This is a genomic window from Streptomyces sp. NPDC002754 (assembly GCF_053592315.1).
Window position 1 is genome coordinate 1 of the sequence record NZ_JBSFVM010000005.1, and the last position, 114721, is coordinate 114721.

General features: G+C 70.6%; 102 protein-coding genes and 1 pseudogene (1 of these 103 cut by a window edge). 49 read left to right on the plus strand and 54 right to left on the minus strand.

Annotated elements, in window-relative coordinates; all coding sequences use genetic code 11:
• Window positions 1–102: 102 nt before the first annotated feature.
• From argG to ACWD2L_RS14045, 8 genes are all read right to left on the minus strand, one after another.
• Window positions 103–1548, minus strand: coding sequence for an argininosuccinate synthase (gene argG / locus ACWD2L_RS14010; protein WP_351341474.1), 1446 nt, complete (start codon window positions 1546–1548; stop codon window positions 103–105).
• A gap of 103 nt (window positions 1549–1651) precedes the next feature.
• Window positions 1652–4405 (minus strand): SpoIIE family protein phosphatase, encoded by a 2754-nt coding sequence (locus tag ACWD2L_RS14015; RefSeq protein ID WP_351341477.1) that lies wholly within the window; start codon window positions 4403–4405, stop codon window positions 1652–1654.
• 229 nt (window positions 4406–4634) lie between these two features.
• The gene (locus ACWD2L_RS14020; RefSeq protein WP_351341480.1) at window positions 4635–5060 is read right to left on the minus strand and encodes an ATP-binding protein; all 426 of its coding nucleotides are present in this window, start codon (window positions 5058–5060) and stop codon (window positions 4635–4637) included.
• Window positions 5061–5204: 144 nt separating this feature from the next.
• The gene (locus ACWD2L_RS14025) at window positions 5205–5612 is read right to left on the minus strand and encodes a (deoxy)nucleoside triphosphate pyrophosphohydrolase (protein WP_351341483.1); all 408 of its coding nucleotides are present in this window, start codon (window positions 5610–5612) and stop codon (window positions 5205–5207) included.
• Window positions 5613–5633: 21 nt separating this feature from the next.
• The gene (locus ACWD2L_RS14030) at window positions 5634–5828 is read right to left on the minus strand and encodes an SPOR domain-containing protein (protein ID WP_351341486.1); all 195 of its coding nucleotides are present in this window, start codon (window positions 5826–5828) and stop codon (window positions 5634–5636) included.
• Window positions 5829–6062: 234 nt separating this feature from the next.
• Window positions 6063–7778, minus strand: coding sequence for a purine-cytosine permease family protein (locus tag ACWD2L_RS14035; protein ID WP_351341489.1), 1716 nt, complete (start codon window positions 7776–7778; stop codon window positions 6063–6065).
• A 191-nt stretch (window positions 7779–7969) separates the two neighbouring features.
• Window positions 7970–8722: a GntR family transcriptional regulator gene (locus ACWD2L_RS14040; protein ID WP_351341492.1), complete on the minus strand. Its 753-nt coding sequence runs from the start codon at window positions 8720–8722 to the stop codon at window positions 7970–7972.
• Window positions 8723–8964: 242 nt separating this feature from the next.
• On the minus strand, window positions 8965–10071 hold the full coding sequence (locus ACWD2L_RS14045; RefSeq protein ID WP_351341495.1) for a threonine synthase: 1107 nt from the start codon (window positions 10069–10071) through the stop codon (window positions 8965–8967).
• 182 nt (window positions 10072–10253) lie between these two features.
• Between ACWD2L_RS14045 and ACWD2L_RS14050 the strand changes: the two genes are divergently transcribed.
• Window positions 10254–12878: a discoidin domain-containing protein gene (locus tag ACWD2L_RS14050; RefSeq protein ID WP_351341497.1), complete on the plus strand. Its 2625-nt coding sequence runs from the start codon at window positions 10254–10256 to the stop codon at window positions 12876–12878.
• Here ACWD2L_RS14050 and ACWD2L_RS14055 read toward each other — a convergent pair.
• The 4 genes from ACWD2L_RS14055 to ACWD2L_RS14070 all read right to left on the minus strand — a co-directional run bounded on the left by ACWD2L_RS14055 (window position 12815) and on the right by ACWD2L_RS14070 (window position 17072).
• A complete protein-coding gene (locus tag ACWD2L_RS14055) occupies window positions 12815–14275 on the minus strand; it encodes a sodium:solute symporter family protein (protein WP_351341500.1) in 1461 nt (486 codons plus the stop codon). The two genes, ACWD2L_RS14050 and ACWD2L_RS14055, sit on opposite strands and share 64 nt — an antisense overlap.
• Window positions 14272–14514: a hypothetical protein gene (locus ACWD2L_RS14060; protein WP_351341503.1), complete on the minus strand. Its 243-nt coding sequence runs from the start codon at window positions 14512–14514 to the stop codon at window positions 14272–14274. The genes ACWD2L_RS14055 and ACWD2L_RS14060 overlap by 4 nt, the downstream gene beginning before the upstream one ends.
• A 46-nt stretch (window positions 14515–14560) precedes the next feature.
• Window positions 14561–15997, minus strand: a complete 1437-nt coding sequence (locus ACWD2L_RS14065) for an amidase (RefSeq protein ID WP_351341505.1) — start codon at window positions 15995–15997, stop codon at window positions 14561–14563.
• Between the two features lie 106 nt (window positions 15998–16103).
• The gene (locus tag ACWD2L_RS14070; protein WP_351341507.1) at window positions 16104–17072 is read right to left on the minus strand and encodes an Lrp/AsnC family transcriptional regulator; all 969 of its coding nucleotides are present in this window, start codon (window positions 17070–17072) and stop codon (window positions 16104–16106) included.
• A gap of 185 nt (window positions 17073–17257) precedes the next feature.
• On the opposite strand from ACWD2L_RS14070, the gene ACWD2L_RS14075 reads away from it, so the two are divergent.
• The 6 genes from ACWD2L_RS14075 to ACWD2L_RS14100 are packed head-to-tail and all read left to right on the plus strand — an operon-like array spanning window position 17258 to window position 23085.
• A complete protein-coding gene (locus ACWD2L_RS14075; protein WP_351341510.1) occupies window positions 17258–18508 on the plus strand; it encodes a flavin-containing monooxygenase in 1251 nt (416 codons plus the stop codon).
• 10 nt (window positions 18509–18518) lie between these two features.
• Complete coding sequence (locus ACWD2L_RS14080; protein ID WP_351341512.1) at window positions 18519–18980, plus strand: RidA family protein; 462 nt, start codon at window positions 18519–18521, stop codon at window positions 18978–18980.
• Entirely contained in the window at window positions 18977–19654 is a 678-nt protein-coding gene (locus ACWD2L_RS14085) for a DUF1028 domain-containing protein (protein WP_351341515.1), read from the plus strand. Before ACWD2L_RS14080 ends, ACWD2L_RS14085 begins: the two co-directional genes overlap by 4 nt.
• Window positions 19651–20796, plus strand: coding sequence for a M20 family metallopeptidase (locus tag ACWD2L_RS14090; protein ID WP_351341517.1), 1146 nt, complete (start codon window positions 19651–19653; stop codon window positions 20794–20796). The genes ACWD2L_RS14085 and ACWD2L_RS14090 overlap by 4 nt, the downstream gene beginning before the upstream one ends.
• Entirely contained in the window at window positions 20793–22136 is a 1344-nt protein-coding gene (locus tag ACWD2L_RS14095; protein ID WP_351341520.1) for an MFS transporter, read from the plus strand. Before ACWD2L_RS14090 ends, ACWD2L_RS14095 begins: the two co-directional genes overlap by 4 nt.
• Before the next feature lie 10 nt (window positions 22137–22146).
• Entirely contained in the window at window positions 22147–23085 is a 939-nt protein-coding gene (locus tag ACWD2L_RS14100; RefSeq protein WP_351341522.1) for a LysR substrate-binding domain-containing protein, read from the plus strand.
• On the opposite strand, the gene ACWD2L_RS14105 is transcribed toward ACWD2L_RS14100, so the two are convergent.
• Window positions 23063–23674 (minus strand): TetR/AcrR family transcriptional regulator, encoded by a 612-nt coding sequence (locus tag ACWD2L_RS14105; RefSeq protein WP_351341524.1) that lies wholly within the window; start codon window positions 23672–23674, stop codon window positions 23063–23065. The two genes, ACWD2L_RS14100 and ACWD2L_RS14105, sit on opposite strands and share 23 nt — an antisense overlap.
• Before the next feature lie 113 nt (window positions 23675–23787).
• Here ACWD2L_RS14105 and ACWD2L_RS14110 point away from each other — a divergent pair, with 113 nt between their 5' ends.
• The 5 genes from ACWD2L_RS14110 to ACWD2L_RS14130 all read left to right on the plus strand — a co-directional run bounded on the left by ACWD2L_RS14110 (window position 23788) and on the right by ACWD2L_RS14130 (window position 31042).
• Complete coding sequence (locus tag ACWD2L_RS14110) at window positions 23788–25242, plus strand: purine-cytosine permease family protein (protein WP_351341526.1); 1455 nt, start codon at window positions 23788–23790, stop codon at window positions 25240–25242.
• Window positions 25239–26714, plus strand: a complete 1476-nt coding sequence (locus ACWD2L_RS14115) for an aldehyde dehydrogenase family protein (protein ID WP_351341528.1) — start codon at window positions 25239–25241, stop codon at window positions 26712–26714. Before ACWD2L_RS14110 ends, ACWD2L_RS14115 begins: the two co-directional genes overlap by 4 nt.
• Window positions 26711–28039, plus strand: coding sequence for a M20 family metallopeptidase (locus tag ACWD2L_RS14120; RefSeq protein WP_351341531.1), 1329 nt, complete (start codon window positions 26711–26713; stop codon window positions 28037–28039). Before ACWD2L_RS14115 ends, ACWD2L_RS14120 begins: the two co-directional genes overlap by 4 nt.
• A 28-nt stretch (window positions 28040–28067) precedes the next feature.
• Entirely contained in the window at window positions 28068–29432 is a 1365-nt protein-coding gene (locus tag ACWD2L_RS14125; RefSeq protein ID WP_351341534.1) for an aminotransferase family protein, read from the plus strand.
• Window positions 29433–29533: 101 nt separating this feature from the next.
• Entirely contained in the window at window positions 29534–31042 is a 1509-nt protein-coding gene (locus ACWD2L_RS14130; protein ID WP_351341537.1) for an APC family permease, read from the plus strand.
• Window positions 31043–31067: 25 nt separating this feature from the next.
• Here the strand turns inward: ACWD2L_RS14130 and ACWD2L_RS14135 are convergent, their stop codons facing one another.
• The 4 genes from ACWD2L_RS14135 to ychF form a co-directional block, all read right to left on the minus strand.
• The gene (locus ACWD2L_RS14135; RefSeq protein WP_351341540.1) at window positions 31068–31592 is read right to left on the minus strand and encodes a hypothetical protein; all 525 of its coding nucleotides are present in this window, start codon (window positions 31590–31592) and stop codon (window positions 31068–31070) included.
• A gap of 142 nt (window positions 31593–31734) precedes the next feature.
• Window positions 31735–32991, minus strand: coding sequence for a NucA/NucB deoxyribonuclease domain-containing protein (locus tag ACWD2L_RS14140; protein ID WP_351344674.1), 1257 nt, complete (start codon window positions 32989–32991; stop codon window positions 31735–31737).
• 380 nt (window positions 32992–33371) lie between these two features.
• Window positions 33372–34841, minus strand: a complete 1470-nt coding sequence (locus tag ACWD2L_RS14145) for an AAA family ATPase (RefSeq protein ID WP_351344671.1) — start codon at window positions 34839–34841, stop codon at window positions 33372–33374.
• Window positions 34842–35045: 204 nt separating this feature from the next.
• Window positions 35046–36134 carry a redox-regulated ATPase YchF gene (ychF, locus tag ACWD2L_RS14150; protein ID WP_351344668.1) on the minus strand — a complete coding sequence of 363 codons (1089 nt, stop codon included), beginning with the start codon at window positions 36132–36134 and terminating at the stop codon, window positions 35046–35048.
• Between the two features lie 159 nt (window positions 36135–36293).
• On the opposite strand from ychF, the gene ACWD2L_RS14155 reads away from it, so the two are divergent.
• Entirely contained in the window at window positions 36294–36923 is a 630-nt protein-coding gene (locus tag ACWD2L_RS14155; protein WP_351344665.1) for a DUF6542 domain-containing protein, read from the plus strand.
• A gap of 20 nt (window positions 36924–36943) precedes the next feature.
• On the opposite strand, the gene ppgK is transcribed toward ACWD2L_RS14155, so the two are convergent.
• The gene (gene ppgK, locus ACWD2L_RS14160; RefSeq protein ID WP_351344663.1) at window positions 36944–37693 is read right to left on the minus strand and encodes a polyphosphate--glucose phosphotransferase; all 750 of its coding nucleotides are present in this window, start codon (window positions 37691–37693) and stop codon (window positions 36944–36946) included.
• 29 nt (window positions 37694–37722) lie between these two features.
• Window positions 37723–38787, minus strand: coding sequence for a 4-hydroxy-3-methylbut-2-enyl diphosphate reductase (locus tag ACWD2L_RS14165; protein ID WP_451189637.1), 1065 nt, complete (start codon window positions 38785–38787; stop codon window positions 37723–37725).
• 77 nt (window positions 38788–38864) lie between these two features.
• Here ACWD2L_RS14165 and ACWD2L_RS14170 point away from each other — a divergent pair, with 77 nt between their 5' ends.
• The 4 genes from ACWD2L_RS14170 (at window position 38865) to ACWD2L_RS14185 (ending at window position 42513) form a co-directional block, all read left to right on the plus strand.
• Window positions 38865–40241 carry an APC family permease gene (locus ACWD2L_RS14170; protein WP_351344657.1) on the plus strand — a complete coding sequence of 459 codons (1377 nt, stop codon included), beginning with the start codon at window positions 38865–38867 and terminating at the stop codon, window positions 40239–40241.
• A 55-nt stretch (window positions 40242–40296) separates the two neighbouring features.
• On the plus strand, window positions 40297–41514 hold the full coding sequence (gene xseA / locus ACWD2L_RS14175; protein ID WP_351344654.1) for an exodeoxyribonuclease VII large subunit: 1218 nt from the start codon (window positions 40297–40299) through the stop codon (window positions 41512–41514).
• 14 nt (window positions 41515–41528) lie between these two features.
• Window positions 41529–41783 (plus strand): exodeoxyribonuclease VII small subunit, encoded by a 255-nt coding sequence (locus ACWD2L_RS14180; protein ID WP_351344651.1) that lies wholly within the window; start codon window positions 41529–41531, stop codon window positions 41781–41783.
• A gap of 139 nt (window positions 41784–41922) precedes the next feature.
• Window positions 41923–42513 carry a malonic semialdehyde reductase gene (locus tag ACWD2L_RS14185; protein WP_351344648.1) on the plus strand — a complete coding sequence of 197 codons (591 nt, stop codon included), beginning with the start codon at window positions 41923–41925 and terminating at the stop codon, window positions 42511–42513.
• 91 nt (window positions 42514–42604) lie between these two features.
• On the opposite strand, the gene ACWD2L_RS14190 is transcribed toward ACWD2L_RS14185, so the two are convergent.
• Entirely contained in the window at window positions 42605–43138 is a 534-nt protein-coding gene (locus ACWD2L_RS14190) for a DUF4245 domain-containing protein (protein WP_451189641.1), read from the minus strand.
• A 265-nt stretch (window positions 43139–43403) separates the two neighbouring features.
• Here ACWD2L_RS14190 and glpX point away from each other — a divergent pair, with 265 nt between their 5' ends.
• On the plus strand, window positions 43404–44438 hold the full coding sequence (gene glpX, locus ACWD2L_RS14195) for a class II fructose-bisphosphatase (protein WP_351344645.1): 1035 nt from the start codon (window positions 43404–43406) through the stop codon (window positions 44436–44438).
• A 118-nt stretch (window positions 44439–44556) separates the two neighbouring features.
• Here glpX and ACWD2L_RS14200 read toward each other — a convergent pair whose 3' ends face one another.
• Complete coding sequence (locus ACWD2L_RS14200; protein WP_351344053.1) at window positions 44557–44919, minus strand: WhiB family transcriptional regulator; 363 nt, start codon at window positions 44917–44919, stop codon at window positions 44557–44559.
• A 159-nt stretch (window positions 44920–45078) separates the two neighbouring features.
• Window positions 45079–45771 carry a DUF1707 SHOCT-like domain-containing protein gene (locus ACWD2L_RS14205; protein ID WP_351344056.1) on the minus strand — a complete coding sequence of 231 codons (693 nt, stop codon included), beginning with the start codon at window positions 45769–45771 and terminating at the stop codon, window positions 45079–45081.
• A gap of 184 nt (window positions 45772–45955) precedes the next feature.
• Between ACWD2L_RS14205 and ACWD2L_RS14210 the strand changes: the two genes are divergently transcribed.
• The 5 genes from ACWD2L_RS14210 to ACWD2L_RS14230 all read left to right on the plus strand — a co-directional run bounded on the left by ACWD2L_RS14210 (window position 45956) and on the right by ACWD2L_RS14230 (window position 52781).
• Complete coding sequence (locus ACWD2L_RS14210) at window positions 45956–47656, plus strand: fumarate hydratase (protein ID WP_351344059.1); 1701 nt, start codon at window positions 45956–45958, stop codon at window positions 47654–47656.
• Window positions 47657–47725: 69 nt separating this feature from the next.
• Entirely contained in the window at window positions 47726–49123 is a 1398-nt protein-coding gene (locus tag ACWD2L_RS14215; protein WP_351344062.1) for a class II fumarate hydratase, read from the plus strand.
• Window positions 49124–49208: 85 nt separating this feature from the next.
• A complete protein-coding gene (gene fomD, locus ACWD2L_RS14220; RefSeq protein WP_351344065.1) occupies window positions 49209–49886 on the plus strand; it encodes a cytidylyl-2-hydroxypropylphosphonate hydrolase in 678 nt (225 codons plus the stop codon).
• A gap of 401 nt (window positions 49887–50287) precedes the next feature.
• Window positions 50288–52312: an ATP-binding SpoIIE family protein phosphatase gene (locus ACWD2L_RS14225; RefSeq protein WP_351344068.1), complete on the plus strand. Its 2025-nt coding sequence runs from the start codon at window positions 50288–50290 to the stop codon at window positions 52310–52312.
• Between the two features lie 10 nt (window positions 52313–52322).
• Window positions 52323–52781: a hemerythrin domain-containing protein gene (locus ACWD2L_RS14230; RefSeq protein ID WP_351344071.1), complete on the plus strand. Its 459-nt coding sequence runs from the start codon at window positions 52323–52325 to the stop codon at window positions 52779–52781.
• 16 nt (window positions 52782–52797) lie between these two features.
• Here the strand turns inward: ACWD2L_RS14230 and ACWD2L_RS14235 are convergent, their stop codons facing one another.
• Window positions 52798–53865, minus strand: a complete 1068-nt coding sequence (locus tag ACWD2L_RS14235; RefSeq protein WP_351344074.1) for an Lrp/AsnC family transcriptional regulator — start codon at window positions 53863–53865, stop codon at window positions 52798–52800.
• An 89-nt stretch (window positions 53866–53954) separates the two neighbouring features.
• Here ACWD2L_RS14235 and ACWD2L_RS14240 point away from each other — a divergent pair, with 89 nt between their 5' ends.
• Window positions 53955–55238 carry an MFS transporter gene (locus ACWD2L_RS14240; protein WP_351344077.1) on the plus strand — a complete coding sequence of 428 codons (1284 nt, stop codon included), beginning with the start codon at window positions 53955–53957 and terminating at the stop codon, window positions 55236–55238.
• A complete protein-coding gene (locus ACWD2L_RS14245; RefSeq protein WP_351344080.1) occupies window positions 55235–56497 on the plus strand; it encodes an amidohydrolase in 1263 nt (420 codons plus the stop codon). Before ACWD2L_RS14240 ends, ACWD2L_RS14245 begins: the two co-directional genes overlap by 4 nt.
• A gap of 31 nt (window positions 56498–56528) precedes the next feature.
• Here ACWD2L_RS14245 and ACWD2L_RS14250 read toward each other — a convergent pair whose 3' ends face one another.
• Window positions 56529–58769, minus strand: coding sequence for a transglycosylase domain-containing protein (locus ACWD2L_RS14250; RefSeq protein WP_351344083.1), 2241 nt, complete (start codon window positions 58767–58769; stop codon window positions 56529–56531).
• Between the two features lie 281 nt (window positions 58770–59050).
• On the opposite strand from ACWD2L_RS14250, the gene ACWD2L_RS14255 reads away from it, so the two are divergent.
• The 5 genes from ACWD2L_RS14255 (at window position 59051) to ACWD2L_RS14275 (ending at window position 64096) form a co-directional block, all read left to right on the plus strand.
• Window positions 59051–60004, plus strand: a complete 954-nt coding sequence (locus ACWD2L_RS14255; protein WP_351344086.1) for an SPFH domain-containing protein — start codon at window positions 59051–59053, stop codon at window positions 60002–60004.
• Window positions 60001–60231, plus strand: coding sequence for a hypothetical protein (locus tag ACWD2L_RS14260; RefSeq protein ID WP_351344089.1), 231 nt, complete (start codon window positions 60001–60003; stop codon window positions 60229–60231). Before ACWD2L_RS14255 ends, ACWD2L_RS14260 begins: the two co-directional genes overlap by 4 nt.
• A 246-nt stretch (window positions 60232–60477) precedes the next feature.
• Window positions 60478–61005 carry a PadR family transcriptional regulator gene (locus ACWD2L_RS14265; protein ID WP_351345702.1) on the plus strand — a complete coding sequence of 176 codons (528 nt, stop codon included), beginning with the start codon at window positions 60478–60480 and terminating at the stop codon, window positions 61003–61005.
• Window positions 61002–61700 (plus strand): ABC transporter ATP-binding protein, encoded by a 699-nt coding sequence (locus tag ACWD2L_RS14270; protein ID WP_351345699.1) that lies wholly within the window; start codon window positions 61002–61004, stop codon window positions 61698–61700. The genes ACWD2L_RS14265 and ACWD2L_RS14270 overlap by 4 nt, the downstream gene beginning before the upstream one ends.
• Complete coding sequence (locus ACWD2L_RS14275) at window positions 61697–64096, plus strand: FtsX-like permease family protein (RefSeq protein WP_351345696.1); 2400 nt, start codon at window positions 61697–61699, stop codon at window positions 64094–64096. Before ACWD2L_RS14270 ends, ACWD2L_RS14275 begins: the two co-directional genes overlap by 4 nt.
• A gap of 15 nt (window positions 64097–64111) precedes the next feature.
• On the opposite strand, the gene ACWD2L_RS14280 is transcribed toward ACWD2L_RS14275, so the two are convergent.
• On the minus strand, window positions 64112–65077 hold the full coding sequence (locus tag ACWD2L_RS14280) for a LysR substrate-binding domain-containing protein (RefSeq protein WP_351345693.1): 966 nt from the start codon (window positions 65075–65077) through the stop codon (window positions 64112–64114).
• 132 nt (window positions 65078–65209) lie between these two features.
• On the opposite strand from ACWD2L_RS14280, the gene ACWD2L_RS14285 reads away from it, so the two are divergent.
• Both ACWD2L_RS14285 and ACWD2L_RS14290 read left to right on the plus strand, forming a co-directional pair.
• The gene (locus ACWD2L_RS14285) at window positions 65210–65764 is read left to right on the plus strand and encodes a peroxiredoxin (protein ID WP_351345690.1); all 555 of its coding nucleotides are present in this window, start codon (window positions 65210–65212) and stop codon (window positions 65762–65764) included.
• Between the two features lie 16 nt (window positions 65765–65780).
• Window positions 65781–66311, plus strand: a complete 531-nt coding sequence (locus ACWD2L_RS14290) for an alkyl hydroperoxide reductase (protein WP_351345687.1) — start codon at window positions 65781–65783, stop codon at window positions 66309–66311.
• 186 nt (window positions 66312–66497) lie between these two features.
• On the opposite strand, the gene ACWD2L_RS14295 is transcribed toward ACWD2L_RS14290, so the two are convergent.
• The 4 genes from ACWD2L_RS14295 to ACWD2L_RS14310 all read right to left on the minus strand — a co-directional run bounded on the left by ACWD2L_RS14295 (window position 66498) and on the right by ACWD2L_RS14310 (window position 71515).
• A complete protein-coding gene (locus ACWD2L_RS14295) occupies window positions 66498–67865 on the minus strand; it encodes an AI-2E family transporter (protein WP_351340833.1) in 1368 nt (455 codons plus the stop codon).
• Between the two features lie 108 nt (window positions 67866–67973).
• The gene (locus tag ACWD2L_RS14300; protein ID WP_451189653.1) at window positions 67974–68696 is read right to left on the minus strand and encodes an aggregation-promoting factor C-terminal-like domain-containing protein; all 723 of its coding nucleotides are present in this window, start codon (window positions 68694–68696) and stop codon (window positions 67974–67976) included.
• 417 nt (window positions 68697–69113) lie between these two features.
• Window positions 69114–70439, minus strand: a complete 1326-nt coding sequence (locus tag ACWD2L_RS14305; RefSeq protein WP_351340828.1) for a PhoH family protein — start codon at window positions 70437–70439, stop codon at window positions 69114–69116.
• A 302-nt stretch (window positions 70440–70741) separates the two neighbouring features.
• Window positions 70742–71515: an isoprenyl transferase gene (locus ACWD2L_RS14310; RefSeq protein ID WP_351340825.1), complete on the minus strand. Its 774-nt coding sequence runs from the start codon at window positions 71513–71515 to the stop codon at window positions 70742–70744.
• Window positions 71516–71623: 108 nt separating this feature from the next.
• On the opposite strand from ACWD2L_RS14310, the gene mgrA reads away from it, so the two are divergent.
• Window positions 71624–72661, plus strand: a complete 1038-nt coding sequence (gene mgrA, locus ACWD2L_RS14315; protein ID WP_351340823.1) for an L-glyceraldehyde 3-phosphate reductase — start codon at window positions 71624–71626, stop codon at window positions 72659–72661.
• A gap of 444 nt (window positions 72662–73105) precedes the next feature.
• On the opposite strand, the gene ACWD2L_RS14320 is transcribed toward mgrA, so the two are convergent.
• Window positions 73106–75145, minus strand: coding sequence for a heavy metal translocating P-type ATPase (locus ACWD2L_RS14320; protein WP_451189658.1), 2040 nt, complete (start codon window positions 75143–75145; stop codon window positions 73106–73108).
• 56 nt (window positions 75146–75201) lie between these two features.
• Here ACWD2L_RS14320 and ACWD2L_RS14325 point away from each other — a divergent pair, with 56 nt between their 5' ends.
• The gene (locus ACWD2L_RS14325) at window positions 75202–75552 is read left to right on the plus strand and encodes an ArsR/SmtB family transcription factor (protein WP_351340817.1); all 351 of its coding nucleotides are present in this window, start codon (window positions 75202–75204) and stop codon (window positions 75550–75552) included.
• 28 nt (window positions 75553–75580) lie between these two features.
• Here ACWD2L_RS14325 and ACWD2L_RS14330 read toward each other — a convergent pair whose 3' ends face one another.
• Together ACWD2L_RS14330 and ACWD2L_RS14335 are read right to left on the minus strand one after the other, a co-directional pair.
• A complete protein-coding gene (locus tag ACWD2L_RS14330; protein WP_351340815.1) occupies window positions 75581–76273 on the minus strand; it encodes a DUF6882 domain-containing protein in 693 nt (230 codons plus the stop codon).
• A 63-nt stretch (window positions 76274–76336) separates the two neighbouring features.
• Window positions 76337–77125 carry a class I SAM-dependent methyltransferase gene (locus ACWD2L_RS14335; protein ID WP_351340813.1) on the minus strand — a complete coding sequence of 263 codons (789 nt, stop codon included), beginning with the start codon at window positions 77123–77125 and terminating at the stop codon, window positions 76337–76339.
• 207 nt (window positions 77126–77332) lie between these two features.
• On the opposite strand from ACWD2L_RS14335, the gene ACWD2L_RS14340 reads away from it, so the two are divergent.
• The gene (locus ACWD2L_RS14340; protein ID WP_351340811.1) at window positions 77333–78643 is read left to right on the plus strand and encodes a cytochrome P450; all 1311 of its coding nucleotides are present in this window, start codon (window positions 77333–77335) and stop codon (window positions 78641–78643) included.
• Here ACWD2L_RS14340 and ACWD2L_RS14345 read toward each other — a convergent pair.
• The gene (locus tag ACWD2L_RS14345; protein WP_351340810.1) at window positions 78607–78861 is read right to left on the minus strand and encodes a hypothetical protein; all 255 of its coding nucleotides are present in this window, start codon (window positions 78859–78861) and stop codon (window positions 78607–78609) included. The genes ACWD2L_RS14340 and ACWD2L_RS14345 overlap by 37 nt on opposite strands.
• A gap of 274 nt (window positions 78862–79135) precedes the next feature.
• On the opposite strand from ACWD2L_RS14345, the gene ACWD2L_RS14350 reads away from it, so the two are divergent.
• From ACWD2L_RS14350 to ACWD2L_RS14370, 5 genes and pseudogenes are all read left to right on the plus strand, one after another.
• Window positions 79136–79420: a winged helix-turn-helix domain-containing protein gene (locus ACWD2L_RS14350; protein WP_351340807.1), complete on the plus strand. Its 285-nt coding sequence runs from the start codon at window positions 79136–79138 to the stop codon at window positions 79418–79420.
• 89 nt (window positions 79421–79509) lie between these two features.
• Window positions 79510–79704, plus strand: coding sequence for a hypothetical protein (locus ACWD2L_RS14355; protein WP_351340805.1), 195 nt, complete (start codon window positions 79510–79512; stop codon window positions 79702–79704).
• Window positions 79705–79787: 83 nt separating this feature from the next.
• Window positions 79788–80399 carry an antibiotic biosynthesis monooxygenase gene (locus tag ACWD2L_RS14360; RefSeq protein ID WP_351340803.1) on the plus strand — a complete coding sequence of 204 codons (612 nt, stop codon included), beginning with the start codon at window positions 79788–79790 and terminating at the stop codon, window positions 80397–80399.
• 69 nt (window positions 80400–80468) lie between these two features.
• On the plus strand, window positions 80469–80675 hold the full coding sequence (locus tag ACWD2L_RS14365) for a hypothetical protein (RefSeq protein ID WP_351340800.1): 207 nt from the start codon (window positions 80469–80471) through the stop codon (window positions 80673–80675).
• 33 nt (window positions 80676–80708) lie between these two features.
• Window positions 80709–81077: pseudogene (locus ACWD2L_RS14370) on the plus strand (Uma2 family endonuclease); the annotation flags it as partial.
• Between the two features lie 79 nt (window positions 81078–81156).
• Here ACWD2L_RS14370 and ACWD2L_RS14375 read toward each other — a convergent pair.
• From ACWD2L_RS14375 to ACWD2L_RS14425, 11 genes are all read right to left on the minus strand, one after another.
• Window positions 81157–81783, minus strand: coding sequence for an OmpA family protein (locus ACWD2L_RS14375; RefSeq protein WP_351340797.1), 627 nt, complete (start codon window positions 81781–81783; stop codon window positions 81157–81159).
• Between the two features lie 2 nt (window positions 81784–81785).
• Window positions 81786–82376, minus strand: coding sequence for a hypothetical protein (locus ACWD2L_RS14380; RefSeq protein WP_351340795.1), 591 nt, complete (start codon window positions 82374–82376; stop codon window positions 81786–81788).
• A 21-nt stretch (window positions 82377–82397) separates the two neighbouring features.
• On the minus strand, window positions 82398–82991 hold the full coding sequence (locus ACWD2L_RS14385; RefSeq protein ID WP_351340792.1) for a pilus assembly protein TadG-related protein: 594 nt from the start codon (window positions 82989–82991) through the stop codon (window positions 82398–82400).
• A gap of 11 nt (window positions 82992–83002) precedes the next feature.
• On the minus strand, window positions 83003–83191 hold the full coding sequence (locus ACWD2L_RS14390; RefSeq protein ID WP_351340838.1) for a hypothetical protein: 189 nt from the start codon (window positions 83189–83191) through the stop codon (window positions 83003–83005).
• 205 nt (window positions 83192–83396) lie between these two features.
• Window positions 83397–84299, minus strand: coding sequence for a DUF5936 domain-containing protein (locus tag ACWD2L_RS14395; RefSeq protein ID WP_351340790.1), 903 nt, complete (start codon window positions 84297–84299; stop codon window positions 83397–83399).
• A gap of 7 nt (window positions 84300–84306) precedes the next feature.
• Entirely contained in the window at window positions 84307–85272 is a 966-nt protein-coding gene (locus ACWD2L_RS14400; RefSeq protein WP_351340787.1) for a type II secretion system F family protein, read from the minus strand.
• Window positions 85269–86648 carry a CpaF family protein gene (locus ACWD2L_RS14405; RefSeq protein ID WP_351340785.1) on the minus strand — a complete coding sequence of 460 codons (1380 nt, stop codon included), beginning with the start codon at window positions 86646–86648 and terminating at the stop codon, window positions 85269–85271. The genes ACWD2L_RS14400 and ACWD2L_RS14405 overlap by 4 nt, the downstream gene beginning before the upstream one ends.
• Window positions 86649–86660: 12 nt before the next feature.
• Complete coding sequence (locus ACWD2L_RS14410) at window positions 86661–86993, minus strand: TadE/TadG family type IV pilus assembly protein (protein WP_351340782.1); 333 nt, start codon at window positions 86991–86993, stop codon at window positions 86661–86663.
• 215 nt (window positions 86994–87208) lie between these two features.
• Entirely contained in the window at window positions 87209–88795 is a 1587-nt protein-coding gene (locus tag ACWD2L_RS14415; protein WP_351340780.1) for an AAA family ATPase, read from the minus strand.
• A gap of 256 nt (window positions 88796–89051) precedes the next feature.
• Window positions 89052–89771 (minus strand): Flp pilus assembly protein CpaB, encoded by a 720-nt coding sequence (gene cpaB, locus ACWD2L_RS14420; RefSeq protein ID WP_351340778.1) that lies wholly within the window; start codon window positions 89769–89771, stop codon window positions 89052–89054.
• Between the two features lie 50 nt (window positions 89772–89821).
• On the minus strand, window positions 89822–90763 hold the full coding sequence (locus ACWD2L_RS14425) for a hypothetical protein (RefSeq protein WP_351340776.1): 942 nt from the start codon (window positions 90761–90763) through the stop codon (window positions 89822–89824).
• Window positions 90764–91063: 300 nt separating this feature from the next.
• On the opposite strand from ACWD2L_RS14425, the gene ACWD2L_RS14430 reads away from it, so the two are divergent.
• Window positions 91064–92083 (plus strand): chitinase, encoded by a 1020-nt coding sequence (locus ACWD2L_RS14430; protein ID WP_351340774.1) that lies wholly within the window; start codon window positions 91064–91066, stop codon window positions 92081–92083.
• A gap of 64 nt (window positions 92084–92147) precedes the next feature.
• Here the strand turns inward: ACWD2L_RS14430 and ACWD2L_RS14435 are convergent, their stop codons facing one another.
• The 6 genes from ACWD2L_RS14435 to ACWD2L_RS14460 all read right to left on the minus strand — a co-directional run bounded on the left by ACWD2L_RS14435 (window position 92148) and on the right by ACWD2L_RS14460 (window position 97990).
• Window positions 92148–93479 carry an Nramp family divalent metal transporter gene (locus ACWD2L_RS14435; protein WP_351340771.1) on the minus strand — a complete coding sequence of 444 codons (1332 nt, stop codon included), beginning with the start codon at window positions 93477–93479 and terminating at the stop codon, window positions 92148–92150.
• Between the two features lie 50 nt (window positions 93480–93529).
• Window positions 93530–94015: a hypothetical protein gene (locus ACWD2L_RS14440; RefSeq protein WP_351340768.1), complete on the minus strand. Its 486-nt coding sequence runs from the start codon at window positions 94013–94015 to the stop codon at window positions 93530–93532.
• Window positions 94016–94089: 74 nt separating this feature from the next.
• A complete protein-coding gene (locus ACWD2L_RS14445; RefSeq protein WP_351340766.1) occupies window positions 94090–95571 on the minus strand; it encodes a GntP family permease in 1482 nt (493 codons plus the stop codon).
• Window positions 95572–95717: 146 nt separating this feature from the next.
• Entirely contained in the window at window positions 95718–96128 is a 411-nt protein-coding gene (locus tag ACWD2L_RS14450; RefSeq protein WP_351340763.1) for a RidA family protein, read from the minus strand.
• 42 nt (window positions 96129–96170) lie between these two features.
• Window positions 96171–96920 carry an IclR family transcriptional regulator gene (locus tag ACWD2L_RS14455; protein ID WP_351340761.1) on the minus strand — a complete coding sequence of 250 codons (750 nt, stop codon included), beginning with the start codon at window positions 96918–96920 and terminating at the stop codon, window positions 96171–96173.
• Window positions 96917–97990, minus strand: a complete 1074-nt coding sequence (locus tag ACWD2L_RS14460; protein ID WP_351340759.1) for a sugar kinase — start codon at window positions 97988–97990, stop codon at window positions 96917–96919. Before ACWD2L_RS14460 ends, ACWD2L_RS14455 begins: the two co-directional genes overlap by 4 nt.
• 133 nt (window positions 97991–98123) lie before the next feature.
• Here ACWD2L_RS14460 and ACWD2L_RS14465 point away from each other — a divergent pair, with 133 nt between their 5' ends.
• Window positions 98124–99440, plus strand: a complete 1317-nt coding sequence (locus tag ACWD2L_RS14465) for an alanine racemase (RefSeq protein WP_451189671.1) — start codon at window positions 98124–98126, stop codon at window positions 99438–99440.
• A gap of 210 nt (window positions 99441–99650) precedes the next feature.
• A complete protein-coding gene (locus ACWD2L_RS14470; protein ID WP_351340757.1) occupies window positions 99651–101249 on the plus strand; it encodes an N-acyl-D-amino-acid deacylase family protein in 1599 nt (532 codons plus the stop codon).
• A 9-nt stretch (window positions 101250–101258) separates the two neighbouring features.
• On the opposite strand, the gene ACWD2L_RS14475 is transcribed toward ACWD2L_RS14470, so the two are convergent.
• On the minus strand, window positions 101259–101876 hold the full coding sequence (locus ACWD2L_RS14475; RefSeq protein ID WP_351340755.1) for an alpha-ketoglutarate-dependent dioxygenase AlkB: 618 nt from the start codon (window positions 101874–101876) through the stop codon (window positions 101259–101261).
• A 251-nt stretch (window positions 101877–102127) separates the two neighbouring features.
• Between ACWD2L_RS14475 and ACWD2L_RS14480 the strand changes: the two genes are divergently transcribed.
• Window positions 102128–103339, plus strand: a complete 1212-nt coding sequence (locus ACWD2L_RS14480) for a pyridoxal phosphate-dependent aminotransferase (RefSeq protein ID WP_351340752.1) — start codon at window positions 102128–102130, stop codon at window positions 103337–103339.
• A 106-nt stretch (window positions 103340–103445) separates the two neighbouring features.
• Entirely contained in the window at window positions 103446–103844 is a 399-nt protein-coding gene (locus ACWD2L_RS14485; RefSeq protein WP_351340749.1) for an SCO4983 family protein, read from the plus strand.
• A gap of 74 nt (window positions 103845–103918) precedes the next feature.
• Here ACWD2L_RS14485 and ACWD2L_RS14490 read toward each other — a convergent pair whose 3' ends face one another.
• Window positions 103919–105757: a phosphoenolpyruvate carboxykinase (GTP) gene (locus ACWD2L_RS14490; protein WP_351337056.1), complete on the minus strand. Its 1839-nt coding sequence runs from the start codon at window positions 105755–105757 to the stop codon at window positions 103919–103921.
• Window positions 105758–105997: 240 nt separating this feature from the next.
• Between ACWD2L_RS14490 and trhA the strand changes: the two genes are divergently transcribed.
• The 3 genes from trhA (at window position 105998) to ACWD2L_RS14505 (ending at window position 108964) form a co-directional block, all read left to right on the plus strand.
• Entirely contained in the window at window positions 105998–106681 is a 684-nt protein-coding gene (trhA, locus tag ACWD2L_RS14495; RefSeq protein WP_351337053.1) for a PAQR family membrane homeostasis protein TrhA, read from the plus strand.
• Window positions 106682–106787: 106 nt separating this feature from the next.
• Window positions 106788–108341: a DHA2 family efflux MFS transporter permease subunit gene (locus ACWD2L_RS14500; protein ID WP_351337050.1), complete on the plus strand. Its 1554-nt coding sequence runs from the start codon at window positions 106788–106790 to the stop codon at window positions 108339–108341.
• An 11-nt stretch (window positions 108342–108352) separates the two neighbouring features.
• Window positions 108353–108964, plus strand: a complete 612-nt coding sequence (locus tag ACWD2L_RS14505; RefSeq protein ID WP_351337047.1) for a TetR/AcrR family transcriptional regulator — start codon at window positions 108353–108355, stop codon at window positions 108962–108964.
• 96 nt (window positions 108965–109060) lie between these two features.
• Here the strand turns inward: ACWD2L_RS14505 and ACWD2L_RS14510 are convergent, their stop codons facing one another.
• Window positions 109061–111091, minus strand: a complete 2031-nt coding sequence (locus ACWD2L_RS14510; protein WP_351337045.1) for a thioredoxin domain-containing protein — start codon at window positions 111089–111091, stop codon at window positions 109061–109063.
• 142 nt (window positions 111092–111233) lie between these two features.
• On the opposite strand from ACWD2L_RS14510, the gene ACWD2L_RS14515 reads away from it, so the two are divergent.
• Window positions 111234–114443, plus strand: coding sequence for a tetratricopeptide repeat protein (locus ACWD2L_RS14515; RefSeq protein ID WP_351337042.1), 3210 nt, complete (start codon window positions 111234–111236; stop codon window positions 114441–114443).
• Between the two features lie 95 nt (window positions 114444–114538).
• On the opposite strand, the gene ACWD2L_RS14520 is transcribed toward ACWD2L_RS14515, so the two are convergent.
• Window positions 114539–114721, minus strand: the 3' portion of a protein-coding gene (locus ACWD2L_RS14520) for a hypothetical protein (protein ID WP_351337040.1). It continues 60 nt past the right edge of the window; only the last 183 of its 243 coding nucleotides appear in the window; its start codon lies off the right edge, out of view; it ends in the stop codon at window positions 114539–114541.

Sequence of the window (114721 nt, forward strand, 5' to 3'; positions counted from 1 at the left end):
GGGGGCGGCCCCCCCCTGGCGTTTGAGGGGGGCGCGGACCCCACCGGTCGCGGGGCTCTGCCCCGGACCCCGCGCCTCAATCGCCGGCGGGGCTTGAATGGGTCAGTCCGTGCCGGATTCCATGGCTGCGCGGTCCAGGGCCTCGTCCTCCGCGGAGGTTTCTCCGCGGGAGGCGATGGCTTGGGCGCCGCCTTCCGGCATCGTGCCGATCAGGCCCGTGACCGCTGCCTGCGCGGCGCCGGCGACCGGGCTGCCCTCGCCGAGGAGGCCGAGGTTCGCGTACTGCTCGAGCTTGCCGCGCGAGTCGGCGATGTCGAGGTTGCGCATGGTCAGCTGGCCGATCCGGTCGACCGGGCCGAACGCCGAGTCCGCGGTCCGCTCCATGGAGAGCTTGTCCGGGTGGTACGAGAAGGCGGGGCCCTGCGTGTCGAGGATCGAGTAGTCCTCGCCGCGCCGCAGGCGCAGCGTGACCTCGCCGGTGATCGCGGCGCCGACCCAGCGCTGCAGCGACTCCCGGATCATCAGGGCCTGCGGGTCGAGCCAGCGGCCCTCGTACATCAGGCGGCCGAGACGCCGGCCCTCCGCGTGGTACTGGGCGACCGTGTCCTCGTTGTGGATCGCGTTGACCAAGCGCTCGTACGCGGCGAACAGGAGGGCCATGCCCGGCGCCTCGTAGATGCCGCGGCTCTTGGCCTCGATGATCCGGTTCTCGATCTGGTCGGACATGCCCAGGCCGTGGCGGCCGCCGATCGCGTTGGCCTCCATCACCAGGTCGACGGCGGAGGCGAACTCCTTGCCGTTGATCGTGACCGGGCGGCCCATCTCGAAGCCGATCGTGACGTCCTCGGTGGGGATCTCCACCGACGGGTCCCAGAACTTGACGCCCATGATCGGCTCGACCGTCTCGAGCGAGACGTTCAGGTGCTCGAGCGTCTTGGCCTCGTGCGTGGCACCCCAGATGTTGGCGTCCGTGGAGTACGCCTTCTCCGCCGAGTCCCGGTAGGGCAGGCCGTGCTCGACCAGCCACTCCGACATCTCCTGCCGGCCGCCGAGCTCGGTCACGAAGTCCGCGTCGAGCCACGGCTTGTAGATCCGCAGGTTCGGGTTGGCGAGCAGACCGTAGCGGTAGAACCGCTCGATGTCGTTGCCCTTGTACGTCGAGCCGTCGCCCCAGATCTGGACGTTGTCCTCCAGCATCGCCCGCACCAGGAGCGTGCCGGTGACCGCGCGGCCGAGCGGCGTCGTGTTGAAGTACGCGCGACCGCCGGAGCGGATGTGGAACGCGCCGCAGGTCAGCGCCGCAAGGCCCTCCTCCACAAGGGCGGCCTTGCAGTCGACGGCACGCGCGATCTCGGCGCCGTACGCCTGCGCTCGACTGGGCACGCCGTCGATGTCGGGCTCGTCGTACTGGCCGATGTCGGCGGTGTACGTGCACGGGACGGCGCCCTTGTCACGCATCCACGCGACGGCGACGGACGTGTCGAGGCCGCCCGAGAAGGCGATGCCGACGCGCTCGCCGGCCGGGAGGGATGTGAGGACCTTGGACATAGGAAGAGTATGCATGACGATGCATGACCATGCAAAGGGGGGTGCGGTGATTGACCGGTGATGTGTTCGGCGTCACCTTGGCGGAAGCCGGACGGGCTCCCGCTCAGAACAGGCTGAGCAGCGCCTCCGTCGGGTCCGCCAGACCCGTCTCCCCGTCCGGCAGCGGCAGCTCGAACCAGACCGTCTTCCCGCGCGGCGTCCGGCGCGAGCCCCACGCCGCGCTCAGCAGCCCGACGAGCTGAAGCCCGCGGCCGCCCTCGTCCGTGTCCCGCGCCCGGCGGCGGCGCGGCTGCACGAGACCCGCGTCCCACACCTCGCACACCAGCGTCCGGTCGAGGAGGAGGCGGAGCCTGATGTCGCCCTCGCCGTACCGCAGCGCGTTGGTGACCAGCTCGCTGACCAGCAGTTCCGACGTGTCGACGAGGCCCTCCAGGCCCCAGCTCGACAACTGCGCCCGCGCGTACTCGCGGGCCCTGCCCACCGACTTCGGCTCGCGGGGCAGCGTCCAGTCGCCGACGTTGCCGCTCGGCAGCCCCTGCACACGGGCCATGAGGAGCGCGATGTCGTCCTCGCCGTGATGCGTGTCGAGGGTGTTGAGGACGTGGTCGCAGACGTCCTCGAGAGCCGGGGCGGGATCGTCGAGCGCGTTGCGGAAGGCCGAGAGGCCCTCGTCGAGCGGATGGTCGCGGGATTCCACCAGGCCGTCCGTGTAGAGGGCGAGCAGGGAGTCCTCCGGCAGCTCCACCTCCACCTCCTCGAACGGCTCGCCGCCGACACCGAGCGGCATCCCCGGCGGTACGTCGAGCATGAGCGCGCTGTCGCCGGGTTCGACGAGGACCGGCGGCAGGTGCCCCGCGTTGGCGAACGTGCAGCGCCGGGTGACCGCGTCGTACACCGCGTAGACACAGGTGGCGAGGTAGACCTCGGAGAGGTCCTCGCCGCCGAAGGAGCGCGCGGAGCGGGCGGGGCGTGTGCCCTGCTGGACGCCACCGGGGGTGCCGAGACCGCGGGCGATCTCGTCCAACGCGCTGAGTACTTCGGCCGGTTCGAGGTCGAGCAGGGCCAACGTACGTACGGCGGTGCGCAGTTCGCCCATGGCGACGGCGGCGCGCAGGCCGCGGCCCATGACGTCGCCGACGACCAACGCGGTGCGGTGCCCGGGGAGTTCGATGACGTCGAACCAGTCGCCGCCGACCTCGGTCGCGGCGTTGCCGGGCCGGTAGCGGCAGGCGATGTCGAGTCCGGCCGCCTCCGGGTCGTCCGGCGGCAGCAGGGAGCGCTGCAGGATCAGCGCCCGCTCGTGCTCGCGGCGGTACAGGCGCGCGTTGTCGATACAGACCGCGGCGCGCGCGGCCAGCTCCATGGCGAGCGCCCTGTCCCGCTCGGTGAACGGCTCGCTGCCCTTCGTCCGGGAGAACTGGACGAGCCCGACGACCGTGTCGTGCGCGACCATCGGCACGGCGAGCGTGGACCGCACGAGCCCGCGCTGCTCGGTGGGCAGCGTCTGCGGGCGCGCGGTGCGCAGGGCCTGTGCGCAGGGTGAGTTGAACGGGAAGCGGTGCACCGCCCCCACGTTGACGGGGGCCTCGCCGCCGAGGTCGAGGAACGGCACGTCGGCGACGGCGCTCGCGGCGGCCACCCTGCGCAGTTCGGCGCTGCCGTCGGCGAGGCTGTGCCGGAACTGCGCCGCCTCGTCACCCGCGAGCAGCCCCTGGTACAGGTCGACGGACGCGAGGTCGCAGAAGCCGGGGACCACGACGTCGAGGAGTTCGCGGGCGGTGGTCTCCAGGTCCAGCGAGTTGCCGATCCGGGAGCCCGCCTCGTTCAGGAGCGCCAGGTTGCGGCGGGCGTGCGCGGCCTCGCGGGCGGCGGCGTGCCGGCGGGTGACGTCCGTGGCGAGCCCCGCGACGCCGATCGGGCGGCCCGTTCCGCTGTGCACGCGGTAGAGGTTGATGGACCAGTGGCGCCGCTCGGTGGACTCCGGGGCGGTGCCGACCAGTTGCATGTCGGTGACCGCGTCACCCGTCTCCAGGACCCGGCGCAGCGCGCCCTGCACGCGGTCCGCCTCGTGCCGCGGCAGGTAGTCGTGGACGGTACGGCCGCGGTGATCGTCGACGTGTCCGCCGAAGACCGAGGTCAGGGTGCGGTTGGTGCGCTGGACCTTGAGGTCGGTGCCGAACAGCAGGAAACCGAAGGGAGATTGGCCGAAAATCGCCTGCGAGGACGCGAGGTCGGTCTCGATGTGCCGCAGGGTCCGCACGTCGACGACGATGCACACCGCGGCGCGCTCGCCGGACTCGGTGGTCGTCGGCATCACATAGATCTCGGCGACCCCGGTCGCCCCCGCGCCCGCCGCGAGGGGCGCCTCCGCTCGCGGTTCCGCTTCCGGCTCCCCCGAGGTCTCCGGCGCCGGTACCCGGAAGGGGACGGTGCCCGTCCACTCCTGCCCGTCCAGGATCTCCGCCATCTTGCGGTGGCCGCGCTCGCGCAGGTCCGCGGGGACGAAGGCCTCGATGGGGTCCTTGCCCACGGCCTCCTCGGGCGGGACCCCGAAGAGCTGGGCGGCCCGCCGGCTCCACTGGTCGATCGCGCCGTCGGAGCCGATCGAGAAGGAGGCGACCTTGATGTAGTCGTAGATCGAACCCGGCGGGCTCGCCTGCCAGAGGTCGGTCCGGCCGAAGGACTCCTCGGGAGGGGTCGGGGACGCGCCCGGTCCTGATTCCGGGATCGGTTCCGCACGCTCCGTGCCCGCGGCATCAGGAGCGTCGTCGCCCAGCGGCACGCGCTCCGCACGCGACGTCGAGGCCGCGCCCGAGGGATCCTCGGACACCCTGCCCTTCGCTGGTATCTCGCTCACGCGAACCGTCCCCTCCAGCTCACCGCGTCCGGCACCGGTCACCGAGGCGGCTGCACGCAGTATCCAGCACTACGGAGCCGCGCAACACGGTGTTCACGATCACACCATGGTCCCGACGCTTTTTGGCCCGTCGGGACCGACTGTTTCCGTACCCAGGGTGCGGGTGCGCCCACACACGGCATCTCACACCCACTCCCTCACACCAGCGTCTGTCCCACTCGGGCTTCTCCTAACCCGGCAGCGACAGCTCGAACCACACCGTCTTCCCCGTCTTCCCGCCCGACCGCTCCCCACCCGGCCGTGTCCCCCAGCGCCGGGACACCTCGGTCACCAGTTGCAGCCCGCGCCCGCCCTCCTCGTCGGGGGCCGCGGTGCGGGCGCAGGGCGGGTCGGGCAGCGGGTCGGATACCTCCACGAGGAGGGCGTCCGAGGGTTCGGACGGGCGGGCGAGCCGGACGCCGATGGGCCCGGACGCGTACCGCAGGGAATTGGTCACCAGCTCGCTGACCAGCAGCGCGGTGATATCGGCGAGCTCTTCGAGCCCCCATTCGACGAGCTGCGTACGCACCTTGGCGCGCACCCTTCGGACGGCCGACGGGTCGGCGGGAAAGGCCCACTCGACGCAGTCGCCTTCAGTGTGGAGCACGCGGATCACATCCCTGGCCCGCGAAGGACCCTGTCCGGTTTCAGAGGGTTAATCGGGATATACCCGGACGGAGCGCTGCGCTATCGCGGAGTGGGGTGCGCGGTGGCACGGACGGCGTAGGCGAGGCTCGTGGGACGCGGGCGCGAGCCCCCGTCAGACGCGGTCCCGCAGGACCTCTTTCACCGCGGGTACGTCCTGGTCGAGCCAGTCCACGGACCACGCCTCGGCCGCCGTCAGCCAGCGCAGTTCGTCGTGGTCCTGGAGGGGGCGCGGGGTGCCGGAGCGCAGGTGGCAGCGCCAGACCCGCAGTACGTATCCGGCCTTCAGGGGCCATTCGCCAGGCACCCGGGCGAATGGCTCGGCCTCGATGCCGAGTTCCTCGCGCAGCTCGCGCACCAGCGCCCACTCCGGCGCCTCGCCCGGTTCGACCTTGCCGCCGGGCAGCTCCCAGCGGCCCGCGAGTTCGGGGGGCGCGCTGCGCCGCGCGGCGAGCAGCCGCTCCTCGGTGTCGTACAGGGCCGCGGCGACGACCACGGTCGGCGAGGGGGACTCAGGGGGCATACGCCGGAGCCTATGGCCCCGTCAGAGCGCCGTGCCGTTCCGCCCCTGTCCCAGGCGCTCGACCCAGTACGTCGGCTGGTGGTCCCTGCGGTCGTCGAGGCTGTCGGCCATGCGCTGGGCCTCGACCTTCGTGGCGTAACGGCCCACCCGGTAGCGGTTCCCGTTGTCGTCCTCGCGGATGACCAGCCACGGAAGTGTGGTCGTGCCGTCGCTCATCGCGCTCCGCCCCTCCCTGGCCGCCCCGGCCTCGACTCGCATCGCGCCCTGCCTCCCAACCCCGAGGAAACCGCAAACCGCATATGCCCGAGCCTACGCCTGACCTTTACGCACCGGATACGGATTGGCACAAAGAGATACGCAACAAGCCACTGCCCGAACGCGCGGACGGCGAACGGAGGGGGGCGCACCCCTCGGGTGCGCCCCCCCTCCCTCCACCACTGCCGGTACGGCTCAGCGCATACGCACCTCCGGCATCGGCATCAGGACCGGTTCGCCCGTCGGTTTCTTGGTGCAGACGTCGCCGCAGTGGGCGTCGAGGGAACAGCAGAGCGAGCAGATCGGGCCGGAGTGGGCCGGGCAGTCGGCGATGTCCGGGAGTTCGTACGCCGTCTCGCAGACGGTGCAGGTGTGGGTCGCGGTGATGTCGGTGCCCTCGGCGAACTCGACGTCCGGGCCGTTCACCGGGTTCGGCCGCGCCAGGTAGTACCTGCCCTTCGTGGCCCAGGCGATGAGCGGGCACAGAGTCAGCGAGAGACCTGCGGCGATGAACGTGGAGAAGGCCTCGGCGTACTCACCGAAGAGCCCGAAGAACGCCAGGATCGAGACGACCGAGGCGATCACCATGGCGCCGAATCCGGCCGGGTTCACCGCGTACAGGTACGCCCGCTTGAACTCGATGTACTTGGGGCTCCAGCCCACCCGTTTGTTGATGACGAGGTCGGCGGCGACAGCCGCGATCCAGGCGATGCCCACGTTCGAGTAGAAGCCGAGGAGCTTGTTCAGGGCCTCGAACATGTTCAGTTCCATCAGCGTCAGCGCGATGGCGAGGTTGAGGAAGATGTACCAGACACGGCCCGGGTGCCGGTGCGTCACGCGGGAGAAGAAGTTCGACCAGGACAGCGAACCGCTGTACGCGTTGGTGACGTTGATCTTGATCTGTGAGACCACCACGAAGAGCGCGGCGACGGGCAGCGCGACCGAGCCGAGCCACGGCTTGAGCGCCTCGACCTGCGGCGCGATGGGTTCGAGCGCGTGCGTCTTGCCGACCGCTTCGAGGGCCACGAAGGCGAGGAGCGCGCCGCCGAGCTGCTTGGCGGCGCCGATGACCACCCAGCCGGGCCCCGCCGCCAGAACGGCCAGATTCCACCGCTTCCTGTTCGCTTCCGTCTTGGCCGGCATGAACCGGAGGTAGTCGGCCTGCTCGCCGATCTGCGCGATGAGCGAGAGCGCGACACCGGTGCCGAGCCCGAAGCCGATCCAGGAGAAGCCGCTGCCCGCGCCTTCGGTGCCGCCGAAACCGGTGAAGTCACCGAAGGAGCCCGGTGAGTTGAAGAGCAGGATCACGAAGGGCAGGACCAGGCCGATCAGCCAGACCGGCTGCGTCCACGCCTGCACCTTGGCAAGCGCGCCCATTCCGCGGAACACGATCGGGATGACGATCAGCGTGGTCACCAAGTACCCGATGGGCAAAGGCAGTCCGAAGACCTCGTGCATCGCCTGCGCCATGATCGAGCCTTCGAGCGCGAAGAAGATGAAGGTGAACGAGGCGTAGATGAGGGACGTGAGCGTCGACCCGAAGTAGCCGAAGCCGGCGCCGCGGGTGATCAGATCCATGTCCAGGCCGTACTTGGCGCAGGCGCGGGCGATCGGGACGCCGGTGGTGAAGATGATCGTCGCCGCGCACAGGATCGAGGCGAGTCCGCTGGTGAACCCGTACGTGAAGACGATGGACGCGCCGATCGCGAAGTCCGCGAGGTAGGCGATGCCGCCGAGCGCGGTGGAGGCGACCGTGGTCTCGGACCAGCGCCGGTAGGAGTGCGGGGCGTAGCGCAGCGAGTAGTCCTCGCGGGACTCGTCGGCGGCCAGCTTGGCGTAACTGCGCTGGGGCGGCTTCCTGTCGGGCGGCCCGGCTGCGGGGTCTGCGTGGGATACGGCGGTCTCGGTCATGGCGGCTACCCGTTCCTCCGTCGGCGGTATACCAAATGCCTACGGAGAAGGAAGTTAGGAGCCGTACATGACAATCCGCGGCAGTGCTCGATTGCCTGCCTGTTACGGGAGTTGAGGCGCGGTTAACTCGGGATCACGGGGCCCGGACGGGGCGCACCGGAGACCGGGCACTGAAACGGTCTGGACAGGGCCTATCGCACCGGCAGGTGGTACGCGATGCGGTAGCGGTCCGCGGGGACGACGACGTCGGCCGTCTCGACCGGTCGGCCGGAGGCGAAGAAGGTCCGGTGGATGACGATCACGACATGTCCCGGCACGCCGCCGAGCGCGCTCAACTCCTCGGCGAGCCCGGGGCGGGCGGCCACTTCCTCCGTCACGTTGTCCACAATCACGTCGATCGCCGCCATGCGCTCCGCGACTCCGCAGCCGCCGAGCGGGCCCTCCTCCGGGAGCATCACCGGCGTGCGCCCCGTCACCGCGAGGGGCTCCCACGAGGTCGCGAGCATCATCGCCTCCCCCGCGTCCCGGTACACGTACTTGGTGCGCATCACGCGGTCGCCCGCGCGGATCGCGAGCCGCTCCGCGACGGAGGCGACCGCCTCGACCTGCTCGCTGCGCGACTCCCACGTCCCCCGCGCCTCCGGGTCGGACTGCTCCTGCCGGAACGGTGTGGAACCACTGCTCGGACGGTCGCCGGAGCGCGAGACGCGGCGCGGCACGGGCAGCTCGCGCACATAGGTCCCCGAACCGGACCGGCCCTCGACGAGCCCCTCCGCCATCAGGACCTTGCGGGCCTCCAGCGCCACCGTGTCCGAAACCCCGTACTCCTCACGGATCTTGGCCTGTGAGGGAAGGCGGGTGTGCGGCGGCAGCGATCCGCTGACGATCTTCTTGCGGAGATCGCCCGCAACGCGGAGATACGCCGGCTGCTCACCGAATGTCACTGATTGTCCCCTCGGTCCCCTCGAAACGCCACACCTGATTGACAGACAGCGACAGCGTGGCAACCGTGGGTTGAGAGGTGCAAGCAAAGGCCAAAGAATCACTCGATGTGATGACTTCCGACGTCAGAAGCCTTTACGCAGCAACTTTGCCCAGGTAGTGCGCCATTCACACATCGAAGCGTGGTTCGAGCATGCATACGTTTCCGGGGTGTCGGTCCGCGCGTCGGGTTCACGCGTCGGGTTCACGCGTCAGGGACGAGGCCCGTCTTGAGCCCCGCGCCGCACAGCGGGACCACCGCGCTCCGGCCGCCGAGGGCCCCGCCCTCACGGGTCGCGGCCCAGCACACCGCGCCGGTCGACTCGACGTACAGGCCGCGGGAGGCGAGGTCGAGTTGGGCGTGCCGGATCTGATCCTCCGTCACCGTGTGGAAGGCGCCGCCGGATGCGCGTACGGCGCGCAGGATCTGGCGGGCGCGCGGCGGGTTCGGGATGGCGATGCCCTCGGCGGCGGTGGGGGCCGGGGCCTCCTCGACCACGACCTCCTCCGACCCGGCCTGCCACGCACGCGCCAGCGGGGCGACCGCGGCGGACTGCACGGCGTGCAGGGCGGGGCGGCGGTCGATCAGTCCGGCGTGGTGGAGTTCGGCGATGGCGAGGGCGGCGCCGAGGAGGAGGGTGCCGTTGCCCACGGGGAGGACCAGGATCTCGGGGAGGCGGCCGCCCATGTCCTCCCAGATCTCGTGGACGTACGTCTTTGTGCCGTGCAGGAAGTACGGGTTGTAGACGTGGCTGGCGTAGAACACGCCGTCCTCGTCGGCGGCCGTGCGGGCCGCGCGGGCCGTGGCCTCGCGGTCGCCGGGGACCACTTCGAGGCGGGCGCCGTGGGCGCGGATCTGCTCCAGCTTCTTGGCGGATGTGGCTTCGGGGACGTAGACGGTGCAGGCGAGGCGGGCGCGGGCGCAGTAGGCGGCGATGGCGGTGCCGGCGTTGCCGCTGCTGTCGGCGATGACGCGGTCGGGGCCGAGACGGGTGGCGAGGGCGGCGAGCAGCACCGCGCCGCGGTCCTTGAAGGAGAGGGTGGGCATCAGGTAGTCCAGCTTGGCGTCCACGTCGGCGGTGAGCGGGACGAGGGGCGTCCGCCCTTCGCCGAGGGTGAAGTCCGGGCGGGGCAGGGGGAGGCATTCGGCGTAGCGCCACATTGAACTGGGGCGGGTGGTGAGGGATTTGAGGGGGCTGGGGGTGGGGTGGTAGTCGAGGTCGAGGGGGCCGTGGCAGGTGGGGCAGCGCCAGGTGAGGGAGGCGGTGGGGAGGCGGGTGCCGTCGGCGGGGCAGTAGGTGGTGAGGCTCATGGGGCGAGATTAGGCCTCCGTCCCCCACGCCTCGGGGCTCCGCCCCGAACCCCGCGCCTCAAACGCCGGCGGGGCCATTTATAGCCCCTCCGGCGATTGAGGAGGCCCGTTCGGCAGGACTTTCGGGCGGGCTTCGGCGCGCGTCCTCGGTCGCGGTGCGGCGGCGGATCACCCTCTAACCCATGAAGCCCGTACGTGTCGTCGCCGCCGCCGTCCTCACCTTTGGTGCCACCCTCGTCCCGCCCGCGCAGGCCGCGGAGCCGTCCGCGCCGGGATGTGGTGGGGCCGGGTGGAGTCTGGGGACCAGGACCGTCGACGCCGGGAGTCCGTATCACGCCTACGCGGGCAACGGGTATCTCGGCGTGCGTGTTCCACCCGCCGGGGCCGGGTACGCGAGGACCGGCGGGGACGGCGCCAAGACCGGGTGGCCGCTCTACACGCCCCCGTACGACGGCGCGTTCGTCTCCGGGCTCTATGGGCGCGGGCCCAAGAACACCGCCCACCGCGAGGCCATCGCCGCCCTCCCCACCTGGACCACCCTCGACGTGCGGGCCCGCGGCGAGACGTACGGGTCGGAGAGTCGCACGACGGGCTACCGGCAGACCCTCGACATGCGCTGCGGCGTCGTCCGTACCGAGGTCACATGGGTGCACAAGGACGGGAAGCGCACCGACCTGACGTACGAGGTGCTCGCCGACCGGGCCGATCCGCACGTCGGCGCGGTGCGGCTGCGCGTGCGACCGCACTGGTCGGGCGAGGTCACCGTCACCGACCGCATCGACGAGCGCGGCGCCCGCCGGATCAGCGGAAGCGGCAGCGGACCGGCCGGCAAGCGCACGGCCGCCGTCGGCTTTCGTACGGACGGCTCCGGGACCGCCGGCACCGTCGCCTCCACCCTCCGCTCCCCCGGCCGCACCCACACCGCCCGCCCCGTGAAGGACTCCCTCGGCACCAACCAGTCCGCCGACTTCCGGGCCGGCGAAGGCGTTGCGTACGACGTAACCAAGTACGTGGGTGTCGACACCGGCCTCACGTCCACGAACCCGCGCGGCGATGCCGTACGCGCCTCCAAGCGTGCCGCGGCCCTCGGCTGGGACGCGCTCACCCGCCGACACAACGCCGCCTGGCGGGAGTTGTGGGCCGCCGACATCGAGACCCCGGGCCGCCCCGAGCTCCAGGCGAGGCTGCGCGCCGCCCAGTACGGGCTGCTCTCCTCGCTGCGTCCCGGCGCCCGCAACAGCATCGGGCCGACCGGCCTGAGCAGCGACAACTACGCGGGGATGGTCTTCTGGGACGCCGAGACGTGGATGTATCCGTCGATGCTGGCGACGCGGCCCGAGTTGGCGAAGCCCGTGCTCGAATATCGGTACCGGACGCGTGGTGCCGCTGCCGACAATGCGGTCAAGACCTCACAGAAGGGGCTCATGTACCCCTGGACCAGCGCGAGTTCGGGTTCGCTGTGGAAGGAGTGCCAGAGCTGGAATCCGCCGCACTGCGTCACCCAGAACCACCTCCAGGGCGACATCGCGCTCGCGGCCTGGCAGTACTACCAGGCGACCGGGGACCGTGCGTGGCTGCGTGAGCGCGGGTGGCCGCTGCTCAAGGGGCTTGCCACGTACTGGAGTTCACGTGCCACGCCGAACAAGGGCGACGGTTCGTACTCCATCAAGGACGTCGCCGGGCCCGACGAGTACAGCAACGGCGTCGACGACGGGGTGTACACGAACGCCGTCGCCGCGACCTCGCTGCGGGACGCCGCCAAGGCCGCCGCGCTGGTCGGTGAGCGGGCTCCGGCCGACTGGAAGCGGATCGCCGACCGGCTCCGCATCCCGTACGACAGCAAGCGCAAGGTCTTTCTCCAGTACGCCGGTTACGACATCGACAAGGGCGCCGACATCAAGCAGGCGGACGCCGTGCTGCTGCTGTACCCGCTGGACTGGAAGCCGATGCCGAAGGGCGCCGCTGCCGCGACCCTCGACTACTACGCGGCCCACACCGACCGCGACGGGCCGGCGATGACGGACTCGGTGCACGCGGTCGCCGCCGCGGGGATCGGCGAGCCTGGCTGCTCGACGTACACCTTCCTGGAGCGGGCCTCGCGGCCGTTCTTCCAGGGCTCGTTCGGTACGTTCTCGGAGTCGCGCGGCGAGAAGGCGGGTGCCGGGGACGCGTTGGCCGGGACGCCCGCGCAGGACTTCCTGACCGGGAAGGGCGGGTTTCTGCAAGTGTTCACGCATGGGCTCACCGGGATGCGGCTCCAGGACGACGACGCCGTGCGGCTCGATCCGATGCTGCCGCCGCAGCTGTCAAGTGGCGTGAATGTCAAGGGGCTTCAGTGGCGGGGGCGGACGTACGACGTCGAGATCGGGGCCAGGACGACCACCGTCCGGCTGACCGGCGGTGCGCCCTTCGCCGTCGACACTCCGGGCGGGCGCGCGACGGTGACCGGCGCCGGGCTCACGATCCCGACCCGCCGCCCCGACCTCACCCCGACCACCGACCTCGCCCGCTGCAAGCCCGCGAAGGCGACGTCGGAGGACCCGGGTCAGTACGCGGGCGCCGCCGTCGACGGCAACCCGGCCACCACCTGGACCCCCGCGAAAGCCGGCGCCTCGCTCACCGTGGACCTCGGCGGCGTACGCCCGGTGGACCGGGTCGAGGTGGCCGGGACGAAGGCGTACCGCCTGGAGACCTCGGTGGACGGTGAGCGGTGGACGCCGTTCGAGGCCGGGGCCGAAGGGCGTTACGTGCGGCTCACCGAGACCGGTGAATCGGCGGAGCCCGTCGGCGAGTTGACGGTGTCCTGAACCCGGGAACGTACGACGAGCTGGGCACCGGCCGTGACGACGATGTTGACGGCGAGCGCGATCAGGCCGGTGTCCACGCTGCCGACATCGACAGAGCCGAACGTGAGCCAGGCGAGCACCGCGACGCCGGTCAGGATGCCGATGAGCGCGGGCACGGCCCCCAGCCTCACCTTCTTCGCCAGGCCCATGACGATCGCCGGCGCGAGCTGGGTCAGGCCGCCGTACGTCAGGAGCAGCAGGTCGGAGAGGAGGCCGGGGCGGGTCAGGCCGAGGACGAGGGCGAGGCCGGCCGCGGCCACCACGCACAGGTGGTTCGTGCGCAGTTGGGTGCGCTCGTTGCGGACGCTCAGCAGGTTGCGCGAGAGCAGGCTGGAGATGCCGACGACGATGGCCGCCGACGGCACCATCGCGGCGGAGGCCGCGGCGACCGCCACGACTCCGACGAGCCAGCCCGGCAGGGTCTGTCCGGCGAGGGTGAGCGCGACCCCGTTCGGCTCGGTGCCCTTCTTCGCGAGCAGGACGCCGGCGAAGCCGACGATGATCGGGATGCCGAGGGCGATCTGGTAGAGCGGCAGCCAGATCGAGTTGGAGCGCAGCACGCGGCCGCTGCGGGCGGCGAGCACCGGCGGCCACAGGTGGGCCATGGTGCCGAGGCCGCCGCCGATGCCGGAGATGATGACGGCGGTGACGAAGAACGTGCCGTCGTAGCCCTCCTGGTCGAGCGTGAGCAGCTGCGCGTGGTGGTCGCGGATCGTGTCGAAGAGGCCGCCGATGCCGCCGTTGACCGACAGGGCGACGCCCGCGACAAGCACCACGAGCCCGATGATCATCAGCGCGTCCTTGAGGTACGCGACCCGCGCGATGCCGCGGATGCCGGACCACAGGACGAAGGCGACGGTCAGGACGGTGGCGAGGACCATGCTGAGGTTGCCGCCGGTGTGGCTGCCGGTGGCGAGCTGCACGATCATGCCGAGCCCGGTGATCTGCAGTTGCAGGTACGGCAGCAGGAACACGGCACCGACGACGGCGACGACCTTGCCGAGCAGCGGGCTGCGGTAGCGGTCGACGAAGAAGTCCGCCTGCGTCAAGTACCCGCCCCACTGGCCGAGTTGGCGCATGCGGGGTGCGGTGAAGTACTGCAGGATGAAGTTGATGGCGAGGTAGCAGACCGCGAAGGAGGCGGCGACGCCGCCGCCGAAGGCGATCCCCGCGAGCCCCAGGAAGCTGAAGGTCGTGAAGGCCTCTCCCGCCTGGAGGAACCAGGTGGTGAAGGTGGAGAAGCCGCGCTTGGCGACCGTCCACTCGCCCAGCTCCTTGCTGGGCGGGCGGCGGCCGGAGACGCCGACCACGGCGATGGCGACGATGCCGAGGACCGTGATGACCATGGTGCTGTTCATGCCGCCACCCCCTCGTCCTCGACCTTGGCCTCGGTCTCGTCGTCGTAGCCGGCGCCCGCTCGCGTACCGCGGTCGACGAGGGCGAGCGCCACCGTCGTCCCCACGGTCCACATCAGGCACCAGGCCAGGACGGACGGGATGCCGAACCAGAGGTACGGCCCGTTCACGAACGGGAGGAACGGTGTACTGAGGAAGGCCAGGACGGGCACGGCGGCCCAGAGCGCGTGCGGAGATCTCATCGGGGCTCCAGCTGAGGGGAGTTGAACGCGAAGACTCGCTGAATCGCTACGAAAGGTGGGGCGCGCGGCGTCCGTGCCCGGTGGCGGCCTCGTAGGCGGCGCCGATCTCGAGGACGGCGCGTTCGGCGCGCGGCGGGCCCACGATCTGCAGGCCGACAGGCAGTCCCGTGTCCGTGAAGCCGGCCGGGACGGAGAGGGCGGGTGCGCCCAGGACGGTGAGCAGATACGCGGAGCGCATCCAGTCGAGGTAGCTGTGCTGCGGCTGACCGTCGATGACGGTCGGGTACTCCAGATCGATGTCGAACGGCAGGACCTGGCTGACCGGGGCGATCAGCACGTCGTAGCGCTCGAAGAACCCGACGGCCGCGAGGTGGATGCGGGAGTGCTCGGTGCGGGCGCGGGCCAGGTCGGCCGAGGTGAGCCGGAGGCCCTCCTCGATGTTCCAGATCAGGCTGGGCTTGAGCTGCTCGCGAGAGGTCTCCAGGAGTGGGCCGAGCCCGGTGCGGAAGGCCTGCGCCCGCAGCGTGAGGAAGACGTCGTCGGCGCCGTCCAGGTCGGGGCAGTCCTCGACGACATGCGCGCCCGCCGCCTCGAACACCTTGACCTGCTGGGCCACGACCTCGCGGACCTCGGGGTCGACCGGGACGCGGCCGCCGAGGTCCGGGGAGTACGCCACCCGCAGCCCCTTCAGGTCGCGCTCCAGCGGGGCCCGGAACACGGAACCGGGGGCTTCGAGGGACTGCGGGCAGCGCGGGTCCGGGCCCGCCATGGCCGACAGGAGCAGCGCGACGTCGGCGACGGTGCGGCCCATCGGACCGGCGACGCCGAGCGTCTCCCACAGGTCGTTCGTGGGCAGTGAGGGCACCCGGCCCGGCGTGGTGCGCAGGCCGACGACGTTGCAGAACGAGGCGGGGTTGCGCAGTGAGCCGCCCATGTCGCTGCCGTCGGCGATCGGGGTGAGCCGGGCGGCGAGCGCGGCGGCGGCGCCGCCACTGCTGCCACCGGCCGAGCGCGCCGGGTCGTACGGGTTCCGGGTCGCGCCGAAGACGGGGTTGAAGGTGTGCGAACCGGCCGCGAACTCGGGGACGTTGGTCTTGCCGATACGGATCGCGCCGGCCCGCTGGACGCGCTCGACGAGGAGTTCGTCCTCGTCGGGCACGTGGTCGGCGAAGAGCGGCGAGCCGTGCGTGGTGCGCATGCCGCGGGTGAGGTGGGTGTCCTTGAAGGCGATGGGCAGCCCGTGCAGCGGCCCCAACTCGGCCCCCGACGCTGCCAGTTCGTCCGCCTCCCCCGCCTTGGCGAGCGCGCCTTCGGCGTCGAGCGTGACGATGGCGTTGAGCGCGGGGTTCACGCGCTCGATGCGGTCGAGGTGGGCGGAGACGACCTCGCGCGCCGAAAGTTCGCGGCGGCGGACCAGTCCGGCGAGCTCGACGGCGTCGAGCCCGCAGAGGGCGTCGGAATCAGAGGTGGGGCGTACGGGCATGACCGTCCTCGGGCAGGAGGCGACTGTGTGCGCCCTCACACTGCGGCGGCCTGACCTTTTAAGTCAATGGTTCGGAGCTGATGAACTTTTCAGTCGCCGAAAACACTCAACTGGCGTTTACGGACACTCCGCTGCGTTTCCACGCCTCGACCACGAGGTGGGACTGCACGGACTCGGCCCTGCGCACCCACGCCGCTTCCGTCAGGAAGGCGTGCAGCGCCTGCTTCGACGGCTGGGTCACGTCGACGAGCAACTGGTGCTCCCCCATGACCACGGCCGCGTACCGCACCAGCGGCGACTCGACGAGCAGCCGCCCCACCTCTTCGACCTCGCCGGGCCGCGTCCTGATCCACAGCAGCGCCTGCACGGGCAGGCCGAGCAGTGCGGGCTCCACGACCGCGCGGATGCTGACAAGCCCGGCGCGGCTCAGCGCGTCGACGCGGCGTCTGGCCGTGGCGACCGAGACCCCGGCGACGGCGGCGAGTTCGTCGTTCGTGCACCGCCCGTCCGCGGCGAGGGCCCGCAGGATGGCCTCCTCGTCGGGCGCCAGCTCGACGTCGTCGAGGCCCACCCGGTCGTCCCGCCGCTCGACGCCCCCGAGCGCCTCGGCCTCCGCGGCGTCGAGGATGCCGGGCGACCACTCGTGCACGGTGCGGAAATAGCGAAGGACGGGCGAGACCTGCTGCTGCACGAGCCCCGGAAGAGCGGGCACCTCGTCCAGCATCAGACGGCCCAACTGCTCGGGCGCACACTGGAGTTCGGCCACCGCGTCGGCGACGCCCGCGAGCACGTACGAGAAGATGGCGTCCGGCCGCCGGGCCGCGGCGACGGCGGCGTCCCGCACCGAGCCGGGCTTGCAGTTCATCCGCAGGATCACGGTCTCCCCGCGCACCACGAGCCCGCGCACCGCGACGTCCCCGCTCTCCACGAGCCGGTGCCCGCGCCGCGCCACCTTCCGCTCCGGCTCCCCCAACACATCGGCGATCCGCCGCCAGGAAGCCCGACCGTCGATCTGCAGGGCGGCGACGATGCGGCGGTCGAGGTCATCGAGCGGGGTCAGAGGCGTGGTGGTCACGGAACGACCCTAGAGCCTGTCGGTCGAGCCACCGCGACCCACATCTGAAAAACAGATCACTCACCCCGGAAACATCTGTTGGACAGGGTTGAGGGGGCGGCGAAGGATGTTCCCTGCGGTGCCGCGGGACCAGGGATGGACCAACTACCGCTTGAGTGGAGGCTTGAATGCCCAACGAGGCTGCAATGCCCAGTGAAGAGACCGAAGTCGTCGTCGTCGGCGCGGGCCAGGCCGGCGTCGCGATGAGCGAGCACCTGGGGAACCTGGGCATCCGGCACATCGTCCTCGAACGGGACCGGATCGCCGAGCGGTGGCGCACCCAGCGCTGGGACTCGCTCGTCGCGAACGGGCCCGCCTGGCACGACCGGTTCCCGAACCTGGAGTTCCCCGACGTCGGCCCCGACGCCTTCGCGACGAAGGAGCAGGTCGCGGAGTACTTCGAGCGGTACGCCGAGAAGATCGACGCCCCGGTGCGCTGCGGCGTCGAGGTGACCAAGGTGCGCAAGCGCGAGGGCGGCACCGGCTTCCGCGTCGAGACGTCCGAGGGGACCATCGACGCCGGGTTCGTGGTCGCCGCGACCGGGCCCTTCCAGCGGCCCGTGATCCCGCCCATCGTGCCGGAGGGCGCGGTGAGCACGCAGATCCACTCCAGCGGGTACCGCAACCCGGAGCAACTGCCCGAGGGAGCCGTGCTCGTGGTCGGGGCGGGTTCGTCGGGTGTGCAGATCGCCGACGAGCTGCGCCGCTCGGGCCGCCAGGTCTTCCTCTCCGTGGGGCCGCACGACCGTCCGCCGCGGCAGTACCGCGGGCGGGACTTCTGCTGGTGGCTCGGGGTGCTCGGGCTGTGGGACCTGACGACGCCGCCGCAGGGCGCGGCCCATGTGACCATCGCGGTCAGCGGGGCGCGCGGCGGCCACTCCGTGGACTTCCGCGAACTCGCGGGCACCGGCATCGAACTCCTCGGCATGACCTCCGCGTACGAGGACGGGGTGCTGAGCTTCGCGCCCGACCTCGCCGAGAACATCGCGCTCGGGGATGAGAAGTACCTGGAGCTGCTCCGCGCCGCCGACGCGTACATCGAGCGCAACGGGCTCGACCTCCCCGAGGAGCCCGTGGCGCACGTCCTCGGCGCCGACCCGGAGTGCATGACCGACCCCCGGCTCGCGCTCGACCTCGCCGGGGCCGGCGTCACCTCGATCGTCTGGGCCACGGGCTTCGCCGCCGACTACAGCTGGCTCGACGTCGACGCGTACGACGAGAACGGCCGGCCAGACCAGGCCCGCGGGGTCTCCACGGAGCCCGGCGTCTACTTCCTGGGCCTGCCGTGGCTGTCCCGGCGCGGGTCGAGCTTCATCTGGGGTGTCTGGCACGACGCCAAGTACGTCGCCGACCACATCACGACCCGGCGCGGATACCTCGCGTACGGCACCGAGTAAGGAGAAGACCATGGCCAACGCCCCGATCGTGGCCGGCGGGCACACCCGGATCCGGCCGTTCAACACCCGCGACACCTACCCCGAGCAGAACCTCGACAACGACCTCTGCCAGGCCGTCGTCGCCGGCGACACGGTGTACGTCCGCGGCCAGATCGGCCAGGACCTCGACACCAGCGAGAACGTCGGCGTCGGCGACGCGGAGGCGCAGGCCGAGAAGGCCATGGCCAACATCAACATGCTGCTCGAGGAGTCGGGCAGCCGGATGGAACACCTGGTCAAGCTCACGATCTACCTGATCGACCCGCGCTACCGGGAGGCCGTGTACCGCACGGTCGGCCGCTGGACGAAGGGCGTCCACCCCATCTCCACCGGCATCGTGGTCTCCGCGCTCGCCCGCCCGGAGTGGCTGTGCGAGATCGACGCGGTGGCCGTGATCCCGCAGTCGTCGACGTCGAAGGAGGCGCGGGCATGACGTTCTCCCTCGTAGTACGCGACGGTGAGCGGTTCGGCATCGCGGGTAGCTCGTCGAGCCCCGCGGTCGCCGCCCGCATCGCCCATCTGCGGCCCGGCGTCGGCGCGGCGAGCTCGCAGAACATCACCGACCCGACGCTCGGCACGAGCCTGCTCGACGGAATCGCCGAGCACGGCGACGCGGAGCGCGCGCTGGCGGGGGTAACCGGCGATCCGCGGCACGAAAAGACCATCGCCTACCGGCAGTTGACCGCCCTGGGCCGCTCCGGCCCCGGCTTCGCGTACAGCGGCCCGCACACCCTCGGCACGTACGCGTCCGCCACCGCGGATGGCGTCGTCGCGGCCGGAAACATGCTCTCCGGGAAGCACATCCCCGGCGTGCTCGTGGAGGCGTTCCAGGAGGCCACGGGCGAGCTGGAGGAGCGGCTGATCGCGGCCATGAAGGCCGCCGTCGCGGCGGGCGGCGAGGAGGGGCCCGTGCACTCGGCGGGCCTCGCGGTCGTCGCCGACGTCGGCTGGCGGGTCACCGACCTGCGGATCGACTGGGCGGACGAGCCGATCGACCGGCTCGGCGAGCTCCTCGACGTATGGCTGCCGCAGCGCGACGACTACGTGACGCGCGGCCTCGACCCCGCGAGCTCGCCCGCGTACGGCGTTCCCGGGGACGAACGATGAGTGCCCTCAAGGACGCCGCCCGCAAGGAGGTCGACCGGCACGCCGTGCAACTGATCGCGCTGTCCGAGCAGTTGCACGCCGACCCGGAGACCGCGTGGGAGGAGCACCGGGCGGCCGCCGCCGTGCCGCAGCTGCTCGACCGGGCCGGGTTCGACGTCACGGCCTCCTACCTGGGCCTCGACACCGCGTTCCACGCGTCCTTCGGCAGCGGCCCCACCCGGATCGCGCTGTGCGCCGAGTACGACGCGCTGCCCGGCCTCGGGCACGCGTGCGGGCACAACCTCATCGCGGCCTCTTCCATCGGCGCCGCCCTCGGGCTCGCCGCCGTCGCCGACGACCTCGGGCTCACCGTGGAGGTCTACGGCACCCCCGCCGAGGAGGGCGGCGGCGGCAAGATCGAGCTGCTCGACCGGGGCGCCTTCGCCGGGGTCGACCTCGCGATGATGGCGCACCCGGCGCCCGTCGACGTCGCCGAGGCGCAGCCGTTCGCGGTCAGCCACTCCAAGGTCTCGTACACGGGCAAGTCGGCGCACGCCGCCGCCTACCCGGAGGCCGGGATCAACGCGGCCGACGCCTTCACCGTCGCGCAGGTCGCCATCGGCCTGCTGCGCCAGCAACTCCCGGCCTCCGCACGGGTGCACGGCGTCGTGACGCACGCCGGGGACGCCCCGAACGCCATCCCTGAACGCACCTCGGGCCGCTGGTACGTGCGCGCCGAAACCCTCGCCGAACTCGCCGAGTTGGAGCCGCGCGTCATGCGTGCCTTCGAGGCGGGCGCCCTCGCTACCGGCTGCGACCTGGTGATCGAACCCGAGAGCAAGCCGTACGCCGAGTTCCGCGCCGACGAGACCGCGCTCGCGCACTACCGCGCCAACGCCCTGGACCTCGGGCGGGAGTTCGCGCCGCCCGGACAGGCCGCGCGCATGAACCGCGCCTCCACCGACATGGGCAACGTGTCGCAGGTGGTGCCCGCCATCCACCCCTACATCGGCATCGGCTCCCTGCCCGCCACCAACCACCAGCACGAGTTCGCCGCGTACTGCGTGGGCCCGACCGCCGAGCGGGCACTGCTCGACGCGGCGGTGGCGCTCGCGTGGACGGGCGTGGACCGGGCCGGCCCTTCCGAGGAGGCGAAGACATGACCGTGACCGAGCAGCCCGAGACCGACGCGCCCGCCGACGCCGCGACCCTGCGCAGGAGCGTCGCGGCCGGGGCCGTCGGCGTCTTCGTGCACTGGTTCGACTGGGCGGCGTACGCCTATCTCGCCGGCACCGTCGCGAAGGTCTTCTTCCCCGCCGGGGACAGCACGACCGGGCTGCTCGCCGTGTTCGGCGTCTTCGCCGTGTCGTTCGGTGTCCGGCCGATCGGAGCCCTCGTCTTCGGGCCGCTCGGCGACCGGATCGGCCGTAAGCGCACGCTGTCCCTGGTCATCTTCATGATGTCCGGCGCGACCCTGGCGATCGGGCTGCTCCCCGGCTACGACTCGATCGGCATCGCGGCGCCGGTCCTCCTGGTGATCCTCCGGCTGTTCCAGGGGTTCGCGGCCGGCGGCGAGTTCGGCAGCGCGGCCAGCTTCCTGGCCGAGAGCGCGCCGCGCCGCCGCCGCGGTTTCGGTGTGAGCTGGCTGGAGGTCGGCTCGCTGCTCGGCTTCCTGGCCGGCTCGTTCGTCTTCCTGCTCCTGTCCACGGGGCTCGACGACGCCCAACTCACCTCCTGGGGCTGGCGGGTCCCGTTCCTCATCGCGGCGCCGCTCGGCATCATCGGCGTGATCATCCGCAACAAGATCGAGGACACCCCCGAGTACCGGGCGCTCGAAGAGAACGACACGGTCCCGCGCAGCCCGGCCCGCGAACTGTGGCGCACCCACAAGCGCCAGCTGCTCCAGGCGGCCGGTCTGATGACGGCCATGCACGTCCCGTTCTACGCGGTGCTCACCTACCTGGTGACGTACGAGACCGACCACCTCGGTCACTCGGCCGACAGCGCGGCCCTGCTGTCCACCGTGATCTCCCTGCTCGGCCTCGTACTCGTGCCGCTGTTCGGCGCGCTGTCCGACCGGGTGGGGCGCAAGCCGGTGTTCATCGGGGCGACGGCGGCCCTCCTGGTCGTCTCCACTCCGGCGTTCTGGCTGATGCGGACCGGGATGACCGGAACGTGGATCGCGGGTCTCGCGCTCGGCGCGATCCTGGCCGCGATCCTCGGTACGTACGCGGTGTGGTCGGCGGAGGTCTTCCCCACGCGCACCCGGCAGAGCGGGCTCTCCATCTCGTACAACGTGACGGCGGCACTGTTCGCGGGCACCGTCCCGTACCTGATGACGCTGCTCATCTCGGCGACCGGCAGCACGCTCGTCCCGGGGCCCTACCTGATGGTGTTCGCCGTGGGCGGCCTGGTCGCGGCGCTGTCCCTGAAGGAGACGGCGGGCTCGGCGCTGCTGCACCCCGAGGACGTCTCGGCGGAGAAGCAGGTGCCGTCGGCTTAGGCTCGCTCGCATGATGGCACCGCTCGGCTTCACGCTCGTTCAGCTGCGCTACTTCCTGGTCGCCGCCGAGCGCGGCTCGATGACGGAGGCGTCGGCGGAGCTGCACATCGCGCAGTCCGCCGTGTCCGCCGCCATCCACAACCTGGAGCGCGACCTCCAGGTGCAGCTGTTCATCCGCCGCAGGGGCCGGGGCCTGACCCTGACCCCCGCGGGGGAACGGCTGCGGGCACAGGGCCGGGACCTCCTCGCCCGCGCGCGAGAGGTCGAGCGGGAGGCGCGGGGCGACGGCGCGGAACTGTCCGGGCCCGTGACGGTCGGCTGCTTCGTGACGCTGGCGCCGTACTATCTGCCGCGCCTGTTCAGCGAGTGCACGCGCCGCCACCCGGGCATCGAGATCGACGTGGTGGAGGCGGAGGCGGACGACCTCGTCGGGGCCCTGACGACCGGCCGCATCGACTTCGCCCTCACGTACGACCTGGGTCTGTCCACCGAGCCGGAGCTGCGCAGCGAGACGATCGCCCGCGCCCCCGCCTACGTCATCGTCGCGGCCGGCCACCCACTGGCCGGCCGGGGCAGCGTGTCCCTCGCCGACCTGTCCACGGAGCCGCTCGTCCTCCTCGACCTCCCGCACAGCCGCGACTACTTCCGCTCCCTCGTCGCCGCCACCGGCACCGCCCCCGACGTCCGCTACCGCACCCGCAGCTACGAGACCGTGCGCTCCATGGTGGCCCGCGGCCTCGGCTACTCCGTGCTCAACCAGCGCCCCGCGACGGGTGTGACCTATGGCGGCGGCGAGATCGCGGAGCTCGAACTCCGGGACGCCGGGCGCCCGTTGGAGGTCAGGATCGCCACGCTGGGCGGCATGACGCAGAGCGCGCGGGCCCGCGCGGTGATGGACGTACTGCGGGAGAGCGCCGCCGATGGTGTTACAGATTCGGGCAACCTGTAACCGCCCGCGCCTGCACCCGGATCAGCCGCTGGGCCTCCGCCCGCGTCAGCGCGGCGTTGCGGCTCACGATGTGCAGGCCGAAGCCGTCCTCCAGCGCCACCAGGTTCCTCGCCAGGTCGCCCACGGCCGCCGTCAGCGTGAACTCCCCCGTCGCGGAGCCCACTTCGAGCGCCGTGGTGTAGAGCCCCACCTCGCTGGCGAACAGTGACGCCATCAACTCGGCGTGCCCGGCACTGCGATCGGCCCGACCGTGCAGCTCGAACAGCAGCCCGTGCGTGGCGTCGTCGGGGGCGGCCGGAAGGCCGGAGGCGATCAACGCGCGCAGCCGCGCCACCGGGTCGGCCACCTCGTCGGTGACCGCGTGCCGCGCCGCCAGGAAGCGCTCGACCGCACCCCGGTGCACCTCCAGGACCAGCTCGTCCAGCTCCGGGTAGTAGTAGAGGACCGAGCCCGCGGACATGCCGGCCTCCGCCGCGATGTCCTTGATGCGCAGGCCTTCGAGGCCCCGCTCCGTGATGGCCCGCCCCGCCGCGTCCACGAGGGCCGAGCGCCGGGCGGTCTGGTTCTTCGGTCTCCCCGGTTTTCCCATGCGGTTAATTCTCTGTTACGTGGTTCAGATAAATCAAGCTGATCCGGAAGAACCCATTGACGGGTCCCGCGCCAATTGTTTGACTCTCGCCTCAAAGAACTCACGGAGGCGACATGGACGGTCAGCCAGCGCGCACGCCCGGCGACACCACGGCCCCCGCGCCCGAACGCATCGAACGCCGCACCATCGACGTGGTCCCGGCCGACGAACGCCACGGCCGCACCCGGGACCTGTTCACCATCTGGTTCAGCGCGAACCTCGGCCCGCTCACGGTGGTCACCGGCGCCCTCGCACCCACCGCCTTCGGCCTCTCCTTCTACTGGAGCCTGGCCGCCCTGCTCGTCGGCCACCTCGGCGGCGGCTTCCTGATGGCACTGCACTCGGCGCAGGGCCCGCAGCTCGGGGTGCCCCAAATGATCCAGAGCCGCGGCCAGTTCGGCAGCGTAGGCGCCCTCGCGGTGGTGCTCGTCGTGATCGTCATGTACCAGGGCTTCTTCGCGTCGAACCTGGTCGTGGGCGCGCAGTCGCTTGGCCAGGTCACCCCGGTCGGCGAGCGCACCGGCGTGCTGCTGTGCGCGGCGATCAGCCTCGTGGTCGCGGTCGTCGGCTACCGCCTGATGCACCGGATCGGCGCGTGGACGACCTGGGCGTTCGGCGCGATCCAGATCATCGGCGCGGTCTACCTGTTCACCGGCGGCCTGCCCTCGGACTTCCTGACCACCGGCGGATTCAGCCTCGCCGGCTTCCTCGGGATGGTGTCCGTCGGCGCGCTCTGGCAGATCGCCTACGCGCCCTACGTCTCCGACTACTCCCGCTACATGCCCGCCCACCGGTCAGGCGTCCGCTCGACGCTGTGGTGCACGTACGCGGGCTGTGTCCTCGGCAGCGTCATCCCCATGGTCGTCGGCGCGGCGATCGGCATCGCGGGGAACGGCGACCCGATCGCGGCGCTCAACCACCTCCTGGGCTCCGTGCTCGGCCAACTCACGCTCTGGAGCTTCGCGTTGGTCACGATGCTGACCAACTCCATGAACCTGTACGGGGCCGTGCTCTGCGCCGTCACCGCCGTGCAGACCTTCGCCCACCGCTGGCTGCCCCGCGCCACGGGCCGTGCGGTCATCGGCGCGGTCCTGACGGCCCTCTCGGTCGTCCTCGCCCTGGCCCTCGCCGACAGCTTCATGAACAACTACCTCAACCTGATCTACGTACTCCAGTACGTCCTGATCCCCTGGACGGCGATCAACCTCGTCGACTTCTACCTGATTCGGCACGGCGACTACGACGTGCCGTCCTTCTTCGCCCGCGACGGCGGCGTCTACGGCCGGTGGAACGTCACGGCGCTCGCCGTCTACGCGATCGGCATCCTCGCCGAGATCCCGTTCATGGCGCAGTCCCTCTACACCGGGCCGCTGGCGCACGCCCTCGGCGACACCGACCTCGGCTGGATCGCCGGCCTGGTCGTCACCGTCCCCCTCTACTGGATCCTCGCGGCCCGTGGCGCGCGCCGCCGCCCCTCCACCCCCGCACCCGACCCCGCACCGACCAGCACAGGAGTGCCCGCAGCATGACGTACACGCACCAGGACTGGGCGAGCCTCGCCGGTCAACTCACCTTCCGCACCCGTGCGTTCATCGACGGCGACTGGCGCGACGCGGCCTCCGGCGCCACCTTCGCGACCGTCGACCCGGCCACCGGACGCACCACCGCTGAGGTCGCCTCCTGCGACACCGCGGACGTCGACGCCGCCGTGCGCGCCGCGCGCCGCAGCTTCGAGGCCGGCGACTGGTCACGCGCGGACGCCGCGACCCGCAAGCACGTCCTGCTCCGGCTCGCCGAACTCATCACGGAACACGGCCGTGAGCTGGCCCTCCTCGACACCCTCGACATGGGCAAGCCGATCGCCGAGACCTTCGGCACCGACGTCCCCGGCGCGGCCGGCGTCTTCGCCTGGTACGCGGAGGCCGCCGACAAGCTGTACGACGAGGTGGCCCCGGCGCCGCCCGGCAACCTGGCCCTCGTACGACGCGTACCGCTCGGTGTCGTCGGCGCGGTCGTGCCGTGGAACTTCCCGCTGGACATGGCGAGTTGGAAGCTGGCGCCCGCACTCGCGGCCGGCAACAGCGTCGTACTGAAGCCCGCCGAGCAGTCCCCGCTGTCCGCCCTCCTGCTGGCCGAACTCGCCATGGAGGCCGGGCTCCCGGCAGGTGTCCTGAGCGTCGTTCCCGGCCTCGGCGAGCGCGCGGGCCAGGCACTCGGCCGGCACGACGACGTGGACACCCTCGCCTTCACCGGCTCCACGGCGACCGCCCGCCGCTTCCTGGCCTACGCCGCCGAGTCCAACCTCAAGCAGGTGTGGCCGGAGGCGGGCGGCAAGAGCCCGAACATCGTGTTCGCCGACGCCGACCTGGACGCGGCGGCCGAGCAGGCCGCTTCGGGGTTCGCCTACAACTCCGGGCAGGTCTGCTCGGCCAACACCCGGCTGCTCGTGGAGCGTTCGGTGGCGGAGGAGTTCACGGCGCGCGTCGCCGCCTGTGCCGCCGCGTTCGCCCCCGGTGACCCGCTCGACCCCGCCACGACGCTCGGCCCGCTCGTCGACGAGGCCCAGGCCGTCCGCGTGACCAAGGCGGTCGCCGAGTCCGGCGGCACGGTTGTCTGCGGCGGCACCCGGCCCGACCGGGCCGGCGCCTACGTCCACCCGACAATCGTCACCGGCCTCGCCCCGGACGCCCCGCTGGCCCGCGAGGAGGTCTTCGGCCCGGTCCTCACCGTGCACTCCTTCGACACGGAGGCGGAGGCGGTCCGCCTCGCCAACGACTCCCCGTACGGACTCGCGGCCTCCGTCTGGACCCGCGACCTGACCCGCGCCCACCGCACGGCGGACGCCCTCCAGGCGGGCACGGTCTCGGTGAACACGGTCGACGCGCTGTCACCGATGACCCCCTTCGGCGGCTTCAAGCAGTCCGGCTACGGCCGCGACCTGTCGCTGCACGCCTTCGACAAATACACGGGCCTCAAGACGACATGGGTGGCATACGGATGAGTACGCAGGACACGAAGCGGATCCTGGCCGAACTCGACCGCCGCCGAGACGACTCGGTGGCCCTCACGTCGGAGCTCGTCGCCTTCGACACCACTGTGCGCGGCTCCGCCGACGAGCGGCACCGCGCCGAGCACGACCTCCAGGACCACCTCGCGGACCGGCTCCGGGCGGCGGGCGCCACGGTCGACGTGGTCACCCCCAAGCCCTCCGACCTGCCGCGCTCCCCGCAGACGCCGGACGGCCTCGGCTTCGACGGGCGCCCGCAGCTGGTCGCCCGCTTCCCCGGCACCGGCGGCGGCCGCTCGCTGCTGTTCAACGGCCACATCGACGTCGTCTCGGCGGAGCCCCGCGGGGAGTGGACCAGCGACCCGTTCCGCGCCGAGGTCCGTGAAGGGCGGCTGTACGGGCGCGGCACCTGCGACATGAAGGGCGGCATCGCCGCCATGGTGATCGCCGCCGAGACCCTCGCCGCACTCGGCGTCCGGCTCCCCGGCGACCTGCTGATCAACACCGTCACCGACGAGGAGTGGAACGGCGCCGGGACCCTCGCCTCGCTCGCGTACGGGGTGAAGGCCGACGCGGCGATCGTCCCCGAGCCCACCGACCTGGACGTGGTGACCGCCCAACGCGGCATCCTGGGCGGCACGTTGACCGTCGACGGGCGGCCGGGGCACGCCGAGTACCCGCCCGGCGACTGGCGGACCGGCGGCGCGGTCAACGCGATCGAGAAGACGCTCCCCGCCCTGACCGCGCTCCAGGCGCTGCGCGAGCGCTGGGCCGTCGACCCGGCCCACGTCCACCCGCTCCTTCCGCCGCCCTCGATCGTGCCGACCACCATCAAGGGCGGCGAGTGGTGGGTGACGTATCCCGCCTCGTGCGAGGTCTGCCTGGACGTCACGTACCTTCCGGCGCAGGCCGACGCCGGAGGCTGGGCGAGCGGGGTGCGGGCCGAGATCGAGGCTGCCGTACGGGAGGCCTGCGCCGCCGACGGCTGGCTGGCCGCGCACCCGCCCCGTATCTCCTGGGACACCGAACTGCCCCCGGCCGAGGTCGCCCGAACCACCGCGGTGGTGAAGGCACTTGAGGCCGCGTCGGGCTCCCTCGGCCGGGGGCCCCGCATCCTCGGCGAACCGTCCTGGACCGACGCCGCCACCCTCACCCGCCTCGCCGACACCCCCGCCGTCTGCCTGGGCCCGACCGCGACCCGGCCCGACGGCTCCCCGACCCTCCACACCATCGACGAGTACATCGAGGTCGACGACCTCCTCGACACGGCGAAGGCCCTGGCCCTCGCCGCCCTCGACCTCACGTCACCCGCAGCCTGAACTCCGTACGCACGAAGGGATCCCCTCCATGAACCCGCAGCAGCACCAGGAACTCCTGGCGGCCGACCGCGCCCACATCATCCACCCCTATCTCCCCGGCTCCGCCGAGGAGCGGGTGATCATGGAGTCCGGCTCCGGCTGCCGGCTCACCGACACCGAGGGCCGCAGCTACCTCGACGCCACCGGCGGCCTGTGGCTGGCGCAGGTCGGGCACGGCCGCGAGGACCTGGCGGACGTCGCCCACGAGCAGATGAAGAAGCTGGAGTACTTCACGAGCTTCTGGGAGTTCTCCAACGACCGGGCGATCCAACTCGCCACCCGGCTCGCCGGGTTGGCGCCGGACCCGCTGAACCACGTCTACTTCACGTCCGGCGGATCGGAGGGCAACGAGGCGGCCATCAAGATGGCCCGCTACTACCACCACCGCCGCGGCGACACGAACCGCACCTGGATCCTGGCGCGCGACAAGGCGTACCACGGCATCGGCTACGGCGGCGGCTCGGCCACCGGTTTCCCGCTCTACCACGAGGGCTTCGCCCCGATGATGCCGCACGTCTCGCACCTCACGCCGCCGTGGCCGTACCGCACGGACCTGTACAACGGCGAGGCTGTGTCTCCACAAGAGGTGACCGACTTCCTGATCCGCGAACTCGAAGCACGCATCGCGGAGATCGGCGCGGACAACATCGCCGCGATGATCGGCGAGCCCATCATGGGCGTCGGCGGCATGCTGGTCCCGCCGGCCGACTACTGGCCGCGCGTCCGCGAGGTGCTCGACCAGCACGGCATCCTGCTCATCTTCGACGAGGTCGTCACCGCGTACGGCCGCGTGGGCGAGTGGTTCGCCGCCCAGTACTTCGACGTCACCCCGGACATCATCGTCACCGCCAAGGGCATCACCTCCGGCTACGTACCGCTGGGCGCGCTGATGGTCGCCGACCGGGTCGCGGAAGTCCTCCTGCGGGACCACGGCTTCCCCATGGGCTACACGTACAACGGCCACCCGGTCGCGACCGCCGTCGCCCTCGCCAACCTCGACATCATCGAGAACGAGGGACTGCTGGCGCGCGCGAAGACGATCGGCGCGACACTCCACTCCGAACTCGCCGCCCAGCTGGGCGACTTGCCGATCGTCGGCGAGATCCGCTCGGTGGGCATGATGCTCGCGGTGGAACTGGTCGCGGACCGCACGACGCGCGCCCCGCTCCCCCTCGACCCCGACCGGATGCCGCACGACGTGATCCGCCGCGAGACCGGAGTCATCGTCCGCGACTCCGCACACAGCCTGGTCCTGTCCCCGCCCCTGATCATGACGGAGACGGAAACCAAGGAGGTTGCCTCGGCGCTGCGCGGCGTACTGGAGCGCACGGACGCCTCCGGCGGGATCCGGTAGGCATGACAGAACGGGGCCCGGCAGTACGCCGCCGGGCCCCGGCCCACATGGCCGGCCCGCACACCGCTCGCAGTCCCCGACTCCCGCCCTAGGAACTGCCCGTGTCGACGAACGTCCCCTCCGCAGAGCCACAGACACCACAGACACCGCCCACCGACGCCGCCTCCGACTCGAACCTGCGGCGCAGCCTGAAACGCTTCGACATCACGGCGATGGCCGTCGCCGCCGTGATCTCCTTCGACACCATCGGCCAGATCGCCACCGGCGGCGGCGAGGCCGCCACGTGGACGGCCGCCATCGCCGTCTTCTTCCTCATCCCGTACGCCCTGATCTTCGCCGAGACCGGCGCCGCGTTCCCGCAGGAGGGCGGCCCGTACGTCTGGGTGAAACTGGCCCTCGGCCGCCCGGCCGCGGCGCTCACGACGCTCTTCTACTGGGTCACCAACCCGATCTGGCTGGGCGGTTCGCTGGTCTTCCTCGCCGCCGAGACCTGGGACGGCTTCGTCTTCCACCTGGGTTCGGGAACGTATCCCGACTACACGTTCAAGCTGCTCTTCGTGTGGATCGCGATCCTCACGGCGATCGTCTCGCTCAGCCGCGGCAAGTGGATCACGACGGCGGGCGCGGCGGTGAAGGTCCTCTCGCTGGCCCTCTTCACGGTCACCGCGATCCTGTACGGGGCGGAGCACGGCTTCAAGGGCCTGTCCTCCGCCCACTTCACCCCCACGACCGCCGGCTTCCTCGCCCTCGTCCCCATCCTGCTCTTCGCCTACGTGGGGTTCGAGGCGCCGAACGCGGCGGGCGAGGAGATGCACGACCCGCAGCGCGACGTCCCCGCGGCGCTCGGCCGCTCGGCGACGATCGCGGCGGCCTGCTACCTGCTCCCGGTCCTGGCCCTCCTGGCCGTGGTCCCCGCCTCCAAGGTCACCGGCATCGGCGGTTTCATGGAGGGCGTCCGCCTGGTCTTCGGCGTCTACGGCCCGGCGGCGGGCCCGCTCCTCACCCTCACGGCGGTGATGTTCGTCTTCGCCCTCCTCACGCAGGGCAGCGCGTGGATGATCGTCAGCGACCGCATGCAGGCGATGGCCGCGGCCGACGGCGGCTTCTTCAGCCGCGCGCTGGGCGCCTTCCACCCGAAGCTCGGCACCCCTGTCCGCACGAACCTGCTCTCCGGCGCGGTGGCCACGGTGTTCATGCTCGCGGCGATGCAACTGGTGAAGGGCGACACGGGCGCGATCTTCAGCGTCGTCCTGACGGTGGCGGTGACAACCCTTCTGCTCTCCTACCTCCTGGTCGTCCCCGCCCTGGTGGTCCTGCGCCTGCGCCGCCCCGAGGTCCCCCGCCCCTACCAAGTCCCGTTCGGCAACCGGGGCTTCATGGTCTGCGCGGCCCTCGTCTACGCCTGGATCCTGGTCGGCTCCTGGGCGGCCCTCTTCCCCGGCGTCCTGGAGTCGGTCTTCGGCATCGACTACGACTTCATGGCCGTCTGGGGCGTCTCCCGCACCACTTTCGAAACCTTCACCCTGGGCACGATCGTGGTGCTGCTGCTCGTGGGCTCGGCGGGCCTGCTGTCGGCCCGCCGCTCGGCACGCGACGGGGCGGCCCGGTGACGGACGTACGGAACGCCGGGCGGCGTCATGCGGGGTGCAGGCGCACGTGCCAGTGCTCGAGGCCCGTGGGAGGGTCCGGGTCCGCGTCGTCCTCGTCCTCCGCGGTGAGCCACGCCGCGAAGGCCTCGCGGGCGGCGGCGCGGCCACGGCAGCGGGCCTCGAGGGTGTAGGTGCCGGCCGGGACGGGCAGTACGCAGTCCGTGCCGAGCGCGGACACACCGGAGACCAGGGCGAGTTCGGGGCCGGCCACCTCGATCTCGTAGGAGACCTGCAGCTCCCACGGCCCTTCCGGCTCGGGCCCCGGGGCCTGCCACAGTTCGAGTACGGCCGCTACGTCCGCGTCCTCCAGCGCGCTGAGGAAGACGGCGAGGTCCGGGCCCGTGCCGGTGGTGACAGGGGTGTCCTCGGTGGGGGTGGGTGCGGGGTGCAGCGGGCCCGCGCACGGGTCGCTGAGCCGGAACATGCGGTCTTCGACGAAGACGAGTCCGGCCGCGTCGGCGATGGGGCCGCGCGGTCCGGACGGGGAAGTGTCGTCGTGGACGGTCGACACGGGCGGCTCCCTGGGCGCGAGGGTGTGCGGTGGTGGGGCGGCCACCGTGGCCGCCCCACCACCGCACGGTCAAGGCTGCCCCCTCCGGGCTACCGGAAGGGTGTGCCCATGAACGTACTCATGAACGTACTCGTGGACGTACTCATGGGACGCGAACCTGGAAGGCGTCGTTCCATCCGTCGCTGCCCATGATGCGCTGGGCCGCGTAGAAGCGGTTCAGATCCCTGCCCGCGTCCTGGTTGTCGGTGCTGTTGATGGGTTTGACGACATAGTCGCGCACGCCGTCCGCCTTGTTGACCGAGCCTTCTCGCGTCGAGGCCATCGGGTACTCGTCGCAGTCGGTGTTCGGCGCCGGGTACTTGCCCGGGAAGAAGGTGGTGCAGGCCCGTCCGGCGACTCCGCGGTGGCGCCGGATTTCCGTGGCGTTCGCCGTGCGGTGCAGCACGGCCGGGATGGCCTTGAGCCGACTCGACGGTGGCTGGGTGGCGTTGGGATTGTTCTGGGCCTCCCAGATGTTCTGGGCGGTCTGCGGGCTCTGCGACTTGTTGACGGTCCAGGTCGGGATCGGGGCCCAGGGGAACACGCAGCCCTGCCCCGCACCCGAGCGCAGCAAGTAGCTCGCGCGGTCGCAGCGCGCCTGGCTCGGGTCGCTGCGCTGGGTGCTCGGCCCGATGTCGCTGACCACGGTGGCGACCCACCGCAGGTCCGCCGTGGCGAGCGCGTTCGGGGCGGCGCCGCCGTCCTGGGCGAAGCTCGCGTACTCGAAGGAAGTGCCCCCGGCGACCCAACTGTCCACCGAGCGTGTGGTGCCGCCGGAGTCACGGCTGCACGAGCCACCGCCGGAGGTCACGTCGCAGGTGCTGCGGATCGTCAGCGGGACGCCGCTGACGTCGCCTGTCACGCGCCAGTTGCCGACGTAGGTGACCTCCAGGATGTCCCGGAAGTCGCTGTCGTTCTTCGTGTAGTGGATGACGGCCATGTCGGCGTAGGCGTTGCCGACGACGCTGCAGAACCAGTCACCGATCAGGCAGTCCACCTTCTGCACCCACAGACGTTTGCCCTGGCAGCTCGCGAACCGTCCCTTGGCCCAACCCGCGCCGGAGAACGAGCTGTCGTGGCCGAGACATTCCTCGGGCGTGATCGACTGCGAGGGAGAAGGTATCGGCGGATCGACCAAGGGCCCTGCCTGGCCCGCGTCTTCGGGCTGCTTCGCGAAGAACTTCTTGGCGGGCGGTGCGGACAGGCCGTCGTCATCAACGCCGGGTGCGGTGAAGGAGGAGGCGGGAAGGTCGTCGAGTACGCGGATCGTCGCCCGGACTTCCGTCTTCCCCGACGGATCGGGCGAGGCCGCCGCCGCGGGTGAGGCCGTGGCCGTCCCCACCAACAGGAGCCCGAGCACGGCCCCCGCGAGCATTCTGGTCCGGCGCGAGACTATGGAGCCCCGTTGTCTTTTACGCACGATTACCCCCAGTTGGTCGCCTGTGATGCTCACGACAAGCGAGCCGGGATGTCAATGCGCCCCGGCCGCAGGCGAAGCAATCAGGCCCACCCGTCCGCCCACGCCCCACACGGACACCGGCACCCCCGGGGATTCCGACGCCGCAGGTCCCGCGCGAGAAGGCACCCACGACACAACTACGCCTTCACCCCTCCACCACCGCGCGGCCATCGTCACCTCACTGGCGAACGGGCCAATTCCGCCCGCATCGTTCGACGTTGCCCCCGGGCACGCGAACGGGGCCGCCCCGAGAACGGGACGGCCCCACGGTCACACAAACGCTACGGTCGCCCCTGGTCGGCGTAAAGCCGATCGAGGCCGACCAGGGCGAGGTCCGGGCGCCGTTCGGCGCTCAGTTCGGCAGTGAACCCCGCCCCTGAGTAACAGGCCAGCACGGTGTCACGCGTGTCGTAGCCCTTGCTCGCGAGGAGCTCCCGGGCCCGCTCGAGCCGGTGCACATGACCGTGTCCCATCACCTCGCCCCATTTGGCCTCGCCAAGGGACAGAATCCTGCGCGGCGCGCTCGGTTCCTGAGCCGCGAGCACGACCACGTCGATTTCGATCTGGCTGCGCCCGGCCGGATCGTTGACCACGCCGGAACCGACCTCGGCCGGGTGGCCCCCGAACAGCTCGGCCTCCGCGTCCGCGGCGAACTCACGGCAGACGGCCTCGAAGTGCGGCCCTGCCACCTGCTTGTCGAACGTCGGCCTGGTGGCCTCCCAGACGGTCTGGCCCCTACCCCGCTCCAGCTCCGCCCAGCGGCGCCGCATGATCGCCTCGTAGAAGGTGACCAGAGGTTCCACGATCCGGTAGCGGGCGCGGCCGGCCCGGAACAGATCGGGCTCCTTCGCGATGAGTGCGCAATCCTCGAGCACGTTGAGCGGGTGCGCGATCTGGTCCGATTTACGGCCTGTGTAGCTGGCGATCGCCCCGTTGACCGTGTTACCTGTCGCGATCGCGGCGAGCACCGAGTGGTAGATCGCCGGATCCCTGATGTCGGATTCCTCTGCCAAGAGGTAGCGGGCCTCACGGAACAGCGGACTCTGCCGGTTGAGCACAGTCCGCAGGATCCAGGCGTCGAAGTCCTCCAGACCGGCAGGCACATCACCGGCGACGAACTCCTCACGATAGGCGGGCGTCCCTCCGACGACCATGTGCACGAGCAGCGCGAGCCGCGGGTCCTCGATGCCCCAGAACTCGGCTGCCTCCCGGTACGAGAAGGGCTGGACAACCATCTCGAGCCCGGCCCGCCCGCGCAGCGGCGCCTGCCCCGACAGCATCCCGCCCATCACCGACATCGCCGACCCGCACAGCAGCAGCCGGACCCGGCTGCCCTGCCCACTGCCACCGGGCCCCAACTCGCGCTGAATGATGGAGGGCAGCGCCGGTGACGTCCTGGACAGGAACGGAAACTCGTCGATCACCACCGGGGTCGGCCGTCCACGGTACTGCCGGAACAGATAGGAAATCGCATCGTTCCAGTCGCGGAAGGGGTACTCGATCACCTCACGCGTGTGCCGGACCAGCGCATCCGAGAACAACCGCAGCGACTCCGCCTCCGTCGCCTCGGTCGCCCCGAAGTACAGCCCTCCCGTCTCCCGCACCAGGGCCTCGAGCAGGAAACTCTTCCCCTGCCGCCGCCGGCCGCTGACCACACCCAGCATGGCCGCCTGCTTCTCGCGCTCGACGAAGGCGGACAGCCCGTCCCACTCCTGCGCCCGGTGGAACACATGCGCCGGCTTCTCGGCCATCCCAACCCTTCACCATAACGCTGAAGTACATTTCACTGAACCATACCTCAGTAATTACCGCGATGCGCTGCGTGACGCCCATGCCGCCGAACAACCCCCGGCCTCCTGAACGTTCCCGAGGACGCCACGACGTCCGCCACCCGCAGCGCACAGAAAAGCCCCTGGCCCGCACGTTTACTGTGCCGAACCAGGGGCGAAACGCACTCACACGTTGAAGCGGAACTCCACCACGTCCCCGTCCTGCATGACGTACTCCTTGCCCTCCATGCGGGCCTTGCCCTTCGCGCGGGCCTCGGCGACGGAGCCCGTCTCGACCAGGTCGGCGAAGGAGATGACCTCGGCCTTGATGAAGCCCTTCTGGAAGTCGGTGTGGATGACACCGGCCGCCTCGGGGGCCGTCGCGCCCTTCTTGATCGTCCAGGCGCGGGACTCCTTCGGGCCCGCCGTCAGGTAGGTCTGGAGGCCCAGGGTGTTGAAGCCGACCGTGGCCAGCGTGGCGAGGCCCGGCTCCTCCTGGCCGACGGACTGGAGGAGTTCGAGGGCCTCCTCCTCATCGAGCTCGGCGAGGTCCGCCTCCAGCTTGGCGTTGAGGAAGATCGCCTCGGCGGGCGCGACGAGGGCGCGCTGCTCGTCCTTGAAGGCCTCGTCCGTGAGCTCGTCCTCGTCGACGTTGAAGACGTAGAGGAAGGGCTTCGTCGTGAGGAGGTGCAGGTCGTGGAGGAGTTCCTCGGCGTCGGAGCCCTGGACGATGCCCGCGGAGGACAGCGTCTCGCCCTTCTCCAGGATCTCCTTGGCCGCCTCGACCGCCTTGACCTTCGGGCCGATGTCCTTCTTGATGCGCGACTCCTTCTGGAGGCGCGGCAGGACCTTCTCGATGGTCTGGAGGTCGGCGAGGATCAGCTCGGTGTTGATCGTCTCGATGTCGCTCTTGGGCTCGACCTTGCCGTCGACGTGCACGACGTTCTCGTCCTGGAACGCGCGGATGACCTGGCAGATCGCGTCGGACTCGCGGATGTTCGCCAGGAACTTGTTGCCCAGGCCCTCACCCTCGGAGGCGCCGCGCACGATGCCCGCGATGTCGACGAAGTCGACCGTGGCCGGGAGCACCTTCTGCGAGGAGAAGATCTCGGCCAGCTTGGTCAGGCGGGCGTCCGGGACACCGACCACGCCGACGTTCGGCTCGATCGTGGCGAACGGGTAGTTGGCCGCGAGCACGTCGTTCTTGGTCAGGGCGTTGAACAGGGTCGACTTGCCGACATTCGGCAGACCGACGATTCCGATCGTGAGCGACACGTTGCGACTTCCCGTACGTGATGTGGTGGTGTGGGGCAGGGCGATCCACCAGTCTACGGCCTCGCCCGGCCCGCCCGACTGCCGCCAAGCGCGGTCAAGCTCTGCCAAAGTGCGTGTCCCTTGGGCTATTGGGCACATAAGCGCATCTATGTTGGGTTCGTGGAGCAACCCAGGACGCGATCCCCGCAGGCCCGGCCCCGCCGCACGGCCCCGCTTCCGCCGCAGGCGCAGGGCGGCCAGGACGGCGCAGCGCCGTCCGGTGAGTCCGCCACCGTGTACCGCGCCGCCCGTGGGGGTCGGTCGGCTCCCGGACGCCGCCCCCTTCGCTTCCCGAACCCACGGCTCACGGGGCGGGGCAGTGGACTGTTCTGCATCGCCGCCATGCTGGTCTTCGGGTTCCTCGACCGACTGCTGTTCGGGGGCTCCCCGGCCGTCTACGGGGTGCTGTTCCTGCTCGTCAGCGGGCTTACGGCGGTGTGGGTGCGGGGCGCGGACCTGGTGACGGCGCCGGTCGTGGTGCCGATCGCGTTCGCCGTCGGCATCGTGCCGATCTCCGAGGGCAGCGGCGGCTTCGGGCCGCAGGTCATGGGGGTCGCGACGACGCTCGCCATGAACGCGATCTGGCTGTACGGCGGGACGCTCATCACCGGTGTGCTCGTGACCGTACGGAAGGTGCGGCTCATGGCCCGGCGGGCCGCGGTGCGCCGGGCCGGTGGCCGCAAGCCGTCCGCCGGCAAGGCTGCCTCACGCTCGTCACAGGCGCCCGGCCCCCGGCGTCGTACCGCCTAGGGACTGTTGGCCCGGGGGCTCTACGCGCGCGATGCCGCCATCGCGGCGCCCACGATCCCCGCGTTGTTCTGCAGCTCGGCCGGGACGATCTCGGCCTTGATGCCCTTGATCAGCGGCAGGAACTTGTGCGCCTTGCGGCTGATCCCGCCGCCGATGACGAACAGCTCGGGCGAGCAGAGCATCTCCACGTGCGCCAGGTACTTCTGCACGCGGTGCGCCCACTGCTCCCAGCTGAGGTCGTGGTCCTCGCGCGCCTTCGTGGAGGCGTGCTTCTCCGCGTCGTGCCCGTTCAGCTCCAGGTGGCCAAGTTCCGTGTTCGGCACGAGGACGCCGTCGGTGAACAGGGCGCTCCCGATGCCCGTACCGAAGGTGAGCAGCAGCACGGTGCCCTTGCGGCCGCGGCCCGCGCCGAAGTGCATCTCGGCGACGCCCGCGGCGTCCGCGTCGTTGAGCACCGTGACCGGGAGCCCGCCGAGCTTCTCGCTCAGCAGGGCCCGCGCGTCCACGTCGATCCAGCTCTTGTCGACGTTGGCCGCCGTGCGGACCGTGGCGCCGCCGGTGATGACGCCTGGGAACGTGATGCCGACCCGGTCGGGCCGCACGTCGGCGAAGTGCTCGATGACCTGCTTGACCCCGTCGGCCACGCCCTCGGGCGTGGCCGGGTGCGGGGTCAGCACCTTGTGGCGCTCCTGGGCGAGGTCGCCCCGCTCCAGGTCGACCGGGGCGCCCTTGATCCCGGATCCGCCGATGTCCACTCCGAAGATCTGCATGACTCCACGTTACGACGGGGGACCGACAGTCACTCCTTGGAAGCGGATTCCCCGGCTTCGCCGACCAGCGTCGCGGCTTCGGCGCGCAGGTCCCGGCGGAGCTCCTTGGGCAGCGAGAACGTGATCGACTCCTCGGCCGCCTTCACGATCTCCACGTCCGCGAAATCGCGCTTCGACAGGTACTCCAGGACCTCCTCGACGAGCACGTCAGGGACCGAGGCGCCGGAGGTGACGCCGATGGTCGTGACGCCGTCGAGCCAGGACTCGTCGATCTCGGAGGCGTAGTCCACGAGGTACGCCTCGCGGGCGCCGGCCAGCTTGGCGACCTCGACGAGGCGCACGGAGTTCGAGGAGTTGCGCGAGCCGACGACGATGACGAGGTCGGACTCGGCGCCCATCTGCTTCACGGCGAGCTGGCGGTTCTGGGTCGCGTAGCAAATGTCGTCGCTGGGCGGCGAGATCAGTCCCGGGAACTTGCCCTTGAGGGCGTCGACGGTCTCCATCGTCTCGTCGACGGAGAGCGTGGTCTGGGAGAGCCAGACGACCTTCTCCGGGTCGCGGACCTCGACCTTGGCGACGTCCTCGGGGCCGTCGACGAGCGTGATGTGGTCGGGGGCCTCGCCGGACGTGCCGATGACCTCTTCGTGGCCCTCGTGCCCGATCAGGAGGATGTCGAAGTCGTCGTTGGCGTAGCGGACGGCCTCCTTGTGAACCTTGGTCACCAGGGGGCAGGTGGCGTCGATGGTGGCGAGCTTGCCGCGCTCGGCCTCTTCGTGGACGGTCGGTGCGACACCGTGCGCCGAGAACATCACGATGGAGCCCTCGGGCACCTCCTCCGTCTGCTCGACGAAGATGGCGCCCTTCCGCTCCAGGGTCTGCACGACGTACTTGTTGTGCACGATCTCGTGGCGGACGTAGATGGGGGCCCCGTACTGCTCGAGGGCCTTCTCGACGGCGATCACGGCACGGTCCACACCGGCGCAGTAACCCCGGGGGGCGGCGAGCAGGACGCGGCGGTTGTCACTGCGACGCGGAGCGTCTCCGCTTGGGGTGGTGGCGGGCGGCGGGCCGGGAGTTGCAGTCATGCTCCCCATCGTAAGGGCGACCCCGGGAGGTCAAAGATCGTCCCGGTGGGGAGACTGGAAGTCTGCGCGCGATCTACGGAGGCACGATGTCCGCCGACACCCCCCACGTCACGCATGAAGAGACGGCCCTGCGGCGAAGTCTCGGCTTCCGGGACCTCGTGGTCTACGGGCTCCTCTTCATCGCCCCTATGGCGCCCGTCGGCGTCTTCGGCACCCTGGACGCGAAATCGCACGGCGCGGTAGCCCTGGTCTACATCGTCGCGACGATCGCGATGGCGTTCACCGCGTTCAGCTACGCCCAGATGGTGCAGGTGGCCCCGCAGGCGGGCTCGGTCTTCGCCTACGCGCGCGCGGGTCTCGGAAAGGGCCCCGGGTTCATCGCCGGCTGGATGGCGATGCTCGACTACGTACTGATCCCCGCGGTCGCGTATCTCTTCGCCGGCATCGCGATGAACTCGCTCGTCCCCTCGGTCTCCCAGTGGGTGTGGACGGCGCTCGCGGTGGTGATCACGACGCTGCTCAACCTGTGGGGCGTGCGGGCCGCGGCGCGGGTCGGGTTCGCGGTCCTGGCGCTCGAGATCGTGGTCCTGCTGGTCTTCGTGGTCTCGGCGATCGTGATCCTGGCCACGGACGGGCCGCAGCGCGACTGGCTGTCCCCGCTGACCGGCGACGGCACGCAGGGCGCGTTCGCGCTGTCGGCGGTGATCGGGGCGGTGTCCGTCGCGGTCCTCTCCTACCTGGGCTTCGACGCCATCGCGTCGTTCGCGGAGGAGGTCACCGGGGGCTCGGCGAAGGTCGCGCGGGCGGTGCTGTTCTGCCTCGTCTTCACGGGTGTGCTGTTCGTCGCGCAGACCTACTTGGTCGCCCTGCTCGAACCCACCACGTCGGCGCAGCTCGCCGCCGACCCCGGAAAGCAGGGCAGCGCCTTCTACGACGCCGTGGACGCGTCCGTCGGCTCGTGGCTGCACGACCTGGTGGCGGTGAGCAAGGCGATCGGCGCGGCGTTCGCGGCACTCGCCGGGCAGGCGGCGGCCGGACGGCTGCTCTTCGCGATGGCCCGCGACCGGCGGCTGCCGAAGGCGCTCGCGCGGACGTACGCCGGGGTGCCGCGGGTGGCGCTGCTGCTCGCCGCGGTGATCACGCTCGTCGCGGCGGTCTGGGCGGCCAGCCGGGACGACGGCATGGACCACCTGGTCTCGGTCGTCGACATCGGCGCCCTGACGGCCTTCACGCTGCTGCACGCGAGCGTGGTGGGGTATTTCGCGGTACGTCGCCGTGGCGGCGCCGTGAGCTGGTGGCGGCATGTCGTGATCCCGGTCCTGGGCGCGGCGATCACCGTCGCGGTGATCGTGGAGGCGTCTCCGACAGCGCAGGTGGTGGGCGCGATCTGGCTGGCGATCGGGCTCGTGGTGCTGGCGGTGCAGCGGGGCCGCGCCGAGCCTGCCGGGTCTTCGGCCGCGTAGGGCGTCCGCACCGGGGACCACCTGCGTTGTCGGTGCCTGCGACTACGCTCACGGCATGGCTGTCAACACGTCCGCGGACGCCCCGCTGCCCGTCGGCCAGGTGTCGCGGCTCATCGGGGGATGGATCGACCGGCTCGGCGCCGTGTGGGTCGAGGGTCAGATCACGCAGCTGTCCCGCAGACCGGGCGCGGGCGTCGTGTTCCTGACGCTGCGCGACCCGTCGCACGAGATCTCGGTGGCGGTGACCTGCTACCGCCAGGTGTTCGACGCGGTGGCGGACGTGGTGCGCGAGGGCTCCCGCGTCGTCGTGCACGCGAAGCCGGAGTGGTACGCGCCGCGCGGTCAGCTCTCGCTGCGGGCCGCCGAGATCCGCCCGGTCGGCGTCGGTGAACTGCTCGCGCGCCTGGAGCAGTTGAAGAAGGCGCTTGCCGCGGAGGGCCTCTTCGCGGACGACCGCAAGAAGCCGCTGCCGTTCCTGCCGCAGCTCATCGGCCTGGTCTCCGGCCGCGCCTCGGCCGCGGAGCGCGACGTGCTGGAGAACGCGCGGCGCCGCTGGCCCGCCGTCCGCTTCGAGGTGCGCAACGTACCGGTGCAGGGCGTGCACGCGGTGCCGCAGGTGGTGCAGGCCGTCAAGGACCTGGACGCACTCGACGACGTCGACGTGATCATCGTGGCGCGCGGCGGCGGCAGCGTGGAGGACCTGCTGCCGTTCTCCGACGAACAGCTGGTGCGTGCGGTGTCCTCCTGCCGTACGCCCGTCGTCTCCGCGATCGGCCACGAGCCGGACAACCCGCTGCTCGACTACGTGGCCGACCTGCGTGCCTCGACGCCGACGGACGCGGCGAAGAAGGTCGTGCCGGACGTCGGCGAGGAGTACGAGCGGGTGCGCTGGCTGCGGGACCGGGCGCGGCGCAGCGTGGAGTCCCTCCTGGAGCGGGAAGAGCGAGGGCTCGCGGCGGCCCTCGCCCGCCCCTCGATAGAGGACCCGCACCGCATGGTCGACGAGCGCGAGGAACAGATCGCGGCGCTGGCCGAGCGCTCCCGCCGCACCCTCGGCCACCTCCTCGACCGCGCCGAGTCGGAGCTGACGCACACGCACGCGCGCGTGGTGGCGCTCTCCCCCGCGGCCACCCTGAAGCGGGGCTACGCGGTGCTGCAGAGGCCGGACGGGCACGTGGTGCGCGGTGCGGACGAGGTGGCCGGCGGCGAGGAGCTGCGGGCCCGCGTCTCCGAGGGCGAATTCACCGTACGAGTAACAGAAGACGAAGCGTGAGGACGGTCAGCAGCATGGCTACGAAGACGGCACAGGCGGCCGACGAGGCGCTCGGCTACGAGCAGGCGCGGGACGAACTGATCGATGTCGTCCGGCGGTTGGAAGCCGGTGGCACGTCCCTTGAGGAGTCCCTCGCGCTGTGGGAGCGGGGCGAGGAGCTGGCGAAGGTGTGCCGCCGCTGGCTGGACGGCGCGCGCGCCCGCCTGGACGCGGCGCTCGCGGAGGAGGCCGGGGGCGACGACGAGGAGGAGGCGGAGGACGAGGAGTGACCGGGGCGTCGCCTTGTGAACAGCGTCACGAAGCGTTTTGTTGAAGGTTGAACCTCATCGGCGTACCGTCCTCCATGTGGGCCGATCCGGACAGAACGGATCGCCGCAGCCGTGACCGTCGCACCGAGAAGGTTGATCCATGTCTCTCGTTCTTGACCCCGCCGCGCAGGACCTGCTGTTCCGCGAGGCCCGCACCGCGAACACGTTCTCGTCGGAGCCCGTGACCGACGAGCAGGTCGCAGCGATCTACGACCTGGTCAAGTACGGCCCGACGGCCTTCAACCAGTCGCCGCTGCGCATCACCCTGGTCCGCTCCCCCGAGGCCCGCGAGCGCCTCGTCAAGCACATGGCCGAGGGCAACCAGCCGAAGACCCTCGCCGCCCCCCTGGTCGCGATCCTCTCCACGGACCACGAGTTCCACGAGGAGCTGCCGCAGCTCTTTCCGCACGCCCCGGGGATCTCGGACATGTTCTTCTCGGAGCGTCCGGTCCGCGAGCAGGCCGGCACGCTGAACGCGACGCTGCAGGCCGCCTACTTCATCATCGGCATCCGCGCCGCGGGCCTGTCCGCAGGACCGATGACCGGCCTCGACTTCGCCGGCGTCCAGAAGGAGTTCCTGGACGACGACCACTCCCCGCTGATGGTCATCAACATCGGCAAGCCGGGCGAGGACGCCTGGTTCCCGCGCTCCCCGCGCCTCGAGCAGGAGCAGGTCATCACGACCATCTGAGTCGCGTGGACGCAGAACGTACGAGGAAGGGCCCCGGCTTCGGCCGGGGCCCTTCCTCGTTACGGGGCGGACGGACCCGTCACAGGACCCGTCACACCTTCTCGCGCTTCATCTCCAGCGCCTCGGCCATCTTCGTCAGCTGGTCGAAGTCGGCCGTGCCGGTCACCATCGTGGTGGCACCCTTCTGCTTCAGCACCAGGGCGTCGTACTTCTCGCCCTTGTAGCGCTCCCAGGTCTCGCCGCCGATCTCCTGCGTGCGACCGGTCGCGGAGGCGCCCTGGCTCGCCTCGTTGATGAACTTCTTCGACCGCCCGGTCGCCTGCTCGACGGCGACGTACTGCCCCTTCGGGTCGAGATACCCGAGGTGCCACGCGTCGTTCGCGGTGCCCTGGTAGCGCACGGACGTCGGCTTCCAGTCGTGCGAAAGGCCCGTCGGCGCGGCCACCGGGTACGGCGCCGCACGGCGGGCCGTCGACAGCTCGACCTTGTAGTCGACGCGCTTGACCTGCGGCTCCCCGGAATCGTCGTGCGGAACGAAGAGGTAGATCACGCCGGCCGCGAGGACGCAGGCGCCGAGCGAGAGGACCAGGCTGCCGACCGTTTTCTTACCGTTTCTTGCTGCCACGCACCCCATCGTCGCAGGTCGCCCGATGATCTCCGCCGGGAGGTCCGGATTCGCGCGGTCCGGCATCGACCGGTCCGCTCATCCGTGGGGCGGTCTGCTCAGATTGTCTGACCGACGATAGAGTTCTCCCCAATACCGCCCCCATCCGCCCGCCCGTCGCCCGCCACCGCCCTTCCAACGAGCCCTCCGGGCGCCCCTCCTTATTGTCGTATCCCGGTGAAGCCGAACGATCCCGGTGAATCCCGGAACAGAAAGGTGCGTCTCGATGACCGAGCATCACCAGCTTCCGTCCGAGCTCGAGGTCCCCTCCGAGGCCCCCGACCGCAACCTCGCCCTGGAACTCGTCCGGGTCACCGAAGCCGCCGCCATGGCCGCGGGCCGCTGGGTGGGCCGCGGTGACAAGAACGGCGCCGACGGCGCGGCCGTGCGCGCCATGCGCGCCCTCGTCTCCACCGTCTCGATGAACGGCGTGGTCGTCATCGGGGAGGGTGAGAAGGACGAGGCCCCGATGCTCTTCAACGGGGAGCACATCGGTGACGGAACGGGCGCCGAGGTCGACATCGCCGTCGACCCGATCGACGGCACCTCGCTCTGCGCGAAGGGCATGCCGAACGCGATCGCCGTGCTCGCCGCCGCCGACCGCGGCACGATGTTCGACCCGTCCGCCGTGTTCTACATGGACAAACTGGTCACCGGCCCCGAGGCCGCCGACTACGTGGACATCAACGCCCCGGTGTCGGTGAACATCCGCCGCGTCGCCAAGGCGAAGAAGCGCGCGCCCGAGGACATCACCGTGGTCATCCTCGACCGGCCGCGGCACGAGGGGATCATCAAGGAGGTCCGGGAGACCGGCGCCCGCATCAAGCTGATCTCGGACGGCGACGTCGCCGGTTCGATCCTCGCCGTGCGCGAGGGCAGCGGCGTCGACCTGCTGCTCGGCATCGGCGGTACGCCCGAGGGCATCATCTCGGCCTGCGCGATCAAGTGCCTGGGCGGTGTGATCCAGGGCAAGTTGTGGCCGAAGGACGACGAGGAGCGGCAGCGGGCGATCGACGCGGGGCACGATCTGGACCGGGTGCTGTCCACGGACGACCTTGTCTCCGGCGAGAACATCTTCTTCGTCGCGACCGGGATCACCGATGGGGAGTTGCTGCGGGGGGTGCGGTACGACTCGGAGCGGGCGCACACGTCGTCGCTTGTGATGCGGTCGAAGTCCGGGACGATTCGGCAGATCGACTCCACGCATCGCTTGAGCAAGCTGCGGGCCTACAGCGCGATCGACTTCGACCGGGCCAAGTAGGTTTCGGGGACCCGTGGTTGACGCCTCGGGGCTCCGCCCCGGACCCCGCGCCTCAATCGCCGGCGGGGCTTAAAATGCCCGATTGAGCAGCGGGGGTCCGGGGCGGAGCCCCGGCCTCTCAGACCGCTACCGAGTGTGGTGCCTTTTTCAGCTCCACCTCGCGGCGGCGCCTGCGCGCCAGGACCACCCGGCGTTCCGCCGCGGTGAGGCCGCCCCAGACGCCGTACGGCTCCGGCTGGAGCAGCGCGTGTTCGCGGCACTCGACCATGACCGGGCAGCGAGCACAGACCCGCTTCGCCGCCTGCTCGCGCGCGAGACGCGCGGCGGTCGGTTCCTTGGAAGGGGCGAAGAAGAGTCCCGCCTCGTCACGCCTGCACACCGCCTCCGTGTGCCATGGCGCGTCCTGATCCCTGCCCCTGACTGGCTCGCGCTGCTGCGGTACGGCGGTGACCTGCAGGGACTGATGCGGCGGGTGCAGCACGGTCTACTCCTGACGACGGCTGACGACGGCTATCGAGAGCGGGCGACGATGCAGCAAGCTCTACCCGCTGTGTCGACTCCTATGCACTGAGTTCCGAAGCACGGAACTTCCGGAGCGCATACGGGAGTTCACCGCCCAAATGCCGTCGGCCCCCGACCGTCAGCCGAGATGCTTGCGCAGGTGCTTCTCCAGGTTCTGGATGAGCTTGCCGCGCTTCGGCTTCGCCTCGATGTTCCCGAGGACCGCGAAGCCGTCGACGTACACAACGGGCGCCCCGGGCTCGCGCGCGTCCAGCGTGTCCACCTCGAAGTTGCCGAGGACGCCCGCGCCGCTGCCGCGCAGCGAGATGTTCTCGGGGACGCGGACCTCCACGTTGCCGAACACGGAGACCGCCTTGATGTACACCTGCGGGTATTCGAAGATCGCCTCGCTGAGGTCGATCTCCACGTTGCCGAAGATCGCGTACGCGTGCGTGCGGCGGCCCACCCGCCAACGGCCCTTGCGGGTCGTGGAGCTGAGGACCGCCACCAGGTTCTCGTCGGGCACCGCCGGGACCGTGCCGGGCGCAGGGCGGCTCGGGGCGGGGCCCGCGGCGGGCGCCGGGCGGGGCGGCGCGTGGGTGCCCGGCAGGTCGCGCACCAGCGGCTCCAGTTCGCCGACCGTCTTGGCGCGGTAGACCCCGTCGATCCGCTCGGCGTGCTCCTCCGCGTCGAGCCGGCCCTCCGCGAGTGCCTCGCGCAGGATGTCCGCGATCCGGTCGCGGTCGGCGTCGGACGCGCGCAGGTCGGTCGGCTCCGCCACGGGAGCACTGGGCGCGGGCGCGGGCTGCGAAGAGCGCTTTTGAAGGTCCACGACAGTAGAGTACCGAAACGCGATAGATCGCGACACCCCTCGCCGCGGACTCCCGCGCAGCCCCGTCGCGGGCCCCGAGCCAACTGAGCCTTACCTCACAGGCCCGGCCGCCCGACCAGGTTCTACGCTGGTTGGCGCTGCCAACGGATGCCAGCTGATGTCTGTCGAGTGAGGAAAAGGCGAGATGCCGGAGTTCGCGTACACCGATCTGCTCCCCCAGGGCGAGGACCCCACCACGTACCGGTTGGTGACATCGGAGGGTGTCTCCACCGCCGAGGGGCCCGACGGCCGTACGTTCCTGAAGGTCGAGCCGGACGCACTGCGCAAGCTCGCCGAAGAGGCCATCCACGACATCCAGCACTACCTCCGCCCGACTCACCTCGCGCAGCTGCGCCGCATCGTCGACGACCCCGAGGCGTCGGGCAACGACAAGTTCGTCGCGCTCGACCTGCTGAAGAACGCCAACATCGCGGCCGCGGGCGTGCTGCCCATGTGCCAGGACACCGGCACCGCCATCGTCATGGGCAAGCGCGGGCAGAATGTCCTCACCGAAGGTGAGGACGAGAAGTCGCTCTCCAAGGGCATTTACGACGCCTACCAGAACCTGAACCTGCGCTACTCGCAGATGGCCCCGCTGAACATGTGGGACGAGAAGAACACCGGCTCCAACCTCCCCGCGCAGATCGAGCTCTACGCGACGGACGGCGGCGCCTACAAGTTCCTCTTCATGGCCAAGGGGGGCGGCTCCGCCAACAAGTCGTTCCTGTACCAGGAGACGAAGGCCGTACTGAACGAGTCCTCCATGATGAAGTTCCTGGAGGAGAAGATCCGCTCCCTGGGGACGGCCGCCTGCCCGCCGTACCACCTCGCGATCGTCGTCGGCGGCACCTCCGCCGAGTACGCCCTGAAGACCGCCAAGTACGCCTCCGCGCACTACCTGGACGAGATCCCGGCCGAGGGTTCCGAGCTCGGGCACGGCTTCCGCGACAAGGAGCTCGAGGACAAGGTCTTCGAGCTGACGCAGAAGATCGGCATCGGCGCGCAGTTCGGCGGCAAGTACTTCTGCCACGACGTGCGCGTGGTGCGGCTGCCGCGGCACGGCGCCTCCTGCCCGGTCGCCATCGCCGTGTCCTGCTCCGCCGACCGCCAGGCCGTCGCGAAGATCACCGCCGAGGGCGTCTTCCTGGAGCAGCTGGAGACGGACCCGGCGCGCTTCCTGCCGGAGACGACCGACACTGAGTTGACTAGCGGCTCCGCCGCGGGCCTCTCCGAGGACGAGTCGAGCGACGTCGTGAAGATCGACCTCAACCAGCCGATGGACGCGATCCTCGCCGAGCTCGGCAAGCACCCGGTGAAGACCCGCCTCTCCCTGACGGGACCGCTCGTCGTCGCCCGCGACATCGCGCACGCCAAGATCAAGGAGCGCCTGGACGCCGGCGAGGAGATGCCGCAGTACCTGAAGGACCACCCCGTGTACTACGCGGGCCCGGCGAAGACCCCCGAGGGTTATGCGTCCGGTTCCTTCGGCCCGACCACGGCCGGCCGCATGGACTCCTACGTGGAGCAGTTCCAGGCCGCGGGCGGCTCCAAGGTCATGCTCGCCAAGGGCAACCGCTCCAAGCAGGTCACCGACGCGTGCGACGCGCACGGCGGCTTCTACCTCGGCTCGATCGGCGGCCCGGCGGCGCGGCTCGCGCAGGACTGCATCAAGAAGGTCGAGGTCGTCGAGTACGAGGAGCTCGGCATGGAGGCCGTCTGGAAGATCGAGGTCGAGGACTTCCCGGCGTTCGTCGTCGTCGACGACAAGGGCAACGACTTCTTCCAGAACCCGACGCCCGAGCCGACCTTCACGAGCATCCCGGTGCGCGGCCCCGGTCTCGCGTAGTCGCCACTCGTTGGTGGGGTTGTTCCCGGGATCAGGAACAACCCCACCGCCGTGTTCGCTGTACCTGGTATGAGCGACAACGCCGGCGAATACCGCATCGAGCACGACTCCATGGGCGAGGTCCGGGTCCCCGCCGCCGCGAAGTGGCGGGCCCAGACCCAGCGCGCCGTGGAGAACTTCCCCATCTCCGGGCAGCGCATCGAGCGCGCCCACATCGAGGCGCTGGCCCGGATCAAGGGCGCGGCGGCCACGGTGAACGCTGAGCTGGGGGTCATCGACAAGGACATCGCCGAGGCCGTCGCGGCAGCCGCCGCCGAGGTCGCCGAGGGCCACTGGGACGACGAGTTCCCGATCGACGTGTTCCAGACCGGTTCCGGTACGTCGTCGAACATGAACACCAACGAGGTGCTGGCCACGCTCGCCACCGAGCGCCTGGGCCGCGACGTGCACCCGAACGACCACGTGAACGCCTCGCAGTCGTCCAATGACGTCTTCCCGTCCTCCATCCACATCGCGGCGACGGCCGCCGTCACCCACGACCTGATCCCGGCGCTCGACCACCTGGCCGCCTCCCTGGAGCGGAAGTCCGCCGAGTTCTCCGACGTCGTGAAGTCGGGGCGTACGCACCTCATGGACGCGACGCCGGTGACTCTCGGCCAGGAGTTCGGCGGCTACGCGGCGCAGGTCCGCTACGGCGTGGAGCGGCTGACCGCCTCGCTCCCCCGCCTCGCCGAACTCCCCTTGGGCGGCACCGCGGTCGGCACGGGAATCAACACCCCGCCCGGCTTCTCGGCCGCCGTCATCGCCGAGGTCGCGCGCGCGACGGGGCTGCCGCTGACCGAGGCCCGCGACCACTTCGAGGCGCAGGGCGCGCGCGACGGGATCGTGGAGACGAGCGGCCAGTTGCGCACGATCGCCGTCGGCCTGACGAAGATCGCCAACGATCTGCGGTGGGCCGCCTCCGGGCCCCGTACGGGACTCGCGGAGATCAACCTCCCCGATCTGCAACCCGGTTCGTCGATCATGCCGGGCAAGGTGAATCCGGTCCTTCCCGAGGCGACGCTGATGGTCGCGGCCCAGGTCACCGGCAATGACGCGACGGTCGCGGCGGCCGGCGCCGCAGGCAACTTCGAGCTGAACGTGATGCTCCCGGTCATCGCCAAGAACGTCCTGGAGTCGATCCGGCTGCTCGCCAACGTCTCCCGGCTCCTGGCCGATCGCACCATCGACGGCATCACCGCAAACCGCGAGCGCGCCCGCGAGTACGCCGAGTCCTCCCCGTCCGTCGTCACGCCGCTCAACAAGTACATCGGCTACGAGGAGGCGGCCAAGGTCGCCAAGAAGTCCCTCGCCGAGCGGCGGACCATCCGGGAGGTCGTGCTCGACGGCGGCTACGTGGAGCGGGGCGACCTCACCGTGGAACAGCTCGACGAGGCGCTCGACGTCCTGCGGATGACGCACCCGTGAGCGCGGCCGTGACCACGCGTGGCCTGTTGGCGTAATCCTGATACGTACCGCGGCGTCGTATGCCGTTGGCACCTAATATCTGTTCATGACAGACGAGTACCGGATGACCGAGAGCGGAGGGCGCTGGGCGCCCGGTGAGCCGATCCTGTGGCGCTACCGCGCCAACGGGGGCGACGGCTTCCACATCTGCCGTCCGGTCACGGTCGTCCAGGACACCGACGAGCTGCTCGCCGTGTGGATGGCGCCCGGCACCGAGTGCGTGAAGCCGGTCATCGCCGACGGCACCCCGGTGCACCGCGAGCCGCTCGCCACCCGCTACACCAAGCCGCGCGCCCTGCGGCGCGACCGCTGGGCCGGCACGGGTGTGCTGAAACTGGCGCGGCCCGGCGATCCCTGGTCGGTGTGGCTGTTCTGGGAGCCGGGCTGGCGGTTCCGCAACTGGTACGTGAACCTGGAGGCGCCGCGCGTCCGTTGGGCCGCAGGCGTCGACTCGGAGGACCACTTCCTCGACCTGTCGGTGTACCCGGACGGCAGCTGGCGCTGGCACGACGAGGACGAGTTCGCGCAGGCGCAGGCCGTGGGCCTGATGAGCCCCGCACAGGCATCCGAGGTGCGCTCCGCGGGCCGCCGGGCGATCGAGACGATCGAGAACTGGCGGCGGCCGTTCCCCGACGGCTGGCAGCACTGGCGCCCGGACCCGGCGTGGCTGGTTCCCGCCCTGCCTGCTGACTGGGACCGTACGCCCGCGCACGTGTCCTCATGAGACCCTTGATGCGCCCCCAGGGGGTAAACGTAGGATCGTCCTCCGCAAGAGACCACCCGTCCGAATGTGCGGGTTCTACGGACAACTCTTGGCACGCACAACTGGTCTGACACGATGTCAACGAGGTCATCGAGGGGCGGCTGGACCGTGAACGTGGGCGAGACGACGCAGTGGGCGGGCCGTGACGAGACGGCCGCCGGGACCGCGAGCGGTGCTGTCCGCGGGTTCCCGGCGCGGTCGCCCGCACGGATTCCGTTCCCGGAGCACGCGTTCCGGGTATCCGGTCCCCTACGGGACACGCCGCAGGTCACCCGACAGACCCTGGCCCCAGCTGTTCCCCAACTGCCGGCGCACTGGCCAGTGACGCGGCGTGCAGCCCCGGACGGACGGAATCGACACGCGTGACGGAGTACCCCACCTCCCACGAAGGCCGCCACCACGGCACGGCGGCCCGCCCCGCCGACCCCCGCGGGGCCCTTCGGCACACCCCTGAGACCTCCACGCCGGGTTCCGGCGAGGCCTCCGCCCCGGGCTCGGGCGGCCTGCCGGAGCAGCCACGGCGCGCCGCCGGCTCCGCCGCGGACGCCGAGCACGCGCAGCCCGTGGCGCCCTCCCCCGAGCCGGTGCGCCCCGGCGCGCCCGAGGGCGAGGACCGCCGCACCGGACAGCCGCGCCCCGCCGGGCAGCCGGCGCCGATGCGGCGTGACGGCGACCGGCTCCGCTTCGTCGGCGCCGCGACCCGGCGGATCGCCCGCGGCCTGGACCTCGACGAGATCGTGATGGGCCTGTGCCGGGCGACCGTGCCCACGTTCTCCGACGCGATCCTCGTGTATCTGCGCGAGCCGCTGCCGGTGGGCGACGAGCGGCCGACGGGACCCATGGTGCTGCGCCTGCGCCGCACCGACCGCATCCCGGACTCCACCGACACCGCCTCCGCATCCGCCACCGACCCGGACACCGACGGCGCGGGGCTCACGGTCCCACTCACGCCCCAGCTCGAACTGACGGCGGGCTGCGCCGACTTGTGCGAGGTGCGCTCCGGTGGCGCGCTCGCAGAGGTGCTGCGCGGCGTCCGCCCGGTGTTCGCCGACTCGCCCGCCGCGCTCGCCGCGCTGCCCGAACTCCTCGGCTCGGAGCGGGCGTTGCCGAGCGGCCAGCGGGCGATCCTGGCCCCGCTGCGCGGCCGACGCCGGGTGATCGGGGCCGCAGTGTTCCTGCGCCGCCCCGACCGGCTCGCGTTCGACGCCGACGACCTGCTGGTGGCGGGGCAGTTGGCGACGCACAGCGCGCTCGGCATCGACAAAGCGGTGCTGTACGGGCGCGAGGCGTACATCGCGGACGAGTTGCAGCGCACGATGCTGCCGGAGACGCTGCCGAACCCGACCGGCGTGCGGCTCGCCTCGCGCTACCTGCCGGCGGCGGAGACGGCGCGGGTCGGCGGCGACTGGTACGACGCGATCCCGCTGCCGGGCAGCCGCGTCGCGCTGGTCGTGGGCGACGTCATGGGCCACTCGATGACATCGGCCGCCATCATGGGCCAGCTCCGGACGACCGCGCAGACCCTCGCCGGACTCGACCTGCCCCCGCAGGAGGTCCTGCACCACCTCGACGAGCAGGCCCAGCGGCTCGGCAGCGACCGCATGGCGACGTGCATGTACGCCGTGTACGACCCGGTCGCGCACCGCATCACCATCGCCAACGCCGGGCATCCGCCGCCCGTCCTGCTGCACCTCGGCGGGCGCTCCGAGGTGCTCCGGGTGCCGCCGGGCGCGCCGATCGGCGTCGGCGGGGTCGACTTCGAGGCGGTCGAGCTGGACGCCCCGGCGGGCGCGACGCTGCTCCTCTACACGGACGGGCTCGTCGAATCGCGGCTGCGGGACGTGTGGACCGGGATAGAGCAGCTGCGCGAACGGCTCGCCGCCACCGCGCAGCTGACAGGACCCGACCATCCGCCGCCCCTCGAGGCGCTGTGCGACGAGGTCCTCGACATGCTCGGCCCCGGCGACCGGGACGACGACATCGCGCTGCTGGCCGCCCGGTTCGACGGGATCGCGCCCAGCGACGTCGCGTACTGGACCCTGGAACCGGAGGACGCCGCACCGGGCCGCGCCCGCAGGCTCGCCCGCAGCGCCCTGGAGCGCTGGGGCCTGGAGGACCTCAACGACTCCGTCGAACTCCTGGTGAGCGAGGTCGTGACGAACGCGGTGCGGTACGCCACCCGTCCGGTGACCCTGCGCCTGCTGCGGACCGACGTGGTGCGCTGCGAAGTGGGCGACGACGTACCGCAGTTGCCACGCCTTCGGCAGGCACGGGCGACGGACGAGGGCGGTCGTGGGCTCTACCTGGTGAACCGGCTGGCCCGAAGGTGGGGTGCGACGCGCCTGTCCACCGGCAAGGTCGTCTGGTTCGAGCTTCCGGTGCCGTAAATATGTGGCCATGTGCCACTACTGCGGTTGCCGTGAGATCCCTCTCATCAAGGAGTTCATCGCCGAGCACGAGCGCGTCACCGACGCCGCCGGTGGCGCGCTGCGGGCCCTTGAGCGCGGCGACGTGGCGGCGGCGCGGAAGCTCGTCGACGCGATGGCGAAGGAGCTCGCCTCGCATTGGAGGGGCGAGGAGGACGGCCTGTTCGCGGTGATGCGGGACGATCCGGAGTACGCCGGTTACATCGACGCCCTGGTGGCCGAACACCGCGAACTCGGCGCCCTGCTGCCCACCCTCGACCTCACGGACCCCGGCGACGTACAGCGCCTGAAGGCCGAGACGGACGAGCTGCACCGGCACATCGCCAAGGAGGAGGACGGCCTCTTCCCGGCGTCGCTGACGGCACTGTCGGGGGACGGCTGGGACGAGTCGATCGCGGCGTGGCGCGCGGCACACCCCACGGAGAGCTGAAACCCCACAGCGACGGCTAGAACCCCACCGGCACGTACCCCGTAGCCCGCCCCCGGTCGTCGAGCACCCGCCCCATCCGCTTCACCGTGCGCAGCGTCACCGTGCGGTCCTCGACGCGCAGGGCGGGAAACCGCTCGTCGAGGGCGGCCTCCAGCGTGGCCATGCCGTCGAGGTCGCGGAGCCAGACCTGGAAGAGCAGGTTGCAAGAGCCCGTGACCGAGGTGCACAGGCGCATCTGCGGGAGGCGGGCAAGGGCCGAGCCCGTACGGTCCAGTTCGCCGTGCGGGACGGTCGCCCGGTACGTGGCGAGCGCCGGCCAGCCCGCCAGCTGCTGGGCCAGATCGCAGCGCAGCAGGATCTCCCGGTCACGCAGTTCGCGCGCGAGCCTGCGCCGCACGGTCGACTCGCCGACGCCGACGCCGACGGCCGCCGCCAACTCGGCGTACCCGGCACGGCCGTTGGCGCCCAGTTCGCGCAGGAGCGCCAGGTCGACCTCGTCACGGGGCCGGAACGGGCGCGAGGGTGCACCGGGCCCCGGCCCCGCCGTGCTGAGCCGCGCGCGCCCCGCCCGGTCGAGGGCGCGCACCTTCCAGCCGCTGCCCTCCTGGTAGAGCCGCATGCTCAGCCGGGTCCGGGTGCCGCGCACGCCCGGCAGCCGGCCCAGATCGTCGCTGACCCGGCGCCCGAGCGCGGGCAGGTCGGGCGCCGCGACGGAGAGCAGCAGGTCGTAATCGCCGACCACGTGCTCCGCGCTGAACACCCACGGAAGGCGGACGAGACCGGCGGTCAGCTCCTCCAACTCGCCCGGTGTGCACGTCACTTCCATGTAGGCGACCGTGGCCGTCGTCGGCCCCGCGTACGCCGTCACCCACGCGAGGCCCGCCTTTTCGAGGCGTGCCCAGCGGCGGGCCGCGGTCGTCGCGTCGATGCCGACGGCCGGGCCGACCCGGCTCCACGGGGCGCGCGGGTCGGTCTGGAGGGCGTCGATCAGGGCGAGGTCGGCCTCCTCGAAGGCCGCCGCGGAGGCCCCCGCGAAGGCGGCGGATTCCGGCACAGGCGCGTGCACGCTGCCGTTTTCCAGCAATTGAGGCCCCTTCTCGCACGGCGGCCGGATTCTGTCCCCACTTCCGAGCCGTCCCCCACACCAGCACGCCCACTCTAGAAGGAGTGCCTGTGGCCCCACCCTCGCAAGGCCCCGCCCGTGAACGTCTCGACAGAGGCGCCAAGATCACGGTCACGCTGCTCTTCGCCGCCTGGCTGATCGACTACATCGACCGCCTCGTCATCAATCTGGCGCTGCCCTCGATCGGCCACGAATTCGACCTCAGCCGCGCCCAGCAGGGCCTGGCGGTCTCCGTGTTCTTCGTGGCGTACGCCGTCTGCCAGATTCCGGGCGGGATGCTCGCCGACCGGTTCGGCGCCAAGCGCGTCACCTGCTGGGCGCTGCTCATCTGGTCCGCGTTCACGGCGGTCACCGGGCTCGCGGGCTCCTTCGCGATCCTCCTCGTGGTGCGCTTCCTGTTCGGCATCGCCGAGGGGATCTTCCCGGGCGCTTCGATGAAGGCCGTGAGCGAGCGGACCACGCCCGGTCAGCGGATGAGCGCCAACGGCATCGTGCAGTCGTCGAACGCCGTGGCCGCGGTCGTCGCCCCGCTGATCGCCGCGCCGCTCATCGCCCACTTCGGCTGGCGCTCGGCGTTCTTCACCGTCGCGGCCGTCGGCGTATTCGTGTACGCGGCCGTCCGCCTGTGGCTGCCGGAGCGGGAGCGGTCGACGACCGCCACGCCGCTCGGCGGCGCGCGCACCGTGATCCGCTCGGGGACCATGTGGGCGTTCGCCGGGATGTTCTTCGGCTACGACATCATCGTGTGGGGCCTCAACACCTGGGTGCCCTCGTACCTCAACGAGGAGCGCGGGCTCGCGCTGACCTCGGCGGGCGCCCTGACGATCCTGCCCGCGGGCTCGGCGGCCGTCGCCGTGATCGTCGGCGGCAGGATCGCGGACCGCTTCGAGGGCAATCAGCGCAAGATCGTGGTGCCCGCCATGGCGGTCTCCTCGGTCGCGCTGATCCTCATGGCGACGTCGACCGGCATCTTCGCGTTCGTCGGCTGGATGTCGGTGGCGATCGCGTCCGCCTCCCTCGGCTACATGCCGATCTTCGCGGTGCCGCTGCGCAGCCTGCCGCCCGAACTGACGGGCGCGGCCGCCGGGTTGATCACGTTCGGCGGGCAGGCCGGTGGCGTCGTCGCACCGACCGCGATGGGGCTGCTCGCGGACTCGGCCGGATTCGGCGCCGCGTTCGGCTTCCTCGTCGTGGGCGCGGTACTCGCCGCGGTCCTCGCCTGCGTCACCCCGCAGACCACACACGCCTTCCGCCGGGCGCTGCGGCTGCCCGACGCCGACCCCGACCACCCCACTCCCGTATCCGGCGCACCCGTAGAAAGCGAGACCCGATGACCACGAAACTCGACAGCCTCCTGCCCGGACTCCGCGCGCTCTACCGGGACCTGCACGCCCACCCCGAACTCTCCCTCCAGGAGACCCGCACCGCCGGCATCGTCGCGGCCCGGCTGCGCGAACAGGGCGGCTGGGACGTGACGGAGGGCCTCGGCGGCACAGGCGTCGTCGGCGTCCTCCGCAACGGCGAGGGCCCGACCGTGCTGCTCCGCGCCGACATGGACGCACTGCCCGTCCTGGAAGCGACGGGCCTGCCCTACGCGTCCGTGGCCCGCGGCACCGACCGCGACGGCAACGACGTACCGGTCATGCACGCCTGCGGCCACGACATGCACGTCACCTGCCTGCTCGGCGTGACGGCGCTGCTCGCGGCGGAGCGGGACACGTGGCGCGGCACCGTCCTCGCCGTGTTCCAGCCCGCGGAGGAGATCGGCCGCGGGGCCAGGGACATGCTGGACGACGGGTTCGCTGAGCGCTTCCCGAAGCCGGACGTGTGTCTCGGCCAGCACGTCGGACCGTTCCCGACGGGGGTCGCTGTGACCCGGCCCGGAGCGGTGATGGCGGCCTCCGACAGCTACCGCGTACGCCTCTTCGGGCGCGGCGGGCACGGCTCGACGCCCGAGTCGACCGTCGACCCGGTGGTCCTCGCGGCGGCCGTCGTGATGCGCCTGCAGACCGTGGTCTCGCGCGAGGTCGGCGCCTCGCAGACGGCCGTCGTGACGGTGGGCTCGATCCACGCCGGCACGAAGGAGAACATCATCGCGGACGAAGCGGAGCTGAAGCTCAACATCCGCTCGGTCGACCCCGTCGTACGCGAGAAGGTGCTCGAGGCGGTGCGCAGGATCGTCCGGGCGGAGGCGGAGGCCTCGGGCTCGCCCAAGGAGCCGGAGTTCACCTCGCTCGGCTCGTTCCCCGTCACGGAGAACACCGACGACGCCACCGCCACGACGATCGACGGGCTGCGCGGCGCGCTCGGCGAGCACGGCGTCCTCGTGCTTCCGCAACCGATCAACGGCAGCGAGGACTTCGGCCTGTTCGGCAAGGAACTCGGCGTGCCCTCGGTGTTCTGGCACTTCGGGGGCGCCGACCCGGCCGCCTTCAAGGGCTACGACGCCGCGACGCTCGCCTCGCGCGGCCTACCCGCCGAGATCCCGGTGAACCACTCGCCGCAGTACGCGCCGCTCCAGGACCCCACGATCGAGCTGGGGGTGCGGGCCCTGCTGGGAGCGGCCCGCACCTGGCTCGGCGCCCGCGAGTAGCGCGCTTCGGTCAGTCGCGGCGGTCAGCGCGTCAGTCTCTGCCGTTCCCGTTGCCGCCGCCGTTCTCCGGTTCGACCGGGTCCTCCGACCAGGTCGGCGCGCTGCTCTCGGGCGGGACCGGGAGCGTCTGCGTCGGATCCGTCGTCGGCGTCTCGCTGGTCGGTGTCTCGCTCGGCTCGGTCTTGGTCGGCGTCGGCTCGGTCGACTTCGTCTCGCTCGGCGTCGGATCCGTCGAGGGCTCATCGGTCGGGGTCGCCGGGGGCGTCGTCGTCGGCTGGACGGCCTTGCCCATGTCGGTGTCCAGGTCGAACTTCGCGTTCGTGCTGGACGAGTTGAAGGTGTACTGCGCCCAGATCTGGGCGGGGAAGCTGCCGCCGTCGACACGCGGCAGGCCGCCGGCGCCCTCCATGGACACCTGTCGGCCCGCCTCCGCGGTCTTCAGCGCGCCCTCGCCGAACAGGCCCACCGACGTGACCAGGTCCGGCGTGTACCCGGTGAACCAGGCCGACTTGTTGTCGTCGGAGGTACCGGTCTTGCCCGCGACCTGCTGGCCCGCGCGGCCCGGGTTGTCGCGCACCGAGGTCTTCGCCGTGCCGTCGTCGACCACACCGGTCAGGATCGAGGTCACCGAGTCGGCGGCGCCGCGGCTGATCACCTGCTCGCCGACGGGGTCCTCCAGCGGGACCGGCTCGCCCTGCTTGGAGACCGCCTTCACGATCTGCGGGGTGACCTTCTTGCCGTGGTTGTCGAGCGTCGCGTAGACACCGGCCATCTCCATCGGGCTCGCGCCCATGGTGCCGAGGGTCTGCGCGGGGTACGGTTTGAGGTCGCCCGCGTCCATGCCGAGCTTCTTCGCCGTGGCCATCACCTGGTCCATGCCGACGTCGACGCCGAGCTGCGCGAAGACGGAGTTGATGGACTTGTTCATGGCGGTCTGGACGGTGACCGGGCCGTAGCTCTTCTTGTCCTCGTTCGGCGGGGCGAAGCCGACCTTCTTGCCGTCCTGGACGACCTGACGCTTGCTGGTGCCGTCGTAGATCGTGTCGGCGGTGACGCTCTGGCCGGACTGCGTCGTGGCCTTGTCCTCCAGGGCGGCCGCGAGGATCAGCGGCTTGAAGGTGGAGGCGGGCTGGTAGTCGGTGCGCGTCGCGTTGTTGACGTAGTGCTCGCTGAGTCCCTCACCGCCGTACAGCGCGAGGACCTTGCCGGTCTTCGGGTCCACGGAGACGGCGCCGGCCTGCACGCGCGCGTCGGCCTTCTTGTCCTTGCGGTCGAGCTTGTCGCTGAGCTGCTGGTTCACCGACTTCTCGAGCTGCTTCTGCTTCTTGCGGTCGATGTTGAGCGTGACCGTGTAGCCACCGGCGTCGAACTGGGCCTCGGTGAGGTTCAGTTCCTTGATGACCTCCTCGCGCGCGGCGCTGTAGAGGTAGCCCTCCTGGCCCTTGAGCCCGGAGGCGGCCTTCGGCGGGTTCGGCTTGTCGAAGGTCATGCCCTGCCGCTTGCTCGCGTCCAGCCAGTGCATGTCGACCATGTTGTCGAGCACGTAGTTCCAGCGCGCCTTGGCCAGCCGCTTCCCGGTGTCGGAGGCAACGGCCCAGTCGTACTGGTTCGGGGCCTGGAGCAGCGCGGAGAGGTACGCGCCCTGCTCCACGGTCAGCTTCGAGGCGCTCTTGCCGTAGTAGGCCTCGGCCGCCGCCTGGATGCCCCAGGCTCCGCGCCCGTAGTAGCTGGTGTTCATGTACCCGGCGAGGATGTCGTCCTTGGTCTTCTTCTGGTCCAACTTCAGCGAGATGACCAGTTCCTTGAGCTTTCGGGTAACCGTCTGGTCCTGCGTCAGGTAGTAGTTCTTCACGTACTGCTGGGTGATCGTCGAGCCGCCCTGCTTGCCCTTGCCCAGGACGGTGTTGAGCATGCCGCGGGCGGTGCCCTTCACGTCGATGCCCTTGTCCGTGTAGAACGACTTGTTCTCGGCGGCGACGAAGGCGTGCTGGACCTCCTGGGGCACCTCGGCCAGGTCGACGACCTCGCGGTTGACCTTGCCGGTGCGGGCCAGCGTGTCGCCGTTGCTGTACTTGTAGACGTTGCTCTGCACCTGGGCGTCGGGATTGCCCTCGGGTACGTCGATCACCATGTACAGCACGATGAACGCGCCCATGCACAGCAGCACGAGCCCGAAGAACGTACCCAGGAGCTTCTTCCAGGTGAAGAGGCGGCGTATGCCCGACGGCCGCGCCGCGCGCTTGCGCGCCTTCCTCGCATCCGCTCGGCCCATGACCTCAGTCGCTCCGCTTCTTGTCCTGGTACGCCTTCGCGTACGGGTACGAACCCAGTTCTCACGATCGTGCTGAATCGGCTCAAGAACCTAACCCGTCACTTATGTCGAATCTCCGTTGATTCGGCCATATCGGACGTGACAATCAGCACCTGCCCCATGGGAACCGACGAGCGAGACGTGCGGATGGTTGCCGGACGCGATAAAGTGATATCACTTTGCTAGACCGCGTTCGCGGCCGTGCGGCGACGAACGACCAGCTCAGAGAAACGGGGACAGCCATGTCCGAGACGGACGCCACACCGAACACTCCGGACGCGCCGGAGACTCCCGACGTACAGATGCCGAAGGCGCACGTTCGCGAGATCACGGCCCACAGCATCGGCGGCGGACTCGCCCTACTGCTCGGCCTCATCGGCCTGATCGTCGGCGCGGGCCTGATCGCGATCGCCGCCTCCACCGACTCGGCGGGCACCAAGGGGGCGCTCATCACGGTCGGCGTCGTGGTCGCGATCGGCTCGGTCTTCGCCATGTCGGGCCTGAACATGGTGGCGCCGGGCGAGGCCCGCGTCGTCCAGCTCTTCGGCCGCTACCGGGGCACGATCCGCACGGACGGCCTGCGGTGGGTCAACCCGCTGACCTCGCGCACCAAGATCTCGACCCGGGTGCGCAACCACGAGACGGCGGTCCTCAAGGTCAACGACGCGTACGGCAACCCGATCGAGCTCGCCGCGGTCGTCGTCTGGAAGGTCGAGGACACCGCCCAGGCGTCCTTCGAGGTCGACGACTTCCTGGAGTTCGTCTCCACGCAGACCGAGGCGGCCGTCCGGCACATCGCCATCGAGTACCCCTACGACGCGCACGACGAGGGCGGCCTCTCGCTGCGCGGCAACGCCGAGGAGATCACCGAGAAGCTCGCCGTCGAACTGCACGCGCGGGTCGCGGCCGCGGGCGTCCAGATCATCGAGTCCCGCTTCACGCACCTCGCGTACGCCCCCGAGATCGCGTCGGCGATGCTCCAGCGTCAGCAGGCCGGTGCCGTGGTCGCGGCCCGCCGCCTGATCGTCGACGGGGCCGTCGGCATGGTGGAGGACGCCGTCGCCCGCATCACCGAGCAGGACTTCGTGGCGCTGGACGAGGAGCGGAAGGCGACGATGGTCTCCAACCTGCTGGTCGTCCTCTGCGGGGACCGGGCGGCGCAGCCCGTCGTCAACACCGGAACGCTCTACCAGTGACTCCGGCCTCTGACCGTGAGCGGCGGGCGGCGCGTAAGCAGGTTCTGTTGCGGCTCGATCCTGCGGTGTACGAGGCGCTTGCACGGTGGGCCGGCGAGGACCTGCGGTCCGCGAACGCGCAGATCGAGTTCCTGCTCCGCAAGGCCCTCCAGGAGGCGGGTCGCCTACCGGGGTCGGCGGGCCCCATACCGAGGCGGGGCCGCCCCCCGTCCACCCACCCGGACTGAACGCCTCGGGGCTCCGCCCCGGACCCCGCCGGCTCTCGTCCGAACGGCGGGGCTTGAAAGACCTGCTCAATCGCCGCAGGGGCTTGAAAGATCGCCTCAATCGCCGGCGGGGCTTGATAGATCAAGCCCCGCCGGCGATTGGCATTTCCAGCCCCGCCGGCGGTTGAGGCGCGGGGTCCGGGGCGGAGCCCGTGCGTTACGGCGAGCTATACACACCACGTATACACGGTGTGTATAGTGCTGCTCATGTCCATCGGCCACACCCTCCTCGGGCTGCTCGAATCCGGGCCCCGCCACGGTTACGACCTCAAGCGCACATTCGACGACACCTTCGGGCACGACAAGCCGCTGCACTACGGGCAGGTCTACTCGACGATGTCCCGCCTCCTGAAGAACGGCCTCGTCGAGGTCGACGGGATCGAGTCCGGCGAAGGCCCCGAGCGCAAGCGGTACGCGATCACCGACGCCGGCGTCACCGACGTACGGCAGTGGCTCGCGACGCCGGAGAAGCCGGAGCCGTACCTCCAGTCGACCCTCTACACCAAGGTCGTCCTCGCCCTGCTGACCGGGCGCGACGCCACCGAACTGCTCGACGCGCAGCGTTCCGAGCACCTGCGCCTGATGCGCATCCTCACGGACCGCAAGCGCAAGGGCGATCTCGCCGATCAGCTCATCTGCGACCACGCCCTGTTCCACCTGGAAGCCGATCTGCGCTGGCTGGAACTGACCGCCGCGCGCCTCGACAAGCTCGCCGCGGAGGTCCGCCCTTCATGAGTCACCCCACCACTCCCGCCGGTTCCCTGCTCGCCGCCACCGGCCTGCACAAGACGTACGGGCCGACACCGGCCCTCGACGACGCCTCCTTCTCCGTCCACCCGGGCGAGGTCGTCGCCGTCATGGGCCCCTCGGGCTCCGGCAAGTCGACACTGCTGCACTGCCTCGCCGGCATCATCACGCCGGACTCCGGCACCATCACGTACAACGGCCGCGAACTGACCGCCATGTCCGACGCGGAGCGCAGCGCGCTGCGCCGCGGCGAGTTCGGCTTCGTGTTCCAGTTCGGCCAGCTCGTCCCGGAGTTGACGTGCGTCGAGAACGTCGCGCTCCCGCTGCGTCTGAACGGCGTGAAGCGCAAGGACGCCGAGCGCCGGGCCATCGAATGGCTCCAGCGCCTGGAGGTCGACGACCTCGCGGGCAAGCGCCCCGGTGAGGTCTCCGGCGGCCAGGGCCAGCGCGTCGCGGTCGCCCGCTCCCTGGTCACGGGGCCGCGTGTGCTGTTCGCCGACGAGCCCACCGGCGCCCTGGACTCGCTCAACGGCGAGCGCGTCATGGAGCTGCTCACCGACGCCGCCCGCAGCACCGGCGCCGCCGTCGTCCTGGTCACCCACGAGACGCGGGTCGCCGCCTACTCGGACCGCGAGATCGTCGTACGGGACGGCAAGGCCCGGGACATGGAGTTCGCCCGATGACGCTCCTCGACGACCGGCCCGTGCAGGCCCCGCCCGCCCCCGCGAACGCCGGCCTCCAGGGCCGCCTGCGCGACCTCGCGCTCGGCGTCCGCTTCGGCTTCTCCGGCGGTCGCGAGGGCTGGATCCGTACGCTGCTCACCGCGCTCGGCGTCGGCCTCGGCGTCGCCGTGCTGCTGGGCGCCGCCGCCGTGCCGAACTTCACGAGCGCGCGCAACGACCGCTCCGACGCCCGCACGGTCAACACGCTCGAGCAGGACGACGTACCGCGGTCGGACCGCACGCTGCTCACGCTCGACGGCTCCTCGGAGTACCGGGACGAGACGATCGGCGGCTACATGGTGCGGCCCGAGGGCGGGCACCCCGCCCTGCCGCCCGGCGTCGACAAGCTGCCGGGCCCCGGTGAGATGCTGGTCTCGCCCGCAATGCGCGACCTCCTCGCCTCCCCCGAGGGCGAACTGCTCAAGCAGCGCTACCACTTCCGCGACGTCGGCACCATCCACGAAGCGGGCCTGAGCGACCCCTTCGACCTGTACATGTACGCGGGCAGTGACAGCCTGAGCACGGACCGCGGAGCCCACCGCATCGACCACTTCGGGCAGGCGGGCGAGAACAATCCGCTCGACCCGGCCCTCGTGCTCATGATCATTCTGGCCTGTGTGGTGCTGCTCGCGCCCATCGCCATCTTCGTCGCGACCGCCGTGCGGTTCGGCGGCGAGCGGCGCGACCGCAGGCTCGCCGCGCTGCGCCTGGTCGGCGCGGACGCCCGGACGACGCGCTGGGTGGCGGCCGGTGAGGCACTGCTCGGCACCCTCCTCGGGCTCGTGGCCGGCGTGCTCCTCTTCCTCGCCGGCCGGCAGGTGCTCGCCCACGTCGAGCTGTGGCGACTGGCCGCGTTCCCCGCGGACTTCACCCCGGTCCCGGCGCTCGCCGTGCTGGTCCTGCTGGCGGTGCCGCTGTCCGCGATCGCCGTCACGGTGTTCGCCCTGCGCTCCGTGGCCATCGAGCCGCTCGGGGTCGTGCGGGGCGGCCGGGTGCGCAGCCGCAAGCTGTGGTGGCGGCTGTTGTTCCTCGCCGCCGGCATCCTGATCCTGCTCCTGTCCCGCTCCGCCTCCGACACGACCCACCGCGGCATGGTGCTGATCGGCGGCGGTGTCCTGCTCTCCCTCACCGGCCTGGTCCTCGTACTCCCCTGGCTCGTCGAGGCCGTCGTGCGGCGGCTGCGGGGCGGCCCCGTCCCCTGGCAACTGGCGACCCGCAGGCTCCAGTTGAACAGCAGCGGCGCCACCCGCGCGATCTCCGGCATCACCATCGCGGTGGCCGGCGGCATCGCCCTGCAGATGTACACCGTCGGCATCAACGACAGCTTCACCAGCTCGACCGGCCAGGACCCCCAGCGCGCCCAGATCGGCGCGAACACCGACTTCCCGAGCGGCACGATGGCCGACCGGATGGTCCAGGACTTCCGGACCACCAAGGGTGTCAAGAAGGTCATCGGCACGGTCATCACCGATGCCGAACGCGTGGGCGCGAAGCCGGCCGAGGACGGCTTCCCCCCGTCCTCCTCACTGTCCGTCGGCTCCTGCCCCTCGCTGCGCGAACTCGCCAGCCTGCCGTCGTGCTCCGACGGCGACGTCTTCCGGGTGACCCGCTCCCACGACTCGTACGCCGACGACCAGTTGGAGAAGGTCGCAGTCCCCGGCGCGCGGCTCGTCGTGGACGATCCCGAGGACTCGGGCCGCACCGACCTGAAGCCGGTGCACTGGACGCTGCCCAAGGACGTACGCACCGTCGACTCCCGCAAGGACCCGACGGGCGATTACTACGGCGGCATCCTCGCCACCCCGGGCGCCCTCGACCCTGCGACCCTGCACACCGCGTCGACCAACGCGCAGATCCAGATCGACGAGAGCGTGCCCGACGCCGAGGACCACGTGCGCAACACCGCGTTCGCGATCGACCCGGGCATGCAGGTGTGGACGAACACATTCGTGTCCCGCGACAAGGAGTACGCGAGCATCCGCACGGGCCTGTTCACGGCCGCCGCCCTCACCATGGTGATCATCGCGGCGTCGATGCTGGTCTCGCAGATCGAGCAACTCCGCGAGCGCAGGCGGCTGTTGTCGGTGCTCGTCGCCTACGGCACGAAGCGCTCGACGCTCGCCTGGTCCGTGCTGTGGCAGACGGCGATCCCGGTCGTCCTGGGCATGGCCATCGCCGTGACGGGCGGACTGACCCTCGGCTGGCTGATGCTGCGCCTTGTGGACAAACCGGTGACCGACTGGCTGCTGTTCCTCCCGCTGACCGGTGTGGGCGCCGCCCTCGTCGCGGTGGTGACCCTCCTGTCCCTGCCTCCGCTGTACCGCATGATGCGGGCAGAGGGGCTGCGGACGGAGTGACGCCCGGCCGTCGGCTCAGCCGTCGCCGAGGATGCGAACCGGCATGCCCCGCAAGGCCGTTCGCAGAGCCGAGGCCAGCTCCACGTACTCCGCGGAGCGCGCCGCCCCCGTACGCATGGCGAAGGCCACCCGGCGTGCGGGGGCGGGCTCCGCGAAGTACCCGGTGAGCAGCTGGCTGCTCCGGCTGGTCTCGACGGACACGGCGGTGCGCGGCAGCAGCGTCACCCCGAGGCCGCCCGCGACGAGCTGGACCAGCGTGGCGAGCCCGGCGGCGGTCGTGGCGACGGGAGCGTCGTCGCGGCCCGCCTCCCGGCAGATGTCGAGGGCCTGGTCGCGCAGGCAGTGCCCCTCGTCCAGAAGCAGCAGGTTCAGCTCCCGCAGCGCTTCGCGCGGGATCCCCTCCCGGCCGCCGAGCCAGTGGTCGAGCGGCGTGACGAGCACGAAGTCCTCGTCGAACAGCGGGAGTTCACTCATCCCCGGCACCCCGAGCGGCACGGCGAGCAGCAGCAGATCGAGCCGCCCCGCACCCAGGCCCTCGACGAGCGACGACGTCTGCTCCTCGTGCACCTGAAGGTCCAGATCGGGATACGTCTCGTGGACGAGCCGCAGCACCGTCGGCAGCAGATACGGCGCCACCGTGGGAATCACCCCGAGCCGCAGCGCCCCCGTGAACGGCGCCCGCACCGCCTCGGCCTCCTCGACGAGCGCGCCGACCCCGTCGAGCACTGCCTTGGCCCGCACCGCGATCCGCTCCCCGGCCGGCGAGAGCAGCACCTTTCTCGTCGTACGCTCGACAAGGGTCACGCCCAGCACCTCCTCGAGCGCCGAGACCGCGCCCGACAGCGCGGGCTGACTCATCCCGATCGCCGCCGCCGCGTCCCGGAAGTGCAGGTGCTCCGCGACCGCGGCGAACGCCCGCAGCTGCGCCAGGCTCGGCTGTCTGCGCCGGGCCCCCGCGGGCTTTCCGTTCTGTACGGCCACTGATAGCCACCTCCGATCAACATGACCGAGTCTAGCTATTTCCGTAATCAATGCACTCTGTGCCACGATCTTGAGCAGTCCAACCCATGGAAACAGCCCCAAAAGGGATGTCTCCTACTGCAAGGAGTTCGTGTGCTCACTGTCGGTGACAAGTTCCCCGAGTTCGACCTGACTGCCTGTGTCTCGCTGGAGAAGGGCTCTGAGTTCGAGCAGATCAACCACAAGACCTACGAGGGCAAGTGGAAGATCGTCTTCGCGTGGCCCAAGGACTTCACCTTCGTGTGCCCCACCGAGATCGCCGCGTTCGGCAAGCTGAACGAGGAGTTCGCCGACCGTGACGCCCAGATCCTCGGCTTCTCCGGTGACTCCGAGTTCGTGCACCACGCCTGGCGCAAGGACCACCCGGACCTGACGGACCTGCCCTTCCCGATGATGGCCGACTCGAAGCACGAGCTCATGCGTGACCTCGGCATCGAGGGCGAGGACGGCTTCGCGCAGCGCGCCGTCTTCATCGTCGACCAGAACAACGAGATCCAGTTCACGATGGTGACCGCCGGCTCCGTCGGCCGTAACCCCAAGGAGGTCCTCCGGGTCCTCGACGCCCTCCAGACGGACGAGCTGTGCCCGTGCAACTGGACCTCGGGCGACGAGACCCTGGACCCGGTCGCGCTCCTCTCGGGCGAGTGAACGGAAGGCTGCTGACATGTCTCTCGACGAACTGAAGTCCGCCGTTCCGGACTACGCCAAGGACCTGAAGCTCAACCTGGGCTCGGTCATCGGCAACTCTGACCTTCCGGCCCAGCAGCTGTGGGGCACGGTCCTGGCGACCGCCATCGCCTCCCGGTCCCCGCGGGTGCTGCGCGAGCTGGAGCCCGAGGCGAAGGCGAACCTGTCGGCGGAGGCGTACACCGCCGCGAAGTCGGCTGCCGCCATCATGGCGATGAACAACGTCTTCTACCGCACGCGTCACCTGCTCTCGGACAACGAGTACGGGACGATGCGTGCCGGTCTGCGGATGAACGTCATCGGCAACCCGGGGGTCGACAAGGTCGACTTCGAGCTGTGGTCCTTCGCGGTCTCGGCGATCAACGGGTGCGGGATGTGCCTTGACTCGCACGAGCAGGTGCTGCGCAAGGCGGGTGTCGACCGTGAGGTCGTCCAGGAGGCCTTCAAGATCGCCTCCGTGATCCAGGCGGTCGCCGTCACCCTCGACGCAGAAGCCACCTTGTCGTAACCCTCTCGAGCCCCTGCGGCGCTCGAGCAGGCTTTTCAAGCCCCTGCGGCGCTTGATGAGCAAGTCTTTAAAGCCCCTGCGGCGATTGAGCAGGGCTTTTGAGCCCCGCCGGCGATTGAGGCGCGGGGTCCGGGGCAGCGCCCCGGGCGTAGGAAACGGGGGCCGGAATCAACCGGCCCCCGTTTCTCACGTCTCGGGGCTCCGCCCCGGACCCCGCTGCTCCATCGCCGCAGGGGCTTGAACGTCGTGGTGCGCCTCCCGGGACCACGCCCGCAGGTACACGACCACCGTGTTCGTGACCGCCACCAGTGGCACCGCCACCACCGCTCCGCCGATCCCGGACACCATGCCCCCCGCGGCCACCGCGAGCACGACGGCCAAGGGGTGGACGCGGACCGCGCGCCCCAGGATGAAGGGCTGCAGGATGTGGCCCTCGATCTGTTGCACCGCGAGCACCACGCCCAGCGTCATCACCGCGGCGAACACGCCCTGCGTCACCAGCGCCACGACCACCGCGAGCGCCCCGGAGACGACCGCGCCCACCAGCGGGATGAACGCGAACAGGAAGATGAAGACGGCCAGCGGCACGGCCATGGGAACGCCCAGGAAGAAGATGCCAAGGCCGATGAAGATGGCGTCGATCAGCGCCACTATCACCGTCCCGCGGACGTACGCCGTGAGCGTGCGCCAGGCCCTCGGCCCCGCGCCCGCGATGCCGGGCCGGGCCTGCGCCGGGACGAGCCCGAGGGTCCACTCCCAGATGCGCCGGCCGTCGTAGAGCAGGAACAGCGTCGAGAACATCGTGAGGAGCACGCCCGTCAGCGCCTCGACGATGACGGTGACGCCCTCGAGGCCCGCCGACGTGATCTCGTCCGTGTTCGCGCCGACCGCGTCGCGCAACGACTTGGCGATGTCGTTGATCTGACCGTCGGTCACATGGAAGGGGCTGTTGAGCAGCCAGCGGCGCAGATCGTCGATGCCGTCCTGGACCTGCCCTGACAGCTGGTCGATGTTCTCCTGGACCTGCCAGACCACGAACCAGCCGACGAGCCCCATGATGACGAAGCCGAGAATCGCCGTCAGGGCCGTGGCGAGGCCGCGCGGTACGCCGCGGTGCCTGAGGCGCGCCACCGTCGGCTGCAGCAGCGCGGTGATGAGCAGCGCCGCGACGAACGCGAAGATCACCAGCTGCACCGAGCTGATGACCTTCATCAGGACCCAGAGCGTCCCGGCGAGGACCAGGAACCGCCAGCCCGCCTCCGCCGCCACCCGAAGGCCCCACGGCAGGGCGACGACCGGCTCGGGCCGCGGGGCCGCGGACGGCGCGTACGCGGGCGGGGCCGGCACCTGCTCCTTGTCGTGCTCGCGCGGACGTTCAGCCGCGCCCGGCGTGTCCGGCTCCGGGTCGGGAGCCGGCGCCGGGGGGCGCGTCGGCCGGGGCGGCAGCTGGGCCTCCTCGGCCCGCTCGGCCTCCGCGCGGCGCTCGTCCAGGCGCTCGCCCGCCCTGCTTATTCCCGCACCGATCCGGCCGAGCCACCCTGGAACTCGCGACATCATCCGTCCTCTTCGAAGCTTGTGGCACCGACCGTATCGCGTGACACGCCGAAGCCCCTCACCGTGAGGACGGTGAGGGGCTTCGCGAGGTTGCGAACTACTGGTCGCTCAGTACCAGTTGTTGGCCTGCCAGAACGACCAGGCCTCGCAAGGGCTGCCATAGCGGTCGTTCATGTAACCGAGGCCCCACTTTATCTGCGTGGCCGGGTTGCTCTGCCAGTCCGCGCCCGCCGACGACATCTTCGTTCCGGGCAGTGCCTGGAAGAGACCGTAGGCGCCGGACGAGGCGTTGGTGGCCTTGTAGTTCCAGCTGGACTCGTGGTCCACGATGTTGCTGAAGCACTGGAACTGTCCGGACGGCACCATCTGACGGGCCATCGACTGAACCTGGGCGATGCTGTACGAACCCTGCGCGGCGAAGTCGGAGGCGTCGCGGGTGGCCGAACGGCTGGCGGCCGCCTTCTTGGCTGCCTCCCGCTCCTTGGCCTCCTTCTCGGCCTTCTCCTTGGCCTCCTTGGCGTCCTGTGCGGCCTGCTGCTTGGCGACCGCGTCCTCGGCTGCCTGCTTCCGGGCGGACTCCTCGGCGGTCTTCTGCGCAGTCGTGTCGGCCGCGATGGCCTGGGTCTGCGCCTGCTGCTTCAGCGACGAGGTCTGCACCTGCGCCTGCTGACCGGCAGGGATATCTGCGAGGAGGGTCGAGTCGCTCGCCGTTGCCTCAGCCCCCTGGGAGGGCTGACCGGTGCTGCCCGAAGCAACACCCACGACGGCGCCGACTGTGGTGACCGCGGTGGCCGAGACCACTGCGAATCCCCGGACCGAAATCCGGCTCACACGGTTTCCTTCCAGCATCGCCCGCTTGAACGTGACCGTCGCGGACGCAATCGTGCCCCTGGCACAGGTCTCCCAACTGCGGGGTCACGGGAGACACGGGCCCGGTGGACAACTCCCGTGACGGGAGCGCCGCGTGGTGCTCGGGCGGCATACGACGGCCTCTATGTAGTTCAGATGCAGCGGATGCTGCTGTGGTTTCGTACCGCTGGGGGCACGCAAGTGTCGTATGCGGGGCCTGACAGGACCGTGACTCTGCCGTATCGGAGTGTGGCAAGGCAATTCCCCACCGCGTGTGAAAGGTCACACCTCGTTTGCTCCCCGGGTTTTTCGGAAACGAGCACACGCCGCGGCGCCGCCCGGCTAGGCTCTCCCGCCTTGCCGAACGGCGCCAAAAGGGACGAACAGGCCCTGTATGGCCTAGATCTGACCGTCCTCCAGCATTTCGGTCACCAGGGCCGCGATCTGCGACCTTTCCGATCGGGTGAGCGTGACGTGCGCGAAGAGCGGATGTCCCTTCAGCTTCTCGACGACCGCGACCACCCCGTCGTACCGGCCGACACGGAGGTTGTCGCGCTGCGCGACGTCATGGGTGAGGACGACACGCGAATTCGCCCCGATGCGCGAAAGGACCGTCAGAAGGACGTTCCGCTCCAGGGACTGCGCCTCGTCCACGATCACGAACGCGTCGTGCAGCGAGCGGCCCCTGATGTGGGTGAGCGGCAGGACCTCCAGCATTCCCCGCGCGGTGACCTCCTCGATCACCTCGCGGGAGGTGACGGCCGACAGCGTGTCGAAGACCGCCTGCGCCCACGGGCCCATCTTCTCGGCCTCGCTGCCCGGCAGATAGCCGAGCTCCTGACCGCCGACCGCATAGAGGGGACGGAAGACCATCACCTTCTTGTGCTGGCGCCGCTCCAGGACGGCCTCCAGGCCCGCGCAGAGCGCGAGCGCCGACTTGCCGGTGCCGGCCCTGCCTCCCATCGAGATGATCCCGACGTCGGGATCGAGCAGCAGATCGAGGGCGATCCGCTGCTCGGCGCTGCGCCCCTTGAGGCCGAAGGCCTCCCGATCGCCGCGCACCAGGCGGACGTTGCCCTCGGGGGTGACGCGGCCGAGCGCCTTTCCGCGCTCGGACTGGATCGTCAGACCCGTGTGCACGGGGAGGTCGGTGGCCTCGGGAACGTAGAGGGTGTCCTCTTCGAAGAGGAGGTCGACCTGCTCGGCGGGGAGCGTCAGTTCGGACATGCCGGTCCAGCCGGAGTCCGTGATGGCGAGTTCGGCCCGGTACTCCTCGGCGAGGAGCCCCACGGACGACGCCTTGATCCGCAGCGGCAGATCCTTCGACACGACGGTGACGTCGTAGCCTTCCGCCTGCAGATTGCGGGCGACCGCCAGGATGCGGCTGTCGTTGTCCCCCAGGCGGTAGCCCGAGGGCAGCACGCTGGGATCGGAGTGGTTGAGCTCGACGCGCAGGGTGCCGCCCAGTTCGCCGGTCGGGATCGGCGCGTCCAGGCGTCCGTGGCGGATCCGGTAGTCGTCGAGCAGGCGCAGGGCCTGCCTGGCGAAGTAACCCAGCTCCGGATGATTCCGCTTGGCCTCCAACTCCGTGATCACGACGACAGGAAGGACGACTTCGTGTTCGTCGAATCGGGTCATGGAGTTCGGATCGGCCAGCAGGACGCTGGTGTCGAGAACATAGGTGCGCCGGTCGGGCTTGCGGAGGCGCTTGTTACTGGTCACCACGGAAGGACGTACCCCCTCGGAAGAGGTCGGGGAGCGACGGAGTTTTCGGGACCGGTTCATGGGCCGCGATGCGCGGGCCGAGAACCGGCCCTCCAAGGCGTCTTCCGTACCCACTTGCGTACGGTCGTCCTGGTGCAAAGGGCCTCCCGGGCGGACGGCCCGTTGCCATCCGCTGAGATGCGGTGTCCTTGGCTCGGACACCGACCTGGAAGGCTTATTCCCTCGAACAAGCGCCGCCATGCAAAAGCACATGACGGCGCGTTCGTTAACTCCTGATGACGTACGTCTCTCGTGACCGGGTGTCAGCCGCCGAAACGGCGGCCGCGCACGGCGTAGTCGCGCATCGCGCGCAGGAAGTCGACCTTACGGAAGGCCGGCCAGAAGACATCACAGAAGTAGTACTCGGAGTGGGCCGTCTGCCAGAGCATGAAGCCGGAGAGACGCTGTTCGCCGCTGGTGCGGATGACCAGGTCCGGGTCGGGCTGCTCCTTGGTGTAGAGGTGCTTGCCGATGGCGTCGACGGTGACGGTCTCGGCAACGTCCTCCAGCGAGCGCCCGTTGTCCGAGGCGTCGAGCAGCATCGAGCGGACGGCGTCGGCGATCTCCTGGCGGCCGCCGTAGCCGACCGCGACGTTGACCACTATTCCGTCGCGGTCCGCGGTGGACTCCTCGGCCTCCTTGAGCACGGCCTGCAGGCCCGAGGGGAGGATGTCGGTGTTGCCCACGTGCTGCACGCGCCAGCGTCCGTCCTCGGCGAGCGTGCGCACGGTGTCCTCGATGATGCCGAGGAGCGGGACCAGCTCTTCCGGGGGGCGATCGAAGTTGTCCGTCGAGAGCAACCAGAGCGTGACGACCTCGACGTCCGTCTCGCTGCACCAGCCGAGGAACTCCTCGATCTTGGCGGCGCCCGCCTGGTGGCCCTGCGCTGGGGTGGATCCGGCGGCCTTGGCCCAGCGGCGGTTGCCATCCATGATGACGCCGATGTGCTTGGGCACCTGGGCGTGGTCCAGGTGGCCTTCCACCCGGCGTGCGTACAGCCTGACCAGCAGGCCGCGCAGCGTGTCGCGCAGGTTCACGGTCTTTTTGCCCTCCGTACAGATGGGAGTCCCCGAAGGCGGAAGCCTACTCGGGGGTAGTCAGGTGTCGGCTTTGGGGTGTCAGGGACCTGACGTAGCTTCGTAGCCATGAACGACACCTCTCCTTACGTCGCCTCAGAGGGCCGGTACGGTTCCATGGAGTACCGGCGCACGGGCCGCAGCGGCCTGAAGCTTCCCGCCGTCTCCCTCGGACTGTGGCACAACTTCGGGGACGACCGCACACTTGCGAGCCAGCGCTCGATCCTCCGCCGCGCCTTCGATCTGGGCGTCACACACTTCGACCTCGCGAACAACTACGGGCCGCCGCCCGGCAGCGCCGAGCTGAACTTCGGCAAGATCTTCGCGCAGGACTTCGCGCCCTACCGTGACGAACTCGTCATCTCGACCAAGGCGGGCTACCGCATGCACCCCGGCCCCTACGGGGAGTGGGGCAGCCGCAAGTACCTGATGTCCTCGCTCGACGCGTCCCTGAAGCGGATGGGCGTCGACTACGTGGACATCTTCTACTCGCACCGCTTCGACCCGGACACCCCGCTGGAAGAGACGATGGGCGCGCTCGCCTCCGCCGTCCAGCAGGGCAAGGCGCTCTACGTGGGGGTGTCCTCGTACAGCAGTGAGCAGACGGCCGAAGCGGCGCGGCTGCTCCGGGAGATGGGTGTCCCGGCGATCATCCACCAGCCCTCGTACTCGATGCTCAACCGCTGGACCGAGGACGACAATCTGCTGGACACGCTGGAGACGGCCGGAATGGGCTGCATCTCCTTCGCGCCGCTCGCGCAGGGCCTGCTCACCGGCAAGTACCTGAAGGAGATCCCGGAGGGCTCGCGCGCGACGCAGGGCAAGTCGCTCGACCCGAACCTACTGAGCGAGGACGTCGTCCGCCGGCTGAACGGGCTGAACGACATCGCGCAGCGCCGCGGCCAGTCCCTCGCGCAGCTCGCGCTGAGCTGGGTACTGCGGGACGAGCGGATGACGTCGGCGCTGATCGGGGCCTCCAGCGTCAAGCAGCTGGAGGAGAACCTGGCGGCGCTCGAAGGTCCGAAGCTGACCGAGGAGGAGCTGACCGAAATCGACTCGTTCGCCATCTCCACGTCGGGCACCAACATCTGGAACGGCCGACGCTGAACTCCCGTACCGGGAGCGGGGGTTCACGGGGAGGCCCGGGGCGGTAAAGCCGGGGAGTCCCGGGGCACAAAAAACGGGCCGGTCCGTGGGGGGGGATACGGACCGGCCCGAGGGGGGGGTTCCACCATAACCCTTCGTAAGTGCCGACGCTCGCATCGGCGTGCACAACTACGCTCCGAAGTCGTACGGCGACGCCCGGGGGGAGCTTTCAAGCCGCCCCACAGCAGGTACGGAGGGGTTCGGGCCCGGATTCACGGGGCCTGGCCCCGGGCGTGGCGTCCCTCTCCCGTGTCGCACGCGGGGTTGACGGCCGGGTACCGCGCGGCCCCCTCCACCGCGCGGTACCGACGCGCAGCTTTGCTCACGCGAATTGCCGTTGGTCTGAACTTACGTGATTCTCGGGCGCCATTCGATCGCGTATCGATAACGATCCGGATCGGCCGCTCAGCGCGTCCAGGCGCGCTCGCGCAGCAGGCGCAGGCCGTTGAGGCCGACGAGGACGGTGGAGCCCTCGTGCCCGGCGACGCCGAGCGGCAGCGGCAGGTGCCCCGCCAAATCCCAGATCACGAGCCCGGTGATGAAGACACCCGCGATGACCAGGTTCTGTACGACGAGTCGGCGTGCGCGCCGGGACAGCGCAACCGTGCGCTCCAGTGCGCCCAGCTCGTCCCGTACGAGGACCGCGTCCGCGGTTTCGAGGGCCAGGTCGGAGCCGCCGCGGCCCATGGCCACGCCGGTGTGCGCGGCGGCGAGCGCCGGGGCGTCGTTGACTCCGTCGCCGACCAGGAGGACGGTGCGGCCGGCGTCCGCCAGTTCGCGGATGGCGTGCGCCTTCTCGTGGGGCAGCAGGCCGGCGTGTACGTCGCCGGGGGCGATGCCGGTCGCTGCCGCGGTGGACAGGGCGGCGTGTTTGTGGTCGCCGGTGAGGAGGATGGGCGGCGTGCCCGTGCGGGTGGCCAGTGAGCGGATTGCCTGCGGGGCGGTGGGGCGGAGGGTGTCGGTGAGGGTGAGGCGGCCGGCCAGGGTGTCGTTGACCGTGACAGCCACTTCCGTGCCAGGGGTAGTGGTGGGCGCAACGGTCATGTGGCTGGGAGAACCCGCGGCGATTTTGGTGGCGTTGTCGTCGGATTCGGCGGAGCCGTGGTTGCGCGCGCCCCGCGGCGGAGCCGCTGATTGACACAGCCCCGCGCCCCCAAGAAAAACCCGGCCCGAGACGCCCCTGCCCGGCACCGACTCGAAGGCCTCTACGGGGTGCAGGGCGAGGCCCCGGTCTCTGGCCGCCGTGACGATCGCGCGGCCCACCGGGTGTTCGCTGTGTTGTTCCACCGAGGCTGCCAGGGTGAGCAACTCGGTCTCCGTGTAGGGGAGTTCGGGGCGGATCTCCGTCACCTGCGGAACCCCCTCCGTCAGTGTTCCCGTCTTGTCGAAGGCGACCGTGTCCGTGCGGCCGATGCGTTCCATCACCACCGCCGACTTGATGAGCACGCCGTGGCGGCCCGCGTTCGCGATCGCCGACAGCAACGGCGGCATCGTCGCGAGCACCACGGCGCACGGCGAGGCCACGATCATGAACGTCATGGCCCGCAGCAGCGCGTCCGTGAGTGCGTCGCCGAAGGCGAGTGGGACGAGGAAGACCGCGAGGGTCGCGGCGACCATGCCGAGCGCGTAGCGCTGCTCGACGCGCTCGATGAACAGCTGGGTCGGCGCCTTGGTGCGGGTGGCCTCCTCGACCAGGGCGACGATGCGGGCGATGACCGTGTCGGAGGGATCGCGCACGACGCGGACGCGCAGCGCGCCGGTGCCGTTGAGGGTGCCGGCGAACACCTCGTCGCCGACGGCCTTGGGTACGGGGAGGGGTTCGCCGGTGATGGTGGCCTGGTCGACGTCGCTGGCGCCGTCCACGACGCGGGCGTCCGCGCCGACGCGTTCGCCGGGGCGGATCAACAGGACGTCGTCGATGGCGAGTTCGGCGGCCGGGACCGCCTCCTCCGTGCCGTCGGCGGTGAGGCGGGTCGCGGTCGCGGGGGCCAGGTCGAGGAGTCCGCGCACGCTGTCCTCGGTGCGGGCGGTGGCGAGGGCCTCCAGGGCGCCGGAGGTCGCGAAGATCACGATCAGCAGGCCGCCGTCCATGACCTGCCCGATGGCGGCGGCGCCGAGCGCGGCCACGACCATCAGGAGGTCGACGTCGAGGGTCTTCTCGCGCAGCGCCCTGAGGCCTTCGAGTCCGGGCTCCCAGCCCCCGGCCGCGTACGCGACGGCGTACAGCGGGACCCACAACCAGGCGGTGGTGCCGAGGAGTTGGAGCGGGAGGGCGAGGAGGAAGGCGGCGGTCGCGAGCGCCGCCCAGCGCGCTTCGGGGAGGGCGAGCAGCGGGGTGCGGGTGCCGTGGGCGGCGCGCGGCACGGCGGGGGCGACCGCGGCGGTCCCGGCCAGTGCGGAGGCGGACACGGGTGCAGGCATGCGGCTCACGATACAGGAACACATGAAGACCTCTTCATGCATGCCGTGGTAGCCGATCGTCGCCTGGATACGATGAGGCCATGGGCCATGGAATCGACCGCAAGAGCAGCACCCGCGAGCGGCTCGACGCCGTGGGCGCGGCCGATGTCGCGGCGACGCTCCAGGCCCTCGCGACTCCGTCGCGGCTGCGCATTCTGGCCCGCCTTCAGGAGGGACCCTGCGCGGTCGGCGACCTAGCGGAGGCGGCCGGTCTCGAACAGTCCGCGTGCTCGCACCAGCTGCGGCTGCTGCGCAATCTGGGGCTTGTCAGCGGTGAGCGCAAGGGGCGCTCGATCGTCTACGCGCTGTATGACGACCACGTCGCGCAACTGCTCGACCAGGCGCTTTTCCATGTGGAGCACCTGCGCCTCGGGCTGCGCGACGAGGCGTGACTCTCGGGGAAGTTCGGTTCGGGAAAGTTCAGTGCAGCGCGAGGCGGATGCCCGCGATGCGGCCCGCATCGTCGAAGCCGATCTCGGCGGGGACGGAACCGGGCAGCTCCGCCGCGATCTGACCGCCGTTGTCCCGGTAGGCCACCCCGTGGTGGTCGAAGAAGCCCGCGACCAGGCGCCGGGCGTCGACGCCGAGCAGTCCCTCGGCCTGGACGAGCGTGCGCGGCAGCGTGACCGGGTCGAGGGCGGCGCGCGGCACCTGCGGGTCCTCGGGCAGGAAGTAGACCTGGGTCTCGGGGTTCGCGGGCACGCCTATGTACCCGGGGGCGCCCGTCACGCCCATCCCCGCGAAGGCGAGGGTCTCGGCGGCCCGCCGGGGGTCGGGGAACCCGGACAGGTCGAGCACCTGGGTCGTGAACTCGGCTATCCCCTGGCTCTGGCCGAATCGCCCCACCTGTTCGGAGAGCGCCGCGACGGGCGTGCCGCGCAGTTCGGGGTTGGCCCAGCCCCACATCCACGACCGCTGGGCGGCGTCGTAGGTGCCGAGAACGCCGACGCGCAGGTCCACGTGGCCCTGCCGGTAGCGGCATGTCGGCAGGTCGGCCGTCCACGACGCCCCTTCGGGCAGGAACCCCATGAGAGCTTCGAGCTGAGCACCACCCCACGCCGCGTGCCGCTCGGTCTCGTAAAGGAAAGCTTGGCTGAATTGCGTGTGGCTCATGGGGCGGGACCTTACGCGAGGCGGCTGTACGGGCCAGAGTTACGTAGGCAACAGCGGCCCCGGCTACGGCTTGCGGGCCTCGATGAGGTGGCGGGAGCTGTGGGCCACGAACGGCCCTTCCGTCTTGATCTGCTCATGCAGGGCTCGGAGTTGGGGCTCGTACGCGTCAACTGTGAAGCCTGGCACCATCCATACGACCTTGCGAAGAAAATGGACAACGGCCCCGATGTCATGAAACTCGATGCGCAACCGCTCGGCGCGCAGATCGACGATCTCAAGACCGGCGTCCCGCGCCTCCTGGGCCTCGCCCTGCGGGTCGCGCCCACGCCTGGCCCCTTCCTGTGGGCCCAGAAAGTACTCCACCAGCTCGAACACACTGGCCGGGCCCACGTGTTGGGCGAAGTAGGTGCCACCGGGGCGCAGCACGCGGGCGATCTCCGCGAAGTGGGCCTTGACCGGGTGGCGGGAGGTGACCAGTTCGAAGGCGTCGTCGGCGAAGGGCAGCGGGGCGTCGTCGGGCGAGGCGACGACGACCACGCCACGGGGGCTCAGGAGGCGGGTGGCCTTCGCTGCATTCGGGGGCCAGCCCTCGGTCGCCGCCATCAAGGGCGGCAGCTTCGGTGCCAGGTTCAGCACCTCGCCGCCACCGGTGTGCAGATCGAGGGCGGATTCCACGCCGGCGAGCCGCTCCCCCATGAGCCGGGCGTACCCCCACGAGGGCCGCTCCTCGGTGGCCCGTCCGTCGAACCACGAGAAGTCCCAGCCCTCGGTGGGCGCGGCGACGGCCTCGGCGACGAGCTCGTCGTAGGGGCGGCTCCCACGGGTGGGACGAAAGTTGTCGGAAGTGGTCATGCTGCGCATGATCGCAGTCACAGAGGGGCGGATTCATCTCGATTTCGCCGGTACTAGGGGTAGCACCCGGGCTGAGTCGGGGGTTGCCCCTCTTCCGTAAAACAGGGGGATCGCACGTACCCTTGGCGTTCCCCACTGGCATTCCCCAGCCCCCACACCTTCTCCAGGCCCGTCCGTCCTACCGCCTCACCGCAGAAATGCGAGCACATGTCCGTACGTTCCGCGATAGCGACCTGGCTGACCCGCCTCTACTTCTCCCGGCTGCGCAGAAAGGGAGGAAGCCTCGACCTGTCCGTCCTGTCGAGGCTCCCCGACGCCGTGCTGCTGCCGCTGCGCCGCGAGGGCCTCGACCCGGTCCCCGAGATCGGTGCGCTGCGCGACCGTGAACCCGTCAGCAAACTGCCGATGCCCGGCATGACGGTGTGGCTGGTGTCGGGATACGACGAGGCGAAGGAGGTCCTCGGCAACGCGAAGGCGTTCAGCAACGACTTCCGCAACCTGGTGGGGGTGGGCGGCGCCGATGCCGAGCAGCACCCCGGTGGCCTCGGCTTCTGCGACCCGCCGGACCACACGCGGCTGCGCCGCCTGCTGACCCCCGAATTCACGATGCGCCGTCTGTCGCGGCTCACGCCGCGCATCCACGCGATCATCGAGGAGCAGCTGGCGCAGCTGGAGAAGGCGGCCCGCGAGTCGCCCGACGGCACGGCCGACTTCGTCGAGCACTTCGCGATGCCGGTCCCCGCGCTCGTCATCTGCGAACTCCTCGGCGTCCCTTACGAGGAGCGCGACGCGTTCCAGCAGTTCTCCGTCGCCCGCTTCGACGTCCTGGGCGGCGCCGGGGCCTCCTTCGGCGCGGTCTCCCAGTCCCTCGACTATCTGCGCGGAGTCGTCGCCGAACAGCGCCGCGATCCGGGCGAGGGCCTGCTCGGCATGCTGGTGCGCGAGCACGGCGACAACATCACCGACGAGGAACTCACCGGCCTCGCCGACGGCGTCCTGACCGGCGGCCTGGAGACCACGGCCAGCATGATCGCCCTCGGCACCATGGTCATGCTCCAGGACCGTGAGCACTTCACGGCGCTGCGCGACGCGGAGGACCCGGCCACCGTCGCGGCCCCCTTCGTCGACGAACTCCTGCGCCACCTCACGGTCGTTCAGACCGCCTTCCCCCGCTTCGCCCGCGAGGACACCGAGATCGGCGGCGTGCCGCTCGCCGCCGGCGACATAGTCATCGTGTCCCTGAGCGCGGCGGACCGCGATCCCCGCCTCGGCGGCGAAGGCGACGACATGGACGCCTTCCTCCCCTCCCGCCCACCCTCCTCCTCCCATCTGGCGTTCGGCTACGGCATCCACCGCTGCATCGGCGCGGAACTCGGCAAGATGGAACTGCGCGCGGCCTTCCCCCAACTGGTCCGCCGCTTCCCGGAGTTGCGCCTCGCCGTGCAGCCCTCGGAGCTGGAGTTCCGCAAGCTCTCGATCGTCTACGGCGTCGAATCGCTGCCGGTGTCGATCGACTGATCCACGTCATGGCGGGCCCTGTTGGCCCGGTGGGCCCGGTCGAGGACGTCCAGCGGATCCACCATGGGCGGGTAGCTCGGCGCACACTCCGGGCACGCGTACACGTTGAACCCGGGACCCGTCGGGGCGTGCACTTCCTGGACCAGGATCGGTTCATCGGTGGTGCGTTGGCAGCGGGCGCACATGCGGAGCGGCGGTCGGCGTCGGTCGTTCGTCACCGGGCACCCCCGTGGATGAGTTCGGGGCGCAGCCCCACGTCGATGCCGAGTGGGGCGGGCATACAGAGACGTAAGGCCCAGGAGAGGGCCCGGAGAGTACGATCCAGCATGTTGACGCTCCTTTGAAGCGTTGGCCATGCCCCGGGATGGAGTCGCAATCCGTTGCCGGGGTGCTTGTGGACACTTCCACGTTATAACCCGCGTACGCGCGGTGTATAGCAGTATCGCGCAATCCACAGAACAGTACAGCTCAGCGCTGTCGTACGGTGTTCGAATGGCACCGGAGTCAGGACGCAACCGCCCGCCGATCGATCCCACCAAGATCGCGTATGTCTACATGCAGATGGCCGATCACATCGCCGACCGCATCGCCAAGGGCGAGCTGCTCCCCGGGGCGCGCCTGCCCGGCGAACGCGATCTGGCCGCCGAATACGGCGTCGCCAACCTGACCGCCCGCCGCGCGACCCGCGAACTCCGCGAACGTGGGCTGGTCGTCACGCTGCCCGCCAAGGGCACATTCGTCGCCTATCCGGAGACCGAAGGTTCCGACGAAGGTTGAGTGGGTGACGGTTACCCACAAGAACCCGGCCGCCGGTTTGACCAACCTCCGCACTGTGGGCGGAAGTTCGCGTTCGCTAGCGTCGCGTCATGAGGCGACGTAAGCGTACGGGGACGACGCGGATCAGGTCCTTGCAGCGGGTACGGGACCGCACCGAGCGGCGACGCGAACGGCGGCGGGACCGCAGTTGGGGCAGGCGCGTCGGGCGGCGGGCCGAGCGGGTCCGGCCGTGGCTGCAGTTCCTCGCGGACGTGGTGACGCTGCTCGTGAAACTGGCCCGCTGAGGCGGCAACTAGGGCCCCGGGCCCCGCTTGACCTCAACCGCGCTTGACGTTCCATGCTGGTCACACGACGACTGGAGGTTCGTGTGACAACGCTTCAACTGCCGGATCTGGCCCGGCCCGACGCCGGGACCACGCTGATCAGCGAGTGGCTCGTGGACACGCCGGACCGGCAGGATCGGGCGAGCCGGGCGCTGCTCGGGGAGTGGGACGAGCTGTCGGCCAGGTTTCACCCCGAGGCCTTCCTGCGGCTCAGCTGCTTCGCAAGCGCGGACGGGCGTGTGCTGCTCAGCGTCGCGCAGTGGACCAGCGACGACGCGCACCTCGCCTTCGTCCGCGAACACCGGGCCGAGATGGTCGGCCGCATCGACCGCGAGATCCCGGGGATCCGGCGTCCCGGGCTGGTCCGCTACCGGTTGGCGCACACCGTCGTGCCGGACGGCGCCGGCGACGACGACACGACCCACGTGGTCGTCGCGCGCGCCGAGAGTGAGCCGTCGTCCGACGCCGCGCAATGGGCCGCGACCACCGCCGACCGGCTACGGGCGGCCCCGCCTCCCGGCATGGGCACCGCACACGTCTTCGTAAGCGAAGACGGTGCGCGTGGCCTGCTCTACGCACCCGCGACACACGAGAACGGTGTCGCTGGCGCGCGGCTCTACAGGCTGCTCGGGAGCGTAGCGCCCGACAAGAGCTGACCCCGACCCTGCCGCCCTGCGGATACGCTGAAGAGCCGGCCCCGACACACGACGCCCGAGGCAGCTCCCGTGACCGAACGGCGCATCGCGCGCAACCTTCCACACCTGCTCTCGCTCGCCGAGCACGTCGAGGAGCGCGTGGAGGGGGTAGACGTCAGCGTCGTCGGCGACGTCGTGATGATGTCGCCGGTCCCTCCCGCCCACTTCCGCACTCAGCGAGAAGTCGACCGTCAGCTGTGCGAGCAGGTGGGTGACGCCGCCCTCGTCAAGATCTAGTTCACCCATCCCGAGTGGGCCACGCGTCGCAGCCCGGATGTCATCGTGTGGCACGGCGACGAGGAGGAGCCCGCCCCCTACGACGCGGACACCATCGATCTGGCTGTCGAGATCGTCTCCGCCTCGTCCGTCGAGAACGACTACGTCATCAAGCCACGCGAGTACGCAGCCGCAGGCATTCCGGTATGTCTGGTGCTCGACCCGTACACCAGGGCCTGGACCGCGTTCACCGAGCCGTCGGGCGGCGGGTACCGCGAGCGCGCCACGGGCCCGTACGGCAAGACGCTCACCCTCGACACCGGCGAGCACGTTCTGAGCGTCGACACGGCGCCGCTCGCCGTCACCAAGGAGTGGCAGCAACGGGACGCTTGGCCGACGCACCGGGTCATGGGCGACGGGTAGGCGGGCGGGACTGTGACGTGTAACTACGAGCGGATCGCTGTTACACGTCACAGTCCCGCCCGCCTACCCGATGTTCCGCTCAGTCGGACTTCGGGAGGGAGACCTCGACCCTGCGGTTCTTCTTGCGGCCCTGTTCCGAGTCGTTGTCCGCGATCGGGTAGTCCTCGCTGTAGCCCCTGACCTGGAACGTGATGTCTCCGCCCTTGGCGCCGAGCGCGGCGGTCAGGGCGTCGTGGACCGCTTCCGCGCGGTTCTTGGAGAGCTTGAGGCCGTGGGCGTACGAGCCGAGGTTGTCGGTGAACCCGAAGACGCGTACGGAGCTGGCCTTCTGGTTCTCGATCTCGTCGGCGATCGCCTGGATCCGGGAGTTCCCGTCGGGGTTCAGCTTCGCGCTGTCCTTCGGGAAGAGGACCTCGGCCTGGAGGGCGAACGTCACGTCCTCGTTGGTGTCCGTGCGGCGCTCGTCGCCGGAGAGGTCCTCCACGACCGACTTGATGTCCAGGACCTTCGCGGGGGCGAGGGTCGCCCCGTCGGCGAGCTTCAGCCCGGGGCTGTTGGCGTCCACGGAGGGCGGCGGGGAGCTGCTGTTGCTGCCGGGCGGGGCGCCGGTGGGTTCGTCGTCGGCGTGGGCCACCACCACTCCGGTGGTGAGCAGGAGCGCCGTTGCGGCGGTGAGGACCGTGGCGGTTCGGTGGCGTCGGGGCATGGTTACTCACCCTCGGCGATGGTGAGTTGGGCCGGGGGCATGGAACCCACCTGGAAGGCGACCTCGCTGGCGCCCTCGGGGGGAGCGGGGAACTGTGCGTACCAGTCGGTCGTCTGACCAGGGCGCACACCGCCGGTGAAGCGAGTACACAGGCAGCGCCCCTCGGTGTCGCGGAGGATCAGGTACTTCTTCTTGGCCTTCTGGTCGACGAGGCTGGCGCCGGCGATCGACCCGCCGTTGCGCGTCAGCTCCTTCTCGTCGCCGCGCCAGTCGACAGGGACCCAGGACTTGCCCGTCCCGTTCGCCACCGTGCCCTGAACGGTCACGAACCCGCCTGCGTCGCGGGCCGCGGATGTGATCGCGAGCGTGATTCCGCCCTGGCCCTTCACCTCGGCCAGCGTCTTGTCGGTTGCGGGTGCCGAGGACTCGGCCTTGTCGTCGCTGCCCTGCTGTGCCGGAGCCGAGGACTTCGAGGTGTCAGCCTCGTCCTTGTCCCCATCGCCTCCGCAGCCGGACACGGACAGGACCAGGCCGACCGCGATCGTCGCCGCGGCCAGTGCTCGGCGGGTGGTCGTCGTACGCCGAAGGTTCATCGCTGCGGCTTCCCTCTCTCGTCAGTCGGCAAGGTGGACGGCGAACAAGTCGGACGCGTCCGGCAGATCGTCCAGGTCGAAGTCGTCGGGGTCGAAGTCCAGCGTCTTACCGTCGCAGGTGAGTTGCAGGGGCTTCTTCGGGTCGGCGTCCAGCGGCACGTCGCAGCGTGGCTGGATCACCGCTGTGGCGTGCGCCTTCGCCGTCTTCGTCTCCGTGCCGGGGATGATCGTGTCGCCCACCGTGTGGAGGGTCTCCACGCCGACCTCGTAACCCGGGTAGTTGTTGACCTTCGTGAAGGCCGGACCGTTCACGACTTTGGCGTCGTTGGCAGCTGCCAGACGACTAGCCGCGGCACCCGGCGCACCGTCGTCCTTGGGGTCCATGCCGTCCAGCCAGTCCAACCAGTTGTCGCCGCCTTTGAGTGCGTCCCCCAGTCCCAGCATCAGCTCCTCACGGGAGGACTGCGCTGCTGCCAACGCGGCGGCATCGGCGGCGGATTGAGCTCCGTTCCGCGCCGAAGCCGCTTGCGCGAAGGCGAAGAAGGCGAAGGCGGCGAACAGCAGAATCCCGGTCAGCCAAATGTAGATCGGAAGCGTGGATCCACGATCGTCCAACCGGGCCCAGGTCAACCACCGGTGACGTTGCTGATGGCGTCCATTATCGCGCCGGAGATCAATCCATCGAGCCCCAGGCTGTCGATCGCCACGAAAATCCCCGCGATCAGAATCATCAGCCCCGCGTACTCCACAAACCCGGCCCCGGAATCCCGTCGGGACCCCCGAACCCGCTCCCCCAGCGCGTTGGTCCACGTCACCCACACCCCGAGCAATTTGTCCCTGATCACGGGAGCCCCCTTTCACCACTTCCGGCACTTTCGCCAAGGCAACCAAATCAACACACGCAACGTACGTGGAGCGCAACCCTCTGCACTCGTATTCGCCAAGTAAGGGGTCACGCTTGACCGGAAGTTGTCGGCGCGTTGTGTCGCACGTCATCGCCGGCCCCCTTACGTAGAAGACTCAACGGCCCAATATCGAGCCGAAGTTGGTTCCGGAACCGAGGAACATCCCGGTTCCGATCAGGATCATCGTCGCCGGCAACATGAACACCAACGTCACCATCGTCGCCTTCGGGATCGTCTTCGCCGCCCTGCGCCGCGAGTTCTGCGCGTCCGTGCGCCGCATGTCCGTGGCGAGTTGGATGAGGGTGTCGGCGATCGGGGAGCCCAGTTCCTCGCCCTGTTGGAGGGCCGAGACGAACTGGGCGACCTGCTCCGAGGCGTTGCGGCGGCGGAGTTCGTCGAAGGCCTGGCGGCGGGGGACGCCCATGTCCATCTGGCGGAGCGTGATGCGGAGTTCGTCGGCCCATGGGCCCTCGTACTTCTCCGAAACGCGGTCCAGCGCCTGGCGGAAGCCGAGGCCCGCCGAGACGACCACCGCGAGGACGTCGAGGAAGTCCGGGAGAGTGCGGTCGATGACCTCTTTGCGGTCCCGGACCGCCTGCCAGATGAGCGCGTCCGCCGCCAGCGCGCCGAAGGCGAGGGTCAGGAGGCCGAAGAGGGGGCTGTCGGCGGAGAGGAAGATCAGGCCCATGACCAGGCCGAACGCTCCGTAGACCGCCCGGCGGGCCGCGTAGCGGTCGATCGTCAGGCCGCCGGGGTTTCCCGCCTGGTCGATCTTCCGGCGCTTCGCGTCGACGCGGCGCGGGCCCATCAGGCGCAGCACCAGCGGCGCGAACCGCATGCCCATGCGGTCGACCGCGGAGCCTGCGGTGGAGACCCGGCCTGCGCCCACCTCCAGGGCGAGGGCCAGGTCGCTGGGGACCTTGGCGTCCGCGCGGTACATGCGGATGCCCAGGCAGATGCCCAGGGTCGCGGCCCCCGCGAGGGCCGCGAGGAGTATGCCCACCATCGTTGTCGACATCGTCTCCTCACACCTCGATTCGGCCGAGGCGGCGGATCACGAAGAAGCCGATGCCGTAGAGGGCCAGTGAGATCAGGATCAACGTGCGGCCCACTCCCGATTCCGTCACGCGCGCGAGTGCTCCGTCGTTCGAGGAGTTGATCAGGAGGAGGGAGCCGAGGCCGAGGAGCGGGACGGTGAAGGCCGTCGCGTTGACCTCGGAGAGCATCGTGCGGATCTCGCGGCGGGTTTCCTTCCGGTCCTCCAGAGTCTTTGTGAGGTTGCGGAGGGAGGAGACGACCGTGCCGCCTGCCTTGTTGGACAGGACGAGAGTTGTTACGAGGACGATCAGTTCGCGGGAGGGCAGGCGGGTCGCCAGTTCGTCCAGGGCGTCGTCCACCGAGCGGCCGAGTGCCAACTGGTCGGCGACGCGGGAGAGTTCCTCGCCTGCGGGGGCCTCCAACTCCTCTGCCGCCATCGCCAGCGATGTGCGCAGGGCGAGGCCCGCGGCCGTCGCGTTCGCCAGGAGGCGGGCTACGTCCGGGAGTTGGTTGATGAACGCCTCGATGCGTTTCTGGCGTTGCCAGTTGAGGAAGATGAGTGCGCTGTAGATGGCGACCAGGGCCGCGATCGGGCCGAAGAACGGGGCCAGGGTCGACGCCGCCAGCAGCCACAGGGCCACCGCGACCACGGCCACGTAGACCGTGAACTCGCCCGCTGTCACGGCCAGGCCCGTCGCCGACAGGCGCAGGTGCACCGAGCGGCCGAGGCGGGTGCGGCGCAGGCGGCGGTCGATGGCGGTGAAGCGGCGGGCCCGGCCGCCGCCCGCGCCGGCGGCCGGGTCGCCGCCCGCCGAGTATGCGTCCAGGCGGTCGGCCAGGTCCTGGCGGCGGGCCCGGCCCGAGGCCAGGACGTGGACGCCCGCGATCGCGACGACGCAGGCGAGGACCGTGGCGGCCAGGGCCAGCAGGACAGGGGTGGTGGGGGTGGTCATCCCGTCGCCTCCCTCGTGTTGCGTTCGTCCACCGACTCGACGACACCGAACGCCGGTGGCACCGCCTCCCCCGCCACGTACAGCCGGTCGGCGAGGAGGCGGGGCAGCGGGAGGTGCTCGTAGTAGCCGCGGACGCGGCGGATCTCCTCGTCCGTGGCCCCGGAGACGTAGGGCTGCGCGACGAAGCGGGTCGCGGTCGCGATCCTGAACTGTTCGCGGCCGTGGGAGATGAGGAGCGCGATCTCCGTGACGCGGCGGGAGCCGTCGGCGGCGCGGGTGAGCTGGACGAGGACGTCCACCGCCGAGTTGATCTGGTCGCGCAGCGCCTCGAACGGGATGTCGACCTCCGACATCGAGCCGAGGGTCTGGAGGCGGGTGAGGGCGTCCTCCGCCGTGTTCGCGTGGACCGTGGCCAGCGAGCCGTCGTGGCCGGTCGACATCGCCTGGAGCATGTCGAGGGTCTCGCCGCCGCGGACCTCGCCGACGATGATGCGGTCGGGGCGCATGCGCAGGCTGTTGCGGACGAGGTCGCGAATGGTGATTTGGCCCTTGCCCTCGACGTTGGAGGGCCGGGATTCGAGACGGATCACGTGGTCCTGCTGGAGTTGGAGTTCCGCCGAGTCCTCGATGGTGATGATGCGTTCGTGGGCAGGGATGAGCGCCGAGAGGGCGTTCAGGAGGGTGGTTTTGCCGGAGCCCGTGCCGCCGCTCACGATGATGTTGAAGCGGGCGCGGACGCAGGCGGCGAGGAACATCAGCATGTGCTCGTCGAGCGAGCCGAGTTCGAGGAGTTCGCCCAGGCTGTACGCGCGCGGGAAGCGGCGGATGGTGAGTGTGGCGCCGGTGAGCGAGAGCGGCGGGATGATCACGTTGACGCGTTCGCCGGTGGGGAGGCGGGCGTCGACCATGGGGTTCGACTCGTCGACGCGGCGGTTGACGGTCGACACGATGCGTTCGATCGTCTGCATGAGCTGCTCGGATGATGCGAAGCGCATGGGGAGTTGCTCTACGCGGCCCGCTCGCTCTACGAAGATCGAGTCCGGGCCGTTCACCATGATCTCGGTGATCGAGGCGTCCGCGAGGAGCGGTTCGAGGATGCCGAGACCGAGAGCCTCGTCGACGACGCGGCGGATCAGCTGGGTGCGTTCCGTCGAGGAGAGGACGGGGCCCTCGCGGCTGATGATGTGGCCGAGTACGCGCTCCAGGCGGACGCGGCGTTCGGCGGCCTGGAGGGACGACATCTCCGCGAGGTCGATCTCCTCGAGGAGCTTGGTGCGGTAGACGGCGATCAGGCCCTCGTCGCGGTCGGCGGGGGTGGTGGTGCCGGGGCCTCCGGCCGGGTCGTGGGTGGCGATCACGCGGGAACGTAGGCTCATCTCCGCGTCACCTCAACTTCCTGCGTTTGTGCGGTCGTTCGGCATGGTGGCCGTGCGGTGGACGTACCATCCGTCGCCGAACAGGGGGATGACCGGCGGTACGTGGACGGTGACCGTGTACGTCACCGTGTCCTCGCCGGGGGCGCCTTCCGCCTTGGGGTTCAGCCAGGAGCTGGTGGAGGCGGCTGCGGCGGTTTGGGCGGTGCCGGGGGCGAGGGATTCGGCTCTTGCCGCGGCGCGGGCGGCGGAGCCGGCCTGGTTCGCGGCGTAGCCGACGAGGCCGAGTTGGATTGCGGCCATTCCTATGACCAGGAGGAAGGGGAGGAAGCCGGCGAACTCCAACATGGACACTCCGCGGTCACCCGCCGGTTTCCGCCGCCCCGGGGTTGACGCCTCGGGGCTCCGCCCCGGACCCCGCGCCTCAATCGCCGGCGGGGCTTTATATTGCCGAACCGTTTGATTTTGCCCAATCGGCACATTCAAGCCCGACTGGACAAAATCAAGCCCCTGCGGCGATTGAGCAGCGGGGTCCGGGGCGGAGCCCCGGGGCGTCAACCACGTCACTGGGCGGCCTCCGTTGCCGCGCCGGCCTCGCCCTTTACCGACCAGCCGGGGTTCACGCCGGGGAAGAAGAGGGGGACGTCCACGTTGACCGTGGCGTGGGTGACCGTGCCGTCGTCGGCGCAGGTGATGTCCGCGTCCTGCCATGCCGATGGCAGGTTCTTGCGGCCGGCCGCGCCGCAGGCGCCCGCCATGTCCCCGGCCCCCGCGGCAGCGGAAGTCGCCGCGCGCGCCGCCTCGTCCGCCGCGTTCCCGGCCAGGGAGTACGTGTAGCCGTACAGGACGCACTGCCACATCAGGGCGAGGACGACGAGGACCAGCGGGAACATTGCCGCGAACTCGAGGGTCACCGCGCCCTTGTCGGAGCCGCGGCGGCGGGCCCGGCGGCCGGACGTGGCAGGCGTGGGTGTGGCCACGAGGTCGAGTTCCGCGGCCAGTGCCCACATCGCCTGCTTGACCGTGGAGCGGTTGTCGAGGTCCTGCATGCGGCCCGCGTCGACCGCTGCTTGGAGTTCCTTGTACGCGGCCGGGATGGAGGTGCGGGCCGTCTTCGTGCCGGTGACGCGTTCCACCAGCGTCGGCTGGATCTCCGACGAGCGGGCGTGCCGGTTCACGACGGTGAGGGTTTCCTCCGCCTTGCGGATCTGGAGGCGGTCCCAGAGGCGGACCATGCGTTTCGCCGCTCGTACCGCCACGACGTCCGGGGTGACCAGAAGGGCCGCCTGGTCGGCGAGTTCGATGGCCGTGGTGTTCGCGGCGCCCATCTGCGTACCGCAGTCGATGATCACCACGTCGTAGCGGGCGCGCAGGGCGTGGATCACCTGGCGGGCGACTCGGTCCGTGACGTCCTCGCCGCGTTCGCCGTCGGCGGGGGCCAGGAGGAGGTCGACGCCGGACTCGTGGGCGAAGGCGGCGTCCTGGAGGACGCGGGGCGTGATGTCGCGGATCGCGGCGAGGTCGGCGACGGAGCGGCGGAACTGGACGTCGAGGTAGGAGGCCACGTCGCCGGACTGGAGGTCCAGGTCCAGGAGGGCGGCGGTGCGGCCGGACGCGCGGGCGGCGAGGGCTAGTTGGACGGCTGTGACGGTCGTGCCCACACCGCCCTTCGCGCCCGCCACGGCGATGACGCGGCCGCCGCCGCCCGCCGGGACGAGTTCCGTTCCGGTGCCGCCCGCGAGGTGGCGGCGCATGCCGGCCGACCAGGCGGCGGCAGCGTGTACGCGTTCCGCGAGGGCGTCGTAGCCGAGGGGGAACGCGACGATGCCGCGCGCGCCGCTGTCCATCGCGGCGGTGAGGAGGGCGGGGCTGGTGTCTCCGGTGAGCAGGACGACGCCCACCGCCGGGAAGCGGAGGACGAGGTCGCGGATGAGGTCGAGGGCGGGGACGGGGCCGATGCGGTCGTGGACGAGGACGACTTCCGGGAGCTCGTCCAGGGATTCGGCGGCGAGCGCGGCCAAGGTGTCGAGGAGGGCGGTGGCGTCGGGGGTGGGTGGGGCGGGTTCGGCGTCCGGGAGTTGGGAGAGGAGGGTGCCCAGGGCGCGGGTGGTTTCGGGGTCGGCGGTGGCCGGGAGTATGCGGATGGTCATCGGCGGGACGCTCCATTCCACGGCACCGTGGTTGCGGTCACGGGGCTCCGCCCCGGACCCCGCGGGCTCTCGTCCGAGGGTGGGGCTTGATAATGCCGAACCGGCGTTGCGGTCGCGGGGCTCCGCCCCGGACCCCGCTGCTCAATCGCCGCAGGGGCTTGATGTGCCGGCGGGGCTTGATTTATCAAGCCCCGCTTTTGGACGAGAGCCCGCGGGGTCCGGGGCGGAGCCCCGAGGCGTGGGGCGCGAGTGGGCCTCACTTGTCCCCCTCCAGCGTGTACGACTTGTCGTCCGGGGCGATCGTGGCGTCGGCGCCCGGGGCGACAAGCGCCAGGCGGACGTGGGTCGCGAAGGACTCCGCGTAGGCGACGCGCTGCGCGTCCGCGGGGCCGAGGGCGAAGGTGATGGGGACCGCCTCGCCCTGGCGACGGGTGGAGTTCTCGCTGTCCGCGGCGCCCTGCTGGTCGATCGGGGTGAGCTTGCCGACGTCGATGACGCCGGCGTTCTCCACGATGACCTTGGACTGGTCCTTCTCCTTGTCGTTCTCGGCCTTGAACGTCGCGTAGATGTTGACCTTCGAGCCGGGGTTGATCTTCCCGGCGACGCCGGTCTCCGCGTCGATCATGATGGCGATCTCCTGCTGGCCCGCCTCCAGCTTCGGACGGTCGACGATCATGTCGGTCTGGAGGAGGGAGCCCCTCTTCAGCTGCGTGACGGCGATCTTGCCGCGGAGGTCGCCGAGGTCGGTGACGGCCGTGTCCGACAGCCACCGCTTCGGCATCTCCACCTTCTCGAACTGGTCCGCCGTGAGCTGCTTGTACGGGGACACGTCCTGCTTCAGCCGGTACGCGGGCACCTCGTCGCCCACCTTGGAGTTCACGTCACGGATCACCGCGAGCACACCGGCGAACGCTCCGATGGCGCACAGGGCCGAGACGACCAGGAGTATGACGCCGCGGCGCTGACGTGAATTCATGGACCGAGCAACCTCGTTGGTAGGAGGTAGGGAGTAGGGGGCCGTACGGGTCAGTGGTGGGACGCGCCAGGAAGGGCCGTGCGGGTCGAGCCGGCCGCCGGTGCGAGTGCCGAGCGTGCCTGAGTACCCACGCCCTCGGGTGGCGCCTCACCGGCCAGCGGCGCGGAGCAGAACCCGCAGCGGTCGCCGATGAGTTCGAGGCCGCACCAGTGGCACTGCTCGCGGCGGACGGACGAGACCAGTTGGTAGAGCACGGAGATGTTCGGGATGGCCGCCGCGAACTCCACGATCCGGCCGGGGTTGTCCGGCCTGCCCGTCGCCCACCACCGCGCCGACTCGGCCGGCAGCCGCGTCCGCGTCACCCCCTGCACCCGCCAGGCCGGGGCGAGGACGCCGGTGAGCCAGTCCGGGGTGCTCCGGCCGACGGCGTAGACCATGCGGGTTCCGAAGGCGGGGCCCGTGGGGGTCTCGGAGCCGGTCAGGCGCAGGAGTTGGGGTTGCGGTGAGGCCACCACCGCGAACTGGGCGTTCGGGGACCAGGACTTCGCGTGTGCCTTGAGGGAGACCGGGACCCGGTCCAGTTTGGCCACGGAGCCGACGACCGCGCCCGAGTAGACGTAGTGGGCGAGCAGCCGGGCCGAGGACGCCAGTACGCCGGGACTGAAGTCGCAGATCGACAACTGGCGCAATTGCAGCGCGAGTACGGCGAGGCCGAGGGGTGGGAGCGCGGGGCGCAGGATCGCGATCCGGTCGGTTTCCAGCATGGAACGGATCGAATGCAGCCGGTGCACGGTCGCGTCCGGAGCCGATTCCGGGCAGAGCACGATCACGTACCCGTGCTGTTCGATCAGTGTGTGGACGTCGGTCAGGGCGCGGTCGAGCGGGTACTTCTCCTGCGGTTCACCCACGGGCAGCACGGTGGCGGTCGGTGTGTGCCGGTCCGGTGAGGCGAGGACCAGGTCGGGGTCGGTCACGGCTATGGCGGTCGGCACGCGTGAACCCCCCGGTCGTCGCTCTGCGTCCCTGCGGCAGCACCTCACGGTGGTGCTGCGGTGGTGCTGCGGTACTGCTTGAGCACCATATCCACGCGGCCGCCCCGCAACACCCCACTTCGCACTGTTCACAGGGCGATGGGCGGTGATCGGTGGCGGGTTGGCGAAGAAGCGTCGGTGCCAACTCTTGACAAGTCCAATGGTCTGGACCAGTTTGTACGGCCAGCAGCTGCTTCCCCAACTCCCCCCACTTCTCCCTCACTTCGGTGCCGGGAGACCTCCCCCCACTTGGAGGAAGAAATGGCGCATTCCTATCGCAGACGGTCCAGGATCGGCGTGCTTCTTGGCGCGTTCACGGCGGCGGCGCTCGCCGTGGGCGGTCTCGCCACGACGAGTACGGCGAATGCCGTGAGCACGGCGGACAGTTCTACGGCCGCCGTTCCCGCGCATGCCGTCACCGGCTACTGGCAGAACTTCAACAACGGCGCGACCGTGCAGAAACTCGCCGACGTCCCGGACGCGTACGACATCGTTGCCGTCGCCTTCGCCGACGCCACCGCGGAGCCCGGAGCCGTCGACTTCACGCTCGACTCGGCGGGCCTCGGCGGCTACACAGAGGACGCCTTCAAGGCCGACATCAAGGCCAAGCAGGCGGCCGGGAAGTCCGTGGTCATCTCGATCGGCGGCGAGAAGGGCACCATTCAGGTCAGCGACGCGGCCTCCGCGGCCAACTTCGCCGACTCCGTGGACGCGCTCATGCAGGAGTACGGGTTCGACGGGGTCGACATCGACCTGGAGAACGGGCTGAACTCCACCTACATGTCGCAGGCGTTGAAGTCGCTGGCGGCGAAGGCCGGCAGCGGGTTCGTGCTCACCATGGCGCCGCAGACCATCGACATGCAGTCGACCTCGGCCGAGTACTTCAAGACGGCGCTCGCGGTGAAGGACATCCTCACCGTCGTCAACATGCAGTACTACAACAGCGGTTCGATGCTCGGGTGCGACGGCAAGGTCTACAGCCAGGGGTCCGTGGACTTCCTGACCGCCCTCGCCTGTATCCAGTTGGAAGGCGGGCTCGACCCCTCGCAGGTCGGCATCGGCACGCCCGCCACGTCGAGCGCGGCGGGCAGCGGATACGTCGCGCCGTCGGTCGTGAACGACGCCCTCGACTGCCTCACCAAGGGCACGAACTGCGGTTCGTTCAAGCCGTCGAAGACCTACCCGGGCCTGCGCGGCGCGATGACCTGGTCCACCAACTGGGACGCGTCGTCCGGCAACGCGTGGTCCTCGGCCGTGGGGTCGCACGTCGACGCCATGTGACGTGGAAAACGGGCAGCGCCGCCGCTCCCCCGGTGGCGCTGCCCACCTTCCCGTACCGGCCGGGTCAGAAGAAGTCCGACCAGGGCTGGTCCCAGATCTGCTTCACGCACAGGACGACGAACAGCAGGCCCGAGACCGTGAGCATGCTGTTGCTCAGCCAGCCGTTGCGCCAACTGGCAGGCGTACGCGAGGAGTTGAGCAGCCAGACCAGGGTGAGCGCCAGGAACGGCATGAAGGCCGCGCCAAGCACCCCGTAGATGATGACCAGGCGGAACGGCTGGCCCTGGAAGAGCAGGACGATCGGCGGGAACGTCATCCACAGCAGGAACGCCCGGAACGGCCAGCCCTTCTCGCGGTCGCCGCGCGCCACTTCCTCGCCGGTGACGACGCGCGAGAGCCGGTAGCGCTCGACGAAGTCGGCGAACATCAGGCTCACGCCGTGCCAGACGCCGATGAGGGAGGTGAAGGACGTCGCGAAGAAGCCGATGAGGAACATCTTCGCCGTCGCCGTGCCGTACTGGGCCGCAAGGATCGTGGAGAGGTCCACGAGGCCCTTGTCGCCCTCGGCGATCGCCGTGTGGGACGCGTGCAGCAGCTCCGCGCCGACGAACAGCATCGCCACGACGAAGATGCCGGTGGTGATGTACGCGACCCGGTTGTCGAGGCGCATCACCTTCATCCACGACGTGTTCGTCCAGCCCTTCGCGTTGACCCAATAGCCGTACGCGGCAAGGGTGATGGTGCCGCCGACGCCACCGATCAGGCCGAGTGTGTTGAGGATCGAGTCCTTCTCGTCGGGCAGGACCGGGAGCAGTCCTGCGAAGGCGGCGCCGAGGTTCGGGGTGACGCGGATCGCCAGGTAGACGGTGACGACGAACATGACGCCGACGAGCACCGTCATGACCTTCTCGAAGACGCTGTACTTGTTCAGCCAGACGAAGACCAGGCCGACGACGCCGGAGAGGATCGCCCACGGCTTGATCGACCAGTCGGCCGGGAACACGTCGGGGAACAGCGCCTGCAGCGGCAGCCCGCTCGACGACATCGCCGCCGCGCCGTACACGAAGCCCCAGATCACCGCGTAGATCACGAAGAAGTACGTGGTCCACTTGCCGAGGCTCGCCCAGCCGTCGAAGAGGGTGCGCCCGGTGGCCAGGTGCCAGCGGCCCGCCGCCTCCGCGAGGCTGATCTTGACGAGGCAGCCGAGGACGGCGGCCCAGAGCAGGGTGTAGCCGAAGTTGCTGCCCGCGATGAGAGTGGCGACGAGATCGCCCGCCCCGACGCCCGTCGCGGCGACGACGATGCCGGGGCCGATGTATTTCCAGCTGGACTTGCGGGGGTGCGAGTCGGGGATGGTGCCGGATCCTGCTTCTGGGGTACCCGTGGTGTCCGCCATGAACATCAAGGGTGCGTAAAGCTGGGCCGCTGGCAAGAGGGCGGGCCGGACTACTCCTCGAAGTATGCGTCCAGCGCCTTGTCCAACTGGTCCGTCCACTCGGCGAGGCGGGCCTTGTCGGGGGCCTCGACGTCGTTCGGGAACCAGCGACTGTTGGGCAGGTGGACGGTCACCGTGAGGCGCTTGCGCGCCGTGCCGAACTCGACCGCGCTGATCTCGTCCCAGGTGAAGTCGGCCTCCTGGTCGTCGAGCGTGTAGCGGACGCCGGTCGCGTCGACGGTGATGGAACCGCGGCGGTCCTTCGCCTCCATGACGGGGCCGTCGGCGTCTTCGGCGTCTTCGGGACCCGCCGGGTCCTCGGTTTCCGCTTCCGCCTCTTCGGGCTGCGTCGTCGTCACCTCCTCCGGAGTCTCTTCGGCATCCGTGACCTCCGCGTCCGGCTGCCGTGCGGGAGCCGTCAGGCCGGGGATGTGCGCCGGGTCGAAGCCGGCACCGGTGACGGGCGTGACCTTCTCGTTCTCCATACGCTGCTCCACGGCGGAAGTATGGCGGACAAGCCTGTGCCGCACCTCCCCCAGGGGTGGGTGCGGCACAGGTGCGCCGGAGCGCGCTAGACGAAGAGGCTGATCACGAGGGCGACCACGAAGCCCGCGATCGACAGGACCGACTCCAGGACGGTCCACGTGCGCAGGGTGTCCCGCTCCGTGATGCCGAAGTACTTGGAGACCATCCAGAAGCCGCCGTCGTTGACGTGCGAGGCGAAGATGGAGCCCGCAGAGATCGCCATGATGACGAGGGCCGTGTACGGCTGCGAGTAGTCGCCCGCCTGGAGCAGCGGCCCCACGATGCCGGCCGTGGTGACGATGGCGACCGTCGCCGAACCCTGCGCGACGCGCAGCACCAGCGAGATCAGGTACGCGAGGACCATGATCGGCAGGCCGATGCTGCTGAACGTGTCGGACAGCGCCTGCGCGATACCGCTCGCTTGCAGGACGGCGCCGAAGACACCGCCCGCGCCGACGACGAGCAGGATGTTGGCGACCGGCTTCAGGGACGCGGTGGACACCGTCTCCAGGGACTTGCGGGACCAGCCGCGGCGCAGGCCGAGCAGGTAGTACGCGGCGAACAGCGCGAGGGTGAGCGCCACGAACGGGTTGCCGAAGAACTCGATGACCGAGCGGGCCGTGGAGGGGTCCATCGCGATCGAGGAGAAGGTCGCGGCGAGGATCAGCACCAGCGGGATGGCGATGATCGTGAAGACGATGCCGAGCGGAACCGGGTCCTCGCGGGGCGTGATGCCGTCCTTGCGCTGCTCCGCGGCGAGCGCGGCCTTCGCCTCGTCGGCGGCCTCGACCATGTCCTGCGGCACCGGCACGAAGATCTTCTTGCCGATCCAGGCGGCCCAGGCCCACGCGGCGAGCACGGCCGGGATGCCGCAGACGATGCCCATGAGGATGACCCAGCCGAGGTCGACGTGGAGCAGACCGGCCGCGGCGACGGGCCCCGGGTGCGGGGGCAGGAACGCGTGGGTCATCGAAAGGCCCGCGAGCAGCGGCAGGCAGTACAGCAGGATCGACTTGCCGCCGCGCTTGGCGGCCGCGTAGACGATCGGCGCGAGCACGAAGATGCCGACGTCGAAGAAGACGGGGATGCCGAAGATGAGGCCGGTGAGGCCCATCGCGATGGGGGCGCGCTTCTCGCCGAAGAGGTGGATCAGGCGGGACGCCAACACCTCGGCGCCGCCGGAGACTTCGAGGATCGCGCCGAGCATGGTGCCCAGGCCGATGATGATCGCGATGTGCCCGAGGGTGCCGCCCATGCCGTCTTCGATGACGGAGGTGACCTCGGACTTCTGGACGGTGCCGAAGAGTTCGGTGACGGAGAGACCGGCCGCGAGGCCGACGGCGATGGAGACCGTCAGGAGGGCGACGAAGGGCTGAAGGCGGGCCTTGATGATCAGGAAGAGCAGCAGCACGATGCCGAGGACGGCAACGGTCAGCAGGCCGGCCGTGCCGGGTATCAGGAGGAGCAGACCACCGGTGTGCTCCGGCTGGTCCGCGGCGGCGGACGCGAGGGTGGCGTACGGGGACATCGTTGACCTCGTAAGTACATGGGGGAAGTGGGGGTTTCCAGCGCTTCCAGGCAGGAGGGATCGCGGTGCGGCGGCCCCCCGGAGGGGCGGCGCCGCACCGTGACGACGTACGAATCAGCAGGAGCCCGGGGGCGGGCTCAGGGGGTTCAGCTCAGGACGGCGAGCGCGTCGATCTCGATGAGCAGACCCTTGGGCAGACCGACGTAGACGGTCGTGCGGGCGGAGGCCGGGGCCTTGAGGCCCTCGCCCTCGAAGTACTCGTTGTAGATGGCGTTCATCTCGGCGAAGTGGTCGACGTCCGTCAGGTAGACGCGCATCATCATGACGTCGTCCCAGCTCGCGCCGCCCTCTTCGAGGATCGCCTTGACGTTGGCGAAGGTCTGGAGCGTCTGCTCCTTCAGCGTCGGGCCCGCGGGGGTCGGGGCCTTGCCCTCCTCGGCCGGCAGGAAGCCGACCTGGCCCGCGACCTGAAGGATGTTGCCCTTCTTGACGCCGTGCGAGAACTTCGCCGGCGGGGTGGTGTGCGTGGAGGGCGTGAGCGCGGTCTTCTCGGTCATGTGAACTGACTTCCTTGTGAGGGGGGGTTACTTGGGAGGGGGCTACTTGGTCGGGGTACCGGAGTAGTCCCGGCTGATGGCTTCCGCCGTGCGGCGCACCTGCGGAAGCAGCGTGAGGAGTTCCTCGGCGGTGACGACGACGTTCGGCGCGGAGACCGACATCGCGGCGACGACACGTCCGTCCGCGCCGCGGATCGGGGCCCCGACGCAGTTGATGGACTCCTCGTGGCCACCGAGGTCGGTGGCCCAGCCCTGTTCACGGACCTTCTCCAACTCCCGCAGGAACGCTGCGGCGTTGGGAGTGGAACGGGACGTGTACATGGGGTAGTCGAGCTTCTCCGCGAGGGCGCGGCGCTCGGCCTCGGAGAGGTCGGCGAGCAGCAGCTTGGCGACGGCGGCCACGGTGATGGCGACCGGCTTGCCGACGCGCGAGTACATCCGCACCGGGTAGCGGCTCTCGACCTTGTCGATGTAGAGGACCTCGTTCTCCGCGTACACGGCGAGGTGGATGGTGTGCCCGACCTTCTCGTTGAGTTCGACGAGGTGGGCGTGGGCGATCTCGCGGACGTCGAGGTTCTCGACGGCTTCCTGGGCGAGCGCGAAGAGGCGGGCGCCGAGGCGGTAGCGCTGGTCGGTCTGGCGGTAGACCAGGCCGTGCTCGTGGAGGGTGCGCAGCAGGCGCAGCGCCGTGGACTTGTGCACGTCGAGGCGGTCGGCGACCTGGCCCAGGTCGGCGGGTCCCTCGGCGAGCAGCGGCAGGATGCTGAGCGCGCGGTCGACGGTCTGGCTCATGGCGTACGTACCTCCTCTGCGGCCGGCTCGTCGGTGGCATCGGCTGCCGCCCAACCCGGGCCGACGTGCAGTGTCCCCCACGAGGCCGCGTCGAGGCCGACGAGGCGGTCGGCCCGGGCGCGGCTCGGGGGCGCGGCGAGGTCGCCGGGCTCGGTGAGGGCGACGGCGGCCCAGAGGTGGCCGTGCCGAAGGCGCTCGGCGACGGGCAGCCCGCGCAGCGTGGCGGAGAGGAACCCGGCGGCGAAGGCGTCGCCCGCGCCGACGGCGGCGACGACGTCGACGCGCGGCGAGGGCTCCTCGTGGCGGCCGTCGGCGTCGTACGCGACCGCGCCGTCGGCGCCGCGCTTGACGACGAGCAGCGCGGGCTCGGGCAGCGCCTCGCGGATCGCGTCGGGTCCGCCGGTGATGCCCCAGGCGTCCTCGGCCTCGTCGTCGCCGACGAACACGATGTCGGCGCGGCGCGCGAGTTCCAGGAGTACGTCCGGGCCTTCCGACCGGCCCGACCACAGGCCGGGGCGGTGGTTGACGTCGAAGGAGACGAGGGGGCGGCCCGCTCGCGGAGCCGTCAGCTCGCGCAGCAGGTCCAGGCAGCTGTCGGAGAGCGCAGCGGTGATCCCGGACAGGTGCAGGATCCGGCCGGAGCGCAGCGCGTCGAGGTCCAGGTTGGCGGTGGACATCGCGGAGGCGGCGGAACCGGCGCGGTAGTAGGCGACCTCGTGGTCGGCGGTGGCCCGGTCGCCCGCCGTGCGGAAGTAGATGCCGGTGGGCCGGTGCGGATCGCGGCGTACGGCCGCGGTGTCCACGCCGTACGCGCCGATGGCCTCCACGAGGTGGTCGCCGAACCCGTCGGCGCCGACCCGGCTGACCCAGGCGGAGCGGTGCCCCGCGGCGGCGAGCACGCACGCCACGTTGGACTCGGCGCCGCCGATCCCGCGATCGAACGAGGGCACGTCGGCGAGCCGCCCCGGCACGGCGGGCCGGAACGTGACCATGGACTCGCCCAGCGCGACGACGTCGGGGGTGACGGCGTCGGGTGCGCTGTTCGGTACTGCGGGTCCGGTGGCGGTCACGATGGGTCGCACTCCTCGCGGCAGGGGACTTCGGGCTTCGTTGACCCGACGTTGGCTCGGATGTTAGACAGCATGAAGCGACATACGCAATGACCGTTGCAAATGATGCAACGGACTGCCTGGAGGAGGCGCCGTGACCGCCCAGAACGCCGACACTGCCGTCGAGCGCCGTACCGCCCGCCTTGAGGACCTGGCGCGGGAGCGGGTGGACTTCCGCTTCAAGGGGCTGCCCCCCGAGGCGGACGGCGCGACGGTCGGCGAGCTGGCCGCCCGCCGCCTGAACCTCTTCACGGACGGCTTCACCACGCCCGTCCTCGCCCTCTCCGCCGAGCGCCTGGAGCACAACCTCGCGCTCATGGAGACGTACTCGGCGCGCCACGGCCTCGCCTTCGCCCCGCACGGCAAGACGTCGATGGCACCGCAGCTCTTCCACCGGCAGCTCGAGCACGGCGCGTGGGGCATCACCCTCGCGGTGCCGCACCAGGTGCGCGTGGCAAGGGAGTTCGGCATCGACCGGATCTTCCTGGCGAACGAACTGGTCGACGCGGCGGCACTGAAGTGGCTCTCGGGGGAACTGGACGCGGCCCCCTCCTTCCGCTTCACCTGCTACGTCGACTCCGTGCGGGGCGTGGAGTTGATGCAGGCGGCGCTGGCCGAGGCCGGCGCGAGCCGCCCGGTCGACGTGGTCGTGGAGCTGGGCGCGGGCGACGGCGCGCGCACCGGGGCCCGTACGGAGGCGGACTGCGCGGCGATCGCGGACGCGGTGGCCGCCTCCTCCGCGCTGCGTCTGGTGGGTGTCGCGGGCTACGAGGGCGAGGTGCCGGACGCCGACGGCGAGCGGGTGCGGGCGTGGCTGCGCCGACTGGTGGCGCTCGCGGCGGAGTTCGACAAGGCGGGCCGGTTCGCGGGCCTCGGCCTCGACGAGATCGTGGTGAGCGCGGGTGGCTCCGCGTGGTTCGACGCGGTGGCGGACGTCTTCGCGGAGATCCCCGAACTCACGCTCCCCGTCATGAAGTTGCTCCGCTCCGGCGCCTACGTATCGCACGACGACGGCCACTACCGGCACCTGACCCCGTTCAACCGGGTCCCGGAAGAGGGCGCGCTGGAACCGGCGTTCCGGCTGTGGGCGCAGTTCGTCTCGCGCCCCAACGACCAGCAGGCCTTCACCAACGCGGGTAAGCGGGACGCCGCGTACGACATCGACCTGCCCGAGGCGCAGGTCGTCCGGGACGCGCGGACGGGCGAGGTCCGGGAGGCGACGGGCGTCGCGGTCACGGGCCTCTCCGACCAGCACGGGTGGGTTCGCACGGAGCCGGGGGCGGGGGTCGAGGTGGGCGACTGGCTCGGCATGGGCCTCTCGCACCCGTGCACGTCCTTCGACAAGTGGCAGCTGATCCCCCTGGTGGAGTCGGACGGCACGGTCGTGGACTACATCCGCACGTACTTCTGACCCCGGGGCTCCGCCCCGGACCCCGCTGCTCAATCGCCGCAGGGGCTTGATCTAGCAAGCCCGGCCGGCGATTGAGGCCGTCCAGCCCCGCCGGCGTTTGAGGCGCGGGGTCCGGGGCGGAGCCCCGGTTTCGGGAAGGGGCGGGGAGGGGAGATCCGCCCGCCGCAGGCGCCCACGCACCCACGCACACCCGCCCAGAGAGGCACCCCCATGGACCTGGTCATCCGCGACGCCCGCGTCATCGACGGCAGCGGCAACGCTTCGTACCGAGCCGACGTATCCGTCAAGGCCGGCCGCATCGCCGAGATCCACAAGGAGGGAGACGGCCCCCGCCCCACAGCCCCCCGCACCATCGAGGCCAACGGCCTCGCCCTCTCCCCCGGCTTCATCGACATGCACGCGCACAGCGACCTCGCCGTGCTCCGCGACCCGGACCACAGCGCGAAGGCCGCCCAGGGCGTCACCCTCGAAGTCCTCGGCCAGGACGGCCTGTCCTACGCCCCCGTCGACGACCGCACCCTCGCCCAGGTCCGCCAGGCCATCACCGGCTGGAACGGCGACGGTTCGGACATCGACTTCGACTGGCGCACCGTCGGCGAGTACCTCGACCGCATCGACCGCCAGGGCACCGCGGTGAACGCCGCGTACCTCATCCCGCAGGGCACCGTCCGCATGTACGCCGTCGGCTGGGACGACCGCGACGCGACCCCGGCCGAGCTGGAGCGCATGAAGCAGCTCGTCGCCGAGGGCATGGAGCAGGGCGCCGTCGGCATGTCGTCAGGCCTCACCTACACCCCGGGCATGTACGCGAAGGACGCCGAACTCACCGAACTCTGCCGGGTCGTGGCGGCCTACGACGGCTACTACTGCCCCCACCACCGCAGTTACGGCGCCGGCGCCCTCGACGCGTACCGGGAGATGGTGGAGCTGACCCGCACCGCGGGCTGCTCCCTGCACCTCGCGCACGCCACGATGAACTTCGGCGTGAACAAGGGCAAGGGCGTCGACCTGCTGGCTCTCCTCGACGGGGCCATCGCGGACGGCGCCGACATCAGCCTGGACACGTACCCGTACACGCCGGGCGCCACAACTCTCGTGGCGATGCTGCCGAGTTGGGCCAACGAGGGCGGCCCCGACGCCACCCTCGCCCGCCTCCAGGACGACGAGACCGCCGAGCGGATGCGGCACCACGTCGAGGAGATCGGCTCGGACGGCTGTCACGGCGTGCCGATCGAGTGGGACAGGATCGAGATCTCGGGCGTCTCAGGCCCCGGCCTGGCCTCCTACGTCGGCAAGACGGTCGCCCAGTCGGCCACCGAGCGCGGCGAGTCCCCCTGGGTCACCGCCCGCCGGCTCCTCATCGACGACAAGCTGGGCTCGACGATCCTCCAGCACGTCGGCCACGAGGACAACGTCCGGGCGATCATGCAGCACTCCGTGCACACGGGTGGCAGCGACGGCATCCTCCAGGGCGACAAGCCGCACCCGCGCGCGTACGGCACGTTCCCGCACTACCTGGGCCACTACGCCCGCGACCTCGGCGTCATGTCCCTGGAGGAGACGGTCGCGCACCTCACCTCGCGCCCGGCCGCCCGCCTGCGCCTGCCGGACCGCGGCCTGGTCCGCGAGGGGTACCGCGCCGACCTGGTCCTGTTCGACCCTCAGACGGTCGCGGCGGGCTCCACGTTCGAGGCGCCGCGGACGCTGCCAGTGGGCATCCCGCACGTCCTCGTCGACGGGCAGTTCGTGATCGAGGACGGCAAGCGTACGAACGTGCTCGCGGGCCGGTCGGTGCGCAGGACCGCCTGATCGCCCCGGTCACCGCACCCCGCGCGGCCGGAACTGGACGCTGATCCGGCCTCCGGCCGCGCGGGCGGACTTGGGGATCGCGTGCTCCCAGGTCCGCTGGCAGGACCCGCCCATGACGATGAGGTCGCCGTGCCCGAGCGGGCGGCGCACGACAGGGCCGCCGCCGACGGGCCGCAGCGTCAGGTCCCGCGGCGTGCCCACGGACAGGATGGCGACCATCGTGTCCTCGCGGGCGCCGCGCCCGATCCGGTCGCCGTGCCAGGCGACGCTGTCCCGGCCGTCCCGGTAGTAGCAGAGGCCCGCCGTGCTGAACGGTTCGCCCAACTCCCGCGCGTAGTGTGCCGACAGCGCGTCCCGCGCCCCGTCGAGCACGGGGTGCGGCAGCGCCTCCCCCGCGTCGTAGAACTTGAGCAGCCGCGGCACGTCGACCATCCGCTCGTACATCTGCCGCCGCTCGGCTTTCCACGGCACGTCGCCCGCGAGGCGTTCGTACAGCTCGTCGGCCCCGCGCAGCCACCCCGGCAGCACGTCGATCCAGGCGCCGGCTCCTAGCACGGTCCGCCGCACGGCACCGAGCCCGCCGAGTGCGATGTCCTCGGCCTGGTCGAACAGCGATCCCTGAAGCATGCCTCCACCGTAGCGAATGTTTCGAACATACGCGCGATTAGACGCGCGGTGCCGCCGTCCGGAGGACGCGCGTGGTCCATCTCACCCGCCCCTCCGACCCGCCGCATCCAAGCCGCGACCACCCCGGAACCCGCCGTTCCGGAGGTATCCGGCACCGCGTGCCACCGCATCCGAAACCCGCGCGGCCCGCACCGCCCCACCGGCCGACAAAGGGTGCGCGGCATCCCGAAACACGGCCGTAAAGTTTGGGGATGCAGCTCATCCAGTCGACCAAGCTCTCCAACGTCTGCTACGAGATCCGTGGCCCGGTTCTCGAAGAAGCGATGCGGCTGGAGGCGGCAGGGCACCGCATCCTCAAGCTCAACACCGGCAACCCGGCGGCGTTCGGCTTCGAGTGCCCGCCGGAGATCCTCGAGGACATGCTCCGCAACCTCGGGGACGCGCACGGCTACGGCGACGCCAAGGGTCTCCTCGCTGCCCGCCGCGCCGTGATGATGCACTACCAGACCCTCGGCGTGGAGACGGACGTCGAGCACGTCTTCATCGGCAACGGCGTCTCCGAGCTGATCGTGATGGCGATGCAGGGACTCCTCGACGACGGGGACGAAGTGCTCGTCCCCGCGCCCGACTACCCCCTGTGGACCGCCGCCGTCTCGCTCTCCGGCGGCACCGCCGTGCACTACCGCTGCGACGAGCAGGCCGACTGGATGCCGGACCTCGCCGACATCGAGCGCAAGGTGACCGACCGCACCAAGGCGATCGTCATCATCAACCCCAACAACCCCACCGGCGCCGTATACAGCGACGAGATGCTGCGCGGCATCACCGACATCGCCCGCCGCCACAACCTCCTCGTCTGCTCCGACGAGATCTACGACAAGATCCTCTACGACGACGCCACGCACACCCCGACCGCCGCCATCGCGCCGGACCTGATGACGCTCACCTTCAACGGCATGTCGAAGGCGTACCGCGTGGCCGGCTACCGCGTCGGCTGGATGGCGATCTCGGGGCCGCGCGCGCACGCGGAGTCGTACATCGAGGGCCTGACGATCCTGGCGAACATGCGTCTGTGCGCGAACATGCCGGGCCAGCACGGCGTCGTCGCGGCGCTCAGCGGACGCCAGACGGTGAACGATCTGGTGCTGCCGGGCGGGCGGCTGAAGGAGCAGCGTGACGTCGCGTACGAGCTGCTCACGCAGATCCCGGGCGTGAGCTGCGTGAAGCCGAAGGGGGCGCTGTACCTCTTCCCGCGCCTCGACCCCAAGGTCTTCAAGGTCAAGGACGACCGGCAGATGGTCCTCGACCTGCTGCGGGCCGAGAAGATCATGGTGGTGCACGGCACCGGCTTCAACTGGCCGGAGCCCGACCACTTCCGCGTCGTCACGCTGCCCGACACCCGGCAGCTGACGGAGGCGGTGACCCGGATCGGGAATTTCCTGGACGGCTACAGCCAGCCGTGACCGTCAGCCCTCTTTCGCGACACTCCTACTTTGGACCAGTTCTAATTTAGACACGATCCAAGGTACGATGGAGGCCAAGCTGACACGCACGCCCTGGAGGCCTCCCATGTACGAGCCGATCCGCACCAAGTCGGTCCACTCGACGGCGGCCGACAGCGGCGAGTTCCCGCACCGCTCCCGCGAGGAGGAGCTGGACATCCAGCTCGCCGGCCACCTGGCCGCCCTCCTCGCAGTGACGGACGAGCTGCGCCACCTCACGCCGAGCGCCGATCTGGACGAGGCTGCGGAGTCGCTCGCCTCGCAGGTGGCCCGGCTGCGTGGCGGCCTGATGCCGCTCCGCGCCGCAGTGGCCGCCGCCATTCACGAACCCGCCCTCGACGCGCTCCACCAGCGGGCGCACGCCCTCGCGGGCCGCGCCCTGGTGGTCGCGGCCTCCCGGGCCGACACCGCCGCCGCGATCCTGGCGGCGCAGCGCATGGAGGCGCACGCCCTCGTCGCCGCCTAGACCCTGTCGTTGCATGAAGTGGGCCCCCGCACGCGGCGCGTGCGGGGGCCCACTCATGTCCGGTTGTCCGGTCGTCAGCCGAGCCGGTCCACCAGCTTGCGGTACTCGTCCCACAGCTCCGTCGGCGTGTGGTCGCCGAACGTGTTGAGGTGCGCGGGGACGAGCGACGCCTCGTCGCGCCATGCTTCCTTGTCCACCGTCAGCAGGAAGTCCAGGTCGGCGTCGGCCAGTTCGAGGCCCTTGGTGTCCAGGGACTCCTTGGTCGGCAGGATACCGATCGGCGTCTCGACGCCCTCGGCGCGGCCGTCGAGGCGGTCCACGATCCACTTCAGGACACGCGAGTTCTCACCGAAGCCGGGCCACACGAACTTGCCGTCCGCGTTCTTCCGGAACCAGTTGACGTAGTAGATCTTCGGCAGCTTGGCGGCATCCTTATCGGCACCGACCTTCACCCAGTGCGCCATGTAGTCGCCCATGTTGTAACCGCAGAACGGCAGCATGGCGAACGGGTCGCGGCGCAGCTCGCCGACCTTGCCCTCGGCGGCGGCGGTCTTCTCGGAGGCCACGTTCGCGCCGAGGAAGACGCCGTGGTTCCAGTCGAAGGACTCGGTGACCAGCGGCACGGCCGAGGCGCGACGGCCGCCGAACAGGATCGCCGAGATCGGCACGCCCTTCGGGTCCTCCCACTCGGGCGCGATGATCGGGCACTGCGACGCGGGCGTGGTGAAGCGCGCGTTGGGGTGGGCGGCTGGGACGCCCGACTCCGGGGTCCAGGAGTTGCCCTTCCAGTCGGTGAGGTGCGCCGGAGTCTCCTCCGTCATGCCCTCCCACCAGACGTCGTTGTCGTCGGTGAGCGCGACGTTCGTGAAGACCGAGTTGCCCCACAGGGTCTTCATGGCGTTGGCGTTGGTGTGCTCGCCGGTGCCGGGCGCGACGCCGAAGAAACCGGCCTCGGGGTTGATCGCGTAGAGCCGGCCGTCCTCGCCGAACCGCATCCAGGCGATGTCGTCACCGATCGTCTCGACGGTCCAGCCGGAGATCGTGGGCTCCAGCATCGCGAGGTTCGTCTTGCCACAGGCGGACGGGAAGGCGGCGGCGACGTACTTCGACTCGCCGGTCGGCGGCGTGAGCTTGAGGATCAGCATGTGCTCGGCGAGCCAGCCCTCGTCACGCGCCATGACGGACGCGATGCGCAGGGCGTAGCACTTCTTGCCGAGCAGGGCGTTGCCGCCGTACCCGGAGCCGTACGACCAGATCTCGCGGTCCTCGGGGAAGTGCGAGATGTACTTCGTGGAGTTGCACGGCCACGGGACGTCCGCCTCGTCCGGACCCAGCGGGGCGCCCAGCGTGTGCACGGCCTTCACGAAGAAGCCGTCCTCGCCCAGCTCCTCGAGGACCGGCTGGCCCATCCGGGTCATCGTGCGCATGGAGACGGCCACGTACGCCGAATCGGTGATCTCGACGCCGATCGCGGACAGCGGCGAACCGAGCGGGCCCATGCAGAACGGGACGACGTACATGGTCCGTCCGCGCATCGAGCCACGGAAGATCCCCCCGTTCCCCTCGTTCCCCCGAAAGATCTCCCGCATCTCCGCGGGGGCCTTCCAGTGGTTCGTGGGGCCCGCGTCCTCCTCCTTCTCGGAGCAGATGAACGTACGGTCCTCGACGCGCGCGACATCGGACGGGTCGGAGGCGGCGTAGTACGAGTTGGGGCGCTTGATGGGGTCGAGCTTCTTGAACGTCCCCTTCGCGACGAGCTCCTCGGCGAGGCGCTCGTACTCGGCCTCGGAGCCGTCACACCAGACCACACTGTCCGGCTGCGTGAGTTCTGCGATCTCGTTGACCCACGAGATCAGTTCCTGGTGCTTGGTCGGGAGGGTGTCCAGGGAGGGAGCCGCGATGTCGCGCGCCACGATCGCTCCTAAATGAGGGATTCTGAGGTTGATTGCCCCGTGGGGGCTGCGACCCGGACGCTGCGCCTCCCAGTCCACTGGAGCTCAGTGGGCGCTCATCCGGTGCCGACCGCACTCATTTGATCATCCGACCGAAACGCCCATCTGTCCAGGGGGCCTCACAAGTGAGCGAAGTGAGCATCACCACTCATCGGGCCCGTTACCTACGGTCGCGTAGGTTCGGCTGGGTACGATGCCGGGATGAGCGTCGCCACCGAGCAGCCCGAGGTCCCAGCCGTCCAGCCCTCCGTGCTGAAGCCGAGACTGCGCGGCTGGCTGCACGCGGGCATGTTCCCCGCCGTGCTGATCTCGGGCATCTTCCTCACGGCCCTCGCGGACTCGACGCGCGGCCGGATCGCGTGCGCCATCTTCGTGCTGACCGCCTGCCTGCTGTTCGGCGTGAGCGCGCTCTACCACCGGGGGAACTGGGGGCCGCGCGCGGACGGCGTACTGCGCCGCCTCGACCACGCGAACATCTTCCTGATCATCGCCGGTACGTATACGCCGCTGACGATGCTGCTGCTCCCCGGCGCCAAGGGTGACGCCCTGCTGTGGAGCGTCTGGGCGGCGGCCGCGGCAGGCATCGTCTTCCGCGTCTTCTGGGTCGGCGCCCCGCGCTGGCTCTACACGCCGTGCTACATCGCGATGGGCTGGGCCGCGGTCTTCTTCCTGCCGGACTTCATGCGCACGGGCGGCATCGCGGTGCTCGTCCTGGTGATCGTCGGCGGCCTGCTCTACAGCGCGGGCGGCGTCATCTACGGCATCAAGCGCCCGAACCCGTCACCACGCTGGTTCGGCTTCCACGAGGTCTTCCACTCCCTGACCCTCGCGGCGTTCATCGTCCACTACGTCGGTATCTCCCTGGTGGCGTACCAGCACGGCTGACCCCCCCCTTCTCCATGGCCGCGGCTCACCAGCCGCGGCCATTTTTGCGTTTCCGAGGGCAACTCTTTATTGACGGACACTATGAAGTGACAGCTACTCTCATTTCATGGTTACTGTCACTCAACAAGTGGAGTCGCGCCCCGACCCTCGGCGCTGGTGGGCCCTCGGGGCCCTGGTCGCGAGCATGCTCGTGCTCGGCTTCGACATGACGATCCTCAACGTCGCGCTGCCCACGATCGCCGGAGAACTCGGCGCCACCACGGGCCAGCAGCAGTGGATGGCGGACGCGTACATCGTGGTGTTCGCCGCCCTGATGCTCCCGGCGGGACTGCTCGGCGACCGGTTCGGGCGGCGCCGGATGCTGATCGGCGGACTCGGCATCTTCCTCGCCGCGTCCGTCGTGGGCGCGCTCGCCGGTGACGTGGGCTGGGTGATCGCGGCCCGCGCGCTGATGGGCGTCGGCGGCGCCTTCGTGATGCCGCTCGCCATGTCGGTCATCCCCTCGCTGTTCGCGCGGGACGAGCAGACGAAGGCGATCGGGGCCATCTCCGCGGCCTCCGCGCTCGGGATGCCGCTCGGCCCGATCATCGGCGGCTGGCTGCTCGACCACTTCTGGTGGGGCTCGGTGTTCGTACTGAACGTGCCGATGGTCGCGATCGGCATCACCGCCTGCCTGTTCCTGCTCCCCGAGAGCCGGGACCCGGCCGCGCCCAAGGTCGACCTCGTCTCCACCGTGCTCACCGCGCTCGGCCTCGGCACCCTCATCTACGCGATCATCGAAGGCCCCGAGAAGGGCTGGTCGAGCGCCGTCGTGCTCGGCGGATTCCTTGCGTCCGTCGTCCTGATCGGCGCGCTGGTGCTGCGCGAGCGACGCAGCTCGCGGCCCATGCTCGACCTCTCACTCCTGTCCCACCGGGGCTTCCTCACCAACACCCTGGCGGCGACGCTCGGCATGTTCATCATGGCCGGGCTGCTGTTCCTGCTGCCGCAGTACCTCCAGGCGGTGCTCGGCATCGACTCGCTCGGCACCGGCCTGCGGATGGTGCCGATGATGGGCGGGATGCTCGTCGCGGCGAGGCTGGCGCAGCCCTTGGTCGCGAAGTTCGGGGCGCGGGCGGTGATCTGCGTGGCCCTGGTGGTCCTCGCCTTCGCCGCGTTCCTCGGGGCGCGCACCACCGTCGACTCCGGGTACGGCTTCACGGCGCTGTGGCTGTCGATCGCCGGGATCGGCATCGCCTTCGCCATGATCCCCGCGATGGGCGGCGCCATGGGCGCACTCGCCAAGGACCAGGCGGGCCGCGGCTCGGGCCTGCTGTCCACCGTGCGACAGACCGGCTCCGCACTCGGCGTGGCCCTGCTCGGCGCCCTCGTCTCCGGCGCCTACGCGGGCCGACTCGCCACGGCGGGGCTGCCCGACGCGGCGGCGGACGTGGCGCACGACTCGGTGATCGGCGCGCACATGGTCGCCGGGAAGCTCGGCGACCGGGCGCTCGCCGCATCGGCGGACAGCGCGTTCGTCCACGGCATGGACCTGGCCCTGGTCGTCATCGGCATCGTCGCCCTGGCCGCCGCGCTGCTGACGGCGGTGCTGCTGCCCGGTCCCGAGAAGACAGGCCCCACTCCCGACCCGGAGGTCGCCCCGGTCGGCGCCGATGCCTGAGAATGAGCGCCATGGCCGCGTCAGCACAGCAGCCCGCGGAGCCCAAGGTGGGGCTCCGCGAGCGCAAGAAGATCAAGACCAGGACGGCGATCCGTGAGGCGACGTACCGCCTGATCGAGGAGCAGGGGTACGACACGACGACAGTCGAGCAGATCGCCGAGGCCGCCGAGGTCTCGCCGTCCACGGTCTTCCGCTACTTCCCGACCAAGGAGGACATCGTCCTCACGGACGAGTTCGACCCGATCCTGGAGCGGGAGCTGCGGGCACGGCCGAAGGACGAGTCGATCGTCGAATCCGTGCGGCACGTCGTCGACCGCAGCCTGGAACTCGCGTTCGCGGACGAGCGGCCGGAGATCACCCGGCTGCGGATGCGCCTCCAGGTCGAGACGCCCGCGGTGCGCTCCCGGATGATGGAGTCGATGTCGGTGACCGGCAGGCTGATGTGCCGGGTCATCGCCGAGCGCACCGGCCGGGACGCCGCCGACCTCGAAGTCCGGGTCTACGCCATGGCGTTGGTCGGCGCCCTGATGCAGGCAACGATGTACTGGGCCGAGCACGGCCACGAGGACGACCTGCGCGAACTCGTGCTGCGCGCCCTCGACACGGTGCAGCACGGGCTCTGAGCCGCCATTCAAGCCCCGTTCTTGGACGAGAGCCCGCGGGGTCCGGGGCAGAGCCCCGCGTCCTCAACACCGGTACGGCTCAAACGGCGCCGGGGACTACCGCTGCGACTCCCCAAGCATCCGCCGCAACCCGTCGACATCGGTCACCGGCGCGTCGCACACGAAGTGCCGGCATACGTAGGCGGCTTCCCGCCCGTCGACGAGCGGCCGGTCGACCAGCAGCGGAAGCTCGCCGCCACCCTCCTCACCCGCCGCGACGACCGCCCCCGGAGCCGTCCCGATGAGCGCCGCGTGGTGCAGCCGCCCACCGACCTCCCCCACGACCGCGATCTCGCGCGGCCCGTCGAGCAGCGCCTCGGCGACCGCGAGCCCGTTCCCGATGAACCGCGGGGCGCGCGGGGCGAGGGCCTTGACGACGCCGAGGGCGCGCTCGGCGGCAGTGCGGTGCGGCTCGGAACCGGTGTGCGCGGCATACGACAGAAGCGCGCCCGCCGCGGCGGTCCAGCCGGAGGGCGTGGCGTTGTCGGTCGGATCCTGGGGCCGCCGGATGAGCTTCTCGGCGTCGACCGCGGTGTCGTACAGCGCGCCGCTCTCCCGGTCCACGAACCGGTCAAGGACGTGGTCGAGCAGGAACCCGGCGAACTCCAGCCACACGCCCTCACCGGTCACGGACGCGAGCGCGAGGAAACCCTCGGCGACGTCCGCGTAGTCCTCAAGGACACCCGCGTTGGCGCCGACGTGCCCGTCCTTGCTGGTCCGCGCCAGCCGGGCAAGCGGGTCCATGTGCAGGCGTACGAGCAGGTCGCCCGCGCACACGGCGGCATCCACCAGATCCTGCCGGCCGAAGTACGCACCGGTCTCGGCGAGCGCGGCGATCGCGAGCCCGTTCCACGCGGCGACGACCTTGTCGTCCCGGCCGGGCGCGGGGCGCTCGGCGCGGGCGGCGGTCAGCCGCTGCCGGATGCGCTCGACCTGCCCGGCGTCGAACACCTCGTCGCCCTGCGGGAGCTGAAGCACCGAGGAACCCTCCTCGAAGGTGCCCTCCTCGGTGACCCCGAAGCAGCGTGCGGCGACGGCGGCGTCCTCGTCACCGAGCACCTCGGCGAGCTGCCGCGGCGTCCACACGTAGTACGCGCCCTCGACGTGCTTCCCGCTCGCCGGGTCCTCGCTGTCGGCGTCGAGCGCGGACGCGAATCCGCCCTCGTTCGTCCGCAGCTCGCGCACCATGAAGTCGGCGGTTTCGAGGGCGACGCGCTTGGCCAGTTCGGAGCCGGTGGAGCGCCACAAATGCGCGTACGCGCGGCACAGCAGCGCGTTGTCGTACAGCATCTTCTCGAAGTGCGGCACCGTGAACTCCCGGTCCACCGAGTACCGCGCGAACCCGCCGCCGAGCTGGTCGTAGATCCCGCCGCGCGCCATCCGCTCGCAGGTGTCCACGGCCATCTGCAGCGCACCCTCCGCGCCGGTACGCGCGTGGTGCCGCAGCAGGAACTCGACCACCATGGACGGCGGGAACTTGGGCGCGCCGCCGAAGCCGCCGTACGTCGCGTCGTACTCGCGCGTGAGCCCGAGCAGCGCCTGCGCCAGCTCGTTCTCGCCCGGCAACTCCGTGTTCCCGTAGGGCAGTTCGCGCGCGGCCAGATCGGCGGTGATCTTCCCGGCGACCTCGGTGACCTCGCCGTGCCGCTCGGTCCACGCGTCCCGCACGCCGTGCAGGACCTGCGTGAACGAGGGCATGCCGTGGCGCGGCTCCGGCGGGAAGTACGTGCCGAAGTAGAACGGCTCGGCGTCCGGCGTCAGGAACACGGTCATGGGCCAGCCGCCCTGGCCGGTCGCGGCCTGCACGGCCTCCATGTAGACGGCGTCGACGTCCGGGCGTTCTTCGCGGTCGACCTTGATGTTGACGAAGTTGTCGTTCAGGACGGCGGCGGTGGCCCCGTCCTCGAAGGACTCATGGGCCATCACGTGACACCAGTGACAGCTCGAATACCCGACGCTGAGCAGCACCGGCACCCCGCGCCGCTGCGCCTCCGCGAAGGCGTCGGCCGACCAGGGCCACCAGTCCACCGGGTTATCGGCGTGCTGGAGGAGGTAGGGGGACGTTTCATGGGCCAGTCGGTTCGGCATGCGTCCCATCCTCGCTCATGGTGCCGCGCTGCCTCACTCAAGCCGCCCCGCGTCGCGCCTCTGATCGCCGGGACCCTCGCGCCGACACCCCATACGCAGCACACTTGACCCCGTACTTGTCGCCACCGGAGGGGGACCGAATATGCGGGACAGCCATCGGGCGGAAGCCGAACGGCTGTTGGCTCGGGCCGTGGAGGAAGAGGTCAGGCGTTCGGGAGGGCGCGCGGACGGGGCCGTGCTGCTGTCGCGGGCGAAGGGCGCGCTGGACGCGATGGGGCGCAGCGCGACCGAGGAGTACGACGCGTTCACCCGGGCCCTCGACGAGGCCGACGCGGGGCGGATGACGTTCGGGCAGCGGTTCGCCAAGGAGGGCGGGTCAACGCCGTTGATGGTGGCGGGAGTCGGTGCCGTCACCGCCTGTGTCGCGGATCTGGTGCTGGGGGCCGGGACCGGTACGGCCGTGGGCGCGGGGGTCGCCGTCGCCGTGCTGGGGTCCGCCACGACCGTCGCGAAGGTGACCGCTTCGCACGTGCCGGCCGCGAGCCGCAGCGCCGGGGCACGCAATCAGCCGGGCGGGCCCGAGCAGCTGCGGTTGCAGTGGCTGACCGCACTTGAGGTGCGGGGTATACGGCCGTTCCTCGACCAGCAGCGGGTGCTCGCCGCGAGCACCGGCACGTCGAAGAAGACGGTGGGGCCGCAGCTGCGGCGGACCGACAAGAGCGCGGCCGCGCGGCGGCGCAGCGTCCTTGAGCAGTCGTTCGGTCAACTCCCGGAGCCCGAGGGCCCGTTCGCGGGGCGGCGTGTCGCCATGTCGCAGATCGCGCAGTGGGTGCACGCGGCGCGGGCCAGTACCGAGACCCGGCCGACCGTGGTGGTGCTGCACGGGGAACCGGGCTCGGGGCGCACGACGCTCGCGGTGCGCGCGGCGCACGAGCTGCGGGACCAGTTCCGCGGGGCGTGCGTGGTGGATCTGCGCGGCGACCGCCCGGACGCGCCGCCGCTGCCCACGCGCGACGCGCTGCTGCATCTGCTGAACCGGCTCGGGGCGCCGCGCGAGCAGCTGCTCTTCCGTGAGCGGTCCTCGCAGGAGCAGCAGGTCAAGCGGCTCAGCGAGCTGTACCACCAGCATCTGACCGGGCTGCCGGTGACGATCGTCCTCGACGACGCGGCGAGCGCGGATCAGGTGCGCACGCTCGTGCCCGAGCGCTCCGACAGCCTCGTCGTCGTCACCTCGCGCGAGCCCTTGGAGCTCGGCGACGACACGCCCGCCTGGGTGCACCACCTTCCCGTCCAGGCGCTGGACGCGGCGGGCGCGGAGGAGCTGCTGCGGGAGGCCGCGGAGGACCCGAGCGGGCCGTACGACGCCGAATCCACCGATGTCGTACGGGAGTTGTGCGGCGGCCTGCCGCTGGCGCTGCGTGTCGCGGGTTCCGCGATCGGGCCGCGCACGACGCGTCAGCTCGCCGCCGACCTCGCCGCGTACGGGCCCGTGGACCCGGTCGAGCGGGTGCTGTGGCTGCGCTACACCGACCAGTCCGAGCAGGGCAGGCGGCTGTTGCGGAGGCTCGCGCTCGCCGGGCGCGCCTCGCTCGGCGCGGCCGCCGCGGCGGCGCTGCTCGCCACCAACACGGCGGAGGCGAAGCGGCACCTGTCGGCGCTCGCGGGCGCCGGGCTCGTCGACCACGTGCGCGGCAGCCGCTACCGCCTGCACGACGTCGTGCGCACCTTCGCCCAGGCCCGCCTCGCCGACGAGGAGGAGCCCGCGGAGCGCACGGCCGCGCAGGAGCGCCTGATCCAGAACTACGCGGACCTGGCCGACTCGGTGATCCGTCTGGTCGACGGCAACATGTCGACGCGCGCGGGCCAGCCGGGGCCGCACGGCTTCACGTCCCTGGACGCGGCGCTGCGCTGGCTCGACGACGAGTCGAGCTTCATCACGGCGGCGCTGCGGCACGCCGAGGGCGTCAACCAGGACGCGGTGCTCGGCCTGCTCGGCGCGCTGTGCGACTACTGCCTGCTGCGCGGCGACCTCTACCGGCTCGGCGAGATCCAGGAGCTGACACAATCCATCGACCAGGGCCTGCTCATGCGCTCGGTCCAGTGGCGGACGGGTATCGCGGCCCGCCAGCTCGGCGAGCTCGACAAGGCGCGTACGACGCTGTCCTCGGTGGTCGACCTCTACCGCGAGGCGCACCACAGGGCGGGCGAGGGCCGCGCGCTGTGCTCCCTCGGCATCACCCTGCACCACCAGGGCCAACTCACCGAGGCGGCCGGGCGGTTGCGGGAGGCGCTCGACCTTCAGACGACGCCGGAGACCAAGGGCGACCGCGGCTGGACGCTGCACGCGCTCGCGGCGGTCGAGCGCGACCGCGCCAACGTACGCATGGCGCTCGCGCTGCTCACCGACGCGTTCGCCCTGCACCGCGAGAACGAGTCGCTGCACGGTGAGGCGTGGGCGCACTTCCAGCTCGGCCAGCTCTGCCTGCGGATGGGCAACGTGCCGCGCGCGGAGGAGGAGCTGCGGGAGGCGCTCGACCTGTACGGGCAGACCCGCGACAACCGTGGCCAGGCCTGGGCGCTGACCGAGCTGGCCCGCGCCCGGCTCATCGACGGCGAGGCGTCCGCGGCGGTCGACGGCCTGCGCCAGGCGGCGTCCCGGCACCGTGACAACGAGGACGCGCGCGGCGAGGCGTGGACGTACTACTACCTGGGCCAGGCCCTGGAGGAGACCGGCGACCTCGACAAGGCGGTACGGGAGCTGGAGCGCTCACGCACGATGTTCTCCCGGATGCGCGACGTCTACGGCCTGGCCTGCGCCCGCCACCACTCGGCGCGCGTCACCCGCGACGAACGGGCCGCTCAGACGGGGTCCTTGCGCAACTCCGGCTTCGCCCGGCAGCTCCTGGTCGACGCCCGCGCCGACTTCCAGCGGATCGGCGTGCCGCACGGCGAGGCGTGGACGTGCCTGGAGCTGGCGGTGGTCGACGCGGGCAACGCGCGGCTCGCGCAGGCGATGGAGTTGTGCGAGGAGGCGGCGGGCATCTTCGCCGGGTACGAGGACCGCAGGGGCGAGGACTGGGCGACGTTCCTGCGCTGCACGCTGCTTCCGTACGCCTCCCCCGGCGGCTCGGAGGTCGGCACGGCGGTCGCGCAGGAGGAGCTGTCCCAGCTCGCCGCCGCCACGCATCCGGCCCGCGACGGCAAGCTCGACGACTACGTGGAGGCGTACCAGCTGCTTCTGGAGCGGGGCGTGGATCTGGACGCCGGCTGGCAGGCCTGGCGCCTCGGCATGGTCCCGAACCGCCACTCACGGGACGTGATGGGCGTCGCCAAGGAGGCACAGCCGTCATAGCCGCGCCTCCCCTCGCCCTGGACATGACAGGCAGGGGCGCGCGGCGGACAGCGCAACGGCCCCGCGCGCTCTCGTGCGCGGGGCCGACGGCGGGTTCAGGCGGACGTCTGCCCGGCGTCCTTGCCGCTCGTCGCACCGGCGGGCGCGTCCGACTTCTCCTTGAAGTCGACCTTGCGCATGTGCTTGTTCATCGACTTCATCAGGCCCCAGACCGCGACGGCCATCACGGCGAAGACGATGAAGCCGAGCACACCCGGAGTCACCTTGTTCTCGTCGAC

Coding starts and splice junctions, on each gene's coding strand:
- ACWD2L_RS14290 (WP_351345687.1), top strand. CDS start 65,781: ATGTCTCTCGACGAACTGAAGTCCGCCGTTCCGGACTACGCCAAGGAC.
- ACWD2L_RS14245 (WP_351344080.1), top strand. CDS start 55,235: ATGACCACGAAACTCGACAGCCTCCTGCCCGGACTCCGCGCGCTCTAC.
- ACWD2L_RS14050 (WP_351341497.1), top strand. CDS start 10,254: ATGAAGCCCGTACGTGTCGTCGCCGCCGCCGTCCTCACCTTTGGTGCC.
- ACWD2L_RS14250 (WP_351344083.1), bottom strand. CDS start 58,769: ATGGGCCGAGCGGATGCGAGGAAGGCGCGCAAGCGCGCGGCGCGGCCG.
- ACWD2L_RS14335 (WP_351340813.1), bottom strand. CDS start 77,125: ATGACCACTTCCGACAACTTTCGTCCCACCCGTGGGAGCCGCCCCTAC.
- ACWD2L_RS14485 (WP_351340749.1), top strand. CDS start 103,446: ATGTACGAGCCGATCCGCACCAAGTCGGTCCACTCGACGGCGGCCGAC.
- ACWD2L_RS14215 (WP_351344062.1), top strand. CDS start 47,726: ATGAGCGACAACGCCGGCGAATACCGCATCGAGCACGACTCCATGGGC.
- ACWD2L_RS14255 (WP_351344086.1), top strand. CDS start 59,051: ATGTCCGAGACGGACGCCACACCGAACACTCCGGACGCGCCGGAGACT.
- ACWD2L_RS14435 (WP_351340771.1), bottom strand. CDS start 93,479: ATGGCGGACACCACGGGTACCCCAGAAGCAGGATCCGGCACCATCCCC.
- ACWD2L_RS14230 (WP_351344071.1), top strand. CDS start 52,323: ATGTGCCACTACTGCGGTTGCCGTGAGATCCCTCTCATCAAGGAGTTC.
- ACWD2L_RS14400 (WP_351340787.1), bottom strand. CDS start 85,272: ATGACCACCCCCACCACCCCTGTCCTGCTGGCCCTGGCCGCCACGGTC.
- fomD (WP_351344065.1), top strand. CDS start 49,209: ATGACAGACGAGTACCGGATGACCGAGAGCGGAGGGCGCTGGGCGCCC.
- ACWD2L_RS14065 (WP_351341505.1), bottom strand. CDS start 15,997: ATGCCCGTACGCCCCACCTCTGATTCCGACGCCCTCTGCGGGCTCGAC.
- ppgK (WP_351344663.1), bottom strand. CDS start 37,693: ATGCAGATCTTCGGAGTGGACATCGGCGGATCCGGGATCAAGGGCGCC.
- ACWD2L_RS14105 (WP_351341524.1), bottom strand. CDS start 23,674: ATGGGAAAACCGGGGAGACCGAAGAACCAGACCGCCCGGCGCTCGGCC.
- ACWD2L_RS14320 (WP_451189658.1), bottom strand. CDS start 75,145: ATGTGTTCCTGTATCGTGAGCCGCATGCCTGCACCCGTGTCCGCCTCC.
- ACWD2L_RS14330 (WP_351340815.1), bottom strand. CDS start 76,273: ATGAGCCACACGCAATTCAGCCAAGCTTTCCTTTACGAGACCGAGCGG.
- ACWD2L_RS14055 (WP_351341500.1), bottom strand. CDS start 14,275: ATGAACAGCACCATGGTCATCACGGTCCTCGGCATCGTCGCCATCGCC.
- ACWD2L_RS14340 (WP_351340811.1), top strand. CDS start 77,333: ATGTCCGTACGTTCCGCGATAGCGACCTGGCTGACCCGCCTCTACTTC.
- ACWD2L_RS14080 (WP_351341512.1), top strand. CDS start 18,519: ATGGCCAACGCCCCGATCGTGGCCGGCGGGCACACCCGGATCCGGCCG.
- ACWD2L_RS14455 (WP_351340761.1), bottom strand. CDS start 96,920: ATGAGCCAGACCGTCGACCGCGCGCTCAGCATCCTGCCGCTGCTCGCC.
- ACWD2L_RS14170 (WP_351344657.1), top strand. CDS start 38,865: ATGTCCGCCGACACCCCCCACGTCACGCATGAAGAGACGGCCCTGCGG.
- glpX (WP_351344645.1), top strand. CDS start 43,404: ATGACCGAGCATCACCAGCTTCCGTCCGAGCTCGAGGTCCCCTCCGAG.
- ACWD2L_RS14325 (WP_351340817.1), top strand. CDS start 75,202: ATGGGCCATGGAATCGACCGCAAGAGCAGCACCCGCGAGCGGCTCGAC.
- ACWD2L_RS14115 (WP_351341528.1), top strand. CDS start 25,239: ATGACGTACACGCACCAGGACTGGGCGAGCCTCGCCGGTCAACTCACC.
- ACWD2L_RS14470 (WP_351340757.1), top strand. CDS start 99,651: ATGGACCTGGTCATCCGCGACGCCCGCGTCATCGACGGCAGCGGCAAC.
- ACWD2L_RS14090 (WP_351341517.1), top strand. CDS start 19,651: ATGAGTGCCCTCAAGGACGCCGCCCGCAAGGAGGTCGACCGGCACGCC.
- argG (WP_351341474.1), bottom strand. CDS start 1,548: ATGTCCAAGGTCCTCACATCCCTCCCGGCCGGCGAGCGCGTCGGCATC.
- ACWD2L_RS14120 (WP_351341531.1), top strand. CDS start 26,711: ATGAGTACGCAGGACACGAAGCGGATCCTGGCCGAACTCGACCGCCGC.
- xseA (WP_351344654.1), top strand. CDS start 40,297: ATGGCTGTCAACACGTCCGCGGACGCCCCGCTGCCCGTCGGCCAGGTG.
- ACWD2L_RS14180 (WP_351344651.1), top strand. CDS start 41,529: ATGGCTACGAAGACGGCACAGGCGGCCGACGAGGCGCTCGGCTACGAG.
- ACWD2L_RS14450 (WP_351340763.1), bottom strand. CDS start 96,128: ATGACCGAGAAGACCGCGCTCACGCCCTCCACGCACACCACCCCGCCG.
- ACWD2L_RS14165 (WP_451189637.1), bottom strand. CDS start 38,787: ATGGGGAGCATGACTGCAACTCCCGGCCCGCCGCCCGCCACCACCCCA.
- ACWD2L_RS14085 (WP_351341515.1), top strand. CDS start 18,977: ATGACGTTCTCCCTCGTAGTACGCGACGGTGAGCGGTTCGGCATCGCG.
- ACWD2L_RS14185 (WP_351344648.1), top strand. CDS start 41,923: ATGTCTCTCGTTCTTGACCCCGCCGCGCAGGACCTGCTGTTCCGCGAG.
- ACWD2L_RS14295 (WP_351340833.1), bottom strand. CDS start 67,865: ATGTCGCGAGTTCCAGGGTGGCTCGGCCGGATCGGTGCGGGAATAAGC.
- cpaB (WP_351340778.1), bottom strand. CDS start 89,771: ATGAATTCACGTCAGCGCCGCGGCGTCATACTCCTGGTCGTCTCGGCC.
- ACWD2L_RS14095 (WP_351341520.1), top strand. CDS start 20,793: ATGACCGTGACCGAGCAGCCCGAGACCGACGCGCCCGCCGACGCCGCG.
- ACWD2L_RS14275 (WP_351345696.1), top strand. CDS start 61,697: ATGACGCTCCTCGACGACCGGCCCGTGCAGGCCCCGCCCGCCCCCGCG.
- ACWD2L_RS14060 (WP_351341503.1), bottom strand. CDS start 14,514: ATGAGATCTCCGCACGCGCTCTGGGCCGCCGTGCCCGTCCTGGCCTTC.
- ACWD2L_RS14500 (WP_351337050.1), top strand. CDS start 106,788: ATGGTTACTGTCACTCAACAAGTGGAGTCGCGCCCCGACCCTCGGCGC.
- ACWD2L_RS14480 (WP_351340752.1), top strand. CDS start 102,128: ATGCAGCTCATCCAGTCGACCAAGCTCTCCAACGTCTGCTACGAGATC.
- ACWD2L_RS14515 (WP_351337042.1), top strand. CDS start 111,234: ATGCGGGACAGCCATCGGGCGGAAGCCGAACGGCTGTTGGCTCGGGCC.
- ACWD2L_RS14395 (WP_351340790.1), bottom strand. CDS start 84,299: ATGTCGACAACGATGGTGGGCATACTCCTCGCGGCCCTCGCGGGGGCC.
- ACWD2L_RS14510 (WP_351337045.1), bottom strand. CDS start 111,091: ATGCCGAACCGACTGGCCCATGAAACGTCCCCCTACCTCCTCCAGCAC.
- ACWD2L_RS14210 (WP_351344059.1), top strand. CDS start 45,956: ATGCCGGAGTTCGCGTACACCGATCTGCTCCCCCAGGGCGAGGACCCC.
- ACWD2L_RS14505 (WP_351337047.1), top strand. CDS start 108,353: ATGGCCGCGTCAGCACAGCAGCCCGCGGAGCCCAAGGTGGGGCTCCGC.
- ACWD2L_RS14415 (WP_351340780.1), bottom strand. CDS start 88,795: ATGACCATCCGCATACTCCCGGCCACCGCCGACCCCGAAACCACCCGC.
- ACWD2L_RS14410 (WP_351340782.1), bottom strand. CDS start 86,993: ATGTTGGAGTTCGCCGGCTTCCTCCCCTTCCTCCTGGTCATAGGAATG.
- ACWD2L_RS14375 (WP_351340797.1), bottom strand. CDS start 81,783: ATGCCCCGACGCCACCGAACCGCCACGGTCCTCACCGCCGCAACGGCG.
- ACWD2L_RS14380 (WP_351340795.1), bottom strand. CDS start 82,376: ATGAACCTTCGGCGTACGACGACCACCCGCCGAGCACTGGCCGCGGCG.
- ACWD2L_RS14475 (WP_351340755.1), bottom strand. CDS start 101,876: ATGCTTCAGGGATCGCTGTTCGACCAGGCCGAGGACATCGCACTCGGC.
- ACWD2L_RS14445 (WP_351340766.1), bottom strand. CDS start 95,571: ATGTCCCCGTACGCCACCCTCGCGTCCGCCGCCGCGGACCAGCCGGAG.
- ACWD2L_RS14025 (WP_351341483.1), bottom strand. CDS start 5,612: ATGCCCCCTGAGTCCCCCTCGCCGACCGTGGTCGTCGCCGCGGCCCTG.
- ACWD2L_RS14405 (WP_351340785.1), bottom strand. CDS start 86,648: ATGAGCCTACGTTCCCGCGTGATCGCCACCCACGACCCGGCCGGAGGC.
- ACWD2L_RS14265 (WP_351345702.1), top strand. CDS start 60,478: ATGTCCATCGGCCACACCCTCCTCGGGCTGCTCGAATCCGGGCCCCGC.
- mgrA (WP_351340823.1), top strand. CDS start 71,624: ATGAACGACACCTCTCCTTACGTCGCCTCAGAGGGCCGGTACGGTTCC.
- ACWD2L_RS14100 (WP_351341522.1), top strand. CDS start 22,147: ATGATGGCACCGCTCGGCTTCACGCTCGTTCAGCTGCGCTACTTCCTG.
- ACWD2L_RS14075 (WP_351341510.1), top strand. CDS start 17,258: ATGCCCAGTGAAGAGACCGAAGTCGTCGTCGTCGGCGCGGGCCAGGCC.
- ACWD2L_RS14355 (WP_351340805.1), top strand. CDS start 79,510: ATGAGGCGACGTAAGCGTACGGGGACGACGCGGATCAGGTCCTTGCAG.
- ACWD2L_RS14350 (WP_351340807.1), top strand. CDS start 79,136: ATGGCACCGGAGTCAGGACGCAACCGCCCGCCGATCGATCCCACCAAG.
- ACWD2L_RS14145 (WP_351344671.1), bottom strand. CDS start 34,841: ATGGCCGAGAAGCCGGCGCATGTGTTCCACCGGGCGCAGGAGTGGGAC.
- ACWD2L_RS14270 (WP_351345699.1), top strand. CDS start 61,002: ATGAGTCACCCCACCACTCCCGCCGGTTCCCTGCTCGCCGCCACCGGC.
- ACWD2L_RS14030 (WP_351341486.1), bottom strand. CDS start 5,828: ATGAGCGACGGCACGACCACACTTCCGTGGCTGGTCATCCGCGAGGAC.
- ACWD2L_RS14430 (WP_351340774.1), top strand. CDS start 91,064: ATGGCGCATTCCTATCGCAGACGGTCCAGGATCGGCGTGCTTCTTGGC.
- trhA (WP_351337053.1), top strand. CDS start 105,998: ATGAGCGTCGCCACCGAGCAGCCCGAGGTCCCAGCCGTCCAGCCCTCC.
- ACWD2L_RS14125 (WP_351341534.1), top strand. CDS start 28,068: ATGAACCCGCAGCAGCACCAGGAACTCCTGGCGGCCGACCGCGCCCAC.
- ACWD2L_RS14035 (WP_351341489.1), bottom strand. CDS start 7,778: ATGACCGAGACCGCCGTATCCCACGCAGACCCCGCAGCCGGGCCGCCC.
- ACWD2L_RS14045 (WP_351341495.1), bottom strand. CDS start 10,071: ATGAGCCTCACCACCTACTGCCCCGCCGACGGCACCCGCCTCCCCACC.
- ACWD2L_RS14110 (WP_351341526.1), top strand. CDS start 23,788: ATGGACGGTCAGCCAGCGCGCACGCCCGGCGACACCACGGCCCCCGCG.